114 protein-coding genes and 1 tRNA gene (1 of these 115 running past the window's edge) are annotated in these 112,244 nt (G+C 62.5%); 71 read left to right on the forward strand and 44 right to left on the reverse strand.

Annotated features, from left to right (window positions below; all coding sequences use genetic code 11):
- Positions 1-232: 232 nt before the first annotated feature.
- Complete coding sequence (locus tag BLT42_RS03500) at positions 233-574, reverse strand: hypothetical protein (protein ID WP_091766938.1); 342 nt, start codon at positions 572-574, stop codon at positions 233-235.
- Between the two features lie 12 nt (positions 575-586).
- The gene (locus tag BLT42_RS03505) at positions 587-1,177 is read right to left on the reverse strand and encodes an anthranilate synthase component II (RefSeq protein ID WP_091766950.1); all 591 of its coding nucleotides are present in this window, start codon (positions 1,175-1,177) and stop codon (positions 587-589) included.
- Positions 1,178-1,321: 144 nt separating this feature from the next.
- On the opposite strand from BLT42_RS03505, the gene BLT42_RS03510 reads away from it, so the two are divergent.
- Complete coding sequence (locus BLT42_RS03510) at positions 1,322-2,314, forward strand: divergent polysaccharide deacetylase family protein (RefSeq protein WP_233342296.1); 993 nt, start codon at positions 1,322-1,324, stop codon at positions 2,312-2,314.
- Here BLT42_RS03510 and trpE read toward each other — a convergent pair.
- Positions 2,300-3,814: an anthranilate synthase component I gene (gene trpE / locus BLT42_RS03515; RefSeq protein ID WP_091766964.1), complete on the reverse strand. Its 1,515-nt coding sequence runs from the start codon at positions 3,812-3,814 to the stop codon at positions 2,300-2,302. The two genes, BLT42_RS03510 and trpE, sit on opposite strands and share 15 nt — an antisense overlap.
- Entirely contained in the window at positions 3,814-5,814 is a 2,001-nt protein-coding gene (locus tag BLT42_RS03520) for a peptidylprolyl isomerase (protein ID WP_233342297.1), read from the reverse strand. The genes trpE and BLT42_RS03520 overlap by 1 nt, the downstream gene beginning before the upstream one ends.
- A gap of 112 nt (positions 5,815-5,926) precedes the next feature.
- On the opposite strand from BLT42_RS03520, the gene tpiA reads away from it, so the two are divergent.
- The 5 genes from tpiA to BLT42_RS03545 all read left to right on the forward strand — a co-directional run bounded on the left by tpiA (position 5,927) and on the right by BLT42_RS03545 (position 10,670).
- Positions 5,927-6,676 (forward strand): triose-phosphate isomerase, encoded by a 750-nt coding sequence (gene tpiA, locus BLT42_RS03525; protein WP_091766977.1) that lies wholly within the window; start codon positions 5,927-5,929, stop codon positions 6,674-6,676.
- 74 nt (positions 6,677-6,750) lie between these two features.
- On the forward strand, positions 6,751-7,812 hold the full coding sequence (locus tag BLT42_RS03530) for a response regulator (protein ID WP_091766982.1): 1,062 nt from the start codon (positions 6,751-6,753) through the stop codon (positions 7,810-7,812).
- A gap of 67 nt (positions 7,813-7,879) precedes the next feature.
- Complete coding sequence (gene secG, locus BLT42_RS03535; RefSeq protein WP_091766987.1) at positions 7,880-8,203, forward strand: preprotein translocase subunit SecG; 324 nt, start codon at positions 7,880-7,882, stop codon at positions 8,201-8,203.
- Between the two features lie 74 nt (positions 8,204-8,277).
- Positions 8,278-9,906, forward strand: coding sequence for a CTP synthase (locus BLT42_RS03540; protein WP_091766992.1), 1,629 nt, complete (start codon positions 8,278-8,280; stop codon positions 9,904-9,906).
- Positions 9,907-10,028: 122 nt separating this feature from the next.
- Positions 10,029-10,670 carry a head GIN domain-containing protein gene (locus BLT42_RS03545; RefSeq protein ID WP_176780236.1) on the forward strand — a complete coding sequence of 214 codons (642 nt, stop codon included), beginning with the start codon at positions 10,029-10,031 and terminating at the stop codon, positions 10,668-10,670.
- On the opposite strand, the gene BLT42_RS03550 is transcribed toward BLT42_RS03545, so the two are convergent.
- The 3 genes from BLT42_RS03550 to BLT42_RS03555 all read right to left on the reverse strand — a co-directional run bounded on the left by BLT42_RS03550 (position 10,667) and on the right by BLT42_RS03555 (position 13,821).
- Positions 10,667-12,064: a pyridoxal phosphate-dependent decarboxylase family protein gene (locus BLT42_RS03550; protein WP_091767002.1), complete on the reverse strand. Its 1,398-nt coding sequence runs from the start codon at positions 12,062-12,064 to the stop codon at positions 10,667-10,669. The two genes, BLT42_RS03545 and BLT42_RS03550, sit on opposite strands and share 4 nt — an antisense overlap.
- Positions 12,065-12,804: 740 nt before the next feature.
- Complete coding sequence (locus BLT42_RS14940; protein ID WP_143024030.1) at positions 12,805-13,062, reverse strand: hypothetical protein; 258 nt, start codon at positions 13,060-13,062, stop codon at positions 12,805-12,807.
- A gap of 114 nt (positions 13,063-13,176) precedes the next feature.
- Complete coding sequence (locus BLT42_RS03555; protein WP_091767006.1) at positions 13,177-13,821, reverse strand: TetR/AcrR family transcriptional regulator; 645 nt, start codon at positions 13,819-13,821, stop codon at positions 13,177-13,179.
- An 89-nt stretch (positions 13,822-13,910) separates the two neighbouring features.
- Between BLT42_RS03555 and BLT42_RS03560 the strand changes: the two genes are divergently transcribed.
- The 13 genes from BLT42_RS03560 to BLT42_RS03620 all read left to right on the forward strand — a co-directional run bounded on the left by BLT42_RS03560 (position 13,911) and on the right by BLT42_RS03620 (position 24,244).
- A complete protein-coding gene (locus tag BLT42_RS03560; RefSeq protein ID WP_091767010.1) occupies positions 13,911-14,345 on the forward strand; it encodes a DUF2147 domain-containing protein in 435 nt (144 codons plus the stop codon).
- Between the two features lie 19 nt (positions 14,346-14,364).
- Positions 14,365-14,793: a hypothetical protein gene (locus tag BLT42_RS03565; protein ID WP_143024031.1), complete on the forward strand. Its 429-nt coding sequence runs from the start codon at positions 14,365-14,367 to the stop codon at positions 14,791-14,793.
- 348 nt (positions 14,794-15,141) lie between these two features.
- Positions 15,142-15,324: a 50S ribosomal protein L32 gene (rpmF, locus tag BLT42_RS03570; RefSeq protein WP_091767016.1), complete on the forward strand. Its 183-nt coding sequence runs from the start codon at positions 15,142-15,144 to the stop codon at positions 15,322-15,324.
- 184 nt (positions 15,325-15,508) lie between these two features.
- Positions 15,509-16,780: a phosphopyruvate hydratase gene (gene eno / locus BLT42_RS03575; protein WP_091767019.1), complete on the forward strand. Its 1,272-nt coding sequence runs from the start codon at positions 15,509-15,511 to the stop codon at positions 16,778-16,780.
- A gap of 25 nt (positions 16,781-16,805) precedes the next feature.
- Positions 16,806-17,588 carry a class I SAM-dependent methyltransferase gene (locus BLT42_RS03580; RefSeq protein WP_091767023.1) on the forward strand — a complete coding sequence of 261 codons (783 nt, stop codon included), beginning with the start codon at positions 16,806-16,808 and terminating at the stop codon, positions 17,586-17,588.
- Positions 17,589-17,759: 171 nt separating this feature from the next.
- Entirely contained in the window at positions 17,760-18,065 is a 306-nt protein-coding gene (locus BLT42_RS03585) for an FtsB family cell division protein (protein WP_176780237.1), read from the forward strand.
- A gap of 215 nt (positions 18,066-18,280) precedes the next feature.
- On the forward strand, positions 18,281-19,285 hold the full coding sequence (gene pdhA / locus BLT42_RS03590) for a pyruvate dehydrogenase (acetyl-transferring) E1 component subunit alpha (RefSeq protein ID WP_091767029.1): 1,005 nt from the start codon (positions 18,281-18,283) through the stop codon (positions 19,283-19,285).
- 2 nt (positions 19,286-19,287) lie between these two features.
- Positions 19,288-19,698 (forward strand): nuclear transport factor 2 family protein, encoded by a 411-nt coding sequence (locus tag BLT42_RS03595; RefSeq protein ID WP_176780238.1) that lies wholly within the window; start codon positions 19,288-19,290, stop codon positions 19,696-19,698.
- A gap of 38 nt (positions 19,699-19,736) precedes the next feature.
- Entirely contained in the window at positions 19,737-21,104 is a 1,368-nt protein-coding gene (locus tag BLT42_RS03600; RefSeq protein ID WP_091767034.1) for a pyruvate dehydrogenase complex E1 component subunit beta, read from the forward strand.
- Between the two features lie 4 nt (positions 21,105-21,108).
- Entirely contained in the window at positions 21,109-21,531 is a 423-nt protein-coding gene (locus BLT42_RS03605; RefSeq protein WP_091767037.1) for a GFA family protein, read from the forward strand.
- A 15-nt stretch (positions 21,532-21,546) separates the two neighbouring features.
- Entirely contained in the window at positions 21,547-22,863 is a 1,317-nt protein-coding gene (locus tag BLT42_RS03610; RefSeq protein ID WP_091767040.1) for a pyruvate dehydrogenase complex dihydrolipoamide acetyltransferase, read from the forward strand.
- Positions 22,860-23,465, forward strand: a complete 606-nt coding sequence (locus BLT42_RS03615; protein WP_143024032.1) for a hypothetical protein — start codon at positions 22,860-22,862, stop codon at positions 23,463-23,465. Before BLT42_RS03610 ends, BLT42_RS03615 begins: the two co-directional genes overlap by 4 nt.
- On the forward strand, positions 23,462-24,244 hold the full coding sequence (locus BLT42_RS03620; protein WP_091767047.1) for an acyl-CoA thioesterase: 783 nt from the start codon (positions 23,462-23,464) through the stop codon (positions 24,242-24,244). The genes BLT42_RS03615 and BLT42_RS03620 overlap by 4 nt, the downstream gene beginning before the upstream one ends.
- On the opposite strand, the gene BLT42_RS03625 is transcribed toward BLT42_RS03620, so the two are convergent.
- A complete protein-coding gene (locus BLT42_RS03625) occupies positions 24,241-24,921 on the reverse strand; it encodes a 2OG-Fe(II) oxygenase (protein WP_091767050.1) in 681 nt (226 codons plus the stop codon). The genes BLT42_RS03620 and BLT42_RS03625 overlap by 4 nt on opposite strands.
- A 141-nt stretch (positions 24,922-25,062) precedes the next feature.
- Between BLT42_RS03625 and BLT42_RS03630 the strand changes: the two genes are divergently transcribed.
- Both BLT42_RS03630 and BLT42_RS03635 read left to right on the forward strand, forming a co-directional pair.
- Positions 25,063-25,434, forward strand: a complete 372-nt coding sequence (locus BLT42_RS03630; protein ID WP_091767053.1) for a cupin domain-containing protein — start codon at positions 25,063-25,065, stop codon at positions 25,432-25,434.
- Between the two features lie 62 nt (positions 25,435-25,496).
- Positions 25,497-26,084, forward strand: coding sequence for an HD domain-containing protein (locus BLT42_RS03635; protein ID WP_091767056.1), 588 nt, complete (start codon positions 25,497-25,499; stop codon positions 26,082-26,084).
- Here BLT42_RS03635 and BLT42_RS03640 read toward each other — a convergent pair whose 3' ends face one another.
- On the reverse strand, positions 26,085-26,984 hold the full coding sequence (locus BLT42_RS03640; RefSeq protein WP_091767532.1) for a haloalkane dehalogenase: 900 nt from the start codon (positions 26,982-26,984) through the stop codon (positions 26,085-26,087). It lies immediately after the preceding gene.
- 137 nt (positions 26,985-27,121) lie between these two features.
- Between BLT42_RS03640 and lpdA the strand changes: the two genes are divergently transcribed.
- Complete coding sequence (gene lpdA, locus BLT42_RS03645; RefSeq protein WP_091767057.1) at positions 27,122-28,522, forward strand: dihydrolipoyl dehydrogenase; 1,401 nt, start codon at positions 27,122-27,124, stop codon at positions 28,520-28,522.
- A gap of 100 nt (positions 28,523-28,622) precedes the next feature.
- Positions 28,623-29,303: a hypothetical protein gene (locus tag BLT42_RS03650; protein ID WP_091767060.1), complete on the forward strand. Its 681-nt coding sequence runs from the start codon at positions 28,623-28,625 to the stop codon at positions 29,301-29,303.
- A gap of 45 nt (positions 29,304-29,348) precedes the next feature.
- Here the strand turns inward: BLT42_RS03650 and BLT42_RS03655 are convergent, their stop codons facing one another.
- Positions 29,349-31,007: an AMP-binding protein gene (locus tag BLT42_RS03655; RefSeq protein ID WP_091767063.1), complete on the reverse strand. Its 1,659-nt coding sequence runs from the start codon at positions 31,005-31,007 to the stop codon at positions 29,349-29,351.
- A 260-nt stretch (positions 31,008-31,267) separates the two neighbouring features.
- Between BLT42_RS03655 and BLT42_RS03660 the strand changes: the two genes are divergently transcribed.
- The 4 genes from BLT42_RS03660 (at position 31,268) to BLT42_RS03675 (ending at position 36,477) form a co-directional block, all read left to right on the forward strand.
- Positions 31,268-32,053, forward strand: coding sequence for a hypothetical protein (locus BLT42_RS03660; protein WP_091767066.1), 786 nt, complete (start codon positions 31,268-31,270; stop codon positions 32,051-32,053).
- Between the two features lie 100 nt (positions 32,054-32,153).
- On the forward strand, positions 32,154-33,455 hold the full coding sequence (locus tag BLT42_RS03665) for a bactofilin family protein (protein ID WP_091767069.1): 1,302 nt from the start codon (positions 32,154-32,156) through the stop codon (positions 33,453-33,455).
- Between the two features lie 65 nt (positions 33,456-33,520).
- Positions 33,521-35,959 carry a M1 family metallopeptidase gene (locus BLT42_RS03670; RefSeq protein WP_091767072.1) on the forward strand — a complete coding sequence of 813 codons (2,439 nt, stop codon included), beginning with the start codon at positions 33,521-33,523 and terminating at the stop codon, positions 35,957-35,959.
- Between the two features lie 53 nt (positions 35,960-36,012).
- Complete coding sequence (locus tag BLT42_RS03675) at positions 36,013-36,477, forward strand: DUF6702 family protein (RefSeq protein WP_091767076.1); 465 nt, start codon at positions 36,013-36,015, stop codon at positions 36,475-36,477.
- Here the strand turns inward: BLT42_RS03675 and BLT42_RS03680 are convergent.
- Together BLT42_RS03680 and BLT42_RS03685 are read right to left on the reverse strand one after the other, a co-directional pair.
- Positions 36,474-37,661: a GGDEF domain-containing protein gene (locus BLT42_RS03680; protein ID WP_091767079.1), complete on the reverse strand. Its 1,188-nt coding sequence runs from the start codon at positions 37,659-37,661 to the stop codon at positions 36,474-36,476. The genes BLT42_RS03675 and BLT42_RS03680 overlap by 4 nt on opposite strands.
- Before the next feature lie 111 nt (positions 37,662-37,772).
- Positions 37,773-38,960 (reverse strand): GGDEF domain-containing protein, encoded by a 1,188-nt coding sequence (locus BLT42_RS03685; protein WP_176780239.1) that lies wholly within the window; start codon positions 38,958-38,960, stop codon positions 37,773-37,775.
- A gap of 218 nt (positions 38,961-39,178) precedes the next feature.
- Between BLT42_RS03685 and lipA the strand changes: the two genes are divergently transcribed.
- Both lipA and BLT42_RS03695 read left to right on the forward strand, forming a co-directional pair.
- A complete protein-coding gene (gene lipA, locus BLT42_RS03690) occupies positions 39,179-40,180 on the forward strand; it encodes a lipoyl synthase (RefSeq protein WP_233342317.1) in 1,002 nt (333 codons plus the stop codon).
- Positions 40,177-40,680, forward strand: a complete 504-nt coding sequence (locus tag BLT42_RS03695) for a type II toxin-antitoxin system RatA family toxin (RefSeq protein WP_091767085.1) — start codon at positions 40,177-40,179, stop codon at positions 40,678-40,680. The genes lipA and BLT42_RS03695 overlap by 4 nt, the downstream gene beginning before the upstream one ends.
- Here the strand turns inward: BLT42_RS03695 and BLT42_RS03700 are convergent.
- Entirely contained in the window at positions 40,624-41,145 is a 522-nt protein-coding gene (locus tag BLT42_RS03700; protein WP_091767088.1) for a CinA family protein, read from the reverse strand. The two genes, BLT42_RS03695 and BLT42_RS03700, sit on opposite strands and share 57 nt — an antisense overlap.
- Positions 41,145-42,299: a bifunctional 2-C-methyl-D-erythritol 4-phosphate cytidylyltransferase/2-C-methyl-D-erythritol 2,4-cyclodiphosphate synthase gene (locus BLT42_RS03705; protein WP_091767092.1), complete on the reverse strand. Its 1,155-nt coding sequence runs from the start codon at positions 42,297-42,299 to the stop codon at positions 41,145-41,147. The genes BLT42_RS03700 and BLT42_RS03705 overlap by 1 nt, the downstream gene beginning before the upstream one ends.
- An 84-nt stretch (positions 42,300-42,383) precedes the next feature.
- On the opposite strand from BLT42_RS03705, the gene dusB reads away from it, so the two are divergent.
- The 10 genes from dusB to hflX all read left to right on the forward strand — a co-directional run bounded on the left by dusB (position 42,384) and on the right by hflX (position 54,781).
- On the forward strand, positions 42,384-43,388 hold the full coding sequence (gene dusB, locus BLT42_RS03710; RefSeq protein WP_091767095.1) for a tRNA dihydrouridine synthase DusB: 1,005 nt from the start codon (positions 42,384-42,386) through the stop codon (positions 43,386-43,388).
- Positions 43,385-44,440 (forward strand): two-component system sensor histidine kinase NtrB, encoded by a 1,056-nt coding sequence (locus BLT42_RS03715; RefSeq protein ID WP_091767098.1) that lies wholly within the window; start codon positions 43,385-43,387, stop codon positions 44,438-44,440. The genes dusB and BLT42_RS03715 overlap by 4 nt, the downstream gene beginning before the upstream one ends.
- Positions 44,437-45,693 (forward strand): sigma-54-dependent transcriptional regulator, encoded by a 1,257-nt coding sequence (locus tag BLT42_RS03720; RefSeq protein ID WP_091767101.1) that lies wholly within the window; start codon positions 44,437-44,439, stop codon positions 45,691-45,693. The genes BLT42_RS03715 and BLT42_RS03720 overlap by 4 nt, the downstream gene beginning before the upstream one ends.
- Before the next feature lie 104 nt (positions 45,694-45,797).
- Positions 45,798-48,011 (forward strand): sensor histidine kinase, encoded by a 2,214-nt coding sequence (locus tag BLT42_RS03725; RefSeq protein ID WP_233342298.1) that lies wholly within the window; start codon positions 45,798-45,800, stop codon positions 48,009-48,011.
- Between the two features lie 3 nt (positions 48,012-48,014).
- Positions 48,015-49,427, forward strand: coding sequence for a nitrogen assimilation response regulator NtrX (gene ntrX, locus BLT42_RS03730; protein ID WP_091767107.1), 1,413 nt, complete (start codon positions 48,015-48,017; stop codon positions 49,425-49,427).
- On the forward strand, positions 49,424-50,797 hold the full coding sequence (gene trkA / locus BLT42_RS03735; RefSeq protein WP_091767110.1) for a Trk system potassium transporter TrkA: 1,374 nt from the start codon (positions 49,424-49,426) through the stop codon (positions 50,795-50,797). Before ntrX ends, trkA begins: the two co-directional genes overlap by 4 nt.
- A gap of 5 nt (positions 50,798-50,802) precedes the next feature.
- Positions 50,803-52,206 (forward strand): potassium transporter TrkG, encoded by a 1,404-nt coding sequence (locus tag BLT42_RS03740; RefSeq protein WP_091767111.1) that lies wholly within the window; start codon positions 50,803-50,805, stop codon positions 52,204-52,206.
- A 4-nt stretch (positions 52,207-52,210) separates the two neighbouring features.
- Positions 52,211-53,059, forward strand: coding sequence for a D-amino-acid transaminase (locus BLT42_RS03745; protein WP_091767113.1), 849 nt, complete (start codon positions 52,211-52,213; stop codon positions 53,057-53,059).
- Between the two features lie 106 nt (positions 53,060-53,165).
- Positions 53,166-53,441, forward strand: coding sequence for an RNA chaperone Hfq (gene hfq / locus BLT42_RS03750; RefSeq protein ID WP_091767115.1), 276 nt, complete (start codon positions 53,166-53,168; stop codon positions 53,439-53,441).
- Positions 53,438-54,781 carry a GTPase HflX gene (gene hflX / locus BLT42_RS03755; RefSeq protein ID WP_091767117.1) on the forward strand — a complete coding sequence of 448 codons (1,344 nt, stop codon included), beginning with the start codon at positions 53,438-53,440 and terminating at the stop codon, positions 54,779-54,781. The genes hfq and hflX overlap by 4 nt, the downstream gene beginning before the upstream one ends.
- Here hflX and mazG read toward each other — a convergent pair.
- A complete protein-coding gene (gene mazG / locus BLT42_RS03760; RefSeq protein ID WP_091767118.1) occupies positions 54,775-55,605 on the reverse strand; it encodes a nucleoside triphosphate pyrophosphohydrolase in 831 nt (276 codons plus the stop codon). The genes hflX and mazG overlap by 7 nt on opposite strands.
- A 267-nt stretch (positions 55,606-55,872) precedes the next feature.
- On the opposite strand from mazG, the gene BLT42_RS03765 reads away from it, so the two are divergent.
- Positions 55,873-56,718: a CPBP family intramembrane glutamic endopeptidase gene (locus tag BLT42_RS03765; protein ID WP_143024034.1), complete on the forward strand. Its 846-nt coding sequence runs from the start codon at positions 55,873-55,875 to the stop codon at positions 56,716-56,718.
- Between the two features lie 102 nt (positions 56,719-56,820).
- Here BLT42_RS03765 and BLT42_RS03770 read toward each other — a convergent pair whose 3' ends face one another.
- The 6 genes from BLT42_RS03770 to BLT42_RS15320 form a co-directional block, all read right to left on the reverse strand.
- A complete protein-coding gene (locus tag BLT42_RS03770) occupies positions 56,821-57,675 on the reverse strand; it encodes an MBL fold metallo-hydrolase (RefSeq protein WP_091767122.1) in 855 nt (284 codons plus the stop codon).
- On the reverse strand, positions 57,672-58,454 hold the full coding sequence (locus BLT42_RS03775; protein ID WP_091767124.1) for a TatD family hydrolase: 783 nt from the start codon (positions 58,452-58,454) through the stop codon (positions 57,672-57,674). Before BLT42_RS03775 ends, BLT42_RS03770 begins: the two co-directional genes overlap by 4 nt.
- 8 nt (positions 58,455-58,462) lie before the next feature.
- On the reverse strand, positions 58,463-59,512 hold the full coding sequence (locus BLT42_RS03780) for a DNA polymerase III subunit delta' (protein ID WP_091767126.1): 1,050 nt from the start codon (positions 59,510-59,512) through the stop codon (positions 58,463-58,465).
- Positions 59,509-60,159, reverse strand: a complete 651-nt coding sequence (gene tmk, locus BLT42_RS03785) for a dTMP kinase (protein ID WP_233342299.1) — start codon at positions 60,157-60,159, stop codon at positions 59,509-59,511. The genes BLT42_RS03780 and tmk overlap by 4 nt, the downstream gene beginning before the upstream one ends.
- Complete coding sequence (locus tag BLT42_RS03790; protein ID WP_233342300.1) at positions 60,146-61,315, reverse strand: D-alanyl-D-alanine carboxypeptidase family protein; 1,170 nt, start codon at positions 61,313-61,315, stop codon at positions 60,146-60,148. Before BLT42_RS03790 ends, tmk begins: the two co-directional genes overlap by 14 nt.
- 109 nt (positions 61,316-61,424) lie before the next feature.
- Entirely contained in the window at positions 61,425-62,327 is a 903-nt protein-coding gene (locus BLT42_RS15320) for a septal ring lytic transglycosylase RlpA family protein (protein ID WP_176780241.1), read from the reverse strand.
- Positions 62,328-62,454: 127 nt separating this feature from the next.
- Between BLT42_RS15320 and BLT42_RS03800 the strand changes: the two genes are divergently transcribed.
- Positions 62,455-62,542: transfer RNA gene (locus BLT42_RS03800), tRNA-Ser, on the forward strand.
- A 253-nt stretch (positions 62,543-62,795) separates the two neighbouring features.
- Here the strand turns inward: BLT42_RS03800 and BLT42_RS03805 are convergent.
- The 6 genes from BLT42_RS03805 to BLT42_RS03830 all read right to left on the reverse strand — a co-directional run bounded on the left by BLT42_RS03805 (position 62,796) and on the right by BLT42_RS03830 (position 68,515).
- On the reverse strand, positions 62,796-63,053 hold the full coding sequence (locus tag BLT42_RS03805; protein WP_091767134.1) for a hypothetical protein: 258 nt from the start codon (positions 63,051-63,053) through the stop codon (positions 62,796-62,798).
- 2 nt (positions 63,054-63,055) lie between these two features.
- Positions 63,056-64,075: a hypothetical protein gene (locus BLT42_RS03810; RefSeq protein ID WP_143024036.1), complete on the reverse strand. Its 1,020-nt coding sequence runs from the start codon at positions 64,073-64,075 to the stop codon at positions 63,056-63,058.
- A complete protein-coding gene (locus tag BLT42_RS03815; protein ID WP_143024037.1) occupies positions 64,059-65,573 on the reverse strand; it encodes a hypothetical protein in 1,515 nt (504 codons plus the stop codon). Before BLT42_RS03815 ends, BLT42_RS03810 begins: the two co-directional genes overlap by 17 nt.
- Before the next feature lie 2 nt (positions 65,574-65,575).
- The gene (locus BLT42_RS03820; protein ID WP_091767143.1) at positions 65,576-66,394 is read right to left on the reverse strand and encodes a hypothetical protein; all 819 of its coding nucleotides are present in this window, start codon (positions 66,392-66,394) and stop codon (positions 65,576-65,578) included.
- Entirely contained in the window at positions 66,375-67,784 is a 1,410-nt protein-coding gene (locus BLT42_RS03825) for a hypothetical protein (RefSeq protein WP_091767146.1), read from the reverse strand. Before BLT42_RS03825 ends, BLT42_RS03820 begins: the two co-directional genes overlap by 20 nt.
- 335 nt (positions 67,785-68,119) lie before the next feature.
- Positions 68,120-68,515, reverse strand: a complete 396-nt coding sequence (locus BLT42_RS03830; RefSeq protein WP_091767149.1) for a hypothetical protein — start codon at positions 68,513-68,515, stop codon at positions 68,120-68,122.
- 175 nt (positions 68,516-68,690) lie between these two features.
- Between BLT42_RS03830 and BLT42_RS03835 the strand changes: the two genes are divergently transcribed.
- Both BLT42_RS03835 and BLT42_RS15095 read left to right on the forward strand, forming a co-directional pair.
- Positions 68,691-70,946: a DVUA0089 family protein gene (locus BLT42_RS03835; protein WP_091767152.1), complete on the forward strand. Its 2,256-nt coding sequence runs from the start codon at positions 68,691-68,693 to the stop codon at positions 70,944-70,946.
- Positions 70,947-71,006: 60 nt separating this feature from the next.
- Positions 71,007-71,873: a hypothetical protein gene (locus tag BLT42_RS15095; protein ID WP_176780242.1), complete on the forward strand. Its 867-nt coding sequence runs from the start codon at positions 71,007-71,009 to the stop codon at positions 71,871-71,873.
- Here BLT42_RS15095 and BLT42_RS03845 read toward each other — a convergent pair.
- From BLT42_RS03845 to BLT42_RS03870, 6 genes are all read right to left on the reverse strand, one after another.
- Complete coding sequence (locus BLT42_RS03845) at positions 71,870-72,325, reverse strand: BLUF domain-containing protein (RefSeq protein ID WP_091767156.1); 456 nt, start codon at positions 72,323-72,325, stop codon at positions 71,870-71,872. The genes BLT42_RS15095 and BLT42_RS03845 overlap by 4 nt on opposite strands.
- 9 nt (positions 72,326-72,334) lie before the next feature.
- Positions 72,335-73,690, reverse strand: coding sequence for a globin-coupled sensor protein (locus BLT42_RS03850; RefSeq protein WP_176780243.1), 1,356 nt, complete (start codon positions 73,688-73,690; stop codon positions 72,335-72,337).
- A 133-nt stretch (positions 73,691-73,823) separates the two neighbouring features.
- Complete coding sequence (locus BLT42_RS03855) at positions 73,824-74,483, reverse strand: helix-turn-helix domain-containing protein (RefSeq protein WP_091767160.1); 660 nt, start codon at positions 74,481-74,483, stop codon at positions 73,824-73,826.
- A 359-nt stretch (positions 74,484-74,842) separates the two neighbouring features.
- On the reverse strand, positions 74,843-75,181 hold the full coding sequence (locus tag BLT42_RS03860; protein WP_091767162.1) for a hypothetical protein: 339 nt from the start codon (positions 75,179-75,181) through the stop codon (positions 74,843-74,845).
- Positions 75,178-76,101, reverse strand: a complete 924-nt coding sequence (locus tag BLT42_RS03865; protein ID WP_091767164.1) for a DnaJ C-terminal domain-containing protein — start codon at positions 76,099-76,101, stop codon at positions 75,178-75,180. Before BLT42_RS03865 ends, BLT42_RS03860 begins: the two co-directional genes overlap by 4 nt.
- 90 nt (positions 76,102-76,191) lie before the next feature.
- Positions 76,192-76,404: a lipopolysaccharide assembly protein LapA domain-containing protein gene (locus BLT42_RS03870; protein WP_091767166.1), complete on the reverse strand. Its 213-nt coding sequence runs from the start codon at positions 76,402-76,404 to the stop codon at positions 76,192-76,194.
- Positions 76,405-76,593: 189 nt separating this feature from the next.
- Between BLT42_RS03870 and BLT42_RS15325 the strand changes: the two genes are divergently transcribed.
- Entirely contained in the window at positions 76,594-76,728 is a 135-nt protein-coding gene (locus BLT42_RS15325; protein WP_267887691.1) for a hypothetical protein, read from the forward strand.
- A 42-nt stretch (positions 76,729-76,770) separates the two neighbouring features.
- Positions 76,771-77,079, forward strand: a complete 309-nt coding sequence (locus tag BLT42_RS03875; RefSeq protein ID WP_091767168.1) for a GNAT family N-acetyltransferase — start codon at positions 76,771-76,773, stop codon at positions 77,077-77,079.
- Positions 77,080-77,115: 36 nt separating this feature from the next.
- Here the strand turns inward: BLT42_RS03875 and BLT42_RS03880 are convergent, their stop codons facing one another.
- Both BLT42_RS03880 and BLT42_RS03885 read right to left on the reverse strand, forming a co-directional pair.
- Positions 77,116-77,505 carry a GFA family protein gene (locus BLT42_RS03880; protein ID WP_233342301.1) on the reverse strand — a complete coding sequence of 130 codons (390 nt, stop codon included), beginning with the start codon at positions 77,503-77,505 and terminating at the stop codon, positions 77,116-77,118.
- A complete protein-coding gene (locus BLT42_RS03885; RefSeq protein ID WP_091767541.1) occupies positions 77,487-79,037 on the reverse strand; it encodes a bifunctional GNAT family N-acetyltransferase/carbon-nitrogen hydrolase family protein in 1,551 nt (516 codons plus the stop codon). Before BLT42_RS03885 ends, BLT42_RS03880 begins: the two co-directional genes overlap by 19 nt.
- Positions 79,038-79,324: 287 nt before the next feature.
- Between BLT42_RS03885 and BLT42_RS03890 the strand changes: the two genes are divergently transcribed.
- From BLT42_RS03890 to BLT42_RS03900, 3 genes are all read left to right on the forward strand, one after another.
- Positions 79,325-80,074: a DKNYY domain-containing protein gene (locus BLT42_RS03890; protein WP_091767172.1), complete on the forward strand. Its 750-nt coding sequence runs from the start codon at positions 79,325-79,327 to the stop codon at positions 80,072-80,074.
- Positions 80,075-80,270: 196 nt separating this feature from the next.
- On the forward strand, positions 80,271-81,083 hold the full coding sequence (locus BLT42_RS03895) for an SDR family NAD(P)-dependent oxidoreductase (protein ID WP_091767173.1): 813 nt from the start codon (positions 80,271-80,273) through the stop codon (positions 81,081-81,083).
- A gap of 184 nt (positions 81,084-81,267) precedes the next feature.
- Positions 81,268-81,633 (forward strand): endonuclease domain-containing protein, encoded by a 366-nt coding sequence (locus BLT42_RS03900; protein WP_233342302.1) that lies wholly within the window; start codon positions 81,268-81,270, stop codon positions 81,631-81,633.
- A gap of 177 nt (positions 81,634-81,810) precedes the next feature.
- Here the strand turns inward: BLT42_RS03900 and BLT42_RS03905 are convergent, their stop codons facing one another.
- Positions 81,811-83,286 carry a RimK family protein gene (locus BLT42_RS03905; RefSeq protein ID WP_176780245.1) on the reverse strand — a complete coding sequence of 492 codons (1,476 nt, stop codon included), beginning with the start codon at positions 83,284-83,286 and terminating at the stop codon, positions 81,811-81,813.
- 3 nt (positions 83,287-83,289) lie between these two features.
- Positions 83,290-83,832 (reverse strand): GNAT family N-acetyltransferase, encoded by a 543-nt coding sequence (locus tag BLT42_RS03910; RefSeq protein ID WP_091767175.1) that lies wholly within the window; start codon positions 83,830-83,832, stop codon positions 83,290-83,292.
- 205 nt (positions 83,833-84,037) lie between these two features.
- Here BLT42_RS03910 and msrP point away from each other — a divergent pair, with 205 nt between their 5' ends.
- The gene (msrP, locus tag BLT42_RS03915; protein ID WP_091767176.1) at positions 84,038-85,015 is read left to right on the forward strand and encodes a protein-methionine-sulfoxide reductase catalytic subunit MsrP; all 978 of its coding nucleotides are present in this window, start codon (positions 84,038-84,040) and stop codon (positions 85,013-85,015) included.
- Between the two features lie 2 nt (positions 85,016-85,017).
- Positions 85,018-85,698 carry a protein-methionine-sulfoxide reductase heme-binding subunit MsrQ gene (locus tag BLT42_RS03920; protein WP_091767177.1) on the forward strand — a complete coding sequence of 227 codons (681 nt, stop codon included), beginning with the start codon at positions 85,018-85,020 and terminating at the stop codon, positions 85,696-85,698.
- Here the strand turns inward: BLT42_RS03920 and BLT42_RS03925 are convergent.
- Positions 85,635-86,099, reverse strand: coding sequence for a hypothetical protein (locus BLT42_RS03925; protein WP_233342303.1), 465 nt, complete (start codon positions 86,097-86,099; stop codon positions 85,635-85,637). The genes BLT42_RS03920 and BLT42_RS03925 overlap by 64 nt on opposite strands.
- A 150-nt stretch (positions 86,100-86,249) precedes the next feature.
- On the opposite strand from BLT42_RS03925, the gene BLT42_RS03930 reads away from it, so the two are divergent.
- From BLT42_RS03930 to fghA, 7 genes are all read left to right on the forward strand, one after another.
- Positions 86,250-87,356 (forward strand): S-(hydroxymethyl)glutathione dehydrogenase/class III alcohol dehydrogenase, encoded by a 1,107-nt coding sequence (locus BLT42_RS03930; RefSeq protein WP_091767178.1) that lies wholly within the window; start codon positions 86,250-86,252, stop codon positions 87,354-87,356.
- Positions 87,356-87,853 carry a hypothetical protein gene (locus BLT42_RS03935; RefSeq protein ID WP_091767181.1) on the forward strand — a complete coding sequence of 166 codons (498 nt, stop codon included), beginning with the start codon at positions 87,356-87,358 and terminating at the stop codon, positions 87,851-87,853. Before BLT42_RS03930 ends, BLT42_RS03935 begins: the two co-directional genes overlap by 1 nt.
- A gap of 102 nt (positions 87,854-87,955) precedes the next feature.
- Positions 87,956-88,183 (forward strand): FitA-like ribbon-helix-helix domain-containing protein, encoded by a 228-nt coding sequence (locus tag BLT42_RS03940; RefSeq protein WP_091767184.1) that lies wholly within the window; start codon positions 87,956-87,958, stop codon positions 88,181-88,183.
- The gene (locus tag BLT42_RS03945; protein WP_091767187.1) at positions 88,180-88,599 is read left to right on the forward strand and encodes a type II toxin-antitoxin system VapC family toxin; all 420 of its coding nucleotides are present in this window, start codon (positions 88,180-88,182) and stop codon (positions 88,597-88,599) included. The genes BLT42_RS03940 and BLT42_RS03945 overlap by 4 nt, the downstream gene beginning before the upstream one ends.
- A gap of 48 nt (positions 88,600-88,647) precedes the next feature.
- On the forward strand, positions 88,648-89,775 hold the full coding sequence (locus tag BLT42_RS03950; protein ID WP_091767550.1) for a M14 family metallopeptidase: 1,128 nt from the start codon (positions 88,648-88,650) through the stop codon (positions 89,773-89,775).
- Positions 89,772-90,230, forward strand: coding sequence for a YaiI/YqxD family protein (locus BLT42_RS03955; protein WP_091767190.1), 459 nt, complete (start codon positions 89,772-89,774; stop codon positions 90,228-90,230). The genes BLT42_RS03950 and BLT42_RS03955 overlap by 4 nt, the downstream gene beginning before the upstream one ends.
- A gap of 17 nt (positions 90,231-90,247) precedes the next feature.
- Entirely contained in the window at positions 90,248-91,078 is an 831-nt protein-coding gene (gene fghA, locus BLT42_RS03960; RefSeq protein ID WP_091767193.1) for an S-formylglutathione hydrolase, read from the forward strand.
- A gap of 9 nt (positions 91,079-91,087) precedes the next feature.
- Here fghA and BLT42_RS03965 read toward each other — a convergent pair whose 3' ends face one another.
- Positions 91,088-91,828, reverse strand: a complete 741-nt coding sequence (locus BLT42_RS03965) for a hypothetical protein (RefSeq protein ID WP_091767196.1) — start codon at positions 91,826-91,828, stop codon at positions 91,088-91,090.
- A gap of 189 nt (positions 91,829-92,017) precedes the next feature.
- Between BLT42_RS03965 and BLT42_RS03970 the strand changes: the two genes are divergently transcribed.
- Positions 92,018-93,892, forward strand: coding sequence for a M2 family metallopeptidase (locus BLT42_RS03970; RefSeq protein WP_091767199.1), 1,875 nt, complete (start codon positions 92,018-92,020; stop codon positions 93,890-93,892).
- A 56-nt stretch (positions 93,893-93,948) separates the two neighbouring features.
- Here the strand turns inward: BLT42_RS03970 and BLT42_RS03975 are convergent, their stop codons facing one another.
- Entirely contained in the window at positions 93,949-94,536 is a 588-nt protein-coding gene (locus BLT42_RS03975) for a HupE/UreJ family protein (RefSeq protein WP_091767202.1), read from the reverse strand.
- A gap of 188 nt (positions 94,537-94,724) precedes the next feature.
- Here BLT42_RS03975 and kynA point away from each other — a divergent pair, with 188 nt between their 5' ends.
- Genes kynA through BLT42_RS04000 form a run of 5 tightly spaced genes read left to right on the forward strand, consistent with a single transcriptional unit; the run spans position 94,725 to position 100,525 of the window.
- Positions 94,725-95,573: a tryptophan 2,3-dioxygenase gene (gene kynA / locus BLT42_RS03980; RefSeq protein WP_091767205.1), complete on the forward strand. Its 849-nt coding sequence runs from the start codon at positions 94,725-94,727 to the stop codon at positions 95,571-95,573.
- Between the two features lie 21 nt (positions 95,574-95,594).
- Positions 95,595-96,224 (forward strand): arylformamidase, encoded by a 630-nt coding sequence (gene kynB, locus BLT42_RS03985; protein WP_091767553.1) that lies wholly within the window; start codon positions 95,595-95,597, stop codon positions 96,222-96,224.
- Positions 96,224-97,450 (forward strand): kynureninase, encoded by a 1,227-nt coding sequence (kynU, locus tag BLT42_RS03990; RefSeq protein WP_091767208.1) that lies wholly within the window; start codon positions 96,224-96,226, stop codon positions 97,448-97,450. Before kynB ends, kynU begins: the two co-directional genes overlap by 1 nt.
- Positions 97,451-97,475: 25 nt before the next feature.
- A complete protein-coding gene (locus BLT42_RS03995; RefSeq protein WP_091767211.1) occupies positions 97,476-99,770 on the forward strand; it encodes a bifunctional salicylyl-CoA 5-hydroxylase/oxidoreductase in 2,295 nt (764 codons plus the stop codon).
- A complete protein-coding gene (locus BLT42_RS04000) occupies positions 99,767-100,525 on the forward strand; it encodes an SDR family NAD(P)-dependent oxidoreductase (protein WP_091767213.1) in 759 nt (252 codons plus the stop codon). Before BLT42_RS03995 ends, BLT42_RS04000 begins: the two co-directional genes overlap by 4 nt.
- A gap of 87 nt (positions 100,526-100,612) precedes the next feature.
- Here BLT42_RS04000 and BLT42_RS04005 read toward each other — a convergent pair whose 3' ends face one another.
- Complete coding sequence (locus tag BLT42_RS04005; protein ID WP_091767216.1) at positions 100,613-101,716, reverse strand: DUF2855 family protein; 1,104 nt, start codon at positions 101,714-101,716, stop codon at positions 100,613-100,615.
- A gap of 103 nt (positions 101,717-101,819) precedes the next feature.
- Here BLT42_RS04005 and BLT42_RS04010 point away from each other — a divergent pair, with 103 nt between their 5' ends.
- The 8 genes from BLT42_RS04010 (at position 101,820) to BLT42_RS04045 (ending at position 108,763) form a co-directional block, all read left to right on the forward strand.
- The gene (locus BLT42_RS04010; RefSeq protein ID WP_176780246.1) at positions 101,820-102,473 is read left to right on the forward strand and encodes a TetR/AcrR family transcriptional regulator; all 654 of its coding nucleotides are present in this window, start codon (positions 101,820-101,822) and stop codon (positions 102,471-102,473) included.
- 126 nt (positions 102,474-102,599) lie between these two features.
- Positions 102,600-103,409 (forward strand): enoyl-CoA hydratase family protein, encoded by an 810-nt coding sequence (locus BLT42_RS04015; RefSeq protein WP_091767222.1) that lies wholly within the window; start codon positions 102,600-102,602, stop codon positions 103,407-103,409.
- Positions 103,410-104,582 (forward strand): acyl-CoA dehydrogenase family protein, encoded by a 1,173-nt coding sequence (locus BLT42_RS04020; RefSeq protein WP_091767226.1) that lies wholly within the window; start codon positions 103,410-103,412, stop codon positions 104,580-104,582.
- Positions 104,582-104,995 (forward strand): acyl-CoA thioesterase, encoded by a 414-nt coding sequence (locus BLT42_RS04025; RefSeq protein WP_091767229.1) that lies wholly within the window; start codon positions 104,582-104,584, stop codon positions 104,993-104,995. Before BLT42_RS04020 ends, BLT42_RS04025 begins: the two co-directional genes overlap by 1 nt.
- The gene (locus tag BLT42_RS04030; RefSeq protein WP_091767232.1) at positions 104,995-105,387 is read left to right on the forward strand and encodes a RidA family protein; all 393 of its coding nucleotides are present in this window, start codon (positions 104,995-104,997) and stop codon (positions 105,385-105,387) included. Before BLT42_RS04025 ends, BLT42_RS04030 begins: the two co-directional genes overlap by 1 nt.
- A 45-nt stretch (positions 105,388-105,432) precedes the next feature.
- Positions 105,433-107,031 carry a benzoate-CoA ligase family protein gene (locus tag BLT42_RS04035; RefSeq protein WP_091767556.1) on the forward strand — a complete coding sequence of 533 codons (1,599 nt, stop codon included), beginning with the start codon at positions 105,433-105,435 and terminating at the stop codon, positions 107,029-107,031.
- Between the two features lie 49 nt (positions 107,032-107,080).
- Complete coding sequence (locus BLT42_RS04040) at positions 107,081-107,341, forward strand: Lrp/AsnC ligand binding domain-containing protein (protein WP_091767236.1); 261 nt, start codon at positions 107,081-107,083, stop codon at positions 107,339-107,341.
- 36 nt (positions 107,342-107,377) lie between these two features.
- A complete protein-coding gene (locus BLT42_RS04045; RefSeq protein ID WP_091767239.1) occupies positions 107,378-108,763 on the forward strand; it encodes an L-serine ammonia-lyase in 1,386 nt (461 codons plus the stop codon).
- Here the strand turns inward: BLT42_RS04045 and BLT42_RS04050 are convergent.
- From BLT42_RS04050 to BLT42_RS04060, 3 genes are all read right to left on the reverse strand, one after another.
- Positions 108,744-109,964 (reverse strand): retropepsin-like aspartic protease, encoded by a 1,221-nt coding sequence (locus BLT42_RS04050; protein WP_176780247.1) that lies wholly within the window; start codon positions 109,962-109,964, stop codon positions 108,744-108,746. The genes BLT42_RS04045 and BLT42_RS04050 overlap by 20 nt on opposite strands.
- 102 nt (positions 109,965-110,066) lie before the next feature.
- Positions 110,067-111,134: an efflux RND transporter periplasmic adaptor subunit gene (locus BLT42_RS04055; protein WP_091767246.1), complete on the reverse strand. Its 1,068-nt coding sequence runs from the start codon at positions 111,132-111,134 to the stop codon at positions 110,067-110,069.
- Positions 111,135-111,159: 25 nt separating this feature from the next.
- A protein-coding gene (locus BLT42_RS04060; protein ID WP_091767249.1) for an efflux RND transporter permease subunit crosses the window boundary here: on the reverse strand, positions 111,160-112,244 show its end. The gene runs 1,999 nt beyond the window's last position; only the last 1,085 of its 3,084 coding nucleotides appear in the window; its start codon lies beyond the right edge, outside the window; its stop codon occupies positions 111,160-111,162.

The following is a 112,244-nucleotide window of genomic DNA, read 5'->3' on the forward strand; positions in this document are numbered from 1 at the left end:
CTGGCAGGGCGTCCATTAAGGTCTGACGGCACTAAACGACCGACCTGAATACCTTTCTGGATTGGAAACGGCGGTGGAGACGCCACGGGAAAACTGCACGTGCGGGACGTCACGAATGTCACGCTAATAACATTACCGGTTACCGGCATTCGCCGGCGTCCCGCACCCTCCCATTCCGGGAGGAACCCCGCAAACCTCCAGCGGCCAGCCGCGTGGAGATTTTGGCATGTCCTCAATCCAGCCCGAGGCCGGGGCCCGGCGCGGCGGCGGGGCGGACCCGGTCCATCTCCCAGCTCATCACGACATGCTCCGTGCCGAACACCTCATAGATAAAGTCCAGCGCCGGTTCGAGCGCGGCGATCTGGGTCTTGTCGCGCAGATGGAGGCCGAAAATGCACTGCGCCTCAATGCCGAACTCGCGGGCGATCTCGGCGCCGAACGGGCCAAGGGGGCGGGCATCGGTGAGCTCAAGCGGCCCGGAAAACCAGTCCGGGCGGGCCTGGCGCAAATGCTCGAGCCGGCGGCGGGTCCGGGTGATATCCAGGGCGCTATGGCCAAAATAGCTGATCGACATCGCAGCTTGCCTCTATGCCGCCCGGCTGCGCGTTCCGCGCGTCATATCGAGGAAGTTCTTCAGCAGGTCATGGCCGTGTTCCGAGGCAATCGATTCCGGGTGGAATTGCACGCCGTGGATCGGGCGCTCGATATGGGCAAGCCCCATAATCTCGCCATCGGCCGTGTGGGCTGTGGCGCGCAGGGCAGCGGGCAGGGTTTCCGGTTTCACGGCGAGGGAGTGATAGCGTGTTGCGGTGAACGGGCTGGGCAGGCCGGCGAACAGGCCGGTGGCGTCATGGATCATCTCGCTGGTCTTGCCGTGCATGATCTGTTTGGCCGAGATGACATCACCGCCAAAGGCCTGGCCAATCGCCTGGTGGCCGAGGCAAACGCCGAGCAGGGGCAGGTCGGTGGGCAATTGCCGGATGATGTCGAGACAAATGCCGGCGCGGTCCGGATCGCAGGGGCCGGGCGAGAGCACGATGCCGTCCGGCTGCAGCGCCAGGGCCTCGGCGGCGCTCATGGCATCATTGCGGATGACGCGCGTCGTCGCCCCCAATTCCTGGAAATAATGCACCAGGTTGAAGGTGAAACTGTCGTAATTGTCGATGATGAGCAGCATGGCAGGCCTCCGTCGCGGCAAACTAGGGCGATTGTGGCGCGCCGCCAATCCCGCGACGTGGTTAACGCGGCGTTAATCGGCTCAGGGCTTGCTGGTGAGATGCCATCCAGATCCGTCAAACCGATTCGCCCGCGCAATGCCGCCATGCCTGCCCTGGCAGGGGCGGTGGTTGCGTCGGCCTATCTGGCGGCGGCGGTGGCCTTCTCGGTCGGCAGCGCTGCGCCTGCGGCGCCGGATCGCTCCATCCGCTTTGCCGCCATGGCCGGCCCTGCGACGCAGGCTGTCGCTGCACCTGTTGCAGCCCGCCAGCCCGGCGGCGAGACCGGCGCCGCTATGCCGGTCGTGGACAGCTTGCCGGCCGCCAGTGCGATCAGCACGGCCGCCGTCAGCCTGCCGATTCCGGCCCCGCTCGCCAGCGGCGCGATTGCCGCACGGCCACGCATCGCCCTGATCATTGATGATGTCGGGCTGGATGAAGCGGCTGCGGCGCGCGTACTGGCCCTCGATGCACCGCTGACCCTTGCCATTCTGCCCTATGCCGACGCTGCCTCTGCAACCGCCCGGGCTGCGCAGGCCGGTGGCCGCGATGTTCTGGTGCATGTGCCGATGGAACCGCTCGGCCTGGCCGATCCGGGGCCGCATGCCTTGCGCGTTGATCTCAGCGATCGTGATCTGCGGGCCCGTATTCGCTGGGCGATGGCGCGGGTGCCCGGCGCGATCGGCCTGAATAATCATATGGGTAGCCGTTTTACCGGTGATCCGCGGGCGATGCGTGTCGCGCTCAGCGCGATTGCCGAACAGGGCCCGCTCTTCGTCGATTCCATGACCATCGCCGATAGTCGCGGTTACGCCGTCGCTGAAGGTCTCGGACTGGCGGTTTTGCGGCGCGATATCTTCCTCGACCATGTCATCGAGGCTGATGCGATCCATGCCCGGCTCGCCGAGGCCGAGGCTCTGGCGCACTCGCAGGGACATGCCGTGCTGATCGGCCATCCCCATGACGCGACGCTGGATGCGCTGGAAAGCTGGATCGTCGAGGCCCGCGCGGCGGGCTTTGAATTCGTGACGGTGACGGCGCTGTCAGCACAGCTGACCCGTGAGCCGGCAGAGCAGATTTCGGCCTCAATCGCCCCGTGAATCACCGAGGCAGTCCTGGGCGGCGCGAAACAGCGCCATCGCCTTGTTGACGGTCTCGACCCGTTCCGATTCCGGATCCGAATCGAGCACCACGCCGGCGCCGGCCTGGACATGCATGCGGCCATCCTTGATCACCGCCGTGCGCAAGGCGATACAGGTATCCATGCCACCATCGGCGCTGAAATAGCCCACAGCGCCGGCATAGATGCCGCGCCGGTGCGGTTCGAGCTCGTCGATAATCTCCATCGCCCGCACTTTCGGCGCACCCGAGACGGTGCCGGCCGGAAAGCCTGCAAACAGGGCGGACACGGCGTCCTCACCCTCGGCCAGATCGCCTTCGACATTCGAGACGATGTGCATCACATGGCTATAGCGCTCGACATTCTCGCGCGAGGTGATGCGAACGCTGCCCGGTTTGGCGATGCGGCCAACATCATTGCGTCCAAGATCGAGCAGCATGAGATGTTCCGAGCGCTCCTTGGGATCAGCCAGAAGATCGGCCTCCAGGGCATCATCGAGTGCCGGGGTCGCACCGCGTGGCCGTGTGCCGGCAATCGGGCGGATCGTGACGGTATCATCGCGCAACCGCACCAGGATTTCCGGACTCGAGCCGGCAATCTCGAACCCGTCCATGCGGAAATAGAACAGGAAAGGCGAGGGGTTGAGCCGGCGAAGCGAGCGATACAGCCAGAAGGAGTCATCGCCAAAGGGGGTCGAGAAACGCTGGCTCGGCACGATCTGGAAAGCATCGCCCGCGCGGATATATTTTCGCGCCTTGTCGACCGCCGCGCGATATTGCGCCTCGCTCTGATTGGAGCTGATATCGCCGGTGCGGCCAGCCGGCGCGGCGATCTCGGGCAGTGGTCCGGCGAGGATATCCAGCGTCGCCTGAAGCCGCTCTACTGCGGTGTCATAGGCGGCGCGGGCTGTGATGGCCGGGGCGGGGCGGATCGTGCAATAGACCTGGATTTCCTGTTTCAGCGCATCGAAGACGACCACGGTTTGTGGCCGGATCAGACAGGCTTCCGGGGTGCCAAGCGGATCGGGCGCGGCGTTCCCGGGCAGTTTTTCCAGATAGCGCACCATGTCATAACCGACATAGCCAAACAGGCCGACGGCGATGGAGGGGGCGCCATCGGGCAGCGCGCAATGCGCATCCTCGATCACGGCCCGCAGTGCGGTCATCGGATCGGCATCAAGGTCGGTGAACGCTCGCGCCGCAATGGCGGCGCCGCGCGCTTCGCTGGCGATACCGTCGCGGCATTGCCAGATCAGGTCCGGGTCAAGCCCGATGGCCGAATAGCGCCCGCGCCAGGCACCGCCTTCGACGGATTCCAGCAGGCAGGCATGGCCATCCGCCTGGGCAAGCTTGAGATAAGCCGCGACCGGGGTCAGCAGATCGTCCGGCTTGCGGGCCTGCAGTATGACCGGCTCGCCGGCTGCCAGACGGGCCTCGACGGCCGCAAAATCCGGGCTGGTCCGGCTTCGAGGCGCCGCCATCACGGCGTTTCGGTTTGGCCCAGGGCGGCCGCACGCAGACGCTGGTCGACCGAGCTGCCATCAATCTCGTATTCGCTCAGCAGGGCGGTCTGGGCCGAGACCAGGATGTCATCATTGATCTCGGCGGCAATTGCTGCCGCGCGCTGCTCGACTTCACCGAGACCCGCACGGGCCAGGTCGGACGGGATGATCTCGTCGACGACGATGATCATGTGTGGACCGGCGCCCCGGCGGACGGCCAGGACCGGCTCGCCCGGATCGAGGCTGAAGGCTTGACCGACGATGTGGGAGGCAAAACTGCCAGCGGTCTCGTCCCGTTTCAGGGTCGAGGTCTCGATGCGTCCACCGGAGGTCAGGACAACCATCTCCATATCGTCGCCGGCCTGCAGCTGTGCCAGGGCCTCGTCAGCCCGGGCCTGCAGCTGGGTGTCGGCTTCCGCCGCACGCCAGATGGCTTCGGCTTCCGCGCGGACATCGGCCAGCTCACGCGGCTGGGACGGGATGATGTCGTCGACCCGCAGGGTGAACCAGTCGGTTTCATTGTATTGCTCGAGATTGATGGCAAAGCCGGCAAACTGCTCAAAGGCCACGCGCAGCACGTCCGAGGCGAGCGCCTGGAAGCGCTGGAAATCGATTTCGCCATCCTGAGCCCGGGCATATTGATCAAGCGGGACATAGGCTTCCAGCGGAATTCCGGCCCGCTGTGCGGCGTCTTCCAGGGTCGCGCCATTGGAGCGTTCCTGCTCGAAGGCGGCCATGGCGTCATACATCGCATTGGTGGCTTCGGCGCGCGCCGCTTCGGTACGCAGCGCGTCGAGCTGGTCTTCGAAGCTCGGCACGGTGGCGTCGGTGGCGGCGGTGATCTGGATCGCCGACCAGCCGAAACTGCCTTCGACAGCGCCGGTTTCGCCATCGGCCATAGCGAAAATCGCGGTCGCCAGCCGGCTGTCCGGGACCTGGTAGGCCTGGGCATCGGTCTGGCTCAATGGTGTGTCCAGCCCGAGTTCGGCGGCAATGGCCTCAGCCGATTCGCCGGCGGTCAGCCGCGATGCGACCTGACCGGCGGTGGCTTCATCCGGCGTGATGAGCTGGACAAAGCTGCGTTGTGCCGGTGTGCCCAGAACGCCGTTCTCGACCTGGTATTCATAGGTTTCGCGCAAAACCGATTCATCGACATCGACATCGAGAATGTAGTCCTCGAGCCGGAAGCGGACGAGGGTGATGGCCCGAAATTCCGGTGCGGTGAAGACGGGCAGGCCGAGCTGGTCGACCTGATCGGGATTGGCGTCGATGAACGCCTGCAATTGCTCATCGGTTGGATCCTCAATCGCATCGGCTTCGGAGGCGTCCAGGATGAGCGCGCGAATCCGGCGCTGTTCCTGCTCCACCAGATAACGTGTGCCCGCCATAACGGTTGGCGTCAGATTGCCCGAGGTGAGGGCGCCGGCCAGTTGTGCGCGGGTCATGTCTTCAGTGATGGACCGTTCGAATTCAGCCGGCGCAAAACGCGCATTCTGAAGCGTGCTACGATAAAGCGTTGTGTCGAACGCGCCGGTGACCGGATTGAGGAAGGCCTCGTAATTGCGCAATTCAGTGCTCAATGCCCGGTCGGAGGTCACCAGACCCAGTTCGCGAGCCTTGGCGAAAAACGCGGCCTGCACGATGAGGCGCTGCAGGACCTGGTCGCCGAGACCGGCTTGCAGGGCCTGTTCGCGGGTCAGCTCGGGGTTTTGCTCCTGCACACCCTGCATTTCGCGCTCGAAGGCCTGGGCCAGTTCACGCTGGCTGATCTGCTCATTGCCAACCACGACGACGGCGGTGCCGCTCCCGGTGAAAATGCCGCCCACCCCGTAGAGGGCAAAGCCCAGGACGAGGAGAACGATGATCACCAGCGCGAAGGGCGATTGGGCGAATGCGCGAAAATTTGTCAGCATGGATTGGCAGGGCCTCTGGAAAGCAATGGCCGCAAGGTAACGGCGCAGATTCGCTGTCGCAAGCATCAGCGGCTGTGCCATCGGCAATTGCAGCGGCTCAAGATTGCCGCAAGGCGGGTTGCGGCTTACTCCTGCGTTCAATACGGGTGTCGACGCGCCGGGAGAAATGGGGGGCGATATGCCACGACGCATGATGATTGCCGGGAATTGGAAGATGCACGGCCAGCAGTCCGATCTGGTGTTCTTTGAGCAGCTGGCGTCGCATGCGGCCACTGCAGTAGCCGCCGGGGTCGACGTGCTGATTTGCCCGCCGGCGACTTTGCTGGCGCGGGCCGCCGAGCAATGTGCCGACACCGCCATCCGCGTCGGCGCGCAGGACTGCCATACGCAATCCTCTGGCGCCCACACAGGCGATGTGTCCGCGGAGATGGTGCGGGATGCCGGCGCCGAATTCGTGATTTTGGGGCATTCCGAACGCCGCAGCGATCATGGCGAGACATCCGCCCTGGTCAGGCGCAAGGCGCAAGCGGCCCTCGCGGCCGGCCTGATTCCAATCATCTGTGTCGGCGAAACCCGCGAACAGCGCGAAGCCGGCGAGGCGTTCGACATCGTCGGGGCGCAATTACGCGCCTCGCTGCCAGAGAATGCCGCTGGATCAGTCATAGCTTATGAGCCGGTCTGGGCGATCGGCACCGGACTGACCGCATCGGCCCCGGATGTGGCGCAAATGCACGCATTTATCCGGACGCAATTGCCGGATCCCGCCGCGACGCGCGTGATCTATGGCGGTTCGGTCAAGCCTGCCAATGCAGGCGAGCTCATGGCGCTCGACGATGTCGATGGTGCGTTGGTGGGCGGAGCCAGCCTCAAGGTCGAGCCGTTTGCGTCCATTATCACGGCTGCAATCCATGGATGTGCAGTGCGGTAAGTGGATTGAAACCTATTCCCGCAATGATGCCATCAGATTGACGTCCTGAAGCATTGTCCGGGAGCACACGGCGCATGAGTGAAGTCGACTATGCCAGAGCCTCTGTCCTCCTGTTTGACCCGGTGCACGTCAACCAGCGCACGTCGCGCTATGCGCTCTTCGAGATGGGCTTTCGCAAGATTGAGTGCGTCTCGAGCCTGACCGAATTCAAGTCGGCGCTTGCTGAAACCGCGCCAGCCCTGGTTGTCGCGGAGAGTAGTGCGACGGATGCCGATATCTTCAGACTGGTTCGCAGCGTCCGGCGCAGCGATCTGGGCCGCAATCCATTTGTGGTGATCCTGCTGACCACCTGGAGCCGGGACACGACTCATATCCGCCGTGCCATCGAGTGCGGCGCCGATGATGTCATCGTGCGGCCTTTCTCGACCATGTTTGCCGCCGAGCGCGTCCGGACCCTGATCCGTGATCGCAAGGACTTCATTGTGACCAGCGATTATATCGGTCCCGATCGTCGCAAGAGCACGGACCGCGATTCCGACACGCAGCCGCTGACCGTTCCCAATTTCCTGCAGGCGATCGTCAACGGCGATGATGCCGCAATTGACCGGGCCAGCAGCTGGGCTCGCGAAGCCAAGGACGTGATCATTGCCGAGCGCCTGCGACGCCTGGCGATGCGCATCGTCATTTCCGTGGAGATCCAGCTCACAAAGCCGGAAAGCAGTGCCATGACGGTGCGTCTCGATGTCGTGGACATGGCCCGCACCGCGCGCGAATTGCGTGTGCAGATGGTCAAGGCATCCCGCAGTGAGGCGGCTGAAGTTGCGGCCGCTCTGATCGATCAGATCGCATCGCTTGGCGATGGTGTCGGCGCCCCGCCGCGGACGCTGCAGCTGATCAAGGAATTGTCGATGGCGACCTACGCCGCCTACGCCAATGGCGAATCGCTCGAGCGCTCGAAGGATGAAATCGAACGTACCGTCGCTAATCTGCGGGTCCGCCTGCAGACCCGCTCGGCCGATGAGAGAATCCGGGCCCAGATCGAAGCGGCCAAAGCCAGGGACGCCGAGGACGCAGGCGCTACGGCAGACGATACTGGCCAAGCTGCCGGTGCTGGTATAAAACGCGCCGCCATGTGACCGGGTTGCATGCGGGCGGGCCGGGGGCCATGTCTGCAGGGCAGAACCCAAATCTCAGGCGGTATTCATGACAAACGTGCTTCTGATCATCCAACTCCTGGTGGCGATTGCCCTGGTGGCAGTAATTCTGCTGCAACAATCCGAAGGCGGTGCGCTGGGTGTCGGTGGCGGCGCGGGCGGCGGCATGATGAGCGGTCGTGGTGCAGCCAGTGCGCTGACGCGGACGACGATGATCCTCGGCGCGATATTTATCGGCAATTCCATTCTTCTGGCCGTCGTGGTCGGCGTGAATTCCGAAGGCCAGAGCGTGTTTGAACGCAATGCCGATGCTGTTCTGCCGGACCTTCCAGCCGATGACGAACCCTCCGATGGCGTTCCGACCGACGGCTGAGCCGAACGAAATCCACAGTCAAATTTGAAATTGCGCCTTTCGGGTCGCACGAATCTCCGATAGGCAGATTGCCCATGCCGCGATATATCTTCATCACCGGCGGCGTGGTCTCCTCGCTCGGAAAAGGCCTCGCTTCCGCCGCCCTTGGCGCCTTGCTGCAAGCACGCGGCTATTCCGTGCGTCTGCGCAAGCTTGACCCCTATCTCAATGTCGACCCCGGCACGATGTCGCCTTATCAGCATGGCGAATGCTATGTGACGGACGATGGTGCCGAGACCGATCTCGATCTGGGCCATTACGAGCGCTTCACCGGCGTGCCGGCGAGCCAGTCCGACAATATTACCACCGGGCGTGTCTATCAGCGCATCATCGAGCGCGAGCGGCGCGGCGATTATCTCGGTGCGACCGTGCAGGTCATCCCGCACGTCACCGATATCATCAAGCAATTCGTTCTGTCCGACGCTGGCGATGCCGATTTCGTACTGTGCGAGATTGGCGGCACGGTCGGCGATATCGAGGGCCTGCCCTTCTTCGAGGCGATCCGCCAACTCGGCCAGGAACTTGGCCATGAGCGCGCCGTCTTCGTTCACGTCACCTTGCTGCCCTTCATCAAGGTGGCCGGCGAGATGAAGACCAAGCCGACCCAGCACTCGGTCAAGGAATTGCGCTCGATCGGCATCCAGCCTGATATCCTGCTGTGCCGCTGCGAAATGCCGATTCCACCCGGTGACAAGCGCAAGATCGGCCAGTTCTGCAATGTTCGCGAAAGCGCGGTCATTGAAGGCATGGACGCGGCGTCGCTGTATGATGTGCCGCTGGCCTATCACAAGGAAGGTCTCGACAGCGAAGTCCTGCGCTGCTTCGGCATCGGCGACGCGCCCGAACCGGATCTGACAAAATGGCTCAAGATTTCCCAGACGATTGCCGAGCCCGATGGCGAAGTGACGATCGGGATCGTCGGCAAATATGTCGGCCTGCTCGATGCCTATAAATCGCTGATCGAGGCGCTGGCCCATGGCGGTATCGCCAATGGCGTCAAGGTGAAGCTGAGATGGCTCGATAGCGAGCAATTCGAGAAGGACGACCCGTTCGGTCCGCTCGAGGATGTGCATGCGGTTCTGGTACCGGGTGGCTTTGGTGGCCGCGGCGCCGAAGGCAAGGTCGCCGCAGCGCGCTTTGCCCGTGAGCGCAAAATTCCCTTCTTCGGGATTTGTTACGGCATGCAGATGGCGGTGCTGGAAGCGGCGCGCGATCTCGCCGGCATCGAACAGGCGACATCAAGCGAAATCAATGAGGGCGGCGAGCCTGTGATCGGCCTGCTCACCGAGTGGTCACGCGGCAATGAAGTCGAGACCCGGTCCGAGACCGACGACAAGGGCGGCACGATGCGGCTCGGCGCTTATCCGGCGGTGCTGGCCGAGGGCAGCCGTGTGCGCGAGATTTATGGCACCAGCCATATCGAGGAGCGCCATCGCCACCGCTATGAGGTCAATATCGCCTACAAGGCGCAGCTTGAGGCGGCCGGCCTGATCTTCTCGGGTATGTCGCCGGACGGGATTCTGCCCGAAATCGTCGAGATCAAGGACCACCCCTGGTTCATCGGCGTGCAATTCCACCCCGAGCTGAAATCGCGTCCGTTCGAGCCGCACCCGCTGTTTGCCAGCTTTGTCGCGGCCGCACTTGAACAGAGCCGGATGGTCTGATCCGGGCCGTATTGCAGGCGCTGCCGGTTTTTTCCGCCGGGATGCATCCAATCACAATCCCACATGCATCATGGATGAAGGGCGCTATTCTGCCCGGCATGGATGTGTGATGGGAGATGAATATGCGCAATCTGGTTTTGACCGCCGTCGCGGCCGCTACAATGTCCGCGGGGCTTGCCGCCGCCGAGGATGTTCAACAACTCGACCTGACAGGATTCGACCGCATCAATGCCGGTGGTGGTTATCAGCTGATCGTCACAGTTGGCGAAACATGGTCGGTGAATATCGAGGGCGATGCCGGTGATTTCGACCGGCTCAAGGCCGAGGTCGATGGCGACGAACTCGCCTTGCGCCAGCGGACCCGTTTATTCCAGCGAAACCGCGGGCTTGATCTGACGGTGCGGGTCACGATGCCGGCCGTTGAGGCGCTTGATTTTCATCGCGGCGTCGCCAGTCACGTGTCGGGCATTGCCACAGATACCTTGTCCGTTGAGGTCAGCACTGGCGCCGAGGTCCAGCTTTCCGGGACGTGCGGCCGGCTCGATCTTGATCTCTCGACGGGCGGCATGCTGAGGGCGCGTGATCTGGTGTGCGAGTCCGTGGATATCGATTCCTCGACGGGCGGCGACGCTCGTGTCTTTGCCAGCGAACGCGCCGAGGCAAGCGCCTCGACCGGTGCCATGATCCGGATATTCGGCCAGCCGGCCGAGCGCGAGACGCGCGCTTCGATGGGTGGCGATATCCGCTTTGATCGCGGTGACTAGCGCGTCAGCTCGGCCATCACGGCCACGGCCGTCATGACATCTTCGCGGGAGCAGTCGAACTGGCCGACCTGGAAGCGGATGACGAAGCGGCCATCATGCACGGTCTGGGTCAGATAGGTGCGGCCGTCAGCATTGATGCGGTCGAGCAGGTCGCGGGTCTCGGGTTCGCCTTTGTAGCAAAAGGTGAAGAGCGAGAAGCGGCACGGCGTCACGATCTGAAAGCCGGGCAGGGCGGCCATCGCCGCTTCAGCCTCGCGCGCCCAGGTAATGTGATTGCGGATCCGTGTGCGCAAGCCTTCCAGCCCGTAGGCGCGAATCAGGAACCATAACTTCAGCGCCCGGAAGCGGCGCCCGAGCGGCACGGTCCATTCGCTGTAATTGACCAGACCCTCCGCGCCGCCATCATCGAGGCCCGGCGTTTCGAGATAATCCGGCCGCAGGCCCAGCGTGCGCACTTGCGGGCCCGGGTCGGCGAGGAACTGGATCGAGCAATCGAACTGGGCGCCGAGCCATTTATGCGGGTTGAAGACAATCGAATCCGCCGCCTCGATGCCGGCCCAGATCTCGCGCAATTCCGGACAGATCATCGCCGAGCCCGCCCAGGCCGCGTCAACATGGCTGTAGAGGCCTTCAGCCGCCGCGATGGCGAGGATGGCGGCAATCGGGTCGGACGCGCCCACCGAGGTGCCACCGACGCACAGCACCACACCGGCGGGCAGATATCCGGCGGCCCGGTCCGCGGCGATGGCGGCGCCCAGGGCTTCGGGACGCATGGAATCATTCGCGTCGGTAGCGATCTTCAGCAGATTGTCCTGGCCGATCCCGGCAATGCGGATCGCCTTGTCGATCGAGGAGTGGGCCTGGGCGGAGGCGTAGATACGCAGCCTCGGCTGGCCGGACAGGCCGTCGGTATTGCCGGACCAGCCAAGGGCACGCTCGCGCATGGTCAGGATGGCGGCGAGGGTGGCGGAGGAGGCGCTGTCCTGGATGACGCCGCGAAACCCGCCCGGCAGGCCGAGCGCCTGGCGCATCCAGTCGACCATGCGTGTTTCCATCTCGGTCGCCGCCGGTGAGGTCTGCCACAGCATGCATTGCGCGCCCATGGCCGCCGTGAGCTGTTCGGCCAGCATTGAGGCGGGCGCCACATTGGCGGGGAAATAGGCAAAGAAGCGCGGATGCTGCCAATGCGTCATGCCGTCGGGCACGATGGCTTCGAAATCGGCGAAGATCCGCTCCATCGTCTCGGCGTCTTCCGGCGGCGAGGCGGGGAGCTGTCTCAGGATGTCGCCGGGCTGGGACTGGGCGCGCACCGGGCGATCGCGCAAATTGGTCAGGTAACCGACCGTCCAGTCGGTGATCCGCTTGGCCCAGCGGCCATAAGTGTCCAGATCCATGGCCTGCCTCGCTTTGATGCTTTGCCCGGGTCCAATTCGCAAAATTGGAATCGTTTGGGAGAGGGCTCCTACTACTACAACGACTATGGCGAGGAAGCGTAGGGGGCGTGCGCTGATGCTAGACGGGTGCACGTCGTCCGGCGGGGCTTCTGTTGGTGCTAACGATGTCAAAGAGCTGTGCCGGTGGAGTATAGCCGGTCGCGGCGGGGTGGCGGATAAGCGCCAAGGCCGGGACGTGGTCCGGTCCAAAGGACCGGTGCATGTCCCGACTGAGTGGGCGCGCGAATCCCGTTGGCGGACCGACTTTGCCCGGTTGAGAGCCTTGCGAACCGGCGCTCTACCCAGGTCGGGCATACATCCGTTTCAAGGAAACGGGACCAGCTCCCGTGTGTTGCCCTGGCTTTGCCCCGATCAACAGGGGTGGGGCAGGCCTGACCGGTGTCGCAAGACCCGGCCACCGGACATATCCCAGTTCAGCAAACCGGCCCGCGCGGCCAGACCCCGCCCTGAAAACCATGCCGGGAGTCGGCCAGACTGGACTTGTCTCGTCAAGGGTCATGACCGCGCAGCGGCGCTACGCGCCCTTGACGAGACAAGTCCAGTCTGGCGCCCTTGCTTGGCAAGGGTTTCAGGGATGGCTCTGCCCGGCGCGGGCGGGAGCGGGATTGGAAATTCAATTGATCTTATGGATACTTGGCTTGCGGAAATGCGTGCCTGCCCCCATCAATTTTTTCCAGCAATCAGGGCTTTTTGCGATCGGCATGATTTCTATAGCCGCAAACGGCCAGTGTGATCAGTACGGACAGGACGGCCCAGGCAATCGCGATGGCCACACTTAAAGGCAGCACCGTTGATAACAAGGAAGGTCCGGTACCTGTAAAAAATTCCAGATAGAGCGTGTATATGACGAGAGCAAGTTCGAAGGCGCCAACCCCCCAAAGGAAGATTGGTTGAAAAGTCTCAGTGAACCGGATTTCGAAATCTCGCCGAATATTCATGACGGTAGTGTTATCCCAACCCTTCGAGTTCAGGCAAGGGCGCCAACGATGTTTCAGTCGGCAGGATAAATGGTGACAGGGCCGCAATTGCGGCCGGTCACACACGCGCTCTGATCATTTCGCCAACAAACCGCCCGTCGCCTGCCGCACCAGCTTCTCGGGATCAGACCAGGGGTAGCCATTGATCGTGATCAGATTGTGCGCGATGCCGTTGAGGGCGCACATGAGGAGGTCGGTCTTGAGGCGCAATTCCCCGGCCTCCGTGTCGCCTCCCAGGGCGCAATCGAGGTGTGTGCGCAGCATTTCGAACCGGGCCAGCAGGGCGGGGTCGGAAACAAAGCCGACGACATCGGACAGGCTGACCCCGCCCGACATGAACACCATGAAATAGTGCTCGCGATGCTCCAGCCAGTAGGCGACATAGCCTGTGGCGACCGCATTGAGGCGCGCCACCGGCTCGCTATGCCGAGCGGCGATTTGCTCAAGCCCGTCAAAAAGCTCGTCGAACACATCCGCCCATAGCGTGCGCAGGATGTCGATCTTGCTGTCGAAATACTTGTACAGCGTCATCGCCGTGCAGCCGGCCTCCTGCGCCAGCCGGCGCATCGATATCGCCGCATAACCTTCGCCCTGGAACAGACGCAGGGCACAGGCCGAGATCTGGCCGCGCATATCGGCGATCTGCTCCGGCGATCGCGCGGGCCGCCCTCTGGTGCGGCGTTCCGGTGTGCGGCCTTCGGCTTGTTTTGGCGCGGCCATGTTCCGCCTTTCCTACGCTTTGAGTCCGCCTGTCTTGACACAGGCGATACATTAAATATAACGCGTACTAATTAAATCAGAGAGCGACCATGCCGTCCACTGTCCTTGTGTCCATCTTTTCCTACCTCGTCCTGGCCGCGGGTGCCAGCGCCGCACCGGTCGACGCGCTTGCCGGCCAATGGCGCACGGTCCGGCACGGCGCCCTGGTCGAGATCAGTGATTGCGGCGACGGGACGCCCTGCGGCGCGCTGGTCTGGGTCGAGGACAGCGTTTCCGGTGGCCAGCTCCATGACGTTCGAAATCGCCAGCCGGACCTGCGCGAGCACCCCCTGATCGGCGTTCCGATCCTGTGGGGTTTCTTGCCCGACGGGGAGGGGTGGCAGGGTGGCCGCCTCTACAATCCCGACGACGGCAAGGATTTCCGCGCCCGTCTGGAACTGTTGTCCCCAAAAAAACTTCGTGTGACCGCCTGCCTCGGCCCGTTTTGCCGCAGCCAGGTCTGGACGCGTGTCAACAATCCCTGAAAACAGAGCGAGACCCGCAATGACAACACCAACCCGCATGACCGGCCGCGAGCTTCTGGCCTTCCGCATCCTGTTCGTGATCTCCGCGCTGTGGAATTTCGCCGGCGCCTTCCCGGGCTTTTTCGACAGCGCGGGAATGTTCGAGCGTGAGTTTGGCCGGGCGCTGACCGATCCGGTTCTGGTGGCGGTCTATCGCGGCGCATGGGTCACGGCCCTGCTGTATGGTTTCGGCTTCCTGGCCGTCGCCCATGACCCGGTCCGCCATTCCGGCGTGGTGCTGATGGGCGGCGTCGGCAAGGCGCTGTTCGCCATCAACCTGCTCTACATGTATCTGAACGGCTGGACGTCCGACTTCGCCATCGTGGTCATCGGCGGTGACGTCATATTCGTCGCACTCTTCGTGCAATACTTCCGGCGGCTGCATCACCATGGTCACAGGGCCGTTTGACCGTCTGGGCGTCGTCCGTTTACCCCGGATCTGTGCTCAGTTGAGGCTATTCGTGCCGAACCAAGGCAAGCTGTGCCCTGACAGCCATTCGCTGGGTCTGTGAAGGATGGGTGCGAGAGAAAAAGGGCGGCGTCGTGATGCAGTCGACCTAAGTTCAAATGAGTGTTCGTGTCTCGTGATCGTGCGGTCTGCGGCGTCGCCCACAAAAGGTTAATACACCGGCTGGCCGCGAATGTCACGAAGAAGCGTCGCGAACGCTTGCACAGCCAGTTCGAAGCGGCTATACGGCGCGGCTCGAACCGGTGGTTTTTGCCATCTTCAACCGTATTCAGCATCGTGGAGAGCCTGATGGCCGTCCCTAAAAGAAAAACTACGCCGTCCAAGCGCGGCATGCGCCGCAGCCACGACGCCCTGTCCAACCCTGTCTATGTCGAAGACAAGGATTCCGGCGAGCTGCGTCGTCCGCACCATGTCGATCTGAAGTCCGGCATGTATCGCGGCCGCCAGATCCTCGACGTCAAGGACGATTGATTCGTCCAGCTTGCGGCACCGAGGGTGCTGCGCGCATGAATTTTCATCAGGCGCGTTCCGGAAACCGGGGCGCGCCTGTTGCGTTTCAGCCCTGATCGGGCCCCGCCTGCCAAGCCGGGCTTTGACTCGCGCCGGGCTTTGGCTATGAAGCGCCCCAACACCCTTCGTCCGGAGCTTGACCCTCATGACCGCCATTACCGACATCATCGCCCGCGAAATCCTCGACAGCCGCGGCAATCCGACCGTTGAAGTCGACGTGCTGCTGGAAGATGGCAGTTTCGGCCGCGCCGCCGTGCCGTCGGGCGCCTCGACGGGCCAGCATGAAGCGGTGGAGATGCGCGATGGCGGGGAACGCTATGGCGGCAAGGGCGTGCTCAAGGCAATCGCGGCGATCGAGGGCGAGATCTTCGAGACGATTGGTGGTTTCGATGCCGAGAATCAGCGCCGGATCGATGCGGCCCTGATCGAGCTGGACGGCACACCCAACAAGTCGCGGCTTGGCGCCAATGCGACCCTGGGCGTCTCGCTCGCCGTCGCCAAGGCGGCCGCCGAAAGCTTCGGCCAGCCACTTTATCGCTATATCGGCGGTCTCAATGCCCGCGTCCTGCCGACCCCGATGATGAATATCATCAATGGCGGTGCCCATGCCGACAATCCGATCGACTTCCAGGAATTCATGATCATGCCGGTTGGCATGGAGAGCTTCTCCGAAGCCCTGCGTTGCGGCTCCGAAATCTTCCACGCCCTGAAGGCGCGCCTCAAGGCGGATGGTCTCAACACCAATGTCGGCGATGAGGGCGGTTTCGCCCCGAATATCGCGACGGCTGAACAGGCGCTCGACGTCATCATGGCGGCGATCGAATCGGCCGGCTACAAGCCCGGCGAAGACGTCGCCCTGGCGCTGGATGTCGCCTCGACGGAATTCTTCAAGGACGGCAAATACGTGCTGGCCGGATCGGGCAAGACCCATGATAGCGACGCCTTCGCCGCCTATCTGGAAACCCTGGTCAACAACTACCCGATCATCTCGATCGAGGACGGCATGGCCGAGGATGACTGGGAGGGCTGGAAAGCCCTCACCACGCGCCTCGATGGCCGCTGCCAGCTGGTCGGCGATGATCTCTTCGTCACCAATCCGGAACGTCTTGCCCACGGCATTGAAGTCGGCGCGGCCAATTCCATCCTGATCAAGGTCAACCAGATCGGCACGCTGTCGGAAACCCTCGATGCCGTCGATATGGCGCTGCGCTCGGGCTATTCGGCCGTGATGTCGCACCGTTCCGGCGAGACCGAGGATTCGATCATTGCCGATCTCGCCGTCGCCACCAATTGCGGGCAGATCAAGACCGGCTCGCTGGCCCGCTCCGACCGTACTGCCAAATACAATCAGCTCCTGCGCATCGAATCCGAGCTCGGCGAAATGGGCGTCTATGCCGGCGCCAGCGCCATCAGCTAGGCCGTAGCGCCCTGGGGGGGGAATCGTGGACATTCATCGCCATAATGCCGCCGCCTGGAATGCGGAATCCGATCGCGGTGACAGTCCGTGGTGCCAGCCCGTCAGTGCCGAACTGATCGCTGCGGCCCGGGATGGTGACTGGTCGGTGATCCTCACGCCCAATAAAGCTGTCCCGAAAGCCTGGTTCGGCGAACTGACCGGCGCGCGCGTGCTGTGTCTGGCCGGTTCGGGCGGGCAACAGGCGCCGGTGCTGGCGGCTGCGGGCGCCGATGTGACCGTGCTGGATATTTCGGCGGCACAATTGGCCAAGGACGTCTTCGTCGCCGAGCGCGACGGGCTCGACCTGGCCGTGATCGAGGCCGATATGACGCGTCTGTCGGACCATGTCAGCGGCGCGTTCGATCTGATCTTCCACCCCATCTCCAACCTCTTCATTGCCGATCTGATGCCGGTCTGGCGCCAGTGCGCCGCGGTGCTCAAGCCGGGCGGGCGCTTGCTGTCGGGATTCGTCAATCCGGACTTCTGGCTGTTCGACCATGACGAGATCGAAGCCGGCGGGCCTTTGCTGGTCAGGCATAGCTTGCCCTTCGATGCGGCACGCGATCTGCCCAGCTCCCGGGTCGAGGCGCGAATCAGCGAGCGCGAGGCGCTGGAGTTCAGCCATAGCCTGGAAACCCAGATCGGTGGCCAGATCGAGGCCGGTCTGTTGATCGCCGGGTTTTACCAGGATGACTGGTCTGATGAGGCAACCCCGCTCAATGCCTTTATGCCAACCGGCTTTGCTACGCTGGCCGTGAAGCCCGGCTGACGCGCCATATCGGTGCGGTCGTCGGGATCTCGATCCCTGCCGGTTTCGGCGCTGGCTGCGGGCCGGTTCTTACCGAGGCCTGAATCCCGGATTCACGCTTCCTAAAGCCTGATCGTGTTCAATCAGCCTCATCAAACAGGCCGAAAAGGCCGAAGATCAGGGTGTGTGGCATTGGACGCGATCAAGCGTATTCTTCCCAGTTGTTTTCTCGCGGTCGCCATTGCCTATTTCGGCTTTCATGCGCTGACGGGCGAGCAGGGTGTGCTCAACTGGATCGTCGTCAAGAATGACCTCCACGCCGCTGAAATCGAACTCGCCGAAACCCGCCTTGAACGTGAAGCGCTGGAAACCACGGCCGCGCGCCTGCGCTCCGACAGTCTCGACCTCGATTATGTCGAGGAACGCGCCCGCACGATTTTGAACGTCGCCCACCCGCGCGACTTTATCGTCGAGATCGCCACCGACGACGGCCGTTAGGCCGACCTTGGCCGGCCAGCCTTTATCATCCCCGGACATGTTCGTCTTCCTGACCTAAGCCAGGATGACGCATTGAGTGTCGTGCGCCTGCGCGACGCTCAGCTTTCCTTGCACTGGCGAGATGTCGTGCAGCGGCTTGCCCGTGACGGGTGGTATCTGATACATGGCGGTGGAGACACAGAGGAGCGCGAGACGTTTGTTTCGTGTACGAATTAATGGCCGCCAAGCGCAAAACCACCCCGACGACCGTTAAAGCCGCAGGCAAGGACCAGCTGCTGAAATACTACTCCGAAATGCTGATGATGCGGCGTTTCGAGGAAAAGGCGGGCCAGCTCTACGGCATGGGCCTGATTGCCGGTTTCTGCCATCTCTATATCGGGCAGGAAGCCGTCGTCGTTGGCGTCCAGGCGGCGCTCGAAGAGGGCGACCAGGTCATCACCGGCTATCGTGATCACGCTCACATGCTCGCCTGCGGCATGGACCCCAATGGGGTCATGGCCGAACTGACCGGGCGCGCCGGCGGCTATTCGCGCGGCAAGGGCGGTTCAATGCACATGTTCTCTCGCGAGAAGCACTTCTATGGCGGCCACGGCATTGTCGGGGCCCAGGTCGCGCTCGGCACCGGTCTCGGTTTCGCGGATCGCTACAAGGATAATGGCAAGATCTCGGTCGCCTATTTTGGTGATGGCGCGGCCAATCAGGGCCAGGTCTATGAGAGTTTCAACATGGCCCAGCTCTGGCGTCTGCCCGTGGTCTATGTGATCGAGAACAACCAGTACGCCATGGGCACCTCGATCGGTCGCGCCTCCTCGGAGACCAAGCTGCACAAGCGTGGTGCCTCCTTCGGTATCCCCGGGGTTGAAGTCGACGGCATGGATGTCGAGGCCGTGCGCGCTGCTGCCGAAACCGCTGTTGCGCATGCCCGTTCCGGTGAGGGCCCGATCATCCTGGAAATGAAAACCTATCGCTATCGCGGCCACTCCATGTCGGATCCGGCCAAATACCGCACGCGTGAGGAAGTCGACGACATCCGCAGCCATCACGATCCGATTGATCTGATCAAGAAGCGCCTGATCGAAGGCGGTCACGCGAATGAGGATGATCTCAAGGCGATCGATAAAGAGGTGAAGGCCGTGGTCAATGCCGCCGCCGAATTCGCCAAGACCTCGCCGGAGCCCGATCCGAGTGAATTGTGGACCGACGTGTTGTTGGAGGCATGAGCATGACCCCGCAAGTGAAGCATTTTCTCGAAAACTGGCACACCGCCGTGCGCAATCGCGACCGTGCCCTGCTCGAATCCATCGTCGCGGAAGGCTGCGAGCTGCACTCGCCGGTCGTCTGGAAACCCTCCAATGACAAGCACTACATCCTGCACATCCTGATGGGGGTGATCGCGATCGTCGAGGATTTCGACTACCGCCAGGAATGGGTCGACGGCAATGAGGTCATCCTCGAATTCACCGGCAAGGTCGATGGTATGGGCCTGGTCGGCTTTGACCGCATCACCATCGATGATGAGGGCAAGATGGCGCGGATCGAGGTTTTGATCCGTCCGCTCAACACGCTGATCGAATTCGCCAACCGCATGCGCACCCACGCCCTGCGCTACAAGCCGGAAGCGGCCAATCATTAAGCGCCTTGTGCGCTCCGAGACCTGACAGGAATTGACCGATGTCGATTGAAATCCTCATGCCCGCCCTTTCGCCAACCATGGAAGAGGGCACGCTGGCCAAGTGGAATATCAAGGAGGGCGACAGTGTCACCTCCGGCATGGTGATCGCCGAGATCGAAACCGACAAGGCGACGATGGAAGTCGAAGCCGTCGAGGAAGGCGTCGTCGCCAAGCTGCTGGTGGCCGAGGGCACCGAGAATGTGAAAGTCAATGCCGTGATTGCGATTCTGGCTGAAGAGGGCGAGGACGCGAGTGCTGTAGAGGCAGCTCCCGAGACCAAGGCGGCCCCGGCACCCGCCGCCGAACCTGCTGCTGCGGCACCGGCCCAGGCTGGACCTGCCGCGCCTGCCATGCACGACCCTGAAACCCCCGCCGGCACCAAGATGATCTCCACCACCGTGCGCGACGCCCTGCGCGACGCCATGGCCGAGGAAATGCGCCGCGACGACACCGTCTTCGTGATGGGTGAGGAAGTCGCTGAATACCAGGGCGCCTACAAGGTCACCCGCGGCCTGCTCGATGAATTCGGTGCCCGCCGGGTGGTCGACACCCCGATCACCGAGCATGGATTTGCCGGCCTCGGCGTCGGTGCGGCCTTCAACGGTCTTCGCCCCGTGGTTGAATTCATGACCTTCAATTTCGCCATGCAGGCGATTGACCACATCATCAATTCCGCCGCCAAGACGCTCTACATGTCCGGCGGCCAGATGGGTTGTCCGATCGTGTTCCGCGGCCCCAATGGCGCCGCCAGCCGCGTTGGCGCCCAGCACAGCCATGATTACTCGTCCTGGTATGCCAATGTGCCAGGTTTGAAAGTCGTCGCACCCTATGATGCCGCCGACGCCAAGGGCCTGCTCAAGGCCGCGATCCGCGACCCCAATCCGGTCGTCTTCCTCGAGCATGAGATGGTTTATGGCGAGAGCTTCGATGTGCCCGATGTCGAGGACTGGATCGTCCCGATCGGCAAGGCCAAAGTGCGCCGCGAGGGCACAGACGTCACCATCACCGCACATAGCCGCATGGTCGGGTTTGCGCTCAAGGCGGCCGAGATCCTGGCCGATGAGGGCATTTCCGCCGAAGTGATCGATCTGCGCACCCTGCGTCCGCTCGACACCGATACCGTGGTGGCCAGCGTCAAGAAAACCAATCGCATCGTCTGCGCCGAAGAGGGCTGGGGCCGGATGGGCGTCGGGGCCGAAATCGCCGCCGTCGTCACCGCAGAGGCTTTCGATTATCTCGATGCGCCGCCAGCGCGCGTGCACCAGAAAGACGTGCCTTTGCCCTATGCCGGCAATCTGGAAAAACTCTCGCTTCCCGGCGTTGAAGACATCCTGCAGGCGGTGAGGGCCGTCTGCTACGCGGAGTAGGGCGATGACGACAACACCAGCCAAGAAACCCCGCCACGGCGGCTGCCATTGCGGTGCGGTGCGCTTTGCGGCCATCCTGCCGGATAATGTCGTGGCGCTGTCGTGCAATTGCTCGATCTGCGCCAAGACCGGTTTCATCCATGTCATCACGCCGGGCGCGGATTTCCGCATCATGCACGGCGAGGACATGCTGACCGAGTATCGCTTCAACACCGGCACGGCGAAGCATTATTTCTGCCGCCAGTGCGGCGTGGAAGCCTTCAACGTGCCGCGTTCGCATCCCGATGACTGGTCGGTCAATCTACGCTGTTTCGACGCTGACGCGGCTCTGCTGCCGCGCTTCCAGGAATTCGACGGCGCCAATTGGGAAGCCAATATCGCGAACATCAATCCAGAACGGGCCCCCGACGGGGCCAATGACGCCTGAGGCGAGGACCACACCATGTCGATCGAAATCACCATGCCCGCCCTGTCGCCAACGATGGAAGAGGGCATTCTCGCCAAATGGCACGTCAAAGAGGGCGACAAGGTCGAGAGCGGCATGGTCTTGGCCGAGATCGAGACCGACAAGGCGACGATGGAAGTCGAGGCCGTCGATGAGGGCGTGATCGGCAAGATTCTGGTCGCCGAGGGCACCGAGAATGTGAAGGTCAATGCCGTGATCGCCATTCTGCTCGAAGAGGGCGAGGATGCCAGCGCGATGGATAAACCCGCTGCTGCGCCTGCCGCCGACGCCCCCTCCGTCCCGGATCAAGTCCGGGACACCTCCCCCGCAAGCGGGGGAGGACAAAAGGCGGCCCCTGCTTCGTCTTCCCCCACGCGTGGGGGAAGTGGCCACGAAGTGGCCGATGGGGGCGACCGCCTGAAAGCTTCCCCGCTCGCCAAGCGCATCGCCGCCGACAAGGGCCTCGACCTGGCCGCGATCAAGGGCTCAGGCCCGCACGGGCGTATCGTCAAGCGCGATGTCGAGAACGCCCAGCCGGGCGCCGCCAAGCCGGCGAGCGCACCCGCTGCCGCACCGGTCGAGATCGATCACGACGCGCCACTGGCGCGCTATGGCATCGCCGCCGACCGCTATGACGTCGTCAAGGCCGATGGCATCACCAAGATTGCCGCCAAACGGCTGTCGGAAAGCTTCCGCGATATCCCGCACTTCCCGCTCAATGTCGATTGCCGCATCGACGCGCTGCTCGATTTCCGCAAGCGCATCAATGAGGCGGCCGGCGAGGAGGTGAAGGTTTCGGTCAATGATATCCTGATCAAGGCCGCCGGCCTGGCGCTCAAGAAAGTGCCCGCGGCGAACGCCTCCTGGATCGAGGATGGCCGTATCGCCCTGCACAAGCATGCCGATGTCTCGATGGCCGTGGCGATCGAGGGCGGGCTGATCACGCCGATCATTTTTGACGCCGACACCAAGGGCCTGGTCCAGATCTCCACCGAGAGCAAGGATCTCGCGGCGCGTGCCCGGACCCGCAAGCTCAAGCCGGAAGAATTCCAGGGCGGCACCTTCTCGCTGTCCAATCTGGGCATGTTCGGCATCCAGTCCTTCTCCTCCATCATCAACCCGCCCCAGGGCATGATCCTCTCGATCGGCGCCGGCGAACAACGTCCGGTGGTTACCAATGGCGCGCTGGCGATCGCTACCGTGATGACGGTGACGCTGACCTGCGATCACCGCGTTGTGGATGGCGCGACAGGGGCGAAATGGATCGCGGCGTTCCGGACGTTTGTTGAAGACCCGATGACGATGTTGATGTGATGCTGCCGCCTTCGAGCAAGCCGACCGGCATTGGTCTGATGACCAGCCTGGCCTGCCTGTGTGTGATCGCTCTGGGCCTGGGAGGATGCACATCAGCGGCTCGGCCAACAGCGCCGCGCATGGGCAATATCGCTGTCTATCAGGGTGCGTGGATTTCCCAGGATGGAAACCGGCAATTGTCTGTCGAGCGGGTGGATGCCGATTGGGGCTATTGGAGCGCTCGGATCGAGCGCCCTGGACATACTGACGAGGACGCGATCCGGGCACGCTGTGCTCATCAGGATGTTCTGACCTATAGCGGCCCGGATATTTCGATATGGAGTTGCAGCGCCGAGCCTGCCGGTGGCATCGCAGGGGACCGTGCGGACCGCGTGGGCTATTATTCGGCCGCCGGGTTTGAGCGGGCGGGCATCCCTCGTTACGCCCGGGGCAGTTTCGCCGTGTTCTCCGTCCGCCCGGACGGGCCGGAAACCGTGATCTATCTGGCGCCGCCCGAAGATGGCACTTTCTTCTCCGAATATTGGGAGCTGGATGCCTCAGGCTCGATCACCGGGTATATGTCCGGCTATTGGTACCAAATGGAAGGACTGCCGCCGTCATGACCCAATCCGCCCAACTCGGCGAAATCCGCCATGTCGATCTGGTCCAGCCCAACCAGGCCAATCATCTGGGCAGTTATTTCGGCGGCGCCGCGATGGCGCAGATGGACAAGATCGCCTCGCTGGTCGCCGCCCGCCATGCGCGGCGTCCCTTTGTCACCGCCTCGTGTGACCGGATCGATTTTCGCGCGCCGGTGTTTGTCGGCAATCTGATCGAGCTGACCGGGCGGGTGAACCTCGTCGGGCGCACCTCGCTCGTGGTCGATGTCGAGCTCTCCGCCGAGGATATGACCACCGGCGAACGCCATATTTGCACGCAAGGCGGCTTCACCATGGTCGCCCAGGATCGCAAGACGAATCCGGCCCGCCTGCCGCCGGCACCCGACAGGCTGATTGATTTCGCCGCCTCGCCAGCGGGTTCGGCGCGCGTGCTCGAACTCGTCTTCCCGGGCGACACCAATTCGCTGGGCCAATTACTCGGCGGCAATGCGATGTCGCTGATGGGCAAGGCGGCGCAGATCGCCGCGTCGCGCCATACGCGCAGCCAGGTCGGCATGGCCGCGTCCAACAAGATTGATTTCATTGCCTCGACACTCGAAGGCGAATTGCTCGATGTCACGGGGCAAGTGGTCTCGGTCGGGCGCACCTCGATGCGTGTCGCCGTCCGGGCCGACGCGGAAAACCTGATGTCCGGCGAGCGTCGTCTGGTCGGTGAAGCGGAATATGTGATGGTGGCGCTGGACGAGGCGGGCCGCCCGACGCCGGCCAGGCCGCTCGGCTAGATCGCCGCGATCGGCAGCACCTTGGCCTGCAGCGCCGGGGCGCGGGCCAGATCATTGCATCGGTGCCAGCCCGCAATCGAAAAACGCGGGGCGAGGGCGGGGGTCACCTCGTGCGGGATCTCTTCGCTGAGGAAGACGGCGAAGGTGCCAAATTCCGGAATGATATCAGTGATCACGCTGTCATCGCTCTCGTCATAGAGCCGCAGCAACCCGCCATCACCCGCCTGCCAGCCCGGATTGAGGTACAGGACCGAGGACAGGATGCGGTTGCGCGCGCCACGAAAACTGTCGAGATGCTTGCGATAGAAACCGCCCGGCTCATAGACGGCATAGTGCGCCTCAAAGGAGAATAGGCCGAGCGCCAGGCGCTGGTTGAGCTGCAGGCGCAGGCTTTCCGCAAAGTCGAGCCAGCCGCGCTGGGCGGGGCTGGAACCGTCAAACCAGCGCGTCTTGTCGCGCCGGATCTCGCGCACCAGTTCATGGTCGCTGGCACGGCCGACTCCCGCCCGGCGAAGCTCATCCTCCTGCCACAGCATCACGGCTTCTTCGCGCAGCGCTGTGAGGAGGGCGGTATCGCCGAGGCTCTGTTGTGACCAACCCTGACGGGTGAGGTCCGCGCACAGGCCGGCCGCGTCGAAGGCCGGAAGTCCGGACGGAAGGATCGTGTGCAGGCCCAAGGTGAAGCGGTCCGATAACAGGGAGTGCGGCGCTTAGGCCCGCGCCTCATCGCGGTCAATCAAATTGTGTGACAGCGCGCGACTTGCGTCGTTCGCCACCACGCGGGATTGTGACGCAACAAGATACGAATCGGAGTGCCCATGCCCGTAGAAGCAATTTCCCTGGTGGCAAAACATGCCCTGTTTGACGATGTATGGGCGCCCAAGCGGGTCGCGAAACTCGACAATTACGAGGTCAAGCTGGCCAAGGGGACGGGTAGTTTCGACTGGCACGCGCATCTCGATGCCGACGAGCTTTTCCTGGTGACGCGAGGCAATTTACGCATCGAGATTGAGGAGCAGCTTCCCGTCATTCTTGGGCCCGGCGAGCTATGCGTCATCCCGAAAGGCGTGCGCCACCGTCCGGTCTGTCTGACCGATGAGGTGCATCTGATGCTCCTCGAGAAGGCCGGTATCGTGAATACCGGCGATAATCCCGACAGTGACCTGACCCAGACGATCGAGGATCTCTGATCGGCACTTGAACCGGCGCGGCGGCGCGGGCAGTCTGGTCCTCATTCACGGGAGGATGCAGCATGGATGACGCTTCGGGGCCGCAGGCCAAATTCCGCGCCATGGAAGAGGGCACGGCTGAAGACTGGGCCGCGATTGCCGGCGCTTTCGGACCCTTTGCGGCGGCTTTGCCGGAGCGTGTCCTGGCGCATTTGCGTCTGCTCGACGGTGATTATGGCGGCTTTCCAATCGACCGGCTGCAACACTCGCTCCAGACCGCGACGCGGGCCCATCGTGATGGCCGTGACGAGGAATATGTCGTGATGGCGCTGCTGCACGATATCGGCGACACGCTGGGCAGCTATAATCACCCCGATATTGCCGCCGCCATCCTGGCGCCCTTCCTGTCGGAGGAGAATAACTGGATCGTCGCCAAGCACGGGATTTTCCAGGGCTATTATTTCTTCCACCATCTCGGCATGGACCGGGATATGCGCGAGCAATTCCGCGACCATAAGTATTTCGCGGCCTGTCAGGAATTCTGCGAGACATACGATCAGGCCGCCTTTGACCCTGACTATGTCAGCGAGCCGCTGGAGTTTTTCGAGCCGATGGTGCGCCGGGTGATGGCCGCGCCGAAGCGCTCCATCTATGCCGAGGCACTGGAATAATCAGGCGAGATTGAAACGCGCCAGCGCCTTCTCGGCAATCGCCTCGCCATGCTCCTGAACGAAATGCCCGGCCTCGGTGACTTCCAGGGCAGGCGGACAATTGCGGATCTGCCGTTGCAACCATTGCATTGCCGGCGGACCGAGGACCGGGTCCTGCATGCCGATGGCCATAAAGCTCTCGCCAGCCCACTTATTCTGCCAGAAATCCAGCGCTGCCTGGCCGGTTTTGACGCCGTCCATGTCGGGGCGCGTCTGCACCAGCGCCGGGAAGCGGCGCACACCGGCCTTGTAGCTGTCATCGGGGAAGGGGGCGTTATAGGCCGCGGCCTCGGCATCGCTCATCCCCGGTGTGGAGCGTTTCATCAGCTTGCCGACATCGAAGCCGGGCGTATTGGCGACATAATCGCGCCAGGCATCAAAGCCGGGCCCGGCGGCCTGACCGATGCCGATCGAGGTATTCATCACGATCAGGCGGGTGAAGCGTTCGGGGTAATCCATCGGCAGGGTCAGTCCGATGAGGCCGCCCCAATCCTGGCAGACCAGGCAGACATCAGCCAGGTCGAGCCGTTCAATCAGGGCCTTCACCGAATTGCGGTGGAAGTCAAAAGTGTAGTCGGCATCCTCGATCGGTTTGTCGGAGCGCCCGAAACCGAAGAAATCCGGCGCGATCACCCGCGCGCCGGCGGCGAGGAAAGCCGGAATCATCTTGCGGTAGAGATAGGCCCAGCTCGGCTCGCCATGCAGACACAGGAAGGTCGGCGCGCCGTGTCTCGGCCCTTCATCGACATAATGCATGCGCAGGCCGTGATAACCGGGCAGATCGTCAATATAGTGCGGCGGGTATGGCCAGTCGGGGAGCGACCGGAAGCGTTCATCGGGGGTTCTCAGGCTCTTGATCATGGCGGCGCTCTCCAAGGTTTGAGGCAGGATAACCGCTCCGGGGCGAGGATTGCCAGCATTGATCCAGCGCCCGCCAGCTGCTAATGGGCTGACAGCGCTTGAAGAATTATTTCGTATCCAAATAAAGGGGTTTCCCGATGGTCGGCCAGGCATTTGATGTGATCGTGATCGGCAGCGGACCGGGCGGCTATGTCGCGGCGATCCGGGCCAGCCAGCTGGGCCTGAAGACGGCGATCATCGAGCGCTCCGAGCTTGGCGGTATCTGCCTTAACTGGGGTTGTATCCCGACCAAGGCGCTGCTGCGGACCTCCGAAGTCTATCATCTGATGCACAATGCCGAGGCCTTCGGGCTGAAGGCCGAAAAGATCAGCTTCGACATCGAGGCCATCGTCAAACGCTCGCGCGGCGTGGCCGGTCGCCTGTCGGGCGGTATCGCCATGTTGATGAAGAAGAACAAGATTACCGTCATCAAGGGCGAGGCGAAACTGGACAAGGGCAAGGACGCCCCGACGGTTGTCGTTGGCGCAGACCGCTACAGCGCCAAACACGTCATCCTCGCCACTGGTGCCCGCGCCCGAACCGTCCCCGCTGCCGGGCTGGAGCCGGATGGCGACAAGATCTGGACCTATCGCGAGGCGATGGTGCCGACCTCCATGCCAAAATCCCTGCTGGTGATCGGTTCCGGCGCCATCGGGATCGAGTTCGCCAGCTTCTATCGCACCATGGGCGCCGACGTGACCGTGGTGGAAATGATGGACCGGGTGGTGCCGGTCGAGGACGCGGAAATCTCCGCCTTCGCCGCCAAGGCCTTCAAGAAGCAGGGCATGAAGCTGATGCTCTCTTCCCAGGTCGAAAAGCTCGAAAAGACCGCGAAATGGGTCAAGGTCTCGGTCAAGGATGCCAAGGGCGCCATCACTGTGGTCGAGGTCGAGAAAGTCATCCTCGCCATCGGGATCGCGGCCAATGTCGAAAATCTCGGCCTGGAGGCGCTCGGCGTGAAGATCGATCGCGGCCATGTCGTCAATGACGGTTTCGGCCGTACCAATGTCAAAGGCCTCTACGCCATTGGCGATGTCGCCGGACCACCTTGGCTCGCCCACAAGGCCAGCCATGAGGGCGTCGTCTGTGTCGAGAAGATCGCCGGCAATGAGGTCCATGCCTTCGACACGTCCAACATTCCCGGCTGCACCTATTGTCATCCGCAGATTGCCTCAGTCGGCCTGACCGAGGCGAAGGCGAAGGAGGCGGGCCATGCGGTAAAAGTCGGCCGCTTCCCCTTTGTCGGCAATGGCAAGGCGATCGCGCTCGGTGATGATCAGGGCCTGGTCAAGACCGTGTTTGATGCCAAAACCGGCGAATTGCTCGGTGCCCACATGATCGGATCGGAAGTGACTGAACTGATCCAGGGCTATGTCGTGGCGCGCCAGCTGGAGACCACCGAGGCCGAGCTGATGCACACCGTCTTCCCGCATCCGACCCTGTCGGAAATGATGCATGAGAGCGTGCTCGACGCCTATGGCAAGGCGCTGCACATCTAGCGGGACGCACCCCACAACATTCCCTGCATCCAAAATCTGCCGCTCGGGCATCATAGGGTCAGAGTTGACGCGACCTTGATGTCGCCCGGGAGAATATTCGATGCATAAACTTATCCTGCTGGCCGCCAGTACGCTGGCCATTACCGCCTGCACCAATTCCTCCTATGGCCCGGCCGAGAACCGCTCGACCGAGAGCGCCGGCTTGATTGCCGCGCGCCATCTCGATGTGACGGGCGATGCGGAAATGGCCGGCGTCCTGGTTCAGGCCAATGGCACCGTCGGACGCGATCTCGATCTGGCGGGGGCCCGGGTGGATTCCAGCACCGCGGTCGGCGGCGACCTGTCAGCCGCTGGCGCTTCGGTTCGTTTTACGGGTTCTGTGGGCGGTAATGCAGAGATTGCGGCGGCGACCACCTGGCTGGACGCCGATTTTGGCGGCGATCTGGACGTCGCCGGCGCCCGTGTCACGATTGACGGTCGCGTGGCGGGCCGGCTTCAATTGCATGGTGCGCGGATGAATCTGAAAGCCGATTTCCTCGGGCCGGTCGAAGTCATCGGCGAGGGACGCGACGACGGGAAGCGGAACCGCAATGGCCGCGCCATCCTGGCGGGGAGTTTTGCCCAGGGTGGTTTCATCTGTGCCACCCATGTCGAGTTTCGCAATAGCGCGCGTTTTGCCGGCGAACTGCGGGTGATCGCCAGTGAACGCCCCGAAGGCGGACCATCGGGCTACAGTTTTGAACTGCTGGATGGCCGCGATTGCGACCAGATCGATCTCTGACCTGAAAGTGAGCGGGAGCCCGCGTCGGGCTCCCGCAGAACGCCTTTATGCGACCGTTTCTGGTGTCGCAGCGGGCGCTTCGGGTTCGCCCATCAGCTCAACAACCATGCGCTGGACCTTGCCGTAGTCGGTCTTGCCGGTCCCCAGGACGGGGATCGCTTCGACATGGATGATCTTGCGCGGGATCGACAGCTCGTTAATGCCGTGATTACGCGCGAAGGCGATCAGATCGGCGCGGTCCGCCTTGGCGTATTCGGTCAACAGAATGATCTGTTCGCCCTTGCGCTTGTCGGGCAGGGCTGCGGCGGCGTGCATGCAGTCCGGCCAGAGCGAGGTGGCGCAATTCTCCACCACGGCCAGCGAGACCATTTCCCCGCCCAGCTTGGCGAACCGCTTCACACGGCCACGAATGCGCAGATAGCCGCCTTCATCAACCGTCACGATATCGCCGGTGTCATGCCATCCATCGACGGGAGCCTCCAGCACGAGCGGTGCGCTCGGGCGAATATAGCCCTTCATGATATTAGGCCCGCGGATGTGCAATTGCCCGCCCTCGGTAATGCCCTCGACCGGGATCAGCTTCGCCTCGCATCCGCCCATGAGCTGGCCGACAGTTCCGGGACGATTGTCCTGGGGCTGATTGACGGCCAGCACCGGTGAGGCTTCGGTCAGCCCGTATCCTTCAACGATCTGGACATTGAATTTGCGCCGCAGGGTCGCGCGCGTTTCATCCTTGACCCGTTCGGCGCCGCAGACCGCGAAGCGCAGCGAGTTGAGCTCGCCATTGGTTGCGGCCCGCGCATATTGATTGATGAAAGTGTCGGTGGCGAACAGGATGGTCGAACCCGTGTCGGCGATCCGTTTGACAATCGTCTTCGCCTGCAGGGGCGTTGGATGACAGATCGTCGGAACGCCGAGCCCGAGCGGCACCAGGACGCCGCCGGTCAGGCCGAAGCAATGAAAGGTCGGCAGCGGGTTGAAGACCTTGTCGGTAGGCAGGATTTTGACGTGATCGCGTACCTGTTCGACATTGGCGAGCAGATTGGCATGGCTGAGCACAACGCCCTTGGGATCGCCTTCGGTCCCGGACGTGAAGAGATAGACGCCTGCAGCATCCGGGGAGGGGCGCGCCTGCACGGCCCAGGGAAAGACCATGCCGATGCCGGCAGCAATCTTGTCGCTCAGATTGAGGTTTTCGCGGACGTCCTCAAGATAGATCATCTCGTGATCTTCAGCGAGGGTCGCTTCGAGCGCCTGCAATTCACCCAGTTCGATAAAGCGATGGGCGGTGACAATCCGCTTGCACTTGCACGCCTGGCACGCCGCCTTCAGGGCGCGTTCGCCGGCAGTAAAGTTGAGCATGGCCGGGATGCGGCCATAGGCCGAGATCGCATAAAAGGAGATAATCGAGCCAACACCGGTCGGCAGCAGGATCCCGACGGCTTCGCCCGGCTCCGTGCCTTGCTTGAGGGCATGCCCCAGCGCGAAGGCGGCCTTGATGATGTCATCATAGCTCAGCTCGCGGCCGTCCGCATCGATGGCAGCGATTCGCTTGCCGCCGAAACGGCGGCGCGCCTGCACCAGCGCCGAGAAAACCGATTTGCGGATCCGGCGCAGATCGAAATCCGCTCCGTAATAATGCGTGTCCGCCGAAATAGCCGTCGGCTGAAGCTCGACGGCACTGGCAGCTGATGTGTCAGCCATACATGTCCTCCCGGGCGCGCCGCTTCGTGGTGGCGCTAATTATTGCTGCCGATCTTACCTGTCCGCGCGCGGGAGGGAAGGGGTTTGGCGGCAAGGGCTGCGGGAAGTGACGGCCCGATTTGTTGAAAGACGGAAAAAATTTATCGATAAACAAAAAATCTACTTGATATCGTTTTTCGATAATGTATGGTCAGAGCCAACGTTGGGGAGCGTGAAATTCACCGCTGTCAGACGACGGCGTAGCAGATTTGGAGACCGGAATGCGCAAGGCACTGGCAATGAGTGCGGCACTGGCCGCGGCAATGGCGACTGCGGGTTGCGTCATCGTTGTTGACGATGGCCATAGCGGTGGCGAGGCGAAGCGGCTCCATAGTGAGCGCACGCAGGACGGCTATGTCGTCCTTGATCGTGATGGCGATTACAGCCGAATTGGTGGCAATATAAATCTGCGCGGCCGCCTGGGTGGCGATCTCAGCCTGGTTGCCGGCGATGTCGATGCCGACCAGCTCGCCGTTGATGGTGATGTATCGATTGCCGGCGGTGATATTGATTATAGCGGGCATGTGGGCGGTGAAGCCTCGATTGCCGGTGGCGATATCGACTGGAATGCGGATGTGGATGGCGAGCTCGGCCTGGCTTCCGGATCGCTCAATGTCGCTGGCGAAATCGGTGGGTCGGCGTCGATTGCCGCAGCGAGCCTGACCTCGACGGCCAACTTCAATGATGGCCTGAACGCCAATGGCAATCGGATTCACCTTGGCGGCAGTGTCGCCGGTGATCTCCGTGTGGTCTCGGTCGGCGAGATCCGGCGGCGTCGGGATTATGATGACACCGATGGCCAGGTCGAACTAACGGGCGTTATCCGCAATGGCGGCGATGTCTGTGCTCGATCCGTGATCGTGACATCGACGGCCCGCATCAACGGCACGCTCCGCGTCTGGGCTGAAGCCCAACCGGAAATCGAAGCCGGTGCGCAGACCGACGACCTGGTTTTCGTCCCGCGCAATGGCCGTGATTGCAAGGATATTGATTCTGTCTTTGACTGAAATTGAACCGAAGCGGGTCGAGCCTGGCTCGACCCATTAATCATCCACCTGACCGCCGGGGGGCGCTGGGAGAGTCGTGATGTACAGATTTAAGCAGATAATGGCCGCGGGGCTGGCCTGTGTCGCATTGGCTTCGACGGGCAACGCCCAAGTGATCGGCGGCGAGGTCAATATCAATGGCAGCGGCGACGATATCCACTTCCTCGGAGGTGAGCTCAATATCCGTGGTGATATTGATGGCGATATCTTCGCTGTGGCTGGCGATGGCCGGATCGATGCCGATGTTCACGGCGATGTCGAATTCTTCGGTGGCGATATCGATCTGAGCGGCGTTGTCGATGGCAGCGTCGAAATCGCTGGCGGAGACGTCAATATCGTGGCCCGGATCGGCGGTGACCTCAATGCCGCCGGCGGGGACGTCAATATTGCCGGCGAGACCGGTGGCGAGCTCAATGCGGCGGGCGGTAGTGTCCGCATCGCGGTGATCGTCGGTAGCGACCTTCGAGCCGCGGGCGGCGAGGCCATCATCGAATCAGGAACCGTTGTTTCCGGTGACAGTCGTGTCGTTGCCGGTTCGGTGGAGTTTCTCGGTACCGCACATGGCGACGCCGACATTGAGGGCGGGCACGTCTCGCTTGGCGGTGTTTTTGACGGTGATGTCGATGTCAGAGCCGAGGAGGTTACCATCCTGTCCTCGGCACGCATTTCCGGCTTGCTGACGGTTCGCAGTCCTGTTGAGGCCAGCATCGCTGACGGTGCTGTGATCGGTGCTGTCGACTATGAGTACGAAATGTTCAATTTCGGCGCCAAGCACTGGGATGATGTCGAGATTGATTTCGACGGTCCCTGGGGCGTGATCGGCGCACCATTCCGCTTTTTGGGCGGCGCCTTTGCGGGTAGCGCCTTCTTGCTTGGCATGATTGCGGTCCTGATCGCGCCGCGCGGTGTTTCTGCCGTCGCTGCCGCCTTCCGCCGCCGGCCGCTGAGCTCCGGTGTGATTGGTTTCATCAGCCTGGCCATGTCGCCTGTGGTGTTCGTGATGATCACCATCCTGCTTGCACTGACGCTGGTTGGCGCCTTGCTGATCCCGTTGCTGTGGCTGTTGTATTTCCCGGCGCTTTTCCTCGCCTTCGCCTTTGGCGGCGTTGCGGTGGGCGACCTGATCTTCAACCGCAAGGCCGGAGAGCTCGGGCTCGGAATGCGCGCACTTTCGCTCTTGCTGGTCATGGCGGTCATCTTTGCCCTCGGCGTCGTGCCAGGCTTGGGTGCAACGATTGGTGTCCTGCTGCTCTGTATTGGTCTGGGCGCCTGGATCCTGGCGATCGGCAACCGTCGTGATCGGAATGCCGCCCGGACAGGCGAGCCCGACATCGCCAGCGGCGCGACCGTCAGCGAGGGGTGACCTGAGCGAAATGGCGGGCTAATTCTATCCCGAACAGATCGGCCCCATGGGCCAGGAGATAGATTATGCGCGCACTTCAACTGATCGCTTTGGCCGCGGTGGCTGCGACATTCAATGTCGCAGCTGCCCAGCCGGTCCGCCAGACCGTCAATGACTGGCAGGACGCGTTCCGTCAGCTGGAAGGTGAGGACTGGCCAACGCCCAACCGCGAGCGCCGCGCGACCGGCGCACCCGGGCCGGAATACTGGCAGCAGCAGGTCGATTACGATATCCGCATCCATCTCGACGAACGCGAGAAGGTCCTGACCGGATCGGCCGCCATCAGCTACACGAATAATGCACCGGATACGCTCGATTTTCTCTGGTTCCAGCTGGACCAGAACCGGTTCCGTCCCGACTCGATTTCAGTGATGACCGAAACCATTGGCGGCGGTGGCCGCTCGGCCGGCCGCGTCGGTGGCGCGACGCCCGATGGCATCAGCAGTGCCGCCCTGCGCCGGCGTCACCGGATCGAACAGGACGGCTATGGCTATAATATCCGTTCGGTGACGGACGCCGATGGCAATGCTGTCTCCTTCACCATCGTCGACACTCTGATGCGTGTTGATCTCGACGATGTGCTGGAAACCGGAGATTCGGTGATCCTCAATGTTGAATGGGATTACCGCCTGATCGAGGCGAGTGTCGTTGGTGGCCGTGCCGGCTGGGAATGCTTCGAGGAAACCGAAACAACGGGCGCGGATTGCATCTATCAGATCGCGCAATGGTTCCCGCGGGCCGCGGCCTTCTCTGACTATGAGGGCTGGCACAACAAGGCCTTCCTCGGCCGCGGCGAATTCACCCTGGAATTTGGCGATTATGATGTCGCGATCACCGTCCCGCAGGATTTCCTGGTCGCCGCCACCGGCGAGCTTCAGAATCCGGAAGACGTGCTCACCCAGGCCCAGCGCGACCGGATTGAACAGGCCCGCACTGCCAGCGATCCGGTTTTCATCCAGACACCGGCTGAGGCCCGCGCCAATGAGCGCCGCGGGACACGCTCCGAGGCGACCTGGCGTTTCCGCGCCGAGAATGTCCGGGATTTTGCCTGGGCCGGTTCGCGCAAATTCATCTGGGATGCGATGGGGGTCAGCCAGGAAGGCGAGGGCGAGGCGCCTGATACCGTGATGGCGATGTCCTTCTACCCCAATGAGGCCGAACCGCTCTGGTCCGCTTTCTCGACCCGTGCCGTGGCGCATACGCTCGAGGTCTATTCCGACTTCTCCTTCCCCTACCCCTATCCGGTGGCGCAATCGATCGCCGGGGCCCAGGGCGGAATGGAATACCCGATGATCACCTTCAATGGCGGCCAGTTCACCGGTCGCCCGGTGGTCGATGAGGACGGCAATCTGACCTATTCGCGCGTCCAGAAGCGCGGCCTGATCGGCGTCATCATCCACGAGATCGGCCACATCTATTTCCCGATGACGGTCAATTCCGACGAGCGGCAATGGACCTGGATGGACGAAGGGCTCAACACCTTCCTGCAATACCAGGCCGAGCAGCAATGGGAGGCCGGCTTCCCCTCGCGCCGCGGCGCCCCGCACCTGGCCGCCGACTACATGACCTCGACGGGCCAGGTCCCGATCATGACCCAGGCGGATTCGGTGCTGGAAGTGGGCAATAATGCCTATGGCAAGCCGGCCACCGCGCTGGTGGTGCTGCGCGAGACGATTCTCGGGCGCGAATTGTTCGACGAAGCCTTTCGCACCTATGCCCGCCGCTGGCGCTTCAAACGCCCGACGCCGTATGATTTCTTCCGCACGATGGAAGAAGTCTCCGGCGTGGATCTCGACTGGTTCTGGCGTGGCTGGTTCTACTCCACAGACCATGTCGACATCTCGCTCGACCGGGTGATCGAAGGCACGCTCGACACGGGCAACCCGGTCATCGAGAACGCCCGCGAGCGCGCCGAAATCACAGCCGAGCCGGAAAACCTCACCCGGCGCCGCAATCGTGAAGCAGGCATGACGACCTATGCCAGCGAGCACCCTGAAGTCGTGGAATTCTATTCTGCCAATGATGCCCAGACCGTCACCGCCCGCCAACGCGAGGCCTATGCGACCTATCGCGCAGACCTGGAGGATTGGGAGGCCGAGCTTCTGACCGGAAATGAGCGCGTCTATTATCTCGACTTCACCAATCAGGGCGGCGTCGTGATGCCGATCATCCTGGAATTCACCTTCGCCAATGGCAGCACGGAAATCGTCCGCATCCCGGCCGAAGTCTGGCGCTATGATCCGCGTCACGTCACCTGGACCTATCTGACCTCGCGTGAAGTGGTCTCCGTCGAGCTCGATCCACTGTTGGAAACGGCTGATGCCGACCGGTCGGACAATTACTTCCCGCCACGCATCGAACCGACCCGGCTTGAGCTTTACCGCGCAACGCCGCAGGGCTCGAACATGATGGCCGACCAGGATCAACGCGTAACGCGCGATTCGATCCGGGCGCGGCCGGAATAGCCATGGACGCTTTGATCCGCGGGTTCGCATGCGCTATCGCTGGAGCTTGCCTGATGGCAACGCCGGCGGCGGCGCACCGGGTGCATGCCGGCGTCACCGACGTTGTCATTTCGGCCGCCACGGGTGAGTTGCAGATCAGTCACCGCATCTATGGCCATGATCTGCTTGAGGCCCTCGGAGCGGACGTCGTGGACGAAGAGGCCTGGTATGCCTCCGCTGAAGGTCTTGCCGCGACAGGTCGCTATGCGCAGACCCGCTTTCGTATCGGGGAGGGCGATGGCCGCCTGCTCGAGCCGGTCTATGTCGGTGCGGAGCTCGATGGGGAGTTGCTGTGGATCTATTTCGCCGCCCAGGCCCCGGCCGACACCTCGGCCTTTGTGGTCGATAATGACTTGCTTGCCGATGCCTTCGAGGATCAGGTGATGATGACGAATATCACGATTGATAGCATCGTCAGGACGGCCATGCAGGGGCCAGGCCGGCGCGAACCCGTCCGTCTGCGGTTCTCCACAGACTAGGCGGCGAGATCCAGCGCCCCGACCTCGCCGACCACGACGCGGTTGCGGCCCGTGGTCTTGGCCTTGTAGAGGGCGCGGTCGGCAGCGCGATAGAGCTGGGCGAAATCGAGGTGCGCCCCAGACTTGGCGAGGACACAGCCGACCGAGACGGTCAGGTCGATCTCACGTTCGCCGAACCGGGTCCGGTGGATCTCGATCGCGAGCCGCAAACGGTTGGCCGCCATGACCAGTTCGGCCGCATCTCCGACATCGAAAATGACCGCAAACTCCTCGCCGCCGACACGCGCCAGGAAATCATGGGGCCGCACGGCGTCAGTCGCGACGCTGGCGAGGTGCCGCAGCACCGCATCGCCGGCATCATGGCCATGCGTGTCATTGATTTTCTTGAAGTAATCGACATCGAAAATCGCCAGCGCGAAGAGTTGATCCTGCTTCCGCGATGAGCGCAGCCGGTGTGTGATCTCCTGCTCGAAAGCACGCCGATTGGGCAATTCGGTAAGCGCATCGCGATGCGCGAGACGTTCCAGCCGCGCCTGGGATTGGCCGGCGCTGAGCAGGAGATAGCCGAAAATGGCCGTGCATTCCGATGCCATCAAGCCAAGCATGGCGAGCGGCATGACCGGCGTTTGGTCATAAAAATTGGTCACATCGGGCTGGGTCAGCAATTGCCAGATGATCAGTCCCGACATCAATGCAATCGTGCTGCCCAGCGAGGATGCGAGCACGAGGATGCTTGCCAGTCCGTCCCGACGGGCGATGAAATAAAGCCGTGTCAGGGTCAATAGATTGGCCAGTTGCAGGGTGACCGCGAAGGCGATGACGCGCATCGTGACGGAATTCTCGACCACCGCATACCAGCTCAAACTGGCGACCGCGAAGCTCCCGAGTGCAATATAGAAGGCGGGCGGGAAGGGGCGTTCGGCAAACTTGGCTGTCCCGTAGACCAGCATCAAACTCCCCGTCAGCGATACCATGTTGATCGTCACGATCCAGAAGGGAATATGGACCGCCAGGCTGTTTTCCCAGAATGACAGGGTCAGTCCCGTAGTGTGGACAGCGAGGCCCAGCGCCCACCATTTCACGCCGGCGCTCTCGCGATGGATACGCCAGTTCACGACGTGGAGCGCGCATCCGATCACCAGGATCAGGATCAAGGCTGTAGCGAGGGATTTGGTATCAAGCATCCGGCGAGTATCACGCCGCAACGGTGAATATCGGGTAGACAGCCCGCATCCTGCCGCACTGAAATGCCACCCTAATTGAAGATAGCGTTAATACCGTCACAACGCTGCCGGTTAGGCCGCCATAGACACCGGTTCGACTTCGCCGACGACAACCCGGTTGCGGCCCGTTCCCTTGGCGCTGTAGAGCGCCTGGTCGGCCGCACGGTAAAGATTGCTGAAGTCGAGACCGTTCTCTGAGCGGGCCAGGACAGCGCCGACCGAGACCGTTACCGCGATGGCCGTCTCGTTGATCCGCGCGTGATTGATCTCGATCGCCAGCCGCAGGCGGTTGGCCGCCGTCACGAGTTCTGCGGCGTCCTCGACATCGAAAATCACCGCGAACTCTTCGCCGCCGACCCGGGCGAGAAAATCATGGGGCCGGACGGCCGCGGTCGCGACACGGCCGAGATGGCGCAGCACCGCGTCACCGGCGTCATGGCCGTGAGTGTCATTGATTTGCTTGAAGTGATCGACATCGAAAATGGCCAGGGCGATCAGCCTGTCCGTCTTGCGCACCGATGCGAGGCGCTGGGTGACCGTGCGCTCGAATGCCCGCCGATTGGGCAGGCCAGTGAGGGGGTCGCTCAGTGCCAGTTGCTCGAGGCGCGCCTGTGAATAGCCCGAACTGAGCAGGAGATAGCCAAATATCATCGTCGTCTTGCAGGCGATCAGGGTGAGGAGTGCCAGCACGAGCACGTCACTATTGGCGTACAGGCCAGCGATCTCCGGCTGGGATACGAGCTGCCAGGTGATGAGGCTGCCCATCAAGACGAAGAGGCTGACCACCGATGCTGCCAGCACCACCACGCCCATCGCACCATCCCGGCGGGCGATATAGCCCAGTCGCGACAGGATCAGACTATTGCTGATCAACTGAACAAGACCGAAAACGCCGAGCCGCGTCGTTGCCGACGGTTCGATCAAGGTCGCCCAGCCAATGCCCACCACGATCAGGACACCCAGTGCGGTATAGACGGCGCGTGGCAGGGCGTGGCCGGAAAAGCAGGCCGTTCCATAGACCAGCATCACCATGCCGCTGAGGGCGAGGACATTGAAGAGCATCAGGAGAGGCATGATGGGGGCGCCACCGGCATTGGCGACTGCGGTAGCAATGGCTCCGCAGGTTTGAACGCAAAGCCCGAGCGCCCACCATTTCGCACCCGGATTGTCGCGATGCATGCGCCAGTTCACCAGGTGCAACCCGCTCCCGATAATCAGGATCAGGATCAGAGCGGTGGAGAGGGTCTTGGTATCAAGCATGACGCAATGTCGCACCGAATGATGAATGCCCGGTAAGCAAGATGTCAAAATAGTGTCGCAAGCCATTGAGTTGACGTGCTAAATTGCGATTTTGTTAACTTTCGTCGCACACCGATTTCTGTCGCAGACTGCGGGCAGGACGGATGCTTGGCGCAGAAGGCCTGGGGAAACCGCAGGCTCGGCTTGATCACGTCGGCGCTCCGGCTTACATGGCGGGCATGGCCAATCTGATCGACAACACCGTGCCTTCCGGCACACCGTCCACCGCGTCCTCCAGCGCGACCGAAGCGCGTGCAGCGCGGCATCCGGAAAAGCAGAAGCGCGCCGATACGCCGGTTCTGCGCAAGCCGGACTGGATCCGCGTGCGGGCGCCATTGGGCAAGGTGTTTGCCGAGACCCAGAAGATTGTCACCGAAGGTGAACTGGTCACGGTGTGCCAGGAAGCCGGTTGTCCGAATATCGGTGAATGCTGGGAGCAAAAACACGCGACCTTCATGATCCTCGGCGATACCTGCACCCGCGCCTGCTCCTTCTGCAATGTGAAAACGGGGCTGCCCGGGCCCGTCGATGCCGACGAGCCGCGCCGCGTTGCCGAGGCCGTCGCCAAGATGGGGCTGAAGCATGTCGTCATCACCTCGGTTGATCGCGATGATCTCGCCGATGGTGGCGCTCAGCACTTCGTCGAGGTGATCGAGGCGATCCGCACCATAGCGCCAGGCACCACGATCGAGATCCTGACCCCGGATTTCCTGCGCAAGCCTGGTGCGGCGGAAGCGGTGATCGACGCCAAGCCGGACGTATTCAACCATAATCTGGAAACCGTGCCGCGCCTCTATCTGTCGATCCGTCCTGGCGCGCGCTATTTCCATTCCCTGCGTCTGCTGGAACGTGTGAAAGATCGCGATCCGGAGCAATTCACCAAATCCGGCATCATGGTCGGCCTCGGCGAGGGCAAGGAAGAAGTGATGCAGGTCATGGACGATATGCGCTCGGCCGGCATCGATTTTCTCACCATCGGTCAATATCTGCAGCCAACGCGCAAACACGCCGCCGTGGAACGTTTCGTCACGCCGGAAGAATTCAAGGCCTATGAGACAATTGCCCGGGCCAAGGGATTTTTGATGGTCTCCGCCACGCCGCTGACGCGCTCGAGCCATCATGCCGGTGAGGATTTTGCCCGTTTGCGCGCCGCGCGGGAAGCGTCACTGGGCCGCGTGTGACTGTCTCGCTGACCGAGACCTTGCGCCTGTTCCATGACGCCGGCGATTTGTTCGAACTCGTCTCGGATGTCCGCCGTTATCCCGATTTCATTCACCAGATCACCGCGATGCGGGTTCTGAAGGAAAGCCGGGACGGTGCCGTCACCCGGCTGACTGCCGAGGCGCGGATTCGCTATAAATTTGTCACCGAACGCTTCACCAGTGCGGTGAGGGCGGATGCCGATGCCCGCACGATTGATGTCGGTTTTGTCGCCGGGCCCTTCCGCGTGCTGGAGAATAACTGGCGATTCTATCCGCTGTCGGATGGCTCAACCCTGGTGAAATTTCACATCAAGGCAGCCTTCAGGAATGTTGTCCTGCAGATGCTGCTCGATAGCCAGCGCGACCGCGCCGCGCATATCCTGATCAAACGTTTTTCCGACGAGGCCGAGCGGCGCTTCGCCTCAGTCGGCGATCCTCGTCTCGACCTCAGCGATGAGATCGACGCCCTCACTAAATAGCGCCAGCGCGGTTTCAACTGCGGCGAGCCGCACATTGTTGCGGCCGCGATCACCAAGCCGTTTGCACACGACGCGAACCGGATGGTCCCGCAGGGCCAGGCCGAAATAGACCAGGCCGGCCGGTTTGCGCGCCGAGCCGCCGGGGCCGGCAATGCCGGTGATCGATACCGCGATATCGGCGTTGGACTTGAGCAGGCATTGCGTCGCCATACGGCTGGCGACCTCCGCCGAGACGGCACCATGGGCCGCGATGATGGCGGCGGGAATGCCGAGCAATTCGGTCTTGGATTCATTGCTATAGGTGACGAAGCCACGCTCAAACACGTCTGAGGCCCCGGCAATACTGGTCAGCAGACCGGCGACCAGCCCGCCGGTGCAGCTCTCCGCTGTTGCCATGATGACTCCGGCTGTGCGGGCATGGTCGAGGACGTCTTCGGCCCTGCGGGTGAGTGGTTCGGAAAACATCAGATCATCCTCGCTGACACAATGGCCTGGGCGGCCAGACCTTCACCGCGGCCGGTGAAGCCGAGCCGCTCTGTCGTCGTTGCCTTGATATTGACCCGTCGGGCCTGAAGGCCCAGCAATTGCGCCACCCGTTGGCGCATTGCATCCCGGTGCGGGCCAATTTTGGGGCGTTCGCCTATCAGGGTGATGTCCGCATGCAAAAGCGTTCCACCGGCCTGGCGCAATAATTCAACCGCATGGCTGACGAATTGGTGCGATGCGGCACCTTTCCAGCGTGCATCGCTCGGGCTGAAATGCTGGCCGATATCGCCTTCGCCCGCCGCGCCGAGAATGGCGTCGGTCAGGGCGTGCAGGCCGACATCGGCGTCGGAATGCCCGACCAGGCCGAGCCCGTCGCGAATTTCGATGCCGCACAGCATCATGGAGTCCGCCGCTTCAAGGCGATGAACATCGAAGCCCTGACCGGTGACGGTGATCGCAGTATTCGGATTCAACATCGCTTCGGCCCGCTCAAAATCGTCTGGAGTGGTCAGTTTGAAATTCCCGGCCTCACCGGGGAGAGTTTGGACCGGCTGGCCTGCGGCCATCGCCACGGCTGCATCATCGGGCAGGGCGGTCTCGCCCAGTGCGCGATAGGCCTGCATCAGGGGCGCGTAGTGAAAGGCCTGCGGCGTCTGTGCGCCAGCATATTCGGCGCGATCCACGGCCGCGATCATCCGGCCCTGGCTATCCCGGCGGATCATGGCATCCACGCCGGGGGTCACCGGGATCACGGCGCCATGGACTGCCAGCGCCTCTGCGATCCGGCCGATCAGCGCTGCGCTGATAAAGGGCCTCGCCGCGTCGTGGATCATCACCGCATCGGGGGCGTGGTGTTCCAGCGCCTGAAGCCCGGCGCGAACGGAGGCCGTGCGTGTCGCGCCGCCTGTCACGGTTTCCACCGGGCCGGGCAGGAGCGAAGCAAGCTCTTCAAATCGCTCACCATCCTGGTCCCCGATCACGGCGATCACGGGCCCGATGGCGGGATGGGACAGGAAGGCATCCAGCGTGCGCGCCAGCACCGAACGCCCGCCGATTTCGCGGTATTGCTTGGGAATTTCCCCGCCCGCGCGGGTGCCGCGGCCGGCGGCTACGATAATGGCACCGATTTTCATATACAGGCCTCGTCCATTGCCGCAGCGCAGCAAGATCGCTAGCTTGCCCGGCTTACGCTGCAACCGGTTGAATTGTCCAGACGCATGAGTTTCTTCATCGGCCCCCATGAGATCGCGATTCCGGCGGTTCTGGCACCCATGTCCGGTGTGACGGATCTGCCCTTTCGCCGCCAGGCCCAGCGTTTCGGTGCCGGTATGGTGGTGTCGGAAATGGTCGCCAGTGACGCGCTGGCGCGCGGCCGGATCGATATGGTGCGCAAGGCAGCTGCCGATGCGAGCCTTGCGCCGCGGGTGATCCAGCTGGCCGGGCGTCAGGCGGAGTGGATGGCTGAAGGCGCCCGCATTGCGCAGGCGGCCGGTGCCGATATTGTCGATATCAATATGGGCTGTCCGGCCCGGCAGGTGACCAAGGGTTTGTCCGGCTCGGCCCTGATGCGCGATCTTGACCATGCCATGACGCTGATCGATGCGACGCTGGCAGCGGTCACCATTCCGGTGACCCTGAAAATGCGCCTCGGCTGGGATCATGACTGCCTCAATGCGCCGGAACTGGCGCGGCGGGCTGTCGATGCCGGGGTTGCGATGATCACCGTGCATGGCCGCACGCGGCAGCAATTCTACACCGGTCAGGCCGACTGGAGCGCGGTGCGCGCCGTGCGCGATGCGGTGCAGGTTCCTCTGCTGGTCAATGGCGATATCGCGACCCTTGAACAGGCCGGTGAGGCGCTCACCCGGTCGGGCGCGGATGGCGTGATGGTCGGGCGGGCAGCGCAGGGACGCCCCTGGCTGGTCGGCGAGATCGGTGCGGGGCTGCTCACTGGCACCATGCCGGTCACACCCTGGGCGACCAAGGTGGAGGCGCTGATGGAACAGGCTGCCGAAGCGTATGAATTCTACGGCGAAGCCCTGGGCGTACGGATGATGCGCAAGCATTTCGCCTCTTTCCTCGAATTCGATGGCGGCCATATGGCCCCGGAGGGCCTGACCGCCATCCGCGATGTGCTGTGCCGATCCAGGGAGCCCGCCGCCATCCGCGACGCGCTTCACCGCCTGCTGGAGCATGAACCCGGCCGCCGGATCGCGGCATGACAGGCCCGGCGCGCAGCGCGGCGGACTGGGCGCTCGGCGCGGCGGAACAGGCCGCTATCCCGATTATCGTCTTCACCGCCGAGCCACGTCTGGCCTGGGCCAACCAGCCGGCACAGGAATGGTTTGGCCTCTCGCTTCGCACCCTGCAACGCGCCGACCTGCGTCTGGCTTTCCCGGGTAGCGGGCGTCTGCTGGATTGCGTCGCACAGGCCGCCGCCGACCGCCGGACGGTTGTCGCATTGGGCGAGGGGCTTGGGGCCAATGGCGTCAGTGATCTGCACGCTTGCTGGTCGGAAGAGCTTGAGATGGTGACGCTTTCGATATTGCCGCATTGCGAGACCGGACCGCGCGCGTCGCAAGCCGCCGCGCTCGGATTTGGCCGCATGCTGGCGCATGAGCTGAAGAACCCGTTGGCCAGTGTGCGCGGCGCGGCCCAGCTGATCGAGCGGGAAACGGACCTTGACGCCACGGCTGAACTGGCGCGCATTATCATCCAGGATGTCGACCGCATCACCCGCCTGGCCGATCACTGGAGCGGGGTTGGCGATATCCAGCTCGGAGCCCTGTCTCTGGTCAATCCCAATCGTCTGGCCCTGACGGCGATCGAGAGTCTGGTGCGGGCCAATCCGGCCGCGGCCGGGATGATCGAGGAGCGTTTTGACCCATCCTTGCCGGACGCCTGGGGCGATGCCGATCTGCTGCATCAGACGGTGGTCAATCTGCTGCAGAATGCCCTCGACGCGGTCGCAGGCCTCAACGAGCCGAAAATCACGATCACGACCCGCTTCGATACCGGGCCGCGCAGTCGCAATGGCGATGTCGCCGCACCGCTTTTGCTCTCGGTGACGGATAATGGCGCCGGAATTCTGGCCTCGCTCGGCAGCGGGATCTTTACACCTTTCGTCACCACCAAGCCGGCCGGCGAAGGTTTGGGGCTGGCCTTTTCCGCTCGCATCACAGCCTTGCATGACGGGCAGCTCGATTATGACAGTGCGCCCGGCCGCACCGTCTTCAACCTGCGTCTGCCGATCTCCAGGGGAGAGTTGACATGAGTGCCCGCATCCTGCTGCTCGAAGATGATGAGAGCCTCAAACTCATCCTGTCGCGGGCCCTCAGTTCGGCCGGCTATCAGGTACGGGCCACGGCCTCGATTGATGCCGTACTCAACTGGGTTCGCGCCGGCGAGGGCGATCTTCTGCTCGCCGACGTCCTGCTTGATGGCACCAGCTTCCTGGAGAGCCTGGGGATGGTGAAGCGGCTGCGGGCCGATCTGCCGGTTATCGTCATGAGTGCCCAGACCACGGCGAGTACGGCGATCAGCGCCGAAAAGGGCGGCGTGTTCGAATACCTCCCCAAACCCTTTGATCTGGATCTGATGCTGACCACGATAGCCTCGGCGCTCGGTGATAGCCGCCGCCGTCAGCCAGACGGGAATTTGGCGGAGCCGACGGGACTGATCGGCCAGTCTTCGGCGATGCAGGCCACCTTCAAGGCCATTGGTCGCGCCGCGACGAGTGGCGCGCATGTGATGATCAGTGGTGAGGCCGGAACCGGGAAACGCCAGGCGGCCAATGCCCTCCTGCGGGCGCGCGGCGTGAAGCCCGACGATGTCGCGCTGATCACGCCATCTCATCGGACCGAGGAAATTTTCAAATCGACGGCGGCAGCCGCACAATTGCTCTGGCTGCGGCTCGACGAATGGTCGCCGCAGCAGCAACGTGCCGCACGCGATGCGCTGGATACGGGCACGGGCCGCGTGATCGCGACACTTTCCACGCCCGGGAGTGCAGCGCTCGACAGTCGTCTGCTGGGCCGGTTGTCGGAATGCGTGGTGACCTTGCCGCCCCTGCGCGAACGGCCCAGCGATATCCCGGTCCTGTGCGACGCCTTCCTGAGTGAGTTCGCCGCGCGCGACAGCCAGGTGACACTGCAATTATCACCGCCGGCTCGGGCCTTGATCGACAAGGCTGACTGGCCCGGCAATGTCGTGGAATTGCGGGCCGTTCTCTCGCGCCTCTCCCTCTCCACCAGGGGGCGGTTGGCGGGTCCCGACGATGTCGCCCGCGCGATGATGCACGATCAACCCGATCAGAAGGATGAGTTGGAAGCGCATGCCTCCCGTCTGGCCAGCGCTGCACTGGGCGCGCCGGACGCACGCCAGCTGGCGAGCGATGCGCTGGATCGCGCCCTGCTGGAGCAGGCGCTGGCCCGATCCGAGGGCAATCGATCGAAGGCCGCCGAAATGCTTGGGGTCAACCGCAATACCCTGGCCCGGCGTCTGACCGAGTTGAGCGGGAAATCCTGAGGTTTGTGGCTGCTGCGGCACGGGTGTTGATTTGATGCAACATGCGGGCAATGATGCCCGGCTTGCCAAGGAAGATATGGTTGAACAAATTGCCGTCCGGACCATTGATCACAAACGTATCGCCACGCTCTGCTGCGCTCTTTGGCATTGGCTTCCTGTTGTCATTGACGGTGGTGGTTCTGACCGCGATCGCGATTCTCGGCGATGGCGCTGTCCTCGAGCCCGGTGATCGCCTGACCCTGGCCATCCTGGTCGGCAATTGCCTGCTTCTCTTCGCACTCGCTTCGGTCGTCTTTATTCGCCTGCGCCGACGGATGCGGGGGCGGCGGTTTGGCGAACCGGCTCCGCGCCTGCACTTGCGCTTCGTCGGTCTGTTTTCCCTGGCCGCGACGGCGCCGGCGATTTTCGCGGCCATGTTCCTCGGGCTGATCCTGACGCGCGGCGTGGAATACTGGTTTGGCGAACAGGTCAGCAGTTTTGTCGATACCGCCTCACGCACGGCCCAGGACGTCTATTACCAGGAAGCCAATGTGACCCGCTCGCGGCTGACCGCATTGGTCAGCGCGATCGATAATGAGGAAGCGGCGACGCTCTTCACCTCAAGCCGGATTCAATACAATACGATTTTCGCCAGCTATGTGGCGCGCGCCCAACTCGCCGCCGCCTATATCGTGGACGCCCGCGGCGCCCGGATGGCCGAAGCCGAATTCAGACCGAATGAAGTCTATATCCCGCCGACGCCGGATCTGTATGAGCGTGCCGAGGAGGGCGGTGTCGGAACCACCGGGCCCCTGTTTGCAACGCGCGCCGGGATTGAAGGCAGTGCCGACGCGATGCGGATGCTGTTCCGGCTGGAGAATTATGAAGGCGCCTATCTCTACGTCTCCCGCGAGATGGATATGAGCCTGTGGCGCGATATTCTCAATGCCAGCGACTCCCTTCGCACGGTGCGTGAGCATGAGGGCGAGGCCCGCGTCGTCTTCTTCCTGCTCTATGCCGAAGTGGTGGCACTGATCGTGATCGGTTCGCTCTGGCTGGCCCTGTCTGCAGCGACCCGCGTGGTCACCCCGATTTCAAGGCTGGTGGCCGCCGCGGAACGTGTGCGCCGCGGCGATCTGGATGCCCGCGTCCAGATGGGCCGTGAGGATGACGAGATCTCCGCCCTTGGCCGCGCCTTCAACCGGATGACCCGGCAATTGCGCAGCCAGCGCCGCGAGCTGATCGCTTCCCACGCAGAGTCCGAGCAGAGGCGCGCCTTCACCGAAGCTGTGCTGGCAGGTGTCAGCGCCGGCGTGTTGGGAATCGATGGCGAAAACCGGGTCCGATTGATCAACCGCTCCGCTGTCGCCCATCTCGATCCGGGCACAGACGACCTGGTCGGAGCCCGAATTGAGGACATTGCCCCGGAGCTGAGCGAAATTGTCGCCCAGGCCCGTCGTCGACCGGGTTATGTTGCTGAAGCTCAGATTGATCTGAAGACGGCTGACGAGCAGATGCGCTATCTGTCGGCGCGCGCGACAATGGATGAAGAGGCCGGGTTGATCATTACGTTTGACGATGTCACCCGTCTGGTCACCGCCCAGCGCAATGCGGCCTGGCGCGAGGTTGCCCGTCGCATTGCCCATGAAATCAAGAATCCGCTGACCCCGATCCAGCTCTCCGCCGAACGGATCAAGCGCAAGTATCGCAAGGAAATCCTCACGGATGTCGAGACGTTCGACCGTTGTACCGACACCATTATCCGCCAGGTGAGCGATATCGGCCGCATGGTCGACGAGTTCTCCTCCTTCGCGCGGATGCCGGAGCCGAAAGTGGAGCCGGTGGAAATGAGCGAGCTGACCCAGGCGGCGACCTTCGCCCAGCGCGTCGCGACGCCGTCGGTCGACACCAGTTTCAAGCGCCCTGAGCGACCAATCCACGCCCTGTGTGATGCGCGCCTGTCCAGTCAGGCCCTCGCAAACATCCTCAAGAATGCCGCCGAGAGTGTCATGGCCCGGATGGAGAATGGCGTCGGCGATGACAGCCCGGGCCAGATCCGCGTCTCGCTGCGCGAGGAAGAGGGTTATGCGGTGATCGAGGTCTGCGATAACGGGCTCGGCTGGCCAACGGCCAATCGCGAACGTCTGACCGAGCCCTATATGACGACACGTGAAAAGGGCACCGGCCTCGGCCTCGCCATCGTCAAGCGCGTCATGGAAGACCATAAGGGACGCCTCGAACTGGGCCTGCCGGAAAGCGGGCAGGGCGCTGTTGTTCGGCTGGTTTTCCCGCTGGCCGAGGATTCCACCACAGATTTACCGACGAAGAAGGAGGCCTGACCGATGGCACGTGACATCCTGATTGTGGATGACGAGGCGGATATCCGCGAATTGATCGGCGGCCTGCTGGAAGATGAAGGCTATGAGACGCGTGGCGCGGCCGATTCCGACGGTGCGATGCGCGAATTCCAGGCCCGGCAGCCATCCCTGATCATCCTCGATGTGTGGCTGCAGGGCAGCCGGCTGGACGGTCTTGAATTGCTCGATGAATTTCGCGCGATCGACCCGGATCTGCCGATTGTTGTCATCTCCGGTCACGGTACGATCGAGACAGCCGTCGCGGCAATCCGCAAGGGCGCCTATGATTTCATCGAGAAGCCGTTCAAGAGCGACAAGCTTCTGCTCACCCTGTCGCGGGCGCTGGAAACCAGCCGCCTGCGCACGGAGAACGCACAATTGCGCGCGCGCAGCGATGTCCAGAACGCGCTGATCGGCAATTCCACCGGCATCGTCCAGATGCGCCAATTGATCGAGCGCGTCGGGCCGACCAATAGCCGCGTTCTGATCAAGGGGCCGTCGGGTGCCGGCAAGGAACTCGTGGCGCGGTTGATCCACGAGAAATCGCCGCGTTGCAGCTCGGATTTCGTTGCCGTCAGCGCCCCGGGCATGTCGCCTGAAGCGTTTGACGAGGAATTGTTCGGCCGCGAGAATGAGGACGGCACGATCAAGCGCATCGGTCTGCTCGAACGCGCCCATGGCGGTACGCTCTTCCTCGACGAGATCGCGGACATGCCGCGTGAGACACAATCAAAACTTCTGCGCCTGCTGGTCGAACAGCGTTTCCGGCGCATTGGCGGGACCGCCGATGTCGAGGTCAATGTGCGCGTGATTTCCAGCTCCTCGCAGGAATTGCGCGTCCGGATCGAGGAGGGGAAATTCCGCGAAGACCTCTATCATCGCCTCGCGGTGGTTCCTGTTGTCGTGCCGGCACTGGCCGAGCGGCGTGAGGACATTCCTGAACTGGTCGAGCATTTCGTCACCCGCCTGACGCATTCGGCCGGCTTGCCGCGGCGCAGTTTCGGGGCGGATGTGATGGCCGCGCTTCAAGCCCATGGCTGGCCCGGGAACGTCCGGCAATTGCGTAATAATATCGAGCGCTTGCTCATCCTGGCGACGGGGTCGCAAACCGCACCGATCACGCTGGAATCGCTGCCGTCAGAAGTGGTAACACGGGATTCGGCTGAGGCCGGGTTCGATGCGGAGAAGATGATTGCGCTGTCGCTGCGCGAGGCGCGCGAGAATTTCGAGCGCGAATACCTGCGCGCCCAGATTGACCGTTTCGGCGGCAATATTTCGCGCACGGCGGCCTTTATCGGAATGGAGCGTTCGGCCTTGCATCGCAAGCTCAAATCGCTCAGCGTCGGTGGCAATCCACGGGATGCCGGGACCGGCGGTCAGACGGACAAGACACCATGAAAGCGATCGTATGCGGGGCAGGGCAGGTCGGGGTCGGGATTGCCCGGGCCTTGGCGCGTGAGGGCAACGCGGTCACTGTCGTCGACTGGTCGACATCGCTGATCGACAATGTTGTCACCGAGCTCGATGTCCGCGGTGTTGTCGGTCACGGCTCGCATCCCGACGTGCTCGAGCGCGCCGGCGCGGCGGAAGCCGATCTTCTGGTAGCCGTCACCCATTCCGACGAAACCAATATGGTGGCCTGCCAGGTCGCGCATTCCCTGTTTAATACGCCGATGCGGATTGCCCGCGTGCGGGCGCAGAATTATCTCGACCCGGCCTGGGGGGATTTATTCAGCACCGGCAATCTCCCCGTCGACGTGGTGATTTCGCCCGAACTGGAGGTCGGCCGTGCCATCCTGCAGCGCGTCGAGACACCGGGCGCCTTCAATACGGCGGTTTTTTCCGGCGGACGGGTGCAATTGCTCGGGCTGAGGCTGGATGAGAATTCGCCCGTTGCCGGTTCGACGACCGAGCAATTGATGGAGCTTTTTCCGGACTTGCGGGTCGCCGTGGTTGGCGTGCAGCGCGAACAGACCCTGTTTATTCCCAAGCGCACCGACCCGCTGCTGGCCGGCGATGACGTCTATGTCGTCACCGAGAGCGCGCATGTGAAGCGCGTACTCGATATTTTCGGGCGCAGTGCCGAGAAAATCCGCCGTGTTGTGGTGATCGGCGCCGGCAATATCGGCGTCTATGTCGCCAGGGCGCTGGAACGCGCCGGCGGCATCAAGGTGCGACTGGTCGAGGCCAGCAAGGAGCACGCGGAAGCTGCGGCCGAGCGCCTGAAAAAGACGGTTGTCCTGCATGGTGACGGGCTGGATGCGCGTCTGATGCGCGAGGCCGGCGTGCCCGATGCCGAACTGGTGGTCTGCGTCACCAATGACGACAAGGTCAATATGCTGTCGGCGGTGATGGCCAAGCGGGAAGGGGCGAAGCGGGCGCTCAGCCTGATCAATGAGCGCGCCTTCGAATCCCTGCGTGAACCGCTCGGCATCGACGTTTTGATCGACCCGCGCGCGACGACAGTTTCGATCATCCTGCAGCATATCCGCCGTGGACGGATTACCGGCTTGCAGAGCCTGGGTGGCGGCCTGGCCGAGGCGCTTGAGGGGATTGCCCTGTCGACCTCGCCGCTGGTCGGCAAATCGCTCAACGAGCTGGAGCTGCCCGATGGCGTGGCGCTGGGTGCCGTGGTTCGCGGGGACCGGGTCCTGCTGGCGTGCGATGAAGGCCGGATCCGCGAGAATGACCGGGTCCTTCTGTTCTGCAATACCGCGCTGATTCCCAAGGTTGAGCATCTCTTCCGCGTCAGCCTCGAGTATTTTTAGACGCCATGGCCCTGGCTGCACTCCTCCGGCCACTCGCCGCACTCTGGGTCGCCCTCGGACTCGTCGCCGCACTTGTCGGTCTGGCGGCCTTTGGGCTTGGAGAGCGGCATCTGGCGCCGTTGTTTGGCGCGACCCTGGTGGTCGGTGTGGTTCCCGGATGCCTTATCCTCGCAGCCACACGCAGCATGCCCGTGGGCGCCAGCGCCCTGGATGCCCTCGTGCTCGGCTTGCTGGCCTGGATCACCATCCCGCTGCTGGCCGCGGTGCCGTTTTACCTTTCGGGCTATTTTGATCCGGTCGACTCCCTGTTCGAGGCCTATTCCTCGGTCACGACGACGGGCGCGATCCTGCTGCCGCCCGAAGACCTGCCGCGCTCGCTCGTATTGTGGCGCGCCGTGTTGTCCTGGCTGGGTGGGTTCGCGACGGTCTTGCTGGCGATCGCGGTATTCGCAGCGCTCGACAGCGATATTCCGGCGATCCGCCGCTCAACCCTGCTGACGATCCAGCCCGATGACGTCTTCTCACACCTCCGCCTCGCCGCGACCCGGATTTTTCTTGTGTATGCCGTGCTGACCTCCGTCATCTGGCTGGCGCTCATCCTGACGGGCAATGCGCCCTTTGTCGCCATCACCCTGGCGTTCGGCTCGATTTCCACGGGCGGCTATGCCCCGTTTTCCGGCGGCCTGGATGAGCATCTCGGTGCCGTGTCCATCACCCTTGTGATGCTGGGCTGCCTGGTCGGCGCGGTGAATTTCTCGCTGTATTGGGACGCATTGCGCGACCGCAAGGCCTGGCTCGATATCGATCTGGCGGGGATCGCCATTCTCGTCACCGTGCTGGCTGCCTTTTTCATCATCGCCAGCCCGGGGCATTTATTGCAGAACCTAGCCCGCTCGGTATTCGTCGTCACCACAAGTGGCTATGCCTATGGCACGGCGGCGATGCCGGTGCTGGTGGCGGCGATCTTCATCGCCATGATTGGCGGTGCCGCCGGATCGACCACGGGCGGCATCAAGATTTCGCGGATCATGCTGTTGTGGCGGCGCATGGACGTCGAGCTGGCGACGCTCGCCGATCCGTCCATTGTCCGCCCGATGAGTTTTCGCGCGCGGCCGGCACCCGACCGGGCGCTGATCGCGATCTGGTCCTATGTCCTGGCCTTCCTGTTTGCGCTGGGCATCGGGACCATCTTGCTGACGCTGAGCGGACTCAATTTCGAGCATGGCTTCATCGCCATGGCGGCGGCGCTGGCGAATGTCGGCCCGCTCTACCAGGAGGCGGCGATCGGCTGGGACTGGGACCGGATGAGCGATGGCGCCAAGCTTGTCCTCATTCCGGCCATGATTCTGGGGCGTTTGGAGGTGCTGGCAGCTCTGGCGGCTGTCTGGGCGCTGTTTATCAGGAAGTGAGCCATTGACGCGTTTTGCCTATGTGAACGGGCGCTACCTGCCCCAGGACGAGGCCTTGATCCATATCGAGGATCGCGGCTTCCAATTCGCCGATGCGATTTATGAGGTGTGGAGCGTGCGCTCGGGCGAATTGCTCGATGCTGACGGGCATTTCGGACGGCTCGAGCGCTCGCTCGCCGAATTACGCATCACCAATCCGAAATCCCGGGCCGGCTATCGGCTGGTGATTGCCGAGCTTCTGCGCCGCAACCGGGTCCGGGATGGTCTGGTCTATCTTCAGGTTTCGCGCGGACGGGCGCGCCGGGACCATGCCTTTCCCGCGGCCCAGACCCGACCGACCGTGGTGATGACCGCCAAACGTCTCGATCCGGCAGCCGCCGACCGGCGTGCGGATCATGGGGTCGCGGTGATCACGCGGCCTGATCAGCGTTGGGCGCGCTGCGACATCAAGACCGTCAATCTCCTGCCCAATGTCCTGGCGAAACAGGCCGCAATCGAAGCCGGCGCGGCTGAGGCCTGGCTGGTGGATGAAGCCGGCAAGGTCACCGAGGGCAGTTCGACCAATGCCTGGATCCTGAATGCCGAGGGGGTGCTGGTAACGCGGCAGGCCGATCACGCCATCCTGCATGGCATTACCCGCTCGACCATCATGAATCGCGCCGCCGCCCTGGGCTATCGTGTGGAGGAAAGGGCCTTTTCCGTTGAGGAGGCGCAAACGGCCCGCGAAGCCTTCATGACGTCAGCGACGACATTTGTGACGGCGATCACCAGTATTGATGGCCGGCCGGTGGGAAATGGGGCGCCTGGATCGGTCGCTATCGCGCTGCGGGAGGCCTATCTGGAATCCCTGTGACCGGGCGATGTTCAAATCAACTCAGCGGCGTGGTTGCGGCCAAGGCCTGGCGCTGTATACGCTGACAGCCGAATCGCTATTATTGTGCGGCGCAAGCGGAGCAATCATGTCTCAAGATAAAAAACAAAACCTTCAAGACGTCTTCCTCAATTCTGTGCGTAAGACGAAGACCCCGCTCACCATCTTCCTCATCAATGGCGTCAAGCTGCAGGGTGTGGTAACCTGGTTCGACAATTTCTGCGTCCTGCTTCGCCGGGACGGCTTGTCACAGCTGGTCTACAAGCACGCCATTTCGACCATCATGCCAGCCCAGCCGGTTTCGCTGTTTGAAGCCGAACGGACCGATGATGACGAAGCAGAGCCCGAGAGCTTCAACGATTGATCGAACGCGAGGCGCCACCTATCCGCGCCATTATTATTCATCCCGTCACCCGGGATCGCCTGGCGCGCTCTGAAGCGCGCCTCGAGGAAGCCTGCGGCCTGGCCGAAGCGCTCGACCTCATCGTCGCAGAAGGCTTCGTGACACCCTTGCGCAAGATCGAGTCGGCCCGCTATTTCGGGTCCGGCAAGGTTGAGGAATTGCGCGAGCGGATCGTCGCCGGAGACGCGACGGTAGCCGTCGTCGATGCCAGCCTCTCACCGGTGCAGCAGCGCAATCTGGAAAAGTCCTGGAATGTGAAGGTCATCGACCGCACCGGCCTGATCCTCGAGATTTTCGGTCAGCGGGCCCGCACCAAAGAGGGCGGGTTGCAGGTTGAACTGGCGCGGCTTTCCTATGAGCGTTCCCGTCTGGTGCGCACCTGGACCCACCTGGAGCGTCAGCGCGGCGGTGGCGGCGTCATGTCCGGTCCGGGTGAAACCCAGATCGAGACCGACCGTCGCATCATCGACGACAAGATGGTCAAGCTGCGCCGGGCCCTCGATGAAGTGCGCCGTACCCGCAATCTGCATCGCTCCAAGCGCCAGGAAGTGCCGATCCCGGTCGTCGCCCTGGTGGGCTATACCAATACCGGCAAGTCGACCCTGTTCAACCGCCTGACCGGTGCCGATGTACTGGCCCGCGACATGCCCTTCGCGACCCTTGATCCCACCGTTCGCGCGCTCGAATTGCCGCGTGGCACCAAGGTTTTGCTCTCCGACACAGTGGGCTTCATCACCGACTTGCCGACCGAGCTGATCGCCGCTTTCCGGGCGACGCTGGAAGAGGTGCGTGAGGCGGACCTGCTGATCCATGTGATCGATGCCTCCGACCCGGACCGCGACGGCCGGATCGGCGATGTCGAGAGTGTGCTGGATGAAATCGAGGCCGGCCCGGATCATGATCAACGCATGATCGAAGCCTGGAACAAGATTGACCGGCTCGATGACGAGACCGGCGATGATGTGACCCTGAAGCTGGAGATTGCCAACACCAAGGCGGGCCATCCGGTAAAACTGGCGATCTCGGCGATTGAAGGCGCAGGTCTGGACGAGCTGCTGGTCGCCATCGAAACCGCGCTGGCGGCGGATTCCGAAATTCTGCTACTGAACCTGGCGCCGCACCAGGCCAAGGCGCTGGCCTGGCTTCACCAACATGGCGAAGTCGTCAGCGACACGATGAATGGCGAGACCGGCGAGACGACGATGCGCGTACGTCTGTCGCCATCCGATGCGGGTCGTTTCCGGTCGCTGTTTCCGGAGCTGGCGGGCTTCCTGCCGCCGCTGGAAATCGAGGACTACTGACCGGGCTGCCGCTTCGCAGCCTTGTCGATTTGTTTGGCCTCGCCCCACAACGCTTCCATTTCCTCCAGTGACGCATCCTCGGGCCGTCGGCCCTTGGCCGCGAGGGTTCGTTCGATATAGCCAAACCGGCGTTCGAACTTGGCGTTGGCGCTGCGCGTCGCGGCTTCGACATTTACATTGAGTTTGCGACCCAAGTTGGTGCAAACAAACATCAAATCCCCGATTTCCTCCGCAATTTCTTCCGGATCGTTTAACCGAATCGCCTGTTTCACCTCGGCGATTTCCTCGGTGATCTTGTCGAACACCTGTTCAGCGTCAGGCCAGTCGAAGCCGACGCGCGCGGCGCGGGCCTGGAGTTTCTGGGCGCGTTTGACGGCCGGCAAGGCGAGGGGGATGTCGGCCAGAACCCCGTCGCCCTTGCGGCTGGCAGCGCGTTCGCGCGCCTTTTGCGCCTCCCATTCAACGGTCTGGGCGGCGCTGTCACGCTGAACCGCATCGCCAAAGACGTGCGGGTGACGCCGGATCATCTTGTCATTGATGGCAGCGGCAACCTCGTCGAAGCCAAACAGGCCGAGCTCCTGCGCCATCTGAGCGTGAAACACGACCTGTAGCAGGAGATCGCCCAGCTCATCCTTGAGTTCATCATATTGCGCGCGCTCGATCGCGTCGGCGACTTCATAGGCCTCCTCCACCGTATAGGCGGCGATGGATTTGAAGTCCTGCTCAAGGTCCCAGGGGCAGCCGGTCTGCGGCGCTCTCAGCTGCGCCATGATCTCGATCAGGCGGTCGATCGGGGCGAGGGCGGCGTCTGGGGCGTTGGGCATGGCGATAGCGACTCGATTTGGCTGGCGGTGCGCCAACCTAGCCTGGATCGGGGGCAATATTCGATGGGTGATGCGGCATAGGGCCGAGGATTAGCTGGAAAACCCGCCAAGGATACTTCAAGCTCCAAAAAAATTAACCCCACCCATACCGAAGCCTCTGAATGCACAAGGTCATTTAAAGTGCCGAAAATATACACATTTTACTTTTTGTGCTTTGCCTGCCTCGGGCTGCTTCCGGTGATCGATTGGCTCGCGGGTGGCGGGTTGATGGACTTTGATCACCTGGGTGCGTCAGCCTCGGCGCAGACCGGAATTCCCTGGACATCCAGCCTGACTGACATGCTCAGGCTCGCCGTGGTGGAGCCGGGTTTGTGGTTATTGCTGCTTGGCTCCGCTGCGCCGCTTCTGGCGGCACTGATCACCCTGTTGATCTGGCCGGACCGCGCGCTCGCTTTGCGCCAATGGGGGCGGCGCCTGTGGCCGGTCGGGAGCGCTGGATCCCCGCGACGCGCACTTCTGGCCTATGCAGGGGTTATCGGCCTGTGCTTCCTGGGGCTTGTGGTGACCGCAATGATCGGCCAGCGCACACTCACACCAGTGCTGGAAGCACCTGCTACTCTTGGCTTTTGGGCCATTTTGCCGGCCTTGTTGTTGTCAGCCTTGCTCGACCAGGGCGCCTTGCTGGAGGAGGGCGGCTGGCGCGGCTTTGCTGCGCCAGAGCTGGAATTGCGCTTTTCACCAGCCCTGGCAGCCTTGATCGTCGGTTTGGCCTGGGGTTTCTGGCACCTGCCGCGCGACCTTACGACGGGGGTCCTCGAGCGCCTGGGAGCGCTGGAATATGTCTTTGCCTATCTGCCCAGTTTTCTGATGGGGACGGTCGCGGTCTCAATCATTGCGAGTTGGGGCATGTTGCGCAGCGGGGGAAGCCTGTGGCCAGCGATCCTGGCCCATGGCCTGGCGAATGACGCTTTTGGCCTGGCCGGCCGGGTGCCCGTGACGGAGGCGCTGACGCCGGATCACCAGTTGACGCAGGGTGTATCCATGATGCTGGCGGCCGGGCTGGTCTTAGCACTTGATCGCAAGCGCATGTTTTCACGAATTAAAGCGAAATAGGGCCTGATGGCATGGTTCGAGAATGCCATCTCAATTTGGCGCATAATAAATATTATGAGAAATATGGGATTGGCAATGACGTGAAGTCAGGCGAATCCAGGCTCAACCGGCCGAGAGCCGGATCTCATCCTTCACTGCGAGGATCTGCAGCCCGTCATGTCCGCAGCTCACCCCTTGAGGCAATCGCGCGCCCAGGGCGTCGTAATCGAGCGTGATGTGCAAATTCGTCAAAACGCCAGTGCGCGCACCGACCCGCTCAATCTCGTGCAGCGCGCCGTCGACATTGAAATGTGTCGGATGCGGCTCATGGCGCAAGGCGTCGACCACCCAGCAACCCACATTATCCAACACGGCCGCGCTGTCTTCAGGCAGGCCGTTGATGTCGGCCGAGTATGCCAGTTCGCCTATCCGGAAGCCGACGGACCGGATGGAACCATGTTCCTGGTCAAACGGTATGACGCCAACCGGACCGCCCGGCCCGTCAATCACCAGCTCTGTGCCGAAAGCCGGCATGTCACACTGGTCGAGAATGGCCGGATATGGCGATCCAGGCGGTGCCTTGAAGGCATAGCCAAAGCGCGTCGTCAGGGTTTTCGCCGTGGCGGCATCCATCCAGACCGGCATGCGCTGGCGTTGCAGCAAGGCAAAGGAGCGCAAATCATCAAGCCCATGGGTCTGGTCAGCATGATCATGGGTAATCAGCACGGCATCGAGCCGCGGCACAGACGCGCCGAGCATTTGTTCGCGGAAATCCGGTGAGGTGTCGATTACAAGGCGTGTCACCGCCTGGCCCGCCTCCAGCGCCGCAAGGTCGGCGGCATGCTCGATCAGTGCCGAACAGCGGCGGCGCCGGTTTTTCGGATTGGCCGGATCGCATAACCCCCAGTCGCCATTGGCTCGCGGTACGCCACCGGAGGAACCGCTGCCAAGGATGGTAAGCCGTGTGACGCCGCTCATGGCCGCGTCACGCGGTCAAACAGGTCGAAGAAATTATCCGTGGTCCGCGTCGCGCACTCCGCCGCGCTCCAGCCCTTTACGCGGGCCAGGCCGGCAGCGACATCGGGCAGAAAGCTCGGCTCGCAACGCTTGCCGCGATGTGGTATCGGCGCCAGGTATGGGCAATCCGTCTCGATAATCACCTTGTCATCGGGCACGTTGTCCCGAAAGACGGAACGGACATCATCAGCCTTCTTGAAGGTGACAATCCCGGAAGCGGCAAACCAGCTGCCCAGTTTCGCGGCGCGGGCGGCGAGCATGGCGCCGCCGGTATAACAGTGCAGCAGAGCCTTGAAGGCCCCCTTCCCCATTTCATCCTCGAGCAGATCAGCCATCGCTTCATCGGCATCGCGGCAATGCAGGATGAGCGGCAAGCCCGACTGGCGCGCGGCCTCGATATGCGCCCTCAGACTGGCGAACTGATCCTCGCGCGGGCTGTAATTATAATGAAAGTCCAGCCCCGTTTCGCCAATCCCGACGACTTTGGGGTGTCGCGCCATTTCAAGCAATTCGCCGGCCGTGATGTCCGGCCGGTCCTTGGCATGGTGCGGATGGGCGCCGATCGAGCACCAGATGTCGTCATAACGCTCGGCGATTGCAGAAACGGCGGGAAAATCAGCCAGTTGACAGCATATTGTCACCATGCGCGTGACCCCGGCAGCGCGGGCCCGTTCGATGACGGCATCGAGATCGTCAGCGAATTGCTCGCCGTGCAGATTGACGTGGCTGTCGACAAGCATGGGCAGACTCAATTAACGGGCTGCTGGCGCGCAGCGTCGCGGACATAGCCCAGCGCCGCCAGGGCGGTTTGTTTCGGGTCGAGATAGAGGCCATCGGCCTCACCGGCCAATGTGCTGACCTCGCGCCAGGCGTTCAGCCAGGGCGTCGGGTCCTGCTGGTTTTCCGCCTGGCTGCGCGCCGTGTCATGGATGGCATTGGACAAGGCGGTGTAAAACACCGAGCGCAAGCCCTCGCTGCCCTTGCGGGCCACGCGATCGGCCAGGGCGCGCACTTCGCTGTCGCTGGCCGATGCGCCGCGTGCAACCACGGCGCGGACCTGGCTGGCTAGCTCGACACCGCCCGAGGCGCACAAGGCCAGGGCCCGGCCTGGAGCGCCGCCGGCCAGACGAGAGGCAGACAGGGCCGCGGGCATATCCTTGGCAGCGCCCTGCTCGATCAGCCAGTTCGCCGTCGCCTCGATCTCCGGTGGACGCAGGACCAGGGTGCGGCAGCGTGAACGGATCGTCGCCGGCAGGCGCCCGGGAGAATGCGCCACAAGCAGCATGACGCCGCGCTGCGGCGGTTCTTCGAGCGTTTTGAGCAAGGCGTTGGCGCCATTATTATTCATTTCATCGACGCTATCGACGAGACAGACACGCCAGCCGCCATTGGCGCTGGCGCTTTTTTCGAAGAAATGCGGGGCCTTGCGCGCTTCATCGACGGTGATCTCACCGCGCCAGCGCTTGCGCTTGTCATCCCAGGGACGGCGCAGCAGCAAAAGGTCGGGACAGGCGCTCGCCTCGAGCAATTGGCAGACCGGATCGGTCGGGCTGGCGCCCAGCGGGCCATATTGCGGGGTGGCCGCAGCACCGAGGATCCGGCGCGCCGCACGCCAGGCAAAACTGGCCTTGCCGACACCGCGCGGCCCGGTGATCAGCCAGGCATGATGCATGCGGCCGCTGGTCAGCGCGGTGGCGAGGTCGGTCTCTGCGGCTTCATGCCCGAACAGGTCATAGCGTTGCCGCGGCGCCAGACAGCCGGGCTGCACATCGGACCCAAGTTCGGGATCGGTGCTCACAACAGGCGTGCTCCGAGATGTTCATCAATCGCGCTGACCGCATGGCTGAAGACGATATCGGCCGCCTCATTGCCGTCGATGACGATGCAGCGGTCCGGTTCATCATCGGCGATATCGAGAAAGGCCCGGCGCAATCGTCCGTGAAAGCCCGGATCGAAACGCTCGAAACGCGTGGCATCCTCGCCGCGCGCGATCGTGCGCTCAATCCCGGTTGTCGGATTGACGTCAAGGATCAGGGTCAGGTCGGGTTTGAAATTGCCAAGAGCGGCCTGGTGCAAGGCCTTGATACGCTCGATCGGCACGCCGCCGGCAGCGCCCTGATAGGCGGTCGTGGAATCGGCAAACCGGTCCGACAACACCCAAGCGCCGCGCTGCAGGGCTGGCGCGATCAGGCGTTCGACATGATCGACGCGCGCGGCGTACATCAAAAGGGCTTCGGTCATGGGCGACCAGCGATCGGTCGAGCCGGTGAGCAGGATTTCGCGCAACACTTCCGCGCCCGGGGTGCCACCCGGTTCGCGCGTCACGATGACATCGAGCCCGCGTCCGCGCAGCTTTTCAGCCAGCGCCTGGATCAGCGTGGTCTTGCCGGCGCCCTCGCCGCCTTCCAGCGTAATGAAACGTCCGCGCATATCAATTGCCGCCACGGATCATGTGCGCCAGTGCCGCGCCGATCCGGCCGAGCACGCCCTTGCGGGCGACGTCTTCGGCAGCGTAGAGCGGGAAGTTCTGCGGCTCATAGCCCGGCGCCTCAACCACGAGATGGCCGATTTCCTGGCCGGCGGCGATGGGGGCCATCAACGGACCGTCATAGACGACACTGACCGTCATATTGCGGCGTGCCCGGCGTTGCAGTGCGACCTGGACGGCGTCGCCGACCTGAAGACCGACCGTATCGGCTTCGCCCATGAAGACCGTCGCGCGCTCATCGACGGCAGCGCCGGCTTCAAACAGGTCGTAGACGGCAAAGTCCGACATCGCGGCGCGCATCATGCGTTCCGCTTCGCTGGTGCGGGCGCGATTGGACTCCATACCGTTAAAGACGATGATGCGGCGCTGGCCGTCGCGCTCGGCGGTCGCGGCCAGGCCATAGCCGGCAGCTTCGGTATGACCGGTCTTCAGCCCGTCCGCGCCGGCAAAATTACCCAGCAGTGGATTGCGGTTATACTGGCGGATGCCGTTATAGGTGAATTCGCGCTCGGCCCAGATGCCATAATATTCAGGGTGATCGCGGATCAGGATCCGGGCCAGCCGGGCCAGGTCGAGCGCGCTGATATAATGGTTGGGATCGGGCCAGCCGGTCGAATTGGCAAATTGCGCGCTCATCAGGCCGAGTTCGTGCGCTCGCGCCGTCATCGCGTCGGCAAAGGCAGCCTCGCTGCCGGACAGGGCTTCAGCCAGCACGATACAGGCATCGCCGCCGGACTGGATGATGACACCGCGCAGCAAGTCATCGACGCGGGCGCGGCTATGCAATTCCAGGAACATGGTCGAGGAGCCGGAGGCCGCACCGCCGGTGCGCCAGGCATATTCGGAGACCGGCAATTCATCGTCCATCGACAGGGTTCCCGCATCGATGGCTTCGAGCACCATCAGCACGGTCATCATCTTGCTCATCGAGGATGGCGCCATCGGCGTCTCGGCATCCTTGGCGAACAGGACCTGCCCGGTCTCGAAATCCATGATCACCGCATGGGTGGCCTCGGTCTCATAATAGTCCTGGGCATGGGCCGACCCGGAGAGCAGGACGGGAGCCAGGATGAGGGCGGCGATAAAGGCGAAACTTGAAGTGATTGCGCGCACGTCTGAACGCTCCTGTCGGGAATCGGGAAGTTACCGTGACGAAGACGCCATACAAGCGCGGCAAGAGTGTGACGTCCAGCGCCCAGACGCGCCGCGAGGCGCAGCAAACTCAGTTCAGCGACACAATCCTGGCGTCGCGCACGCCATAGCTGGCCAGTCGGGCGCGCGCTGCATCGGCACTGGAGCGGTTGTCCCAGCGTCCGACGAACACGCGATACAGTGTCTGGCCACCGGTTTCGACCGCCTGGACCCAGACATCGCCGGCCTCGGAGATCCGGCTGGCAAGCCGGTTGGCATTGCCCAGATCGGCAAAGGCGCCTGCCTGTACGGTCAGGCCTTCATGGGAGGCTGGCACCCAGGCCGGTGAAAATGGCGCCTCGCGAGCCACGTCTTCCAGCGCTGGCACCGTGTCGGGGCTGCCGATATCGGCGAGTTGATAGCCCGGATCCGGCGCCTGGGCGGCCGGGAATGCCGGACCGAGATAGCGCACCCTTACCCGCGCCAGACCATTGCTGCGATAGCCCAGCTGGTCGGCGGCGGCGCGGCTGAGATCGATCAGCCGGTCATCGACGAAGGGGCCGCGATCATTGATCCGGACCACGACCTGGCGGCCATTCTCCAGATTGGTCACTTCGGCAATCGAAGGAATGGGCAGCGTGGTATGCGCGGCCGTCATGGTGTTCTGGTCGAACACTTCGCCATTGGCGGTCGGCCGGCCATGGAAGGTCGGGCCATACCAGGAGGCGATACCGACCACATCATAATCATCATCGCGCTGCGGCACGAAGCGTTGACCGCCGACCGTATAGGGACGCCCGACTTTCTGGTGATCGCTGTCGCCGGCAATCAGTGAGGCCGTGTCGACCCGGCTGGCCAGCAGCGCCGGCGAAACCGGCATCGCCGCCGGCAGGGGCGGCACCGTGCTGGAGAATGTGCGCGTGGGTGCAGGGCTTGAGGCACAGCCCGCCAGAAACAGCAAAGCCAGTGCACTGGCGAGGAATGAATGACGCAAAACGGGACCCATCAAGCTCGACCAACCCAAAATCAACGCCATATTATCGCGCAATCATGAAAGGAGCGTAAGCCGCTGCAACGCAGATATTGCGCTTGGCCCCCGTTGACCGCTATTGGAGGCGAACGGAGAGGTGGCAGAGTGGTCGATTGCGGCGGTCTTGAAAACCGTTGAACCGCGAGGTTCCGGGGGTTCGAATCCCTCCCTCTCCGCCATTTCTGCTCATAAAAAGATTATTATTCAGATAGATATTGATTTTATTCGACGACTTACCCCATCAAATGCCCTGGCTTGATCCGTGCTTGGTGTTACGCCGGCCTCCAGCGGAGCCAGTGCATGTGGCAGGTCCAATATGGCGACCAGGCATTGAGGGGCCCCTTCCCTGATCCAGCGACCGCATCGCATCAGACGGTTTTCCGCCCTGCTTTTTCCAAAGGCGACCCCGGTCTTCTTGGCGGTTGGCGTGCTTCATTCGCCGCTCGGGATCTTGCTGAAGCCACGCAACACCTGACGATAAACTATGGAAGAAAACCGCCTTAACGAGTACCCCAGAAGGATGTCGGCAGATTGCTTGGCCAGCAATCGCCTCAAGCCCTGGTTCAGCGTTCGATTTTTCGCCAATGCCTCATCGATATCATCCGCGGAGTATCGCATTTCGTACTCGTTCGCGGCCCGAATCAAAGCCGCCTTTCGCATAGCGTGGAGTGAATCCTGAAAGTCAGGCATCCTCAGCCTCCACGTACGAGGTGATGGTAGAAATGGCTCTGTACACCCAAATACTGGTCGAGAAACTCCTGGCGCGAGGCGTCGCCCATCTGGTCGTAAATTCGGACAAAAAAGCGGCATTCAGGGTTCTGTTGTTGGGAGGCCTGAAAATGAGACCGCGTCGCGCCAAGAAATTCGTTTAGGCTCATCGGCTGACCGAGCCGAGGATCGGGAAGTGCCGCCACCCAGGGAATAGATCGGAACCGTCCCTCGTCACCCCGGCCGGCCGTTACGCCATCTTGCGACAGAACCACATTGTAGGAGTATGCGATGGCTCCGTCGTCTCGATAGACACACGGCGGGAGGTCGCCGGCGCGGCCGCACTGGGCCCGGATATAATCAAGTTGGCTTCCAATATTTGATCGTTCAGCGTGGCATTGGGCGAGCTGATCAGGGAGCATTCGCTGATCGTTATTCAGACCGGCATACGAACTCATGGCTGCGTTGAGGACGTCTGCGGCACTACGTTCGGGATCGACCGCATTTGCTGCGGACACGAGTTCGGACACATCACCCAGTTCGTCTCGGAGCATCGCGAGCTGCCGTTCCAGGCGGGCATTCTCTTGCCGGAGGGTGCTTGCTTCTTGCTGGCTGAACGGTCGCCCGTCGCGGAGCGCCGCCAGTTCTGAGGTGGCCGCTTCCAGATCAGTTCGAAGCGCAACATTTTCGCTGGACATCGCGGCCAGGCGCGCGAGCGGTTCCTGCAGCTGTTCCTGTGTCAACGGCGCGCCAATATTTCCCGCAAGCTCGTTGCCCAGCGTGATTTCCAGCTGACCTTCGAACGCGCCGCGAAAGGCCCGTCGTTCGATCTCTGACGCGTCGTAGCGCCGTTCCAGATCTAGCTGTTCTTCCTCCCGGCGAAACAGGATCGAGCTCATAAGGAGCAGGAACAGAAAGAGAAGGAGAAGGAGGAGTTCCGCGAGGGTCAGCCCCAGCACCACTCCGCGCCGGTAGGCGCTGCTATCATTATCGTTGAACAGCACGCCCGCCAATCTCCTTTGTTAGAAACTCGGCGACTTCGGCCAGTGAGGCGGCGTAGTTCACCGAGAGCTCTTTTAGGCGTGTCAGTTCATCGTCGAGTTTTGTGTTGCGTTCTCCAAGGTTCTCTGTGCCCGCGTCGATTGCGGTAATCATCGAGGACATCGAGCCGGAAACCTTTTCGGCCGCGCTGGTAAAGCCCTGGAATGCGGAAAGCGCGTTCTGTGAATTCTCCGCAAGCATGGCAAGGTTGCCGCTGGCGTCCCCGACAATTTTTCCGGCCCCTCTGATTTCCTCGAGTGTGCTGTTGAGTGCTTCGGTTGACTTGCGCAGTTCGCCTGCGATGTCGGCAAAGCCTCGCGTCAGCAGGTCGTCGGGAATAGCGACGTTCGCGACTTTCTCTGCGAGCGCGCGGGTGGCTTCGACAGCGTGGGACGACGCTTCGTCAAAGCGCTCTGCGATCTCGGTATGCCGCTTGAGCGAAGCTTCAATGCCCTCGCTTGCACCGGTGATCGAGCCGACACTCCGTTCGAGAACCTCGGAGAACTGCGTAATCAGCTCTCGTTGGCGGCCGAGTTGCTCGTCGGTTATGTTGACGACCGAGCTGCGCACCGCCTCCTGGATGGCGAGAGCAAAACTCTGGAACCGGGAGGATGCATGGTCGAGTTCGCCGCGTAGGCGATCTGAAGCCGTCGCCAGATCAAGGCGTGACCTGGTTTCAACATCGCTCACCTCGGTCTTGAACTGGATAAGGATGAGACGGGCTATAATGCCAACAATTGTCGAGCCAAGCGCGACCCCGAACGCACCGATCAGCTCATCCGGTGCAATGCCAGGCTCAAGCTTGACCAGGGCGATGAACATCGAAACGAGCGTATAGGTGAGGCCGAGATAGTAGCAATTATCGCCGGCACGATCGAGGCGCGCCCTGAACTCGCGCTTCGTTGCAACGAATAGCGCATAGGCCGCAATGATGGTGGCGCAAACGGCAACAGCAAACCATGGGTTGACCAGCTCGAAGCCCTTCCCGATCAGAATGAAGAGCACACCGCCGAGAATTGCCCCGATATAGGCGAATTTCTCCTGGTCCTCGTGAACATTCAGACGAGGAAGCGACGGGATTGACCGGAAAGCACGCGCGAACCCGCCCAACCGAGAGGGGTTGGCGCGAGCTTGATCCGCTTCAGCCGAGCGTAGCCGTTCGCCGAGCCCAGCAGTTTTTGCGTCGTCCGCCTCGCGGTCCATGGATGTCGCGCTGGTCGGGGCATCGTCGTCAGTCACCGCATTTGAACTTGAGGGTTCTGAGGCGTTGGCTGGATCGACTTTGGAGGCCTCGTCGGCCGCGCTCGCAACCTCGCCGGGCACCGCTGCCTCATTGGGCGTAGGCTCAGGAGAGACAGCAGCCTTCTTTCTTCGAGGCCGAACTTTCCGCGGAACCGTGGGCGTTTCCCCGACGGGATCATCGGGAGATGACGCGGGTGTTGATTTGGTGGTTCGCGCCATTTTCAGATCCTGACGAAGTCGGTTACATGACCAGAGTTTGCCCGCACATACTCTTCCCACCACAGGAGAAGCTCACGCGATTGAAGGCGACTGTATTCGGCCCTCAAAATCACGACGAGATAGACCTCCGCTCCCCTGAGGTCTGTTTGCGCGTCGGCATAATTGCTTGACAACGAGAATTGCGCGAACTCACCGACGCCCGACCGGAACATCGAATACACATCGCTGTGCTGGACGAGATCGGAGGCCACGATCAGCCGGCGCGGGACGTCATCGTCAACACTCCCGAGGGAGTCCGCAGCAATGGCGCGAATGGACTCAACTATGGGTGAGTTGTCTGCTGCACCGCCCTCAATCGTCGTTGCCAACGCGCCATTGATCGCGTTGGCGAATTCTTCGCGATAGACCCGTTCCACTTCGGTGGGCTGCCCGGCGATCTGGTCCATCCAAATCGCGCGGCCCGGGTTGCACCGGGAGAACACGCGGGTTGCGAGCGCGCCTCGCGACGCGTTCATGGTGTAGATATCGAGCCGGGTGCCCCGCTCCAGTTCCCCGAGCAGGTCGCGAACCTCGTTTTCGATTTCGCGAATCTGGACAGCGTCATACGGGTCACTGGCATCAATGGCGATGACCGTCAGAGCACTTGGGCCTGTCTCGGCACAAAAGGTGGCCGGGTCTATCGCCGGTTCACCGTACTCTTTCCACCCCGCTAGCGCGATAGCCCCAACGATCAGCCCTGTGACAACAACGCCTCCCAGGATCTGCCAAACCAGATTTCCGTCGCCCTTTTTCACACGCTTCTTAGTTTTCCAGACTGCCATCGATCGCCCCCAAAGATTTCTTCGCCTGCGTTTCTATTTGCCCGATTTGAGCGAGAACGCGCTGGCGGTATTCGGTCAACTCAAGTTTGACCCCGGTCGTGGTGTCTCTGGCCGCGACGGAGTCGGCATCGATACGGGCTACGAGCGCTTCAAGTTCACGAATGTCCGCTGTGGCTGTATCGGACCTCGCCAGTGCACCGTTCGGTTCTTCTCCGGCGCAGGCCCACTCGATGTACTCACGAAGCGCCAGGCTTTCGGCTGTGTCGCAGCTCTCCAGGAAGGTGCGATAGTTTGCCAGCAGGTTTCGGGCGCCGGCAGCATTTGCGTTCATGGCGTTGGCGCTGGGGCCGATGCCGTTGATAAAGTCCTCGAGTCGTTGGACGACCTCATCGCGGACATCCCCCAGGTTTTCGAAGAGCCCGTTGTACTCACCCTCGAAGTCTGCCCGTCGCTCCTGAACGATCCGGTACGCTTTGGTGTAGCCAGGATAACGGTCCCCGAAGTGGTAACCTTTCCACCAGGCGAAAAAGCCAAAGAAGACGCCAAGCCCAAGCAGAACGTATGACTGGATGTCGGGTAGCAGGAAGAAGTTCGAACGAAGCGCCTGAACCGCGGCACCGAAATACTCCGATTCCGGAAGGAACTCGCCATGCTCGGCGGCTAGCATTTGTTGTGCTCGGTAGTGCGCGACTACGAAATGCCCGGCGATGAGGGCAATCCCGAAAACCGTTGAAGCTAGGGAGCCAACCAGTTTCTTCGCGATGAAGATGCTGTGGATCCACTTGGTGAAAATGAACCCAGCGAAGAAGGAAAGAACGATGTTCAGCGATGAGACGAGGAGCGCGAAAATCAGTCCACCTACGAATCCGAGGGAATTTCCGCCTGCGAAAAAGAACATGTTCATGACGGACTCGCCCCCCCAAAAGAGGTAGAGTTGCCACGTATGCTTGAGAATATTTGGAGGCTTTGCCGCCGGGGCCTTCAGGCGCCGCCGCGCGCGGTATTCACGAAAATGATCCAGTTGTTCGCTGTAGAGTTGACGAAGATGCTCGATCTCACCCGTCGCCGACGTCACGCCTACGGACATCACATTGAGGTCACGTTCAATCTGGTTTCTGGCGGCTGTGAAGTCGATGTTCGCGCCATGCTGGTGGATCAGATCGGCGAGGAGATTGATTCTCTTGTTGGTGTCTGCCGTTGCCGACTGGCGCAGCGCATCGAGACGAGCCCTGACGTTTGAATGAAATACGGCATCCTCATCGCGCTGGGCTTGCGCGGAAGCGATGCGGGCCCGTCTCTCGACTCTCGCCGCAATGTCTAGGTCTTTCAGGAAACGTTCGGCGTCGACCGGCCGCAGAAAGGAAACATCCGTATTGTCGCCAGAACGCATGCGCCATTACGACCAACCCTGGCCGCCCCCCATCCAACCCTAATAGAGGTTTAATCTACGGCCAGCCGGCATGACAACCTAAATAAGCGCATCAGATGGTTACAAGCGCAAGAAAAGGCGTTGAATTTTGGTGACCCGTATCAACCTCGACAGTTCCACTTTTGCGACAATTACGTGTCAGAGCAGCATTTGCAATAGGCTGTGCCCAATGGAAAGAAGGGGGCGTGCGCGGCAAGACGCATCCTCTAATCTTGCTCCGTAGGCATGTGAGAACTGACCGCGCCCGCGCCGCGATACGGATGACGGGCCATGGGGTGAACATGTGCGCCTGGCGTTTACTGTTCGGGGTCGCCGTCCGGTGTAACGCCGGGAGACTTGATCCCGGCTTGATCGCGCACTTCCCAGCCCGGATCACCACCGCCCAGATTATTGTTCTGTCCTTCATCGCGCCCAGCGCCCGGACGCGGGTCACCGATCTCCCAGCCGGGGTCGCCGCCGCCCAAATTCTGGGTCTGTCCGGTATCCCGGCCGGCAGCCGGTCGCGCCTCGCGCTGGATCAATATGGTGCCATTGCGCGTGCGGCAGCGTTCGCCGGCCTCGGCTTCCCGGCAAAGTGGCAAGGTTTGATCCGGGGCCGACTGCGCCTGCTGGCGCTGCGCCCCGGCTGCTCCGGAAAGGGCCAAAAGACCGCCGGTGAGCATTGTGGCAATGACAAGATGTTTGCAGATCATGGTGGGCCTCCCGCCGCGTTTGTTTGGAGTTTAGCATAATAGGGTCACCGGCGCTGACAACGCCGCCCTGCCCCGCCGCGACACCCTTTGCCTTGTGAGCGGCCGGGCGGGCCGCTATAGCAGGGCCGACAGGCAGCCGCGGACGATTCCGCTGGCTGGGACATCCGGGGGATTTATGCGCACTTCTTTTATCGGACTGGTTTTGTGTGGCCTGCTTGGCGGAGGCGCTATCGCGCAAACCCCGGCGGACCAGGTCTTTTCCGGTGAACTTACCGAAGACATGGCACGCGCCGATTTCGCGATCCAGCTCGAGGCAGGCCAGCTTGTCACGCTGACGACCGCATCGAGCGACCGGCTCGACACCATCCTGACCCTGAGCGGGCCGGATGGTGAACTCCTCGGCGAGAATGATGACTATCAGATGGGCGATCTGACCTCGCGTCTGGTGTATCTGCCGACGGCGAGCGGGCGCTATACTGCGGAGGTCACCAGTTATGGCGGCGCGCTGGGCGGTTTCTCCCTGACCTTGTCACACGGTCTTGATGTCGGGCTGTCCGATGCGGCGCAAATCCTGCGCGAGGAAAGCGTGAGTTTTGACGCCAGCCGTACCGAGGCGCGCTTCGATGCCGATCTGGCCGCCGGCGATATCCTCGTCGCCTCGACCTTCGCGCTCAGCGATTCGATTGATTCCACCCTGGCCCTGCTCGGTCCTGATGGCAGTATCATCGCCCAGAATGATGATCGCGGCGATGGCACGCTCAACTCGCAAATCATCTATCTGATCGAACAGCCTGGTCCCCACCAGCTTCTGGTCAGCACTTATGGCGGCGACGGGGAAGGCGATCTGGCCGTGTCCATGGCGATCGATCCGGACGCTGAACTCCCGTTCGATTTCACCGCGATCGGGGGCGTGCCCATCGCCAGCCATAGCGGCGAGATCAATGATGACCAGGTGTCGCATGAATTTGCCGTGCCGCTGGAGGCGGGGCAGACCCTGCTCGCCCTCGCCGATGCCCTCAGCGGTGATCTCGACCCGGTGCTGCGCCTGAACGGACCCGATGGCTATCCGGTGGCGATGAATGATGACCGCGGCGACGGCTCGCTCAATTCCGCGATTGCCTTCACCGCCCCGCAGCGCGCCACCTATCAACTCGAACTCTCGCGCTATCGCGGTGGCGCCAGCAGCGGTCTGTTTGAGCTCGCCCTGTCCTCGGTTGACGCGTCTGTGGTCGACCTGATCCAGGACTTGCTGGAAAATTCGGTGACATTGAGCGGGCCTGAATTGCTCCACGAAACCGAGGATTTCAGCATTTACTACACGCTCGAGGGCGCTGATGCCTCCAGCGAGGCCTATGTGCACTCCGTTGGCGTGGCCTTGCAGGAAATGCTGGTCGCCCAGGTCGAGCAAGGCGGCTGGGCCGAACCGGTCCGCGACGAAAATGGCCGTTACCGTGCCTATGTCGCTGACGCCGAAGGCTCGATGGGCGTGACCCGGCCGGTCCAGGTCGTGTTCGACAATCCCAATACGCGCGATGTGCGCGAAACCGCGGCGGCCCGCACGCTATTCCTGATCGACAATGATTTCCTCGGCATGGGCAAGACCGCACCGATCCACGCCTTGATGCGCGCCACCGTCACCCATGAATTCAATCACGTCGTGCAATACGGCTATGACGGCGAAGAAGGCCTGGACTGGCTCTATGAAGCCACGGCCTCCTGGATCGAAACCACTACGGTGGGCGCTGACCAGGATGCGACCGATTATACCGAAGCCGATTTCGAAACGCCGCAATTGTGCTGGACCACGACCGTTGAGGGGCATGATTACGGCCAGTGGACGCTGCTGCAATCGCTCGCCGATCGCTATGGCGATGAGTTCATGGTCCGGATCTGGGAAAACAGCGTCGAGCTCGACGGGTTCGAAACCCTGCAAGCCGCGCTCGATGATCACCGCACAACCATCCCCGATGTCATCCAGCGCTGGCGGGCGCAGAATTATGCCCGCGCCTATGATCTGGCCCCCCTCTTCCCGATCGCGGTTCACCGCCAGCACACGCTGAGCCGCGAAGGCCGCTGGACGCTGAAGGGCGGGCTCGAACAACTCGGCGCCAATTATCTCGGTTTCGAACTCGATGGCCGCTACCAGATCGCGCTGAGCGGTGACGACAATCTGGAAGTGCTTGCTCTGGGCCAGCGCAATGGTGACATCGAGATCATTCCCCTCGGCCGTAGCGGAATTGTCGACACGACGGGTTTTGAATCGACCGCGCTGATGGTGTTCAACCGGGCGATGCCGGAAGCGCCGGGCATGTGTAGCAGTACGGGCTATTCGATCGAGGTCTCACCGTCGACCCGACGCCCGGCCCGCGCCGCCTATCGCTTCAGCGATGAGCACCTGGTCCCGGCCGAGCGCTCCGGGACAGAGGGCTAGCGCCACCGCGACCGCCGGCTTGAATCCTGCTATACACCGCCGTGCAAGGGAGGTGTGGGCATGCCGTTATCAGGAGTGAAAACCGGCATCTGCCTCGCGGCGACCCTGTTTGCGACAGCCTGTGCCAGTTGGGATCAACCGCTGGCGCTGGCGGTGTGTGGTCCGGTCAAGCTTGAGCTCAAATACAAGAGCGACGGCCATCTCGACACCGCCTATATCGTCGCGCGCCATGCCGGCTGGGATGCAGTCGATGCGGCCGAACTGGCGTTTTACACCCAGGCGCCGGATGATTTCGCTGCGGCCTACTCGGCCCCGAGCGGGTCGGCGCGCCTGTTGGCCCTGCAGTTCGACCGCGCACATTTGCTCTCATCCGTCCTGCACTCGCTGCATGGCGGCGGTGCCGACGATGTCGCGCATCGCCAGCGCGTCTTGGCGCAGATGATCGGCGAGATGACGCGCGCCTGGGATGACCCGGCGCGGCAGGGCGAGCATTGGAAGGCCGGGTTTCTGGTCCATGCCCTCGGCGACAGTTATGCCCATGTCTGGGGCGTCAATCAGAACCAGGCCGGCTCGGTGGCCTATAACCCGGTCGCTGGCCATATTCCCGACGGGCTGGTGCGCGGGGATCCCGACAATATCGACGCCAATTTCCCCAATTATGCGCGCTATGTCCGGGCCTTGTTCGCGGCCCTCGACCGGGGCCAGGGCGATGCGCTCGCGCTTGAAGCCTATCTTGCCGATGTCGAACGGGCGGTGGCCCGCGAAGCCGGCGGCGCCGACGGGGTAACCACGGCCTTGATCCGCAGCACCAGCACGGATGATTACCGCAGTCGTCAAAGACTTGATTGCCCGGCCTGGACGGCCCGGCTGGATTATGAGCGCGGGGTCCGGCCCTTCCTGCAGCAGGTCGAGGCGCGGCTGGGCTAGCCTTCCCTGCGGGCGGGCTCGGATGGCAGGATCTGCGTCACGCCGGTGGTCAGGGTGCTGACGCGCCGGGCGATATCGACCAGCTGACCGTGGGTGGCCAGCTGGGGATTGGGAATCCAGGGCGTTCCGGCCAGACCGTCGGGCGGCGTGCGCACGAAGACGGACCAGTCGCCGAACATCCGCTCACTCACCTCGGAATAACCCGTCAGGACAAGATCGCCATGATGCGGATTATTCTCGATCCGCTTCAGGGTGCGATAGAGCGGGCTGCGGCGCCCTTCCAGCACCTGCACGAAATGCGGCCCGTCCACCAGCAGCACGCCGGTCAGCCCGTGCGCAGGATTATTGCGCAATCCGGCATCGAGAATGTCGCGCAGATAACGCTCATCCTCGGCCTTGTCCGCGGCTGTCCAGGTGCGGCGGCTATAGAAGGCAAACTGGCACAATAACATTGGTGCGCCCTACCCTGCCCGTGCCTTCGTCATGAATTGGGCAACGCGCTCATTGAGCTGGCCCATTTCATCGCGGACTGATGCGGAGGAATGGGTCACTTGCCGGGCGGCCTCGCCCGCCTCGCGCACGCTGGCCTCAAGCGCATTGGTGGCCCGGGAGCTGTTCTGGTTGCCCGTCGCTGCCTCGGTCGTGTTGCGGACAATCTCCCGCGTCACCACCGATTGTTCCTCGACGGCTGCCGTGATGGTCACCGCCGCGGAATTGACCGAGTTTATGGTTTCACGGATGGCATCGATCACCGTATTGGCGCGCGTCGTCGCGGCCTGGACGTCGGCGATCTGGCGGGCGATCTGATCCGTCGCCTTAGCGGTTTGTCCCGCCAGCGCCTTCACTTCACTGGCGACCACCGCAAACCCCTTGCCGGATTCGCCCGCACGCGCCGATTCGATTGTCGCATTCAGCGCCAGAAGATTGGTCTGCTCGGCGATTTCCTGGATCAGGCTGACGGCGCTGCCGATCTCTGCGGCCGCGATGTTGAGTTCCTTCATCGTGTCGCTCGCAGCCGTGACCTGCTCGACCGCTTCGATCGTGATGGCGGAGGTGCGCGCGACCTGATCGGCGATTTCGCGCGACGAGGCTTCCATTTCGCCGGCAGCGACGGAAACCGACTTGACGTTTGCAGCCGCTTCCTCGGCGCCTGCAGCGGCTGTCGAGGCCTCGCCCAGCGTGTTGTCGACGACCCGCGAGACCAGATCTGCCGCCTCATCGAGCGCCCGGGAGGTCTCGGTCAGTCGGCCGATAACACCGGACACGCCCTGTTCGAACGTGTCGGCGACCTCGATCCGGCTTTGCTGGGCCTTGGCTTCGGCTTCCTCAAGATAGACGGAAACGCCCATCTCAATATCCAGAAAAATCGCACGCACCAGGGCGTCGATATAGGTTTCGGCGGTGCGGGTGTCGGGCTTGCCGATTCCGATCGGTGCACCCTTGCAACCCTCGCGCACCGCACCCCTCAAAAGCTCGGATGCGACCGTGGCATAGCCGGCGATATAGTATCGCGGCGCCAGACCGATATCGCTATGGACCCGGCCAACGCGGCGGATCGTGTCGAAATAGGTGTCGTTATACTGGCCGCTGAGAATATTATTCCAGTGGTCGACCTGTTTGGTCATGGCGTGGTCGCGGTGTTGGTCATCGCGGAATAAATGGGCGACTTCCGGCGCCCGTGAGACCGTGGCGTAGAACAGGCTGAGGCCCCGTTCCACGCTTGGGGCAAGCGGCGCCTTGATGTCACGCAGTGCCGCGCGCACGCCTTGGTCGATGCCGATAAAGTCGAGTCTGTCCTGTCCGCTCTGGTCTGCCATATTTCCCCCCGGGAATGAGCTGAGCCTGCGCGGCAAGGTCCGGCAGGTCTGGTCGATGAAGGCAGCTTGGCGGGCGGGAGGGTTAATAAGCATTAACACTGACTGGATTGCCGGAATAAAGAAATTTCCCGTTCTATTTCCGTAGCTTCGCGGTCTTCTCGTCAAGATCGGGTCGCCGCGTGGCCAGCCCCGCCTGCCCCTCAAGGGTCAGGCGGCCATCCCATTCGAGCTCGGTCTGGGCGAACTCTGTTTCGGTGATCGGGATCGTGATGGTGTGCCACATGCAGCGGTTGGGGCCGGTGCCGATCGGAATGTGGATGGACTTCATGGCCGTGGGCTCGGCACTGGCCTGACGGTGCCAGATATGCCCGGCGGCGCCCTGGAGTGCGCCCTCATGTTTGAGCTCTGTCAGCGTGCGGATCCCCTCCATGAAAGAGGTGAGATCCGGGCATAGCAGGGGCTGGTTCTCCCGGCATTCATGGAAGGGCGAGCGGGGCGAGGCATTGCCCTGGCTGGAGGCCAGCAGGGTGAAGGGCCTGCTGCCCTCGATCAGGCAGGCCATATGCGGGCAGAGGCGGACCGTCAGCATCACCTGGTCAAGCAATGAAATCTGTTCCGGCGCGCCCAACAGGTCTTCGATCCGGGACAGGGTATCGCCGCGCGGCCGGATCTGTCCGGCTTCAAGCCGGGACAGATATCCCTGGCTGATCTTGAGCAGGGAGGCCAGGGTTTGTTGCTTCATTCCAGCCTGGATACGTAGTCGTCTAAGCCTCTCCCCCCAAGCTTGCCTCATGTTCCATACCTTGACGCCAATCTAGTCCCATGACGGCCCAATCTAGGTCGAAGACCTCACAGTCACTATGGTTTTATGCAGAAAACGGGAATAAAGAAATTCCTATAACCCACCGATTTGCTTGGTTATTTGGGCGTCCTGGTGGCCGGGGTGCGCTCTGCAATCTCGAGCTGAACCGGGCTCGAACCTGCCCCGAAAGGCGGGAAGGCCGCGTCAGGACAGTGGCATCAGGGCCCAGCACCGGGCCCCGGGCTGGGCTTTACTTCCCCGCCGCCGCGCGGGCCATGGGTCGCCTGAGCCCCCTCGAGAACCAGCCCGGCACGGGGCCTTCACCGATCTTGACGAAGCTGGAACCGGCCCTATCCGCCGCGGCGTGCTCTCCAGGCTGCCAGCACCTGTTCGCGCACCGCGACCGGCTGGGCATCGACAGCAGCGCCCAGGGCCTGCAGGTCGGCGCGGGCGCTATGGAGCTGGTCGACCAGTGACATCACCATTTCCAATGCCTCGTCGGCGAGCTCATGGCTCTGTTCCAGCTCACAGATCAACTGCAAGCGGGCACAATCGACCGGCGCGAAGAGCGGCCCCGCCTCGCCCTGGATGGGCATGATAATGCCGATCTCGATATAGGTGGTGAGCCGTTCGGCTGTCAGTGCCGCAACAGCGTCTATGATTTCATTGGCGGTCAGGTTCTCGCTCATGACATCATCTCCCTGCGCGGATCATAGGCATGGGTTTCGCGCCAGCTCTCCATGAAGCTGCGCAGCGATTCGTCCATCTCCGGTGGCGAGACAATGCGCAATTCAACGCGCTGATCACCGCGCGGCGTCTGGCCCGGCCGCTGCACGCCGCGTCCGCGCAGCCGCAGGACCTGGCCGCTGCTGGCCCCCTTGGGAATGGACAGGGAGACCGGCCCGTCAATCGTCGGCGCCTCGACCTTGCCGCCAAGTATGGCTTCATCAAGCGAGATCGGCAGGGTCAGCAGGATATCATTACCCTCACGGCGGAATAGTTTGTGCGGCCGGACCGACAGCGTTACCAGCGCGTCGCCATCAGGCCCCTCGCCCAACCCCTCACCGCCCTTGCCGCGCAGGCGGATGGTCTGGCCATCGGCGGTGCCGGTCGGGATCCTGACGTCGAGGCTCTGCCCGTCCGGCAGGGTGATGCGCTTTTGCGTGCCCAGGGCCGCTTCGAGAAAATCCAGTTCGAGCTGATAGCGCCGGTCCGGACCCGGTGCGTTGAAATGAGCGCTGCGGGCACTGCCCTGGCCGCGCTGTCGCAGGATTTCCTCGAATATGTCCGAGCTGACGAACCCCTCAAACCCGCGCGAGGATTGATAGGGATTGCCCGGCTGCTGGGCATAGTCACGATAGAAGGGACGCTCGGCCTGGCGTTCGGCGCCGCTGGCATCGATCTCGCCCTTGTCATAGCGGGCGCGCAGGTCCGGGTCCTTCAGCAGATCATGCGCCGCCGTCGCTTCGATGAAACGCGCCTGGGCGCCCGCGTCATCGGGATTGAGATCGGGATGGCTGGTGCGCACGATCTTGCGATAAGCCTTCTTGATCTCTTCGGCGGTCGCGGTCCTGGTCACACCAAGAACCTCATAGGGATCACGGGACATGCCTACCTCGGTTGGGCCGGTTGAAGACGCCATTGTCACCCGATCGCGCCGCGGGACAAGCGGGGGGTCAATTGCCTCGCCCGGCCAGGATCAGCGCCTCGCGCGCGCGCCGGGATGCCAGAAGGCCTTGAGCAGCCAGCCGACCACGCCGCCGAGCAGAAAACTCGATCCGATCACGACTATGCGGCTGGTCTGGAAACTCCAGAACAGCACCGTCAGTTCCACCTGGGACATGTTCTGGAAGGCAAACAGCGCGAGCAGGGCAATCAGCCCGGCGATAATCCATAATTTGATGTGACGCATGGTAGCCGCCTTCCCACCTGAATTCGCCCCGCAGTGTGGGCCTCCTCCGGTCCGGTGACAAGGCGATCCGCCGGGGGCGGCATGCGCGGTGCGGCCCCGTACTGTGCGGCACAGGTCTATTTCCGTTCCGGACCTTAATCGGGACGCCGGCGCTTCCTATCTAGGCGTTGAGTTATGATGGAGTGCCCCATGCGGTGGGTCGGTTTGATAGTCTCCCTGGCGGTCCTCGCCAGTACAGTCTGGTTTGCTTTCGCGGCGCCGTATCAGTCGGGCGATCAGCTCGTGCTGGCTGTTGCGGCGATGGGTGGACCGGTTACCCTGTGACCCGGACGCACGATTGACGCGCCCGCCCGAAAGGAAAATGCGATGACACCATCCCCCGGCATCACCTTCACCCTTGAGGCGGACGGGCAGCGCGGCCGCTATCTGGCGCATGTCGACGGCAAGCCCGATCCGGGCGAGCTGACCTTCAGGCGCACCGGCGAGAATCGCATCCTGGTTGATCATGTCGGCGTGCCGCAAAGCCTGCGCGGCACCGGCGTCGGCGTTGCGCTGGCACATCATGTCGTCAGCGAGGCCCGCGCCAAGGGCTTCACCATCTATCCACAATGCCCTTTCCTCGCCTCCCAGGCGCAGAAAAATCCCGATTGGGCCGATGTGGTGGAGCCGGTCTGAAGGGCGTGCGGGGCCCCTCGGTCCCGCCTGCCCGCCCTAGTCGAGAAATTCCCAGCTGTCCGCGCCGTCAAAATGCCGGATGCGAAGGCCCTCTATCGCCGACGGTTCAGCCATATGGGCATTGAGGGCCATGCGCCCGCCGGCCGCCGGATCGGCGCCCTCCCAATGCGTCGTGCAGCCACAGCGCTTGCAGGAGATGAAGGCCAGGGTCTGGTCGCCCTGGAGATAGCGCACGACACTGTCAGCCCGGTAATCGAGCGTCACCCGGGCCCGGTCGGCATGGGCCCAGAGCGCCTGGGCGCGGCGGCAATAGCTGCAATTGCACCGGGTCAGCCAGTCGGGCTCGATGCTGAGCGTCCAGCGCACTGCGCCGCAATGGCATTGTCCGTCCATCATCGCAGCTGGCCTCAGGTCTTGGCGGTCCATTTGATCGAATAGAGGTCGAAACGGCGGTCACGCAGATTGCGCACCGTGCCCTCCTGACGGGCCCAGTCGAGATCGCCCAGATTGAGGTCGGCGATGGCGACGGTCTCGACATTCTCCGTGCATTCCGCCGCGATACCGTCGCGCGCGAAGCGGAAGTCGCACGGGGTCAATATGCAGGACTGGGCATATTGAATATCCATGTTTTCCACACCTGGCAGGTTTCCGACATTACCGGACATCACGACATAGCACTGGTTCTCGATCGCCCGCGCCTGGCTGCAATAGCGCACTCGCATATAGCCCTGGCGGTTATCGGTGCAAAACGGCACGAAGAGCAGCTTGGCACCGGCATCGACCAGCTGGCGCGCCAGTTCGGGGAATTCGCTGTCATAGCAGATCAGCACGCCGATTGGCCCGCAATCGGTCTGGATGGTGGCGATCTCATTACCGCCCTTGATACCCCACCACATCTGCTCCGACGGGGTCGGGTGGATCTTCTCCTGCTGGTGGACCGAGCCATCGCGCAGGAAGACATAGGCGATATTCTGGATATCGCCGCGTTCGGTGCGGGTCGGGTGCGAACCGCCGACGATATTGATATTATAGCTGATCGCCAGCTGGCGCATCGCCTCGACAAATTGCGGCGTGTATTCGGTTAGCGCCTCGATCGACTGCGAGGGCGTCAGCCGGGTCTCGGCAAAGGCCAGCAATTGCAGGGTGAAGAGTTCAGGGAAGACGACGAAATCGCAGCGGTAATCCGCCGTGACATCGACGAAATACTCCACATTGCTCATGAATTCTTCGAAAGAGTGAACCTTGCGCTGCTGGAACTGGACCGAGGCAACGCGCACGCTCTCCTTCTCGCCCGGAGGCGCGCTGGCGCTCTTGGTGTGGACCACGGCATAAGGATTGCGCCAGACCATATGGCTGGCATAGCCGCCCGAGGCGTCGTCAAAGGGCAGATAATCGCTGAGCACGCCGATCGGCTCGAAACCGAGGCGCATCTGGAAGCGGATCACCGGATCGGAGATCTTCTGCTCGACGACGGCCTCGAGATAATCGGCCGGATTGGGATAGAGTTTCTTGCGGCGCTTCCAGCTGGGCATCCGCCCGCCAAACACAATCCCCTTCAGCTCATAGCGCTCGCATAATTCGCGGCGCGCATCATAGAGCCGCTGGCCGATCCGCAGCCGGCGCTTTTCCTGATCGACGCACACTTCCATCCCATAGAGCCAGTCGCCCTTGGGATTATGGCGCGAGGCATAGCCCGAGCCGGTAATGCCATTCCAGGTGTGCGGCGACAGCGCCGAGGCCTCGTCGATGATGAAACTGGCGCAATAGCCCACGATTTCACCGTCATATTCGACCACAACCTGGCCTTCGGGAAAGTTGGAAATCTGCCCCTGCACCATCGCGGTGCTATAGCTGTCCAGTTGCGGATAAACCTTGTCCACCAATGCGATGATCGCCGGAATATCCGCGATGCGGGCATTGCGGATATTGAGCGAAGAGCGGGATTTCTGGCTGGCCATGAAAAGCAATCCTGTTGCGTGGGCGCACTCTGTCAGCTGCGCAAACGCGGCCATACAGGATTTGCGCGGCGGCACATAGCGCTTTGTTGCGGGGGTGTGTTGGAATTTCCGCCGTGAAGCGCGCGATATCGCGAGCGGACGGCTGACAGGGGTGATATGGCTGATTCCAGCGGCCGGACGATCCGGAAAGCCGCCAGACTTCCGGCCCTTCCCGCGCCGCGACCAACTGGCGCCTGCCTGCCTTTGACAGGCCGCCTTTGGCAGGCCGCATTTGACAGGGGTAACGCATGAGCCTGAAGCGTGTTTGCGGCCCGCCGTGGCGCACGATCATGATCGCTTTCGCCGCAGTTCTGGCCCTGCAGGGTTGCGCCCTGGTCGAGCCGGCCCATTACGACATCCGCAGCGATGCGGTGTACTGGGTTTCCTATCCGGGCACATCCGCGAGCCCGTCTTTCGACCGCTATGAGCGCCGCACCGAGGCCGATCCGCAGACATTCGAAATCCTCGCCTTCGCCAATTGGGGCAAGGACGCCCGAAGCGGCTATTATCGCGGCACCGCGCTGGCAGGGGTTGATGCGCCCTCCTTCCGCGCCATCAATGATGAACTGGCCGCCGATGACACCCAGGTCTGGCGCGGAACCAACCTGATCGAAGGCGCTGATGGCGCCAGCTTCAGAACGATCGGGCCGAGCACTGGCGTTGATCGGGCGGCCGCCTATGCCGGCTGGGCCCGCTTCGTGCCGTGCGATCTGTCCACCTTCACCGTCATCGAAAGCGAGGCCGAGAGCGAGGACGAGGCTTTCACCGCGGACAGCGCCTGCGTCTATGCCTACGGTCTGCGTCTGCCGCTCACCGATCGCGCCACATTCGAACGCCTCGGCGCCGAATACTCCCGCGATAGCGGCGGCGTCTATTGGCGTCATTTCGAGGTGACCGGCGCCGATCCCGCGAGCTTCCACATCCGCGAAGGCACCCGTCTGGGCCAGGACCGCTCCGGCTGCTGGCTGGGGCCGGACTGGCGCGAATGCCGGGACTAGCGATGGCGCGGGACATGTTCCGGCCTCCCGCCGGTACGTGTCCCGACTTGCGTTGAGAACCGGCGACCCGAGTCGGGACACGCACCGGCAAAGCCGGAGCATGTCCCGGGTACCCGGCATCACGCAGCGCATCGCCGGGCGAATATGCTACCCTGTTCGCTCAACCCGGCCCCGCGCCGCCAGATAAGGACCCGCCATGCCCAAAACCATCCTGATCACCGGTGCCACGGACGGGATCGGCCAGGCCGCCGCCTTGTCCCTTGGCGCTCTCGGGCACACGCTCCTGATCCATGGCCGCAGCGCCGAAAAACTCACCGCCACGGCAGCGCAATTGCGCGCCCTGCCCGGCGCGGGCCCCGTCGAGACCTGGCAGGCCGATCTGTCCGACCTGGACGCAACCGCCCGCCTCGGCCGCGAGATCCGCGCCGCCCATGGTCAAATCGACGTGCTGATCAATAATGCCGGCATCTACAAGACCGACCACCCGGTCATGGCCGACGGACAGGATGTCCGCTTCGTCGTCAACACCCTGGCCCCGGCCCTGCTGACGCGCCTTCTGCTCGGCGCCATCCCGCGCGATGGCCGCATCATCCACCTCTCCTCCGCCGCCCAGGCCCCCGTCGACCTTCAGGCCCTCGCCGGAGAGCGCCCCTTGGAGCCGATGGCCGCCTATGCCCAGAGCAAGCTCGCCCTGACCGAGTGGAGCCAGTCCCTCGCCGCCGATCTCGGCCTCGAGGGCCCCGCCACGATTGCAGTCAATCCGGGCTCGCTGCTGGCAACAAATATGGTCCGCAAGGGCTTCGGCGTCGCCGGCAATGATATCGGCATCGGCGCCGACATCCTGACGCGTGCCGCGCTATCGGATGAGTTTGCCGGCGCCACAGGGCGGTATTACGACAATGATTCCCACCGCTTCGCCGCGCCGCATGGTGAAGCGGCCGATGCTGGCAAGGTCGCGCGCGTGGTCGAGGCGATCGAGGCGCGGATTGCGGGGTATCTGGGGGCGTGAATGCCCCCATCAAGCAAGCGATCAGGGATGCGCCCTGCCGCTTCGCCTGTCTCCCTCCTCTTCCTTGATGGAAGAGGTGCGCCGGACGAAGTCCGGGGCGGAGCTGGTGAGGATGACGGGCTCACCCGCCGCCGTTTGACGGGCGTCACGCGACACCCACGGCCGGTTGTGTCAGCCTGCCATCATGACGCGTCCAATGGTCAAACTCGCGCGCCAACTCAGAAAGCGCATGACGCCGCATGAAGTCCGGCTCTGGAGCCGGCTGAAGACCTGGCGCGCCGAGGGCTTCGTATTCCGCCGCCAGGCGCCCCTGGGCCGCTATATCGTCGACTTTGTCTGCTTCACCCCGAAACTCGTGATCGAACTCGATGGTGGCCAGCACAGCCTCGACGACCACCGCGCGGCCGACGCCATCCGCGATGCCTGGCTTGAAGACCAAGGCTTTCGCGTCCTGCGCATCTGGAACATGGACGTGCACAATAATATGGACGGCGTGCTCATCGCCATCCGCGACGCCCTCGAAGCCGGCCTGCGCGACATGCGCCGCTGAGCGGTGCGAGGCCGTCACCAGCTCCGGCCGCTTCGCGGCCACCTCTTCCATCAAGGAGGAGGAGGGAGTTTGATCTGGCCGGCCTCGATGATCGCCCTCCTCTTCCTTGATGGAAGAGGTGCGCCGGACGAAGTCCGGGGCGGAGCTGGTGAGGATGACGCGCGCTACGTCTGCCCCCTACCCCTTCACCTTCACCGCACTCATCCGCCGCTCCAGCCTGATCGAAAACCAGCCGATGATCGCGCGCCAGAGCTCGTCCTTGAGCACGGCGCCTTCGACTTCGGTTTCGAGATTGGGGTTATCATTGATCTCGATCACGAAAATCCCCTTTTCATTCTGCTTCATGTCGATGCCGTACAGGCCATTGCCGATCAGATTGGCGGCCTTTTTGGCAATCTCGATCACTTCCGGCGGGGCGTCTTTGATGGCCATGGTTTCGAAACCGCCCTCGGTATATTTGCCGTCGGCCTCGTGCTTGATGATCTGCCAGTGGCCGCGGGCCATCTTGTATTTGCAGGCGAACAAGGGCTCGCCATCGAGCACGCCGATGCGCCAGTCATAGTCTGTGGGCATGAATTCCTGGGCGATGATCAGGGCGGTGTCGGCGAACAGCTCCTTGGCGCGTTTGGCGAGCTCGGCCTCATTGGTGACCTTGTGGACCTGGCGGCTGAAGGAGCCGTCGGGGGCTTTCAGCACGACCGTTGAGCCGAGGCGGTCGAACAGGCCGGTCATCGGGGTGGTGGCGTCGAGGATTTCGGTTTTCGGGGCCGGCACACCGCCCTGCTCCATCAGCTCTTTCAGGAAGACCTTGTTGGTGCAGCGGATCATCGAGCGGCAATCATCGATGACGGGCATGCCCTCCTGCTCGGCGCGGCGGGCGAAGCGATAGGTGAAATTATCGATCGCCGTGGTGGTGCGAATGAAGAGCGCGTCATACTCGGCCAGGCTGGCGAGATCATTGGGGCCGATCAGATCGACCTCGACGCCCATTTTGGCCGCCACACTGGCCAGGCGCTGGACCGAGGACTTGCTCGAGGGCGGGAATTCCTCCTTCGGGTCGGTCAGGATCGCCAGCGACCAGCGCGCCGCGGTGCGTTCCTTGGGCGCGACCCATTGGCGGCGTGTGTATTGGCCCAGGCAATCGAGGAAGAATTGCCGGTCCTCATTCTTCAAAACGTGCGGCGAGATCGCCTTGATCTGCTGGATCTCCTTGCCCGAAGCCGACAGCGTCACGTCGAGCACCGGCGCGCGGAACCAGTCGAACAACAGCTTGGAGAATTTGGCGAGGGCCTTGTTCTGGCAATTGCCGAAGGAGACAAGCAAGTGTTTGTCCTCCGAGGCGACACCGCCGAGATCCTTCATCAGCGCGACATTGAGGTCGGGCAGCGCCTGGGCGTAAAGCCCCTTGCGGCTCAGCTCGACGACCGATTGCGCCGTCGGCACGATGCGGTGGCCGCGCGCTTCGGCCAGAAGCGAGGCGTAATAGCCCTTCGACTGATAGCTATAGCTGCGCGCCAGATTGATGATATTCGGCCGCCGGCCGGTGAAGAGCTGCGCATTGACGATATAATCGCGGATGCGCATGACCTTGTGAGGCGTTTCGTGCTGGCCGAGATCGCCAACATGTTCAACGAGAATGAGCCAGTCGCTCACGAGCTATCGCTCTCCTGATCTGTGCGGCGCCTCCGCTTCAAATAGCAACGCCGCTTCACCGTCCTCGTAATAGGCTTCCCGTGTGCCCCGCAAGTGAAATCCTGCGCGTTGATACACGGTGATCGCCTTTGTGTTGGATTTTCGCACTTCCAGCCGGATCTTGGCGCCGCCGCGCCGCGCCGTCAGATCGGTCGCCGCGCCCAGCATCGCCTGCGCCACGCCAACGCCCCTGTGGTCCGGCGCGACGGCGATGGAATAGATGCGCGAGGTCGCACTGCCGCGGCGAAAGGCCAGGGCGAGATAGCCCGCCGGCTCGCCGCCGATCCGGGCGAGCAGGAACAGGGTTTTGCGCGCCGCCAGCATGCGGCGCAGATTTTCGCGGGCGAAACGGTCAGCGGTGAAACTGTCGACTTCGATGCCGTCGATCACATCGAGATCATCTCGGCCGGCCAGCCGCACCTCGATCACCGCCTGGGCGTCGCGGCAATCGAAACGCCAGCGCAAATCGTCGTCACAAGGCCGGGGCAGGTCGATTCGGGGCGTCATAATTGATCCGTTCGGACGTCAGGCGCGTACCATGACAGCGAATGGCCATCTGGCGATAGCCGGGCGGGTGTTGAATGGCAGGCCTGCGGCCAGGGAATGGCAGGCGAGCAGCTGACAGATCATCACAATGGCGTGCGGCGGGGATACGGCTGGCCGAAACTGCCCTATCCTCGCATTTACCCAGTGCCAATAGCCGAGGAATACGATGCTGATCAAGAAACCCCATCGCTGGCAATTGCCCGAGCGCGCCGTGACGTCGAAGGCCGATTTCCTCAATCGCCGCCAGATCATGGCCACAGTCGGGGCGCTTGGCCTGGCAGGGCTGGCCGGCTGCGGCGCGGCCGAGGAATCGGTCGCCCAGGCCGGCACTGGCCGTCCGCTCTCCGGGGCATTGCCCTTTCGCGCGACGGATTATCAAGTCGCTGACGAATCAACGCCTTACGAGGCGGTGACCGGCTATAATAATTTCTACGAATTCGGCGTCGGCAAGGACGACCCCGCCCGCTATGCCAGCGCCATGACGACCGATCCCTGGTCGATCGAGATCGAAGGCCATGCCACCCGCACCGGCCGGTTCGCCCTGGAAGATGTCGTTGATTTTTCAGCACTTGAGGAGCGCATCTACCGGCTGCGCTGCGTCGAGGCCTGGTCGATGGTCATCCCCTGGATCGGCATTCCGCTCGGTGCTGTCCTGCGCCAGTTCGAGCCGACCTCGGATGCGCGCTATGTCCAGTTCATCACCTATCAGGACGCCGGCGAAATGCGCGGCACCCGCTCAGCCGTGCTCGACTGGCCTTACAAGGAAGGCCTGCGCATGGATGAGGCGATGAATGAACTCGCCTTCCTGGCGGTCGGGCTTTATGGCGAAGTTCTGCCCAACCAGAATGGCGCCCCGATCCGCCTCGTCGTGCCCTGGAAATATGGCTATAAGTCCATCAAATCCATCGTCAAAATCCGTTTCGTATCGGACGAGCCGGAGACCTCCTGGAAGCGCTCCGCGCCGCGCGAATACGGGTTTTATTCCAACGTCAATCCGAACCGCGCCCATCCACGCTGGAGTCAGGCCTCGGAACGCGTCATCGGGGCGGGCCCGTTTGCGCGCCGCGAGACCGAGATGTTCAATGGCTATGGCCCTGAAGTCGCCGGGCTTTATGCCGGCATGGATTTGATCGAGAACCATTGAGCATGGCCAAAAACGCAGTCCTGCGGAGTTTCGCGAAGGATTGGCTCAAACCGCTGACCTTCTGGGCCCTGGCCCTGCCCGGCCTCTGGCTGGGCTGGCAATGGGGTTTGCTGCTGAGCGGTGCGCCCCATGATCTCGGCTTCAACCCGATCGAGAAAACCCATCGTTTTCTGGGCGATACGGCCCTGCGCATCCTGTTGATCTCGCTGGCGGTGACGCCGTTTCGCGACCTGACCCGCTGGCTGCCGATCATGAAGGTGCGCCGCCGGATCGGGCTGGCGGCTTTCTGGTACGCTGCCGCGCATCTGGTGGCCTATCTCGGCCTCGACCTCTATCTCGCCGCCGGCATGAGTTTGACCGGCATGTGGGCCGGGCTGTGGGAGGATGTCGTCAAGCGGATCTATATCACGCTGGGCATGACGGCCTTTATCCTGCTGATTCCGCTGGCCCTGACTTCCTTCAACGCCATGGTCCGGCGCCTGGGCGCGAGGGCGTGGCAAAACCTCCACTACAGCGTCTACCCCCTCGCCGTGATCGCCTGCCTGCACTACGGCTTCATGGTCAAGGGCAACCAATTGGGTCCCTGGATTCATGGCGGGATATTGGCGCTCTTGCTGGCCTATCGCGCCGGGGTCTGGATCAGAAGCCGAATGAAGCCGCAACCGGTCGCCAGCACGTCCTGACGCCTGAGCACCAGCAAGGTCACGCAGGACAGCCACACGACACACGCCGCGACGAAGAGCCCGCCACCATCCTGGTTGGGATCAATACCCAGCGGCGTGAAGAGATGGAAGCAAATCGCGCCCGTCATCACCGCCAGACCGAGGCCGGCACCGAGAATCTGCAAACGCTTCAAACCGGGTATAAATCCACTCAATAGCAGTGCAGAAGCAATGAGTTCTGCCATTCCGATCACGTATCGGCTGAACAGGCCGGTATGGCCGAACAGGCCGGCCGCCCCCCATGTTGCGGCCCAGCCATCGAGCAGGCCGAAGATCACCTGGGTCTCCGGCGCGTCGGTGAATTTATAGCGTAGCGAGTCGAGAAATATTGCCGCGATGAAGAGCGGTAGTGCGATCAGCACGATGCGTTGAATAGTCCTGGCTATGAGAGCCCTCCCCGAATATTGCCAGCCTAACCGCAAGCGGCGGCGACGCGAAGCAGACTTCTACTCGACCGGCGCGCATTGATCCCGTAACCATGGCGTGAACACGCTGTGAGGGAGACACACATCATGCAAACACGCGCCGCGATCGCCTACCAGGCCGGAGCCCCGCTCGTCATCGAGACCGTCGATCTACAAGGTCCGCGCGCCGGCGAAGTGCTGGTCGAGATCATGGCGACCGGTGTTTGCCATACCGATGCCTTCACCCTCTCCGGCGACGATCCGGAAGGCGCATTTCCAGCGATTCTTGGCCATGAGGGGGCCGGCATCGTGCGCGAAGTCGGTGCTGGCGTGACCTCGGTGAAGCCGGGCGATCATGTCATCCCGCTCTACACGCCGGAATGCCGCGAATGCGAGTATTGCCTCAATCCGAAAACCAATCTGTGCCAGAAGATCCGCTCGACCCAGGGCGCCGGCCTGATGCCTGATGGCACCAGCCGTTTCTCGATCGGCGGCAAGCCGATCCTGCACTATATGGGCTGCTCGACCTTCTCCAATTTCACCGTCCTGCCCGAAATCGCGCTCGCCAAGGTCCGCGAAGACGCGCCCTTCGACAAGATTTGCTATATCGGCTGCGGCGTCACCACAGGCGTTGGCGCGGTGGCGTTCGATGCCAAGGTCGAGCCGGGTTCGAATGTCGTCGTGTTCGGCCTTGGCGGTATCGGCCTCAACGTCATCCAGGGCGCGCGCATGGTCGGCGCAGGCAAGATTATCGGCATTGATATCAATGAGGACCGCGTCGAGATCGCAAAGAAATTCGGCATGACCGATTTCATCAATCCGAAAAAGGTCGAGAACCTGGTCGAGGCGATCATGGACCTGACCAATGGCGGCGCGGATTATTCCTTCGAGTGCATCGGCAATGTGAACACGATGCGCCAGGCGCTGGAATGCTGCCACAAGGGCTGGGGCGAGAGCATCATTATCGGCGTCGCCGGTGCCGGCCAGGAAATCTCCACCCGCCCCTTCCAGCTCGTCACCGGCCGCGTCTGGCGCGGATCAGCCTTTGGCGGCGCCCGCGGCCGCACCGATGTGCCCAAGATTGTCGACTGGTATATGGACGGCAAGATCAATATCGACGACCTCATCACCCACACCATGCCGCTGGACAAGATCAATGACGCCTTTGATCTGATGCATGCCGGCAAGAGCATTCGGAGTGTGGTGGTTTATTGATGCGGGCGCTGCTCCTGAGCTTCGTCGCCGGCCTGACGGGGTGTCAGAGCGCCCCGTGGGCGCAATTCGCGATGCAGCCGGAGGATTGCACTGCGTTGGACGCTTGGGCGCGATCCGGGCCGGACGAGCCCCAGACCGTCCAGTTCATGTGGGTCGAGCGAACCGATGTGATCTCGATGCGACCCGACATGCGATATTACCCGAACGATGACGAGTTTGACTCGTCCTGGGCAGGCGAAGTTTACGGCGCACTGGGCCGGTACACACATGGCTCCAGTCTCGACGATCTCGCCGGGATTGCGACGGGGTGTCTGCATGGACGGCTCACGCAGGACCGCAATGACAACGGGGAGGTTGCTGCCATCTCATCGGACATCTTTCGGCCCGACTCGATGCTCGAAATACGTTGGCAAGACGAGGGTTGTGGTTTTGTGCCGTTGGAGGGCACGATCTCGTGGGGCGGATGTTTGACCCTGCGTGCGAGTCGTCCAGACTGAACAGAGCCTGACGGTGCCAGCCGGTTCTCCGATGCTCCTCTCCGGCCTTTCTTTGTTCCAAAGACCGCCGTATGATAGCGCCATGCTATCACGGAGCGCGCCATGGGCCAGATTCTCATCCGCAATCTCGATGACGAGGTCATCGCCAAGCTCAAACTGAATGCCGAATCGGCGAGCACCTCGCTTGAACAATATCTGCGTGAATTGCTGACGGCCAAGGTCATGTCGGACAAAGAGGCATTCCTGGCGTTCGCCAAGGGGATGCAGGAAAGCTCGCGGCCATCGGATCTCGACCCGACCGATCTGATCCGCGAGGATCGCGCCCGTTGAGTGTTTTCATCCTCGACGCCAGCGTCGCGACCCGGATGTTTCTGGCGGTACCGGAGCGCTTGCGTGCGCTTGCCGCCGCACGCGCGTATGAATTCATCGCGCCCCGTCTAATTCTCACCGAGACGGCGAACGCGCTCTGGAAATACGTCCGCCGGGGTGACATCACCCTGGACCAGGCCCAGGAAGCGGTCCGGCAGCTGGACCGGCAGCTCTCCATCGTCGATGATTTCAGACTAATCGTCCTCGCCCAGCGGCTCGCGGCAGAGCTGGATCATCCGGTCTATGACTGCGTCTATCTGGCGACCGCGCAATCCTATCAATATCCCCTGCTCACCGCCGATAAACGCCTCATCGCCTTCGCCCGTGACCTCTCCCTCGATGTCGCTGATCTGGCCTCGATACCGATTGAGGGCTAAGAGACGGGCCAAGACTCACCCCCTGCCCCGGATAGCGCGCCCATGACCCTGCACATCACTGACAAGTTCGACAGCGGCAATATCGTCGTCAAGAATTCCCGCGATCCCGAGAATATCGAGCTGGAGATCCGCAAGGACAAGGATTCCGACTTCTATCAATGGTTCCATTTTCGCGTCTCCGGCGCGCGCGACGAGGATCTGGTGATGCGCATCACCAATGCCGGCGGCGCCGCCTATCTCGAAGGTTGGCCGGGCTATCAGGCCTGCGCTTCCTATGACCGGGAGACCTGGTTCCGCGTCGAGACCAGCTATGCCAAGGGCGTTTTGACACTGCAGCACACACCGGAACTCGACACAGTGTGGTATGCCTATTTCGCGCCCTTCTCGATGGAGCGCCACCAGGACCTGATCGCCGCCGTGCAGAGCTGCGAAGGCGTCAAACTTGAAGTGCTTGGCGAAACGCTGGACGGGCAGACGATGGATTGCCTCACCGTCGGCGAGCCTTCCAAGAAGAAGCGCACCATCTGGGTCACCGCACGCCAGCACCCTGGCGAGACGATGGCGGAATGGTGGATGGAGGGCTTTCTCGACCGCCTGCTCGACCCCGATGATCCGGTGGCGCGCAAGCTGCGCTCGAAAGCCGTCCTCCACATTGTGCCGAACATGAATCCCGATGGCTCGAAACGCGGCCATCTGCGCACCAATGCCAAGGGCGTCAATCTCAATCGCGAATGGGACAAGGCCAGTCTGGAAAATTCGCCGGAAGTCTTCCACGTTCTCAACCGCATGCGCGAGACCGGTATCGATCTCGCCCTCGACGTCCATGGCGATGAGGCCTTGCCCTATAATTTCATCGCTGGCGGCGAAGGTGCCCCGAATTTCGACCAGCGTGGTCAGGTCAATCTCGACGCCTACAAGGCAGCGCTATGCAAGGTCAGCCCGGATTTCCAGACCAAGCATGGCTATGATGTCGACGCGCCGGGCACCGCCAATCTCTCCGTCTGCACGAATTATCTCGCCAATGAATTCAAGTGCCTGGCGATGACGCTGGAAATGCCGTTCAAGGATAATGCCGACCTGCCCGACATGGTGCATGGCTGGTCGCCGGAGCGCTGCCGCAAGCTCGGCGCGGCTAATCTGGAAGCCATGCTGGAACTTGTGGACCAGTTGCGGTGAAGCTTTTCGTTGATGCCGATGCTTGCCCGGTGAAGGACGAAGTCCTTCGCGTCGGCGAGCGCCATGAAATCGAAATGCTCTTCGTCTGCGATGGCGGTATCCGCCGGCCCAATTCCAACTGGGCCCGGCTGGTAATTGTCGACCAGGGCACGGATGCGGCCGATAACTGGATTGCCGACGAGATCGGCCCGGGCGATGTCTGCGTGACGACGGACATTCCGCTCGCCGATCGTTGCCTCAAGGCCGGCGCACTGGCGGTCGATCATCGCGGCAAGGCCTTCACGCCCGACAATATCGGCTCGGTGCTGGCGACGCGCAATCTGATGACCGATCTGCGCGAGACCGGCATGCAGACCGGCGGTGCGCGGCCCTTCGGCCCCAAGGATCGCTCAGCCTTTCTCAACGGGCTGGAAATCGTCATCCAGGCCGCCAAGCGCGGCAAGGCCCCGCGCTAACACATACGAGGTTCCCCATGGAATTGATCAGCTCGGTCAAATGTTTCGGCGGCGACCAGCGGCGCTATCGCCACCGCTCCGAAGTGCTCGATTGCGAGATGACTGTCTCCGTCTATCTGCCGCCCCAGGCTGCAAAGGGCCCGGTTCCGGCCGTCTGGTTCCTGGCGGGTCTGACCTGCAGCGACGAGAATTTCATCATCAAGGCCGGGGCCCAGCGCTACGCGGCCGAGCTCGGCCTGGCGATCATCTGCCCCGACACCTCGCCGCGCGGTGATGGCGTCGCCGATGACGAGGCCTATGATCTCGGCCAGGGTGCCGGCTTCTACGTCAACGCCACCCGCGAGCCCTGGGCGAAGCATTTCCGGATGTGGGATTATATCACCGCGGAATTGCCCGGCCTGGTGGGTGAGGCCTGCCCGCTCGACATGCAGCGCCAGTCGATCATGGGCCATTCCATGGGCGGGCATGGCGCGTTGACCATTGGTCTGACGCATCCCGACCGTTTTGCCGCGATCTCGGCCTTCGCGCCGATCGTCGCTCCGATGCAGGTGCCCTGGGGCGTGAAGGCCTTCACCACCTATCTCGGTGAGCCCCCGTCAGCCTGGGCGGCTCATGATGCCTGCCAGCTCCTGCGCAGCAGCCAGGCCGACCTGCCGCCTATCCTGATCGATCAGGGCGAGGCCGATAATTTCCTCGCGGAACAATTGCGGCCCGACCTGCTTGAAGCTGAAATCAGGGGCCGCGACATCACGGTCAGGCGCCAGGAGGGCTATGATCACTCCTATTTCTTCATTGCCAGCTTCGTCGGCGAGCATCTCGCCTGGCATGCCCGCGCCCTGGCAGTGTGAGACGGCCGGTCAGCGGGTGTGACGCCGCACCTTTTTCCTGGGTGTCGTCGGTGCGCCCGGGGCCGGGAAGTGGAAAGCGCTGGGCTGAACGAACTCATCGCGGCGGTCGAAGGCCTGATCGGCATAAGGTCCGTTGCGGTCGACAAAATCATAGAAGAGATGCGCCGACCATTCATTGGGATTAGGGTCGTGGCGGCCGTGCAGGCGGTTGACGCCATCATAAATCACCGCATCGCCCGGCTGCATCGGAATGCGCAACATGCTCATCGCCGTCCCGTCCGGCAATAATCCGCCTTCCTTCATGCGCGCATCCTCGCGCACCGCGTCCTTGGACACCCAGAGCGGCCAGGAAATGTCGTCGGAATAGCCCAGCGTCAGTGAAATCGCGTATTCCGCCGCGGCCCGGTCGACGTGCAAGGCGCAATGATCACCCTTGCGATAGACCCGGAAATAAGACGTCGTCGGCAGCAATTCCTTGCCGGTCAGTGCCTGCATATAGGGCGTCAGCGACCAGAGCAGTCCGGCATGGAAGGGATAGTGGTAGGCGTAGGATTCAAAACAGAATTCTCGTGTGAACGGCCCCTTGCCCCAAATCCCGGTATAGGTCTCGGGCGTATTGCCCAGGCCCCGCTGGAACTGGAACAACATGGCGGCCGCCACTTCGGCCGGGAACATCTGGTGCGCCAGAGCCCAGCCTTGCGTCTCGAAGCTCTTGCGCAGGACTTCAAGCTGTTTCAACCGATCGAACATGGGCCATCCTTCAAGCTCATTGATGGCAGCGATTAGAGCATCCCGGCAATCCGTGTGTCGAGCCGCACCGCGCAGACACTCGTCCGCATGTGCAGACAAGCGTTATCAGCGCGCTTGACCTGAGCGGCCAGAAAGCGAGGATGGGCGCAATTCGGCGCGAGGCGCCGCGAGATTGGGGAGAATTGAACCATGACCAAACTTCTGGCCGGTGTAGCCGTTGGCGCCTTGTTGGCGGCGGGTGGCTATTATGCCTACGGAAATTCCCAGGACGGTGCCGTCACAGCCGACGAGACCGTCATGACCGAAACTGCGCCCGTTGCGGCCGGTTCGGTTGAGGATGCCGCAAGCTTCCTCGCAGAGACCGAGGCCGAGATCGCTGATTTCGGTGAATTCGCGGCTCACACCGCCTGGGTCTATGCCAACTTCATTACCGAGGACACCGAGTATCTGGTCAGCCGGATGAGCGCGGAAGCGACCGAGCTGTCGGTGCAGCAGGCCGGCGCCACGGCGCGCTTCGCCGACACCGAACTGCCGCTCGACATGCGTCGCAAGATGACCATGCTGACCGCCGGCATCACCCTGCCGACCCCGGCCGGCGGCGATTACGCCCAGCGCCTGGCTGAACTGACGACGCGGATGAGCTCGGCCTATTCCACCGGCACGATCGATATCGACGACACACCCGTCACGCTCGACACGCTGGAAGTGATGATGGGCACTGAGCGCGATCCTGAATTCCTCGCCATGATGTGGAATGACTGGCGCGCCGCGATCAATCCGGCGCAGATGAGCCAGGATTATGCCGCCATGGTCGAGATCGCCAATGCCGGTGCTCGCGAACTGGGCTTTTCCGACCTCGCCGAGATGTGGCTGTCCAATTACGACATGCCGGCCGACGAGATGGAAGCCGAGGTCGAGCGCCTCTGGGGCCAGGTCGAGCCGCTGTATGAACAGCTCCACTGTTATGTCCGCGATGGCCTCAATGAGACCTATGGCGAGGACGTCCAGGCGACGACCGGCCCGATCCGTGCCGATCTGCTCGGCAATATGTGGGCCCAGGGCTGGGCACCGATCAATGATATCGTCGGCATCCAGTCCAGCGATGGCGGCGGGTATGACCTGACGCAATTGCTTGAGGCGAATGATTACACGCCGCGCCAGATGGTTGAGACAGGCGAGCGCTTCTATACCTCGCTCGGCCTCGACCCGCTGCCGGAGACCTTCTGGGAACGCTCCCTGATCACGCGTCCGCGCGATCGTGATGTCGTCTGCCATGCCTCGGCGTGGAATCTCGACAATGAGGAAGATATCCGCATCAAGATGTGTACCCACGTCAATGCGGAAGACTTCCGTACCGTGCACCATGAGCTGGGCCATAATTTCTACCAGCGCGCCTATCGCGGCCAGGACATGCTGTTCCGCAATGGCGCCCATGACGGCTTCCACGAAGCGATCGGCGATTTCGTCGCGCTGTCGGTGACGCCGGATTACCTAGTCCAGATCGGCCTGCTCGATCAGGACGAAGTGCCTGACGAATCTGCCGATCTCGGCCTGATGATGGATCTGGCGCTCGACAAGATCGCCTTCCTGCCGTTTGCCGTGATGATGGATCAATGGCGCTGGCGTGTCTTCCGCGGCGAGATCACGCCGGACCAGTACAATACCGCCTGGTGGGAGCTGCGTGAGCAGTATCAGGGCCTGATGCCGCCGGTTGACCGGCCGGCCGATGCCTTCGATCCGGGCGCGAAATATCACATCGCCAATAATGTGCCTTATCTGCGCTATTTCCTGAGCTATATCCTGCAATTCCAGTTCCAGCAGGCCGCTTGCGACATGGCTGGATGGGAAGGCCCGCTCAATCGTTGCACCGTCTATGGCAATGAGGAAGTTGGCCAACGCTTCAACGAGATGATGGAAATGGGCGCTTCACAGCCCTGGCCCGACGCGCTGGAAGCCTTCACCGGCACCCGCGAAATGGACGGCTCGGCCATCATCGCCTACTTCCAGCCACTGATGACGCATCTGGAAGAGCAAAACACCGGCAGCAGCTGCGGCTGGGAATAAACCCCGGACGCATGGATTACGGAAAAGGCGGCTCCCGGGCCGCCTTTTTTTATCCCCTACCCCGCCAGAAACACCCGCTCCACCACCCACCAGAGCGCAGTCGCCGCAATCAGTGTCGAAGCCCCCTTCGCCAGCAGCGGATACCAGCTGGCATCGCGAAAACGGTGCAGGGCGAACCACATCGCCAGTATAATCGTCAGCTGGCCGGCCTCGACGCCGATATTGAAACTCAAAAGGCTCGGCAGAAGCTGGCCCTGCGGCAGGCCGAGCTCGACCAGCACGCCGGCAAAGCCGAGCCCGTGAAACAGGCCGAAACCGAACACCACCAGCGGCCGCCAGCGCTGCATATCCTTGAAGACCAGGTTCTCGATCGCGACGAAGGCGATGGAGAACGCGATGACCGGTTCGACAATATTCGACGGCAGTGTGAACAGGCCGAGCACGGCCAGAGCCAGGGTGAGCGTATGCGCCACGGTGAAGGCGGAGACCTGCCAGACCAGCGGCTTCAACCTCGATGAGGCAAAGAAGAGCGCGAGCACGAACAGGATATGGTCCAGCCCCTTGGGCAGGATGTGTTCAAAGCCAAGCCGCAGATACAGCCCGATCACATCCCACACTGTCTGTTCGGCAATCCCGTCCATCATCTTGTGCACGCCCCCGTTCGGCCCAAACGCTAGGCAGGCCGGGCCAGGCTGGCAAGACCGGTTCTGCGACGGATCGCCCGTCTGCCAGCAGTTGCCCCCCGCCCCGCTTATCCCCTACACCTGTGGTCACAAAACGGCGCCCGAGTCGCGCCAGACAGCCCTCGGGAAACGGGGGCCAGGGGATGATTATGGCTGACAAATTTGCGTCCAGTGTCGACGTGTCCGGTGAGGACATTCACTGGGATATGAAGGACAAGATGTCCTATGCCGGTTATCTCGGCCTCGACACGCTTCTGGCCTCGCAACACCCGCTCTCCGATGAGCATGACGAAATGCTCTTCATCCTGATCCACCAGGTCGGGGAAATCTGGATGAAGCTGATCCTGCACGAGACTGCCGGCGCGGTGGCGCATCTGCGCAAGGACGAGATCGGTCCGGCGCTGAAAATGTTTACGCGTGTCGCGCGAGTGCAGGAGCAATTAATCGCCGCCTGGGACGTGTTGGCGACTATGACGCCGGCCGATTATCTCGCCTTCCGGGACAGTCTTGGCCAGAGCTCGGGCTTTCAGTCCTATCAATATCGCACCATGGAATTTCGCCTCGGCAACAAGAATGCCGAGCTGGCGCGGGTGCATAAATCCAATCCGCAGGCCTGGGACATGGTCACCGGGGCGCTCGAAGCACCGAGCCTGTGGGATGAGACACTGCGGCTTCTGGCCCGGCGCGGCTATGCTATCCCGGCTGACAAGATCGAGCGCGACTGGACCCAGCCCTATGAGCCCTCCAAGGCGGTGGAAGATGTCTGGCGGGAGATTTATCGCGACAGCAAGACCCATTGGGAAGCCTATGAACTCGGCGAGAAACTGGTCGATCTCGAGCATAAATTCCAGCAATGGCGCTTCAACCACATGAAGACGGTTGAACGCATTATCGGCTATCGCCGCGGCACAGGCGGCACAGCCGGGGTCGGATATCTGGTCAAGGCGCTCGATCTGCGCTTCTTCCCGGAAATCTGGACCGTGCGGACCTCGCTTTAACCGGCCATGGCAAAGCAAAACATGGCAAAAACCTGGGACATTTCACAAACCCTGCGCCCCGGCCTGCCGGTCTGGCCGGGCGATACCGCCTTTGCCATCGACGAGACCTGGGCGATCGGGCCGGGCTGTCCGGTCAAGGTCTCGCGCCTGACGCTCTCCACCCATAGCGGCGCCCATGCCGATGCGCCCTCGCATTACGACAAGTCGGGGATTGATGCGGCCAGCGTGGATCTCGCGCCCTATCTGGGCCCCTGCCGCCTCGTCACCGCCGGCTGGACCGGCGAGCATGTGATGATTGACGATCTCGACTGGCCCCTGATCGAGGGCGAACAGCGCGTGCTGATCCGCACCTATCAGGCCTTCCCGCATGACGTCTGGGACGACAATTTTCGCGCCCTGCACATGGACGTGATCGAACGCCTGGCGAAAGCCGGCTGCCGCCTGATCGGGGTCGATGCCGCCTCGCTTGACCCGCAGACCTCCAAGACCATGGATGCGCATCACGCGGTGCAGCGCCATGATATGCGTATTCTTGAAGGCCTGGTGTTCGACGGCGTGCCCGATGGCCGCTATGAATTGATTGCCCTGCCCCTGAAAATTGCCGGTGCCGATGCCGCGCCGGTCCGGGCCGTATTGCGGGAGCTGAGCTGATGGATCTGGACACAATACGCGCGATGGACGCCGCCGATCCGCTGCGCGATTTCCGCGACCGCTTCGAGCTGCCTGACGGTGTGGTCTATCTCGACGGCAATTCGCTGGGCGCCCTGCCCAAAGTGACCGCCGCGCGGATGGCCGATGTCGTCAATCGCGAATGGGGGCAGGATCTGATCCGCTCCTGGAATTCCAATCACTGGATCGAGGCGCCGCGGCGTCTGGGCGGCAAGATCGCCCGCCTGATCGGGGCAAAAGACCATGAAGTCGTCGCCGCAGATTCCACCTCGATCAATGTTTTCAAGGCGCTCAGCGCGGCGGTGCAATTGCGCCCCGGCCGCTCCATCATCCTGTCAGAGACGGGGAATTTCCCGACCGACGCCTATATGATGCAGGGCCTGGCCCATCTCAGCGGCGGCCGTATCGAGCAGAAACTCCTGCCCGCTGACCAAATCCCCGCCGCCCTCAATGACCAGGTCTCGGTCCTGCTGCTGACCCAGACCCATTACAAGACCGGCCGCCTGCACGATATGGCCGCCCTGACCCGCGCCGCCCACGCCGCCGGTGCGCTGGTGATCTGGGATCTCAGCCATAGTGCCGGCGCCCTGCCCGTCGATCTCAATGGCTGCCAGGCCGATTTCGCCATTGGCTGCGGCTATAAATATCTCAATGGCGGACCGGGCGCGCCGGCCTTCCTGTTCTGTGCCGAACGCCATCATGGCGACGTCTTTCCGGCCCTGTCGGGCTGGTTCGGCCATGCCGCTCCCTTCGCCTTTGACGACTCTTATGAGCCGGGCGCCGGGATTGACCGTTTCCAGTGCGGCACGCCGGGTATTCTCGGCATGGCGGCGCTGGAATGCGGGCTGGATCTGATGCTGGAAGCCGAGATGGCGGCGATCCGTCTGAAATCACAGGCGCTGGGCGATCTGTTTATCGCCCTGTGCGAGGATCGCCTGACCGGCTTCGCTCTCGCCAGTCCGCGCGATGCGGCGCAGCGCGGCAGCCAGGTCTCGATCCGCCATGATGAGGGCTATGCCATCATGCAGGCGCTGATCGCGCGCGGCGTGATCGGTGATTTCCGGGCGCCGGATATTTTGCGTTTCGGCTTTACCCCGCTCTATACCCGTTATGAGGATGTCTGGCTGGCCATCGAGGCGCTGGCGGAGATCATGAAGACCGGTGAATGGCGCGAGGCACGTTTTGCGACCCGCGCCGCCGTTACCTGACCTGGGCTCAAAGGGGCTGTGACAGATGAAAATTGCCTGTATTGGCGGCGGCCCCGCCGGTCTCTATTTCGCGATCTCGATGAAGCTGCGCGATCCCGATTGCGACATTGATGTCTATGAGCGCAACAAGCCCGGCGACACATTTGGCTGGGGTGTCGTTTTCTCCGACCAGACGATGGAAAATCTCGGACGCAATGATCCGCCCAGCGCCCGCGCCATCGGAGCCAGCCTGGCCCATTGGGACGATATCGATGTTGTCATCAAGGGCGTCACCGAAACCTCGACCGGCCACGGATTTTGCGGCATTGGCCGTCAGAAATTACTGAGCCTGCTGCAGGACCGTGCGCGCGAACTCGGTGTCGGCCTGCATTTCGAGGCCGAGATCGGCGACGACCTCTCCGCCTTCGCCGATGCCGACATGATCGTCGCCTCGGACGGCCTCAACTCCAAGATCCGCACCCGTTTTGCGGGCAGTTTCAAGCCGGATATCGAACTGCGCCGCAATAAATTCGTCTGGCTGGGCACAAACAAGGTGTTCGACGCCTTCACCTTCATCTTTATCGAAACACCGCATGGCTGGGTCTGGGCCCATGCCTATCGCTTCGACGACAACACCTCGACCTTCATCATTGAATGCGCGCCGGAGACCTGGGAAGGGCTGGGCTTTGGCGAGATGGACCAGGATGAATGCTGCCGCGCCAGCGAGGCCCTGTTCGCGCCCTGGCTGGACGGCCATGCGCTGATGTCCAATGCGCGTCATCTGCGCGGCTCGGCCTGGCTCAATTTTCCGCGCGTGCTGTGCGAAAACTGGGTGCATGACAATATCGTCCTGCTCGGGGATGCCGCCCATACGGCGCATTTCTCGATCGGCTCCGGCACCAAGCTGGCGCTGGAAGATGCGATCATGCTCGCCGATGTCCTCACCAGCACCGACAAGCCGGTCGCTGAAGGCCTGAAGGATTATCAGGCGGTGCGCACGGTCGAAGTCCTCAAATTGCAGAGCGCGGCGCGCAATTCGACTGAATGGTTTGAACATCTCGACCGCTATCTCGGTTTCGAGCCCAAACAATTCGCCTATTCCCTGCTGACCCGCTCCCAGCGCATCAGCCACGAAAATCTGCGCCTGCGCGATCCGGATTGGCTGGCGGGCGTCGAAAGCTGGTTCACCGGTCAGGCGACGGGCGGCGCGAAAACCGATGCGCGGCCGCCCATGTTTGCGCCGTTTGAGCTGCGCGGGATGCGGCTGGAAAACCGCGTCGTGGTCTCACCCATGTGTATGTATTCCGCCGAGGATGGCCTGCCGGGCCCTTTCCACAGCGTGCATTACGGCGCTCGCGCGCTGGGCGGTGCCGGTCTCGTCTACAGCGAAATGACCGATGTCAGCCGCGATGGCCGTATCTCGCCGGGCTGCGCCGGCCTCTATACCGACGAGCATGTGACAGCCTGGCGCGCGATCACCGATTTCGCGCACTCGCAGAGCCGCGCCAAAATGGCGGTCCAGCTGGCCCATGCCGGCCGCAAGGGCTCGACCCGGCTGGCCTGGGAGGGATCGGACCGGCAGCTCGAGACCGGCAATTGGCCCCTGATCGCGCCCTCACCCTTGCCCTGGAGCGAGGCAAACCAGACACCGAAGGCAATGGACCGCGCCGATATGGATGCGGTGCTGGCCGATTTCGTCGCCGCGACGCAGCGCGCGCTGGAAGCCGGGTTCGACATGGTCGAGCTGCACTGCGCCCATGGTTATCTACTCTCCAGCTTCCTCACCCCGGTTTCCAATCATCGCAGCGACGAATATGGCGGCCCGGTTGAGAATCGCCTGCGTTTCCCGCTCGAAGTCTTCGCGGCCATGCGCGCGGCCTGGCCCGAGGATAAACCCATGGCCGTGCGGCTTTCGGCGACCGACTGGCTCGGCGATGACGGCTTGTCCGAGCCCGACAGCCTGGCCATCGCCCGCGCCTTCCGCGAGGCCGGGGCCGATCTGATCGATGTCTCGGCCGGTCAGACGACACCGCTGGCACGACCGGTCTATGGCCGCATGTTCCAGACGCCGTTTTCCGACCGCATCCGCAACCAGATCGGCTGTGCGACCATGGCGGTTGGCAATATTTATGAGACCGATCACGTCAATTCCATTCTCGCCGCCGGCCGTGCCGACCTGGTCGCGCTGGCCCGCCCGCATCTGATCGATCCGATGTGGACCTTGCGGGCGGCCGCCGAGCTGGGCTATCGCGGCGTCCATATCCCGCCGCAATACGGGGCCGGGTTTGAACAATTGCAGCGCAATCTCGCGCGCGCCAATGAAGCAGGAGCACAGGCATGAGCAAGCTGACAGGACATCGCGCCGTCATCACCGGCGGCGGCACCGGTATTGGTCTCGCCTGCGCCAGAAGCCTCGCGGCGCAAGGTGCGCAAGTCATCATCATGGGGCGCGATCTGGTGCGGCTGGAAGCGGCGGCCCAGACCATTCCCGGCGCGCAAGCGATCCAGCTCGACGTCACCGATGCGGACAGCGTCACGGCGGCCTTTGCCAAGGCAGCGGCCGGCGGTGCGATCGATATCCTGGTCAATAATGCCGGCATTGTCGGTGCCGCCGCCTTCCACCGCACCTCGATGGAGGAATGGCAGCGCATCCAGGCCGTCAATGTCGAGGGGCTGGTGCGCTGTACCCAGGCCGTGATCGGGCCGATGATGAAGTCGGCCTATGGCCGTATCGTCAATATCGCCTCGATCGCCGGCCTGCGCGGCGGCGCCTATATCGCGCCCTATGTCGCCTCGAAACACGCCGTGGTCGGGCTGACCAAATCGCTCTCGATCGAATATGCCGGTACGGCCGTGACCTTCAATGCGGTCTGTCCGGGCTATGTCGAAACCGCAATCGTGGATAATTCGGTGGCCAATATCATGGCCAAGACCGGCCGTTCCCGCGAGGACGCCCTGTCCGAGCTGACCAAGACCAACCCGCAAGGCCGTCTGATCCAGCCCGAAGAAGTCGCCGAAACGGTGGCCTGGCTGTGCTCGCCGCTCAGCGGATCCGTGTCAGGACAGGCGATTACCATTTCCGGCGGCGCAATTTAACCATACCGGCATTTTCGGCCAAAACCGGTTTCAGGGCGGGCCCGGGCGATGATCCGCCCGGGTCCGGCCATGTTGTGGCCTGATCGCTCAGCCCAGTTCGATCATATGGCCCATGGCCGGATCGCCGCCGCTTTCGACCAGCGTCTTGATCACTGCCTGCGCCGCCTCGAAGCCCTGGCCGGTCTTGACCGTCATCCAGACGGGATCGGCGCTGTCGAGCTGGGCGAAGAAAGCTTCCTGCGCATCATTGAAGCGCGCATTGAACGCGTCCGGCCCCCAATCCTTGTTGCGCTTGGCGATCTGCTCCGGGGCGAAGAAGAATTTCGGAGCCGGCCCGGGCATGTCGACCGGCTTGCTGTGCGGCGCATTATGGGCGGCCCCGACAACACAATCATGCATCAGCGACGGCCCGAAATGATGATGGATCCGGGCCCGCAAGGCGGCATCACCGGCAAAATCGACATAGACGGTCGGAATTGAGGCATCCAGGGTTTCGATATCATCGTAGAGCGTCACCGTTTCATAACAGCCCAGCCCGGCTACGAAGTCCGCATTGCGCGGCGAGGTCAGCGCCGCCAGTTTCACCCGGTCCTCGCTGAGCAGACAGAAGGCGGTGCCATAGGCCGTCTTGCTCGACGCGCTGGAGAGCAATAATTGCTGCGCCCCGAACCAGTCATTATCCTCGAGATAATCGGCCAGCATGAAAGCGGTGACGAAAAGCGGCCGGAACAGGGCCTGCAGATCCTCACGATCGGAGCGGTAGACGGCGTCCTCGCTACAGCGGCTGTACTGGTTGTAGGCCGAGACCAGGTCGAGCCGGTGATCGAGCACATCATAGAAGCCGCGCGGCGAAATCCGGCCGGGTCGCATCAATACGTGGCTGGCAATAGGGTAATAGCCGTAGAAGCGTTCACCTACGGTGATCCCGCGGGTAGTGGACGCGATGACATCGGCAAAGCCCCAGACCGGCATGTGCCCGAAGCCCGCTTCGCCGGTCGGAAAGAAATTCCAGTACTGCATCGCATCGCCAAATGCGGCATAGGTGATATTGTTCGTCGTCAGGGAGAAGCTCTTGATTTCGAGCAATATCTCACCTTTTTCCAACGCGCCTTGCTGATGCTCTCGCATCTCGGTGCGACCAAGATCGGATTTATCGGTGAACAGGCGGGAAATGGTGATCGGAGCGTTCATGATGACCTTGCTTGTCTGGGTTGGCCTGACTGGATTGAATTGGGCTGTGGCGGAAGAATACACAGGAAGTCGGTGACTTATGTCTAGCAGATCCAGACCACCCATGGGTTCGGATTCCGCCGATCTCGCGCGATCAGCTCCGAACCCCTTGCCTGCCCCGCATAAACGGCCAGTCCAGGACCGCGCGAAATTCACCGTTCAGGCCATATATGACGCCTATGTTCGGATATGGCGCCGCGATGGCCCCGATGCGGCAACCACCCGCAGCGTCGCCGCCGAAGCCGGCTTCGCCATCGGCACGCTTTATGGCTATTTCCCCAACAAGGCCGCGCTACATTCCGGCTATGTCCGCCACGCCATGGAGGCCATGCTGGCCCAGATCGACCGGGACGTCATCGCACCGGCGGCACAGCCCTGGCCGGAACGCGTGAGCGCGCTGGTCGAAATCACCTGCGGGACCCGGTCCGATTCGCCCTATTTTGACGTCGCCATGCTGCAACGGGAAAATGAGATCGCGGATCAGGAGCGGCACAGCCGTGCCTTCGCCGCCCTGACGAATAAATGGTGCGAAGCCATTGCCACCCTTGAGGATTTAAGCCCACAGCCGGAGCGCGATCTGGTCACCAGCCTCCTGCTCGCGATCTGGGGTGCACGGCGCTATCAAATGCTGATCAGCCCTGACCGCAACCAGCCTCAAAACTGGGTCGGGCATCTGACCAATCTGTGCCAGCGCACGCTGGCCGCCACCTCATCCTGAGCCGGGCCGGCGAGAGTGGACGCTGCGCGCGCGGCGTCGTAGGTCTTGGGGTCATCGCACCGGAATCACGGGTGTAACCGGGATGGTCGCGCCAGGCGCCGGCCGGCAAAACAGGGATTAGTCTCGATGGACCCGACGAATTATACGCCGACGCATTACCTCTGGTCTTTCGCCGACGGGATTGGCACGGTCACCTTCAATCGGCCCGAACGCAAAAATCCGCTGACATTTGAAAGCTATGCCGAGCTGCGCGAGATGTTCCGCGCCCTCGTCTACGTCAAATCAGTCAAGGCGATCATCATCACCGGTGCCGGCGGCAATTTCTGTTCCGGCGGCGATGTCCATGAAATCATCGGCCCGCTGGTCGGGATGGAGATGCCGGAACTGCTCGATTTCACGCGCATGACCGGTGACCTCGTCAAGGCGATGCGCGATTGCCCGCAGCCGATCATCGCCGCCATTGACGGTGTCTGTGTCGGCGCCGGCGCGATCATGGCGATGGCCTCGGACCTGCGTATCGCGACGCCGGAAGCCAAATGTGCCTTCCTGTTCAACCGTGTCGGCCTGGCCGGCTGTGATATGGGCGCCTGCGCCATGCTGCCGCGCATTATCGGTCAGGGCCGCGCCTCGGAACTCCTCTATCTTGGGCGGTCAATGTCGGCCGAGGAAGGCGAGCGGTGGGGTTTCTATAATCGCATCATCGCCGCCGATGCCCTGATGGCCGCTGCCCTGGACTGGGCCACCCGTATCGCTGCCGGTCCCAATTTCGGCAATGCGATGACCAAGAACCAGCTCAATACCGAATGGGATATGAGCCTGCATACGGCGATCGAGGCCGAGGCCCAGGCGCAGGCGATCTGCATGCAGACCAAGGATTTCGAGCGCGCCTACACCGCATTTGTCGCCAAGCAGAAACCCGTGTTCGAGGGCAATTGAATGGCTGATGCGAGCTATCTCAACTGGCCCTTCCTCGAGGATAGCCACCGTGATTTGGCGAAGCGGGTCAATACCTGGGCCAAGACTCAATTCGGCGATCACGGATTCGCCGAGCATGAAGATGTGGATGCCGATTGTGGTGCTATCCGGCATCAACTCGGGCAAGCCGGCCTGACGCGCTATTGCGTACCGGCAGCCCAGGGCGGGGTTACCGAGACGCTCGATGTGCGCTCGCTCTGCCTGATGCGCGAACATCTCGCCTATCGCTGCGGCCTGGCCGATTTCGTGTTTGCGATGCAGGGCCTAGGTTCCGGCGCAATCTCGCTGTTTGGCAATGATGTCCAGAAACAGGCCTGGCTGCCCGGCGTTGCCAGTGGTGAACTCTGCGCTGCCTTCGCGCTGACCGAACCAGAGGCCGGATCCGATGTCGCGGCGATCGCGACCACAGCCACGCCGGACGGCAATGGCTGGCGGCTCAATGGCGAAAAGACCTTTATTTCCAATGGCGGGATCGCTGATTTCTACGTCGTGTTCGCCCGTACGGGCGAGGCCGGGGGCGCGCGGGGCCTCAGCGCTTTCATCCTCGACGCCAAAACCCCGGGCCTGAAAATCGCCGAACGCATCGATACCATCGCACCCCACCCCCTTGCGCGCCTCGTCTTCGAGGATTGCCATCTGCCGGCCGGCAGCCTGATCGGCGCATCGGGGTCAGGCTTCAAGATCGCCATGGCAACGCTGGACGTGTTCCGTTCCACGGTCGGGGCGGCATCGCTTGGCTTCGCCCGGCGGGCGCTGGACGAGGCCACAGGCCGCGCCACGACGCGCAAGCTCTTCGGGGCGACGCTGGCCGATCAGCAGGGCGTGCAGACACAATTGGCGGAAATGGCGCTCGATATCGATGCCAGCGCGCTATTGATCTACCGGGCCGCCTGGACCAAGGATACAGGCGCGCCGCGCATCACCCGCGAAGCGGCGATGGCCAAGCTTTACGCCACCGAAGCCGCCCAGAAGGCCATTGATACCGCTGTTCAGTTATTCGGCGGGTTGGGCGTGACCAAAGGGTCGGTGCCCGAAGCGCTCTACCGCGAAATCCGCGCCTTGCGGATCTATGAAGGCGCGTCGGAAGTGCAGAAACTCGTCATTGCCCGCCAGCATCTTTCGGAGTGGAAATAATGGTCTTTCGCGTTGACCGCCGCGTGCGCTTTGCCGATGTCGATGCGGCGGGAATCGTCTTCTACCCGCGCTATTTCGAGATGATCAATGCCTGTGTCGAGGACTGGTTCGAGACCGGGCTTGAACATGGCTTCAACGCCATGATCGTGAAGGGCAATCACGCTGTCCCTCTGGCCAATATCGAGGTCGATTTCAAGGCGCCCAGCCGGCTCGATGATGAACTCGCCTTCAAGCTGGTCGTCACCGAAGTCGGGCGCAGCTCCTTCAAGCTGACGATCAAGGCCTGGCATGAAGATGAAGTCCGGATGATCGCCAAGCTGGTTCTGGTCTATATCGATATGGACAAACACGTCCCGGTTCGCATTCCAGAAATCATGCGCGCGCGCATGCTCACGTTTGAAGAGGTCAAGTAATGCAAATCCTGCTTCCAGACGGTTGGCCGCGCCCGAAGGGCTATTCCAATGGCATCGCTGTCACCGGGCGTCAGATCTATGTGGCCGGACAGATCGGCTGGGATGAGCATGGTGTCATCGTCTCTGATGATTTCGCGGCCCAGTTTGAAAAAGTCCTGGAGAATACGCTCGCCGTGCTGGCCGAAGCCGACGCCGGCCCTGAGCATATCGTTCGCATGACCGGCTATATCACCAGCCGTGAGGAGTATATCGCGGCCGAATCCAGGATTGGCGGCATCTGGAAGGCATTGATCGGGCGCAATTACCCGACCATGGCCTTCGTCATCGTCGCGGGCCTGATCGAGCCGGGGGCGAAGATCGAGATCGAAACCACCGCGGTGGTTCCGCTCTAGCGCCAGGCTCCCAAAGTCGGACACGTCGGGGAGGACGTCATGACGATGCAGACCAGTGGGCATATTGATGGCTTTACGCGCGAGCACTTGCCCGCCGCGTGCGACTGGCCGGAATTCTGCTTCGACAGTGCCGGGCTGGCCTATCCGGACCGCTTGAACTGCGGCGCTGAACTGCTTGATCGTAATATTGAAAACGGTCTGGGTGACAAGGTCGCCATCTATTCGGCAGCGCGCAATATCACCTGGGCGGACCTGCGCCGCGAAGCGAGCCAGGTCGCGCATGTTCTGGTGGAAGACATGGGCCTGGTGCCGGGCAATCGCGTCCTGCTGCACGGCACCAATTCGATCGAACTGATTGCCAGCTGGTATGGCACTATCCTCGCTGGCGGTGTTGCCGTGATGACGATGCCGATGCTGCGCGCGGGCGAGATCGCCAAGGTGATTGCCAAGGGCAAGGTGAGCCATGCGTTGTGTGATGCGGCGCTGACGCAGCCCGTGCGGGAAGCCGCCGCTCTCGAGTCGGGACTGACATCCATTCTCGCCTGGGGGCCGGACGGGCAGCTGGCCCGTGTTATGGCTGCAAAACCCGGCACATTCCGCGCCGCCGACACAGCCCGCGACGACATTGCGCTGCTTGCCTTCACCTCCGGGACGACCGGTGATCCCAAGGCCTGCGCCCATTTCCATTCCAGCGTTCTGGCCATGGCCGACACCTTCGGCGCGGCCGTATTGAACCCCGATCCCGACGAGATCTATCTCGGCACGCCGCCTTTCGCCTTCACCTTCGGTCTGGGGGCCTGTGTCGTGTTTCCGGCTCGCGCCGGCCTCGCGACCGCCCTGCCCGACCGGCCCGGTTTCGAGGCGCTGTGCGAGACTATCGAGCGCTTTGCCGTCACGACGCTGTTCACGGCACCAACCGGCTACCGAGCCCTGATGGGTTTGTGGGACCGCTTCGACCTGTCCAGCCTGCGCAAGGGGGTGTCGGCGGGCGAGCATTTGCCGGCCGCAACCTCGAACGCCTTTCACGAGCTCAGCGGGATCCGGCTGATCGACGGGATTGGGGCCACGGAGATGATCCATATCTTCATTTCAGCCGCCGGGAGCGATATCCGGCCTGGCGCGACCGGCAAGGCTGTGCCCGGCTATCAGGCCCGGGTGGTGAATGAAGCGGGCGATCCGGTGGCGGATGGCGAGATTGGTCGGCTGGCCGTCAAGGGGCCGACGGGCTGTCTCTATCTCGACGACAAACGCCAGAAAACCTATGTGCAGAAGGGCTGGAACATCACCGGCGATCTCTATCGCCGCGATGAAGATGGCTATTTCTGGTATGTCTCACGCGCCGATGATCTGATCGTTTCGTCGGGTTATAATATCGCCGGCCCCGAAGTGGAGCAGGCCCTCTTGCTGCATGATGCGGTGCTGGAATGCGCGGTTGTGGGCGCGGCGGACGAGGAGCGCGGCACCATCGTCAAGGCCTTCATCGTACTGGCCGATGGTTATGACGCGCACGATGATCTGGTCGCCCGGCTCCAGGATCACGTCAAGTCGAGCATCGCGCCCTACAAATATCCGCGCGCCATCGAATTTCTCACCGCCCTGCCCAAGACCCAGACCGGGAAGATTCAACGTTTCAAACTTCGCTAGCTTGGTATTAGGGTCGATCCGAATCCGAGGGTCGAAAAGGAAGTCCGCGATGCGTCAATTCTACGTCTTCATCAATTGCGAGCTGGGCCACACTTATGATGTTGCTGCCTCGCTAGTGGACAAGCTGGACGAAGCCCCCATGGTGCACTCCATCTCCGGTGCTTTTGATCTGCTGGCCCATTTCGGGATCGAGGATGATGGCGATATCGGTCGTTTCGTGAACGAAAAAGTCCAGACCATTCCGGGCATCAAGGACACGCAGACCATTATCTGCTTCAACGCATTCACGCGCGATCGCGGACTCGGCTGACGCCAGGCCTGCTTGCGCCCATCCGGCGGATTTCTCATGCATTTTGGTGTCTTCGACCTGTTCAAGATCGGGGTCGGCCCGTCCAGTTCGCACACGGTCGGGCCGATGCTGGCCGCCCGGCAATTCGTCGAGCGCGTGATCGGTACCCATGGCGAGGACGCGATCGCCCGGCTTGAGGCCGAGCTTTATGGCTCGCTCGCCCTGACCGGGCTGGGCCACGGCACGGACAAGGCGGTTCTGCTGGGGCTGGAGGGGTGCGATCCGTCCCGCGTTGATCCGGCGGAAATCCCGCAGAGGCTGGAGCGGATCCGTTCCGAACACCGCCTCACCCTGGCCGGCGGCCGCACGATCGATTTCTCGGAACGGCGCGATCTGCAGTTTCGCGGCGATATTCGCCTGCCTTTCCACTCCAACGCCATGAAATTTCGCGCCCTGGCCAGCGATGAGAGCGTCCTGCTCGAGGAGATCTGGTACTCGATCGGGGGCGGTTTCGTCATTGACGAGCACGAGGCCGGACGCAATTCCGCTGCCGACGTCAAGGAGGGCGAGCCCTACCCGTTCAATTCCGGCGCCGAACTCCTGGACATTGGTGAGCGCGAGAACCTGTCCATTTTCCGCATCATGCTGGCCAATGAGTGCGCCTTTCGCACCGAGGCGGAAGTTCATGACGGCATCGAGACGATCTGGCGCACCATGGAGGCCTGCATTGATCGTGGCCTGCGCGAGGACGGAATTCTGCCGGGCGGGCTGAAAGTCAAACGCCGGGCGCCCAAGCTTTACAGAGACCTGTTGAAGGAACAGACCGACCCGGCCGATGACCCGCTCGTTGCGATGGACTGGATCAATCTCTGGGCCATGGCGGTGAATGAGGAAAATGCCGCGGGCGGGCGTGTTGTTACCGCACCAACCAATGGCGCGGCGGGCATCATCCCGGCCGTTGCCCGTTACTTCGACCGTTACCACCGGAATCCGTCCGATGATGAAGCCTTGCAGCGCTTCTTCCTGACGGCGGCGGCGATCGGCGCGCTCTACAAGAAAAATGCCTCCATCTCCGGCGCTGAAGCCGGTTGCCAGGGCGAGGTTGGCGTCGCCTGTTCGATGGCTGCCGGGGCATTGGCAGCGGCGATGGGGGCCAATAACAACCAGATCGAGGACGCCGCCGAGATTGGCATGGAGCATAATCTTGGTCTGACCTGCGACCCGGTTGGCGGGCTGGTGCAGATCCCCTGTATCGAGCGCAATGCGATCGGTGCCATCAAGGCGATCGATGCGGCGCGCTTGGCGCTACGCGCGACCTCGGCCGACATGAAGGTCTCACTCGACCAGGTGATCGAGACCATGCGTCAGACCGGCGTCGACATGCAGGAAAAATACAAGGAGACCAGCCAGGGCGGTCTCGCCGTCAATGTTGTGGAATGCTGAGACGGCTGGAAACGCCATCGCGCAGGATTACGAGCTCGGTGGCTTCGGCGGGATCAAAATTCGCAAACAGCCAGTTTGCCACGGTGCATTTCGGATTGTCCGCGCTCACGACAAGCGACCGGCCGGAAAGCTCGGTCACCTGGTCACCGAGCCGCAATCCGGCATGTGCGGCCGTTGATTCCTCGAATAATTGCACGACGCGAAAATCATTGCCGACGAGCGCCAGTGAATAGCCGGGTTCGGGATGCGCCGGCGCCGCACCATTGCGGGCCTGAACGATAAACTGCCCGCCCGGATAATCCAGGGTCACGGCATGGGAAGCGAGAATACCCGCCCCGACGAGGGTCGGCGGGACAGCTCGCACCGTCGCGCGTACGGGGGCCAGATGGCCGCCATCAAGCCGGAAATCCGACAGCGTGAAACGCGTCAATGTCGTAACTTCCCCTCGCCCGCCAGCGGATTCGCCTTCATAACCGGTGCCGGTAACCCGGCTGCCGGCGCGGACAGCCTGCCGAACCGACGGCGCCTGGGCCACCTGGCTGAATAGCGCCACTTCAGCGCTGCTGCCCGTGTCAAACAGGGCCTTGTCCGACACGTCACCGACGGAATAATCGATGATGGGCGCGTGCGGGTAGCCAAAATCATACAGGCGCGTCGATGCGACAGGCGCAAGCTCCGGGAGCTCATTCAGACTGGTGGCGATGGATAGTTCTGCGGCCCGGGTATCGAAGCGCCACACACTCCCGGGAAAGAGTTCCGAACCGAGAATGCCGGGACCGACCAGGCAGGCCCCCATATCGAGAGTGCTGAAATCATGGATCAGAACGGGGATGTCATGAAACACTGTCGTGCCGAGCTGCAGCGTCCGGAGGATCGCAAAATCCATCGTCACTTCAGTCCCATTGGCATCGCGACCGGTGTTTTGTGCGACAGTTTCCAGGCCCAGCGCATCGGCAAAATCGCGTGAAAGAATGGTCGGCGAGCCGCTGTCGAGTATGAATTCGCCAGCCTCACCATTGGCGACCGCATGGATGAAGAGCTTCCCGCCCCGGGTCTCCAGATTGACCGTTGTGACCGATTCGCTCCGTTCAATGCGGAGCGGTGCGGAGAGCAGGCGGGCCAGGTCGGTCTCCTGCGTCTGGGCGGGAGACAAACCCGCCAATAACAGGGCGAGCGGGACGAAGTGAACGAAGTTTCGCATGGCAGATTTCCGCGCGTGATTGCTGGTCCGGCTGGACCGGGAGATGGGCCCGGACAGTCTCGCACCCCAAGCTATCATGACCGGCCGTGCCTGCCAGCCGGGTCAGGCATCCTCGCCCAATTCCTGCACCATACGGCCGTCGCTTAAGGTTTCCGCTCCGGAGACTACCACTCGCTGCCCTGCCGCAACATCGCCAGCGATCGCAATAAAGCCATTATCGCGCACGCCCGCTGTGACGGCGATTTGATGTGCGATATTGTCGGCATCGACGGTGAAGATGAAGGCGCCATTGGAGCGCAGGATCACGGCATCATAGGGCGCTGCCAATTGCGTGCGCGGCGTCTCGGCAGGGAAGGCCGCACGGGCCGCGGAGCCGACAATCCAGTCGGAACCCGCCAAATCGATCCGCACCTCGAATGTCCGCGACACGGCATCGCCCACCGGAATAATGGCCCGGATGGGCGCTGTCGTGCTGCCGCCCTCACCCATCGACAGGACGACTTCCTGACCAAGGCTGAGATAGGGCGCAATTGCGACCGGGGCCTGGGCGACCGCTTCCTTGTGATCGATATCGACAATGCGCGCGATATCGCGGCCCGGTGCCGACAGCTCGCCCGCCTGGATGAGACGTTCAACCACACGACCGGCAAAGGGTGCGAGAATGCGGGTGCGCTCCAGCTCCAGTTCGGCCCGCGACACGGCCGAGCGCGCCTCGCGCACATCCTGCAGAGCCAGATCACGCGCCAGCTCGACCTCGCGCAATCGGGTCGGCGGCACGGTTCCATTCCTCGCCAGGCTCTCGAACCGGGCGGCCTCGGCGCTCTGGTAATCACCATTCGCCGTCGCCCGGGCCAGCCGCGCCCGTGATTCGTCGAGTGCGATCCGGGCCTGGCGATCATCCATCTGAGCGATCAGGCCGCCGGCCTCGATCCTGTCGCCAGCCTCGGCGATGAAAGTGATGCGTCCCGACGCTTCAGCCGCGATGCGCGCATCATTGCGGGCCACAACGCTGGCTGGCGTGGTGATGGTGCGGGCCATATCGCGTTCGACGATGGTGGCGCTGCGAATAATGGCTGGCGGCGGCCCGTCCTGGGCGACGGCCACGGCCGGGACCAGGGTCAGGAGGCCCAGTCCAGCGAAGGCAGCGAAGATTTGCGCGGATGATGTCATGGGGTCGGATCCTTGTGACGTCGGTCTATTCGGCCGGGGCCAGCGGAGCGGAGGGGAGCCGTGCGTCCTGGCGGCTCTCACCGAGGCGCAACAGGCAGGGGATCAGGACGAGGGTAAAAATCAGACTGACGCTCATTCCGCCGACAATCGCCGCAGCCAGGCCGCGATAGATGGCGCTGCCAACACCCGGCACAAGCAGCAGCGGGAGCATGCCCAGAAGACTGGTCATCGTGCTCATGAAAATGGGCCGCAAGCGCATACGCAGGGCCTGTTCGACCGCATCGCGGCGTAACATCCCGTCACGCTCACCCTGGCGCGTCTGGTCGACCAGAAGAATGGCATTATTGATCACCAGCCCCAGCAGAATAACGAAGCCCATCATGGTCAGCAGATCGAGCGGCTGTGTCACCCAGATATTGAGTATCTGCAGCATCACCACACCGCCAACCCCGGCCAATGGCAGCGAGACCAGCACCAACGCTGCGTCGCGCAGCGAGCGGAACATGCCAGCCAGGATCAAAAAGAGAATGATCAAGGCCATTCCCATATTCGTCGCCATCGTCATCTTGGCGCGTTCCAGGCTGTCAGCGCTGCCGCCATAGGTCACCGAGCCATCGGGCGGCAGTGCGGCACGGATGGCCGGTTCGACCTCATTCTGGACGACAGTGAGGATTTCCTCGAGCGATTGCCCCTCGGGCTGGTTGATATTGATTGTCACGGTGCGTCGCCGGTTGAGGCGTTGAATGCCACCCGGCCCGACATCTTCACGGATCTCGATGAGGTCACCCAGTGGCACAACCGCTCCGGACGGCGTCGCAATCGGAAGGCCGGCGAGCTGATCGGGAGTCTCCCAGCCATTCGAGCGCAGGATGACATTCATCCGGCTGTCGCCATCGAAATACTCGCCGATGAACTGGCCATCACCGAGCATCGCGATCATGCCCGCCACATTGCGCCGGGCCCATCCGGCCTCCTGGATGCGGCGGTCATCGGGGATCATGGTCAGGCGAGGCTGATTATCCTGAGGCGGTGGATTGGCATTGATGTTCACGCCAGGGAAACGCTCGCGCAAAATCGCGAGCCCGGCATTGACGGCTCTCCCCCGTGCCT

Source organism: Maricaulis salignorans, assembly GCF_900103475.1.
Classification (GTDB): domain Bacteria; phylum Pseudomonadota; class Alphaproteobacteria; order Caulobacterales; family Maricaulaceae; genus Maricaulis; species Maricaulis salignorans.

What these genes read in the sequence shown, in the direction of transcription:
- BLT42_RS04035 (WP_091767556.1), top strand. Translation starts at nt 105,433, where the DNA reads ATGCAGACCAGTGGGCATATTGATGGCTTTACGCGCGAGCACTTGCCC.
- BLT42_RS03850 (WP_176780243.1), bottom strand. Translation starts at nt 73,690, where the DNA reads ATGGCAGACCAGAGCGGACAGGACAGACTCGACTTTATCGGCATCGAC.
- BLT42_RS03500 (WP_091766938.1), bottom strand. Translation starts at nt 574, where the DNA reads ATGTCGATCAGCTATTTTGGCCATAGCGCCCTGGATATCACCCGGACC.
- BLT42_RS03805 (WP_091767134.1), bottom strand. Translation starts at nt 63,053, where the DNA reads ATGCCTGACTTTCAGGATTCACTCCACGCTATGCGAAAGGCGGCTTTG.
- dusB (WP_091767095.1), top strand. Translation starts at nt 42,384, where the DNA reads ATGAGTTTCTTCATCGGCCCCCATGAGATCGCGATTCCGGCGGTTCTG.
- trpE (WP_091766964.1), bottom strand. Translation starts at nt 3,814, where the DNA reads ATGGCGGCGCCTCGAAGCCGGACCAGCCCGGATTTTGCGGCCGTCGAG.
- BLT42_RS03930 (WP_091767178.1), top strand. Translation starts at nt 86,250, where the DNA reads ATGCAAACACGCGCCGCGATCGCCTACCAGGCCGGAGCCCCGCTCGTC.
- BLT42_RS04040 (WP_091767236.1), top strand. Translation starts at nt 107,081, where the DNA reads ATGCGTCAATTCTACGTCTTCATCAATTGCGAGCTGGGCCACACTTAT.
- BLT42_RS03970 (WP_091767199.1), top strand. Translation starts at nt 92,018, where the DNA reads ATGACCAAACTTCTGGCCGGTGTAGCCGTTGGCGCCTTGTTGGCGGCG.
- BLT42_RS03775 (WP_091767124.1), bottom strand. Translation starts at nt 58,454, where the DNA reads ATGCTTGTCGACAGCCACGTCAATCTGCACGGCGAGCAATTCGCTGAC.
- BLT42_RS03830 (WP_091767149.1), bottom strand. Translation starts at nt 68,515, where the DNA reads ATGATCTGCAAACATCTTGTCATTGCCACAATGCTCACCGGCGGTCTT.
- BLT42_RS03680 (WP_091767079.1), bottom strand. Translation starts at nt 37,661, where the DNA reads ATGCTTGATACCAAATCCCTCGCTACAGCCTTGATCCTGATCCTGGTG.
- BLT42_RS03975 (WP_091767202.1), bottom strand. Translation starts at nt 94,536, where the DNA reads ATGATGGACGGGATTGCCGAACAGACAGTGTGGGATGTGATCGGGCTG.
- eno (WP_091767019.1), top strand. Translation starts at nt 15,509, where the DNA reads ATGACCGCCATTACCGACATCATCGCCCGCGAAATCCTCGACAGCCGC.
- BLT42_RS03545 (WP_176780236.1), top strand. Translation starts at nt 10,029, where the DNA reads ATGCGCAATCTGGTTTTGACCGCCGTCGCGGCCGCTACAATGTCCGCG.
- BLT42_RS03770 (WP_091767122.1), bottom strand. Translation starts at nt 57,675, where the DNA reads ATGAGCGGCGTCACACGGCTTACCATCCTTGGCAGCGGTTCCTCCGGT.
- mazG (WP_091767118.1), bottom strand. Translation starts at nt 55,605, where the DNA reads ATGCCCAACGCCCCAGACGCCGCCCTCGCCCCGATCGACCGCCTGATC.
- kynA (WP_091767205.1), top strand. Translation starts at nt 94,725, where the DNA reads ATGGCTGACAAATTTGCGTCCAGTGTCGACGTGTCCGGTGAGGACATT.
- BLT42_RS15325 (WP_267887691.1), top strand. Translation starts at nt 76,594, where the DNA reads ATGCGGTGGGTCGGTTTGATAGTCTCCCTGGCGGTCCTCGCCAGTACA.
- BLT42_RS03865 (WP_091767164.1), bottom strand. Translation starts at nt 76,101, where the DNA reads ATGTCCCGTGATCCCTATGAGGTTCTTGGTGTGACCAGGACCGCGACC.
- BLT42_RS03655 (WP_091767063.1), bottom strand. Translation starts at nt 31,007, where the DNA reads ATGGCTGACACATCAGCTGCCAGTGCCGTCGAGCTTCAGCCGACGGCT.
- BLT42_RS03860 (WP_091767162.1), bottom strand. Translation starts at nt 75,181, where the DNA reads ATGAGCGAGAACCTGACCGCCAATGAAATCATAGACGCTGTTGCGGCA.
- BLT42_RS14940 (WP_143024030.1), bottom strand. Translation starts at nt 13,062, where the DNA reads ATGAATATTCGGCGAGATTTCGAAATCCGGTTCACTGAGACTTTTCAA.
- BLT42_RS03550 (WP_091767002.1), bottom strand. Translation starts at nt 12,064, where the DNA reads ATGGATCTGGACACTTATGGCCGCTGGGCCAAGCGGATCACCGACTGG.
- BLT42_RS03530 (WP_091766982.1), top strand. Translation starts at nt 6,751, where the DNA reads ATGAGTGAAGTCGACTATGCCAGAGCCTCTGTCCTCCTGTTTGACCCG.
- BLT42_RS03765 (WP_143024034.1), top strand. Translation starts at nt 55,873, where the DNA reads ATGGACTTTGATCACCTGGGTGCGTCAGCCTCGGCGCAGACCGGAATT.
- BLT42_RS03640 (WP_091767532.1), bottom strand. Translation starts at nt 26,984, where the DNA reads ATGATCAAGAGCCTGAGAACCCCCGATGAACGCTTCCGGTCGCTCCCC.
- BLT42_RS03875 (WP_091767168.1), top strand. Translation starts at nt 76,771, where the DNA reads ATGACACCATCCCCCGGCATCACCTTCACCCTTGAGGCGGACGGGCAG.
- rpmF (WP_091767016.1), top strand. Translation starts at nt 15,142, where the DNA reads ATGGCCGTCCCTAAAAGAAAAACTACGCCGTCCAAGCGCGGCATGCGC.
- BLT42_RS03720 (WP_091767101.1), top strand. Translation starts at nt 44,437, where the DNA reads ATGAGTGCCCGCATCCTGCTGCTCGAAGATGATGAGAGCCTCAAACTC.
- BLT42_RS03885 (WP_091767541.1), bottom strand. Translation starts at nt 79,037, where the DNA reads ATGGCCAGCCAGAAATCCCGCTCTTCGCTCAATATCCGCAATGCCCGC.
- msrP (WP_091767176.1), top strand. Translation starts at nt 84,038, where the DNA reads ATGCTGATCAAGAAACCCCATCGCTGGCAATTGCCCGAGCGCGCCGTG.
- trkA (WP_091767110.1), top strand. Translation starts at nt 49,424, where the DNA reads ATGAAAGCGATCGTATGCGGGGCAGGGCAGGTCGGGGTCGGGATTGCC.
- BLT42_RS03600 (WP_091767034.1), top strand. Translation starts at nt 19,737, where the DNA reads ATGTCGATTGAAATCCTCATGCCCGCCCTTTCGCCAACCATGGAAGAG.
- BLT42_RS03995 (WP_091767211.1), top strand. Translation starts at nt 97,476, where the DNA reads ATGAAAATTGCCTGTATTGGCGGCGGCCCCGCCGGTCTCTATTTCGCG.
- kynB (WP_091767553.1), top strand. Translation starts at nt 95,595, where the DNA reads ATGGCAAAAACCTGGGACATTTCACAAACCCTGCGCCCCGGCCTGCCG.
- kynU (WP_091767208.1), top strand. Translation starts at nt 96,224, where the DNA reads ATGGATCTGGACACAATACGCGCGATGGACGCCGCCGATCCGCTGCGC.
- secG (WP_091766987.1), top strand. Translation starts at nt 7,880, where the DNA reads ATGACAAACGTGCTTCTGATCATCCAACTCCTGGTGGCGATTGCCCTG.
- BLT42_RS03665 (WP_091767069.1), top strand. Translation starts at nt 32,154, where the DNA reads ATGGCCGCGGGGCTGGCCTGTGTCGCATTGGCTTCGACGGGCAACGCC.
- BLT42_RS04045 (WP_091767239.1), top strand. Translation starts at nt 107,378, where the DNA reads ATGCATTTTGGTGTCTTCGACCTGTTCAAGATCGGGGTCGGCCCGTCC.
- BLT42_RS03940 (WP_091767184.1), top strand. Translation starts at nt 87,956, where the DNA reads ATGGGCCAGATTCTCATCCGCAATCTCGATGACGAGGTCATCGCCAAG.
- BLT42_RS03835 (WP_091767152.1), top strand. Translation starts at nt 68,691, where the DNA reads ATGCGCACTTCTTTTATCGGACTGGTTTTGTGTGGCCTGCTTGGCGGA.
- BLT42_RS03650 (WP_091767060.1), top strand. Translation starts at nt 28,623, where the DNA reads ATGCATAAACTTATCCTGCTGGCCGCCAGTACGCTGGCCATTACCGCC.
- BLT42_RS03815 (WP_143024037.1), bottom strand. Translation starts at nt 65,573, where the DNA reads ATGGCGCGAACCACCAAATCAACACCCGCGTCATCTCCCGATGATCCC.
- BLT42_RS03675 (WP_091767076.1), top strand. Translation starts at nt 36,013, where the DNA reads ATGGCAACGCCGGCGGCGGCGCACCGGGTGCATGCCGGCGTCACCGAC.
- BLT42_RS03825 (WP_091767146.1), bottom strand. Translation starts at nt 67,784, where the DNA reads ATGCGTTCTGGCGACAATACGGATGTTTCCTTTCTGCGGCCGGTCGAC.
- BLT42_RS03965 (WP_091767196.1), bottom strand. Translation starts at nt 91,828, where the DNA reads ATGTTCGATCGGTTGAAACAGCTTGAAGTCCTGCGCAAGAGCTTCGAG.
- ntrX (WP_091767107.1), top strand. Translation starts at nt 48,015, where the DNA reads ATGGCACGTGACATCCTGATTGTGGATGACGAGGCGGATATCCGCGAA.
- BLT42_RS03740 (WP_091767111.1), top strand. Translation starts at nt 50,803, where the DNA reads ATGGCCCTGGCTGCACTCCTCCGGCCACTCGCCGCACTCTGGGTCGCC.
- BLT42_RS03520 (WP_233342297.1), bottom strand. Translation starts at nt 5,814, where the DNA reads ATGCTTGCGACAGCGAATCTGCGCCGTTACCTTGCGGCCATTGCTTTC.
- tpiA (WP_091766977.1), top strand. Translation starts at nt 5,927, where the DNA reads ATGCCACGACGCATGATGATTGCCGGGAATTGGAAGATGCACGGCCAG.
- BLT42_RS04025 (WP_091767229.1), top strand. Translation starts at nt 104,582, where the DNA reads ATGGTCTTTCGCGTTGACCGCCGCGTGCGCTTTGCCGATGTCGATGCG.
- BLT42_RS03715 (WP_091767098.1), top strand. Translation starts at nt 43,385, where the DNA reads ATGACAGGCCCGGCGCGCAGCGCGGCGGACTGGGCGCTCGGCGCGGCG.
- fghA (WP_091767193.1), top strand. Translation starts at nt 90,248, where the DNA reads ATGGAATTGATCAGCTCGGTCAAATGTTTCGGCGGCGACCAGCGGCGC.
- BLT42_RS03705 (WP_091767092.1), bottom strand. Translation starts at nt 42,299, where the DNA reads ATGAAAATCGGTGCCATTATCGTAGCCGCCGGCCGCGGCACCCGCGCG.
- BLT42_RS03685 (WP_176780239.1), bottom strand. Translation starts at nt 38,960, where the DNA reads ATGCTTGATACCAAGACCCTCTCCACCGCTCTGATCCTGATCCTGATT.
- BLT42_RS03660 (WP_091767066.1), top strand. Translation starts at nt 31,268, where the DNA reads ATGCGCAAGGCACTGGCAATGAGTGCGGCACTGGCCGCGGCAATGGCG.
- BLT42_RS03935 (WP_091767181.1), top strand. Translation starts at nt 87,356, where the DNA reads ATGCGGGCGCTGCTCCTGAGCTTCGTCGCCGGCCTGACGGGGTGTCAG.
- BLT42_RS03635 (WP_091767056.1), top strand. Translation starts at nt 25,497, where the DNA reads ATGGATGACGCTTCGGGGCCGCAGGCCAAATTCCGCGCCATGGAAGAG.
- BLT42_RS03620 (WP_091767047.1), top strand. Translation starts at nt 23,462, where the DNA reads ATGACCCAATCCGCCCAACTCGGCGAAATCCGCCATGTCGATCTGGTC.
- BLT42_RS03630 (WP_091767053.1), top strand. Translation starts at nt 25,063, where the DNA reads ATGCCCGTAGAAGCAATTTCCCTGGTGGCAAAACATGCCCTGTTTGAC.
- BLT42_RS04030 (WP_091767232.1), top strand. Translation starts at nt 104,995, where the DNA reads ATGCAAATCCTGCTTCCAGACGGTTGGCCGCGCCCGAAGGGCTATTCC.
- BLT42_RS04050 (WP_176780247.1), bottom strand. Translation starts at nt 109,964, where the DNA reads ATGCGAAACTTCGTTCACTTCGTCCCGCTCGCCCTGTTATTGGCGGGT.
- BLT42_RS04020 (WP_091767226.1), top strand. Translation starts at nt 103,410, where the DNA reads ATGGCTGATGCGAGCTATCTCAACTGGCCCTTCCTCGAGGATAGCCAC.
- BLT42_RS03910 (WP_091767175.1), bottom strand. Translation starts at nt 83,832, where the DNA reads ATGACGCCCCGAATCGACCTGCCCCGGCCTTGTGACGACGATTTGCGC.
- BLT42_RS04055 (WP_091767246.1), bottom strand. Translation starts at nt 111,134, where the DNA reads ATGACATCATCCGCGCAAATCTTCGCTGCCTTCGCTGGACTGGGCCTC.
- BLT42_RS04015 (WP_091767222.1), top strand. Translation starts at nt 102,600, where the DNA reads ATGGACCCGACGAATTATACGCCGACGCATTACCTCTGGTCTTTCGCC.
- BLT42_RS03855 (WP_091767160.1), bottom strand. Translation starts at nt 74,483, where the DNA reads ATGAGGCAAGCTTGGGGGGAGAGGCTTAGACGACTACGTATCCAGGCT.
- BLT42_RS04005 (WP_091767216.1), bottom strand. Translation starts at nt 101,716, where the DNA reads ATGAACGCTCCGATCACCATTTCCCGCCTGTTCACCGATAAATCCGAT.
- BLT42_RS03605 (WP_091767037.1), top strand. Translation starts at nt 21,109, where the DNA reads ATGACGACAACACCAGCCAAGAAACCCCGCCACGGCGGCTGCCATTGC.
- BLT42_RS15095 (WP_176780242.1), top strand. Translation starts at nt 71,007, where the DNA reads ATGCCGTTATCAGGAGTGAAAACCGGCATCTGCCTCGCGGCGACCCTG.
- BLT42_RS03555 (WP_091767006.1), bottom strand. Translation starts at nt 13,821, where the DNA reads ATGGCCGCGCCAAAACAAGCCGAAGGCCGCACACCGGAACGCCGCACC.
- lipA (WP_233342317.1), top strand. Translation starts at nt 39,179, where the DNA reads ATGGCCAATCTGATCGACAACACCGTGCCTTCCGGCACACCGTCCACC.
- BLT42_RS03595 (WP_176780238.1), top strand. Translation starts at nt 19,288, where the DNA reads ATGACCCCGCAAGTGAAGCATTTTCTCGAAAACTGGCACACCGCCGTG.
- BLT42_RS03880 (WP_233342301.1), bottom strand. Translation starts at nt 77,505, where the DNA reads ATGGACCGCCAAGACCTGAGGCCAGCTGCGATGATGGACGGACAATGC.
- BLT42_RS03920 (WP_091767177.1), top strand. Translation starts at nt 85,018, where the DNA reads ATGGCCAAAAACGCAGTCCTGCGGAGTTTCGCGAAGGATTGGCTCAAA.
- BLT42_RS03890 (WP_091767172.1), top strand. Translation starts at nt 79,325, where the DNA reads ATGAGCCTGAAGCGTGTTTGCGGCCCGCCGTGGCGCACGATCATGATC.
- lpdA (WP_091767057.1), top strand. Translation starts at nt 27,122, where the DNA reads ATGGTCGGCCAGGCATTTGATGTGATCGTGATCGGCAGCGGACCGGGC.
- BLT42_RS03700 (WP_091767088.1), bottom strand. Translation starts at nt 41,145, where the DNA reads ATGTTTTCCGAACCACTCACCCGCAGGGCCGAAGACGTCCTCGACCAT.
- hfq (WP_091767115.1), top strand. Translation starts at nt 53,166, where the DNA reads ATGTCTCAAGATAAAAAACAAAACCTTCAAGACGTCTTCCTCAATTCT.
- BLT42_RS03820 (WP_091767143.1), bottom strand. Translation starts at nt 66,394, where the DNA reads ATGGCAGTCTGGAAAACTAAGAAGCGTGTGAAAAAGGGCGACGGAAAT.
- BLT42_RS03845 (WP_091767156.1), bottom strand. Translation starts at nt 72,325, where the DNA reads ATGTTATTGTGCCAGTTTGCCTTCTATAGCCGCCGCACCTGGACAGCC.
- BLT42_RS03610 (WP_091767040.1), top strand. Translation starts at nt 21,547, where the DNA reads ATGTCGATCGAAATCACCATGCCCGCCCTGTCGCCAACGATGGAAGAG.
- BLT42_RS03870 (WP_091767166.1), bottom strand. Translation starts at nt 76,404, where the DNA reads ATGCGTCACATCAAATTATGGATTATCGCCGGGCTGATTGCCCTGCTC.
- BLT42_RS03565 (WP_143024031.1), top strand. Translation starts at nt 14,365, where the DNA reads ATGACAACACCAACCCGCATGACCGGCCGCGAGCTTCTGGCCTTCCGC.
- BLT42_RS03900 (WP_233342302.1), top strand. Translation starts at nt 81,268, where the DNA reads ATGACGCGTCCAATGGTCAAACTCGCGCGCCAACTCAGAAAGCGCATG.
- BLT42_RS03510 (WP_233342296.1), top strand. Translation starts at nt 1,322, where the DNA reads ATGCCTGCCCTGGCAGGGGCGGTGGTTGCGTCGGCCTATCTGGCGGCG.
- BLT42_RS03670 (WP_091767072.1), top strand. Translation starts at nt 33,521, where the DNA reads ATGCGCGCACTTCAACTGATCGCTTTGGCCGCGGTGGCTGCGACATTC.
- BLT42_RS03895 (WP_091767173.1), top strand. Translation starts at nt 80,271, where the DNA reads ATGCCCAAAACCATCCTGATCACCGGTGCCACGGACGGGATCGGCCAG.
- BLT42_RS04000 (WP_091767213.1), top strand. Translation starts at nt 99,767, where the DNA reads ATGAGCAAGCTGACAGGACATCGCGCCGTCATCACCGGCGGCGGCACC.
- pdhA (WP_091767029.1), top strand. Translation starts at nt 18,281, where the DNA reads ATGGCCGCCAAGCGCAAAACCACCCCGACGACCGTTAAAGCCGCAGGC.
- BLT42_RS04010 (WP_176780246.1), top strand. Translation starts at nt 101,820, where the DNA reads ATGGGTTCGGATTCCGCCGATCTCGCGCGATCAGCTCCGAACCCCTTG.
- BLT42_RS03560 (WP_091767010.1), top strand. Translation starts at nt 13,911, where the DNA reads ATGCCGTCCACTGTCCTTGTGTCCATCTTTTCCTACCTCGTCCTGGCC.
- BLT42_RS03540 (WP_091766992.1), top strand. Translation starts at nt 8,278, where the DNA reads ATGCCGCGATATATCTTCATCACCGGCGGCGTGGTCTCCTCGCTCGGA.
- BLT42_RS03505 (WP_091766950.1), bottom strand. Translation starts at nt 1,177, where the DNA reads ATGCTGCTCATCATCGACAATTACGACAGTTTCACCTTCAACCTGGTG.